This is a genomic window from Micromonospora sp. NPDC002717 (assembly GCF_040295705.1).
Taxonomy (GTDB): domain Bacteria; phylum Actinomycetota; class Actinomycetes; order Mycobacteriales; family Micromonosporaceae; genus Micromonospora.
The window spans coordinates 1-115343 of record NZ_JBEOVW010000014.1; the positions used below are offsets into that span (position 1 = coordinate 1).

95 protein-coding genes and 2 pseudogenes (1 of these 97 running past the window's edge) are annotated in these 115343 nt (G+C 72.8%); 33 read left to right on the forward strand and 64 right to left on the reverse strand.

Annotated elements, in window-relative coordinates:
- A pseudogene (locus tag ABT006_RS21005) lies at positions 1 to 618 on the reverse strand (hypothetical protein); the annotation flags it as partial.
- Between the two features lie 421 nt (positions 619 to 1039).
- Here ABT006_RS21005 and ABT006_RS21010 point away from each other — a divergent pair.
- From ABT006_RS21010 to ABT006_RS21020, 3 genes are all read left to right on the forward strand, one after another.
- Positions 1040 to 1369: a hypothetical protein gene (locus ABT006_RS21010; protein ID WP_350708747.1), complete on the forward strand. Its 330-nt coding sequence runs from the start codon at positions 1040 to 1042 to the stop codon at positions 1367 to 1369.
- Positions 1370 to 1917: 548 nt separating this feature from the next.
- Positions 1918 to 2394 (forward strand): hypothetical protein, encoded by a 477-nt coding sequence (locus ABT006_RS21015; protein WP_350708749.1) that lies wholly within the window; start codon positions 1918 to 1920, stop codon positions 2392 to 2394.
- Between the two features lie 34 nt (positions 2395 to 2428).
- On the forward strand, positions 2429 to 4237 hold the full coding sequence (locus ABT006_RS21020) for a glycoside hydrolase family 15 protein (RefSeq protein WP_350708751.1): 1809 nt from the start codon (positions 2429 to 2431) through the stop codon (positions 4235 to 4237).
- Between the two features lie 78 nt (positions 4238 to 4315).
- Here the strand turns inward: ABT006_RS21020 and ABT006_RS21025 are convergent, their stop codons facing one another.
- Entirely contained in the window at positions 4316 to 5299 is a 984-nt protein-coding gene (locus ABT006_RS21025; protein WP_350708753.1) for a LysR family transcriptional regulator, read from the reverse strand.
- Positions 5300 to 5448: 149 nt separating this feature from the next.
- Between ABT006_RS21025 and ABT006_RS21030 the strand changes: the two genes are divergently transcribed.
- Positions 5449 to 6708 (forward strand): aspartate aminotransferase family protein, encoded by a 1260-nt coding sequence (locus ABT006_RS21030; RefSeq protein ID WP_350708755.1) that lies wholly within the window; start codon positions 5449 to 5451, stop codon positions 6706 to 6708.
- Between the two features lie 65 nt (positions 6709 to 6773).
- Here the strand turns inward: ABT006_RS21030 and ABT006_RS21035 are convergent, their stop codons facing one another.
- Both ABT006_RS21035 and ABT006_RS21040 read right to left on the reverse strand, forming a co-directional pair.
- Complete coding sequence (locus ABT006_RS21035; protein ID WP_350708757.1) at positions 6774 to 7061, reverse strand: dihydrofolate reductase family protein; 288 nt, start codon at positions 7059 to 7061, stop codon at positions 6774 to 6776.
- Positions 7062 to 7131: 70 nt separating this feature from the next.
- Positions 7132 to 7575: pseudogene (locus tag ABT006_RS21040) on the reverse strand (dihydrofolate reductase family protein); the annotation flags it as partial.
- 430 nt (positions 7576 to 8005) lie between these two features.
- On the opposite strand from ABT006_RS21040, the gene rph reads away from it, so the two are divergent.
- Positions 8006 to 10606, forward strand: coding sequence for a rifamycin-inactivating phosphotransferase (gene rph / locus ABT006_RS21045; protein ID WP_350708758.1), 2601 nt, complete (start codon positions 8006 to 8008; stop codon positions 10604 to 10606).
- 234 nt (positions 10607 to 10840) lie between these two features.
- Here rph and ABT006_RS21050 read toward each other — a convergent pair whose 3' ends face one another.
- The 13 genes from ABT006_RS21050 to ABT006_RS21110 form a co-directional block, all read right to left on the reverse strand.
- Complete coding sequence (locus ABT006_RS21050; protein ID WP_350708760.1) at positions 10841 to 11881, reverse strand: ADP-ribosylglycohydrolase family protein; 1041 nt, start codon at positions 11879 to 11881, stop codon at positions 10841 to 10843.
- Positions 11882 to 11913: 32 nt separating this feature from the next.
- Positions 11914 to 12720 (reverse strand): energy-coupling factor transporter transmembrane component T family protein, encoded by an 807-nt coding sequence (locus ABT006_RS21055; RefSeq protein ID WP_350708762.1) that lies wholly within the window; start codon positions 12718 to 12720, stop codon positions 11914 to 11916.
- Positions 12720 to 14486 carry an ABC transporter ATP-binding protein gene (locus ABT006_RS21060; protein ID WP_350708764.1) on the reverse strand — a complete coding sequence of 589 codons (1767 nt, stop codon included), beginning with the start codon at positions 14484 to 14486 and terminating at the stop codon, positions 12720 to 12722. The genes ABT006_RS21055 and ABT006_RS21060 overlap by 1 nt, the downstream gene beginning before the upstream one ends.
- Positions 14483 to 15259, reverse strand: a complete 777-nt coding sequence (locus ABT006_RS21065) for a hypothetical protein (protein ID WP_350708766.1) — start codon at positions 15257 to 15259, stop codon at positions 14483 to 14485. Before ABT006_RS21065 ends, ABT006_RS21060 begins: the two co-directional genes overlap by 4 nt.
- Complete coding sequence (locus ABT006_RS21070) at positions 15256 to 15795, reverse strand: ECF transporter S component (protein WP_350708768.1); 540 nt, start codon at positions 15793 to 15795, stop codon at positions 15256 to 15258. Before ABT006_RS21070 ends, ABT006_RS21065 begins: the two co-directional genes overlap by 4 nt.
- A 95-nt stretch (positions 15796 to 15890) precedes the next feature.
- Positions 15891 to 16703 (reverse strand): GntR family transcriptional regulator, encoded by an 813-nt coding sequence (locus ABT006_RS21075; protein ID WP_350708770.1) that lies wholly within the window; start codon positions 16701 to 16703, stop codon positions 15891 to 15893.
- 453 nt (positions 16704 to 17156) lie between these two features.
- On the reverse strand, positions 17157 to 17897 hold the full coding sequence (locus ABT006_RS21080; RefSeq protein WP_350708772.1) for an AroM family protein: 741 nt from the start codon (positions 17895 to 17897) through the stop codon (positions 17157 to 17159).
- Positions 17894 to 19675 carry an ABC transporter ATP-binding protein gene (locus tag ABT006_RS21085; RefSeq protein WP_350708774.1) on the reverse strand — a complete coding sequence of 594 codons (1782 nt, stop codon included), beginning with the start codon at positions 19673 to 19675 and terminating at the stop codon, positions 17894 to 17896. Before ABT006_RS21085 ends, ABT006_RS21080 begins: the two co-directional genes overlap by 4 nt.
- 50 nt (positions 19676 to 19725) lie before the next feature.
- Positions 19726 to 20682 (reverse strand): DUF1177 domain-containing protein, encoded by a 957-nt coding sequence (locus tag ABT006_RS21090; protein ID WP_350708776.1) that lies wholly within the window; start codon positions 20680 to 20682, stop codon positions 19726 to 19728.
- Positions 20679 to 22004, reverse strand: coding sequence for a M20 family metallopeptidase (locus ABT006_RS21095; RefSeq protein WP_350708778.1), 1326 nt, complete (start codon positions 22002 to 22004; stop codon positions 20679 to 20681). Before ABT006_RS21095 ends, ABT006_RS21090 begins: the two co-directional genes overlap by 4 nt.
- Before the next feature lie 117 nt (positions 22005 to 22121).
- A complete protein-coding gene (locus tag ABT006_RS21100; RefSeq protein WP_350708780.1) occupies positions 22122 to 23699 on the reverse strand; it encodes an ABC transporter substrate-binding protein in 1578 nt (525 codons plus the stop codon).
- A gap of 74 nt (positions 23700 to 23773) precedes the next feature.
- Entirely contained in the window at positions 23774 to 24682 is a 909-nt protein-coding gene (locus ABT006_RS21105) for an ABC transporter permease (RefSeq protein WP_466022744.1), read from the reverse strand.
- A complete protein-coding gene (locus tag ABT006_RS21110) occupies positions 24675 to 25682 on the reverse strand; it encodes an ABC transporter permease (protein WP_350708782.1) in 1008 nt (335 codons plus the stop codon). Before ABT006_RS21110 ends, ABT006_RS21105 begins: the two co-directional genes overlap by 8 nt.
- 166 nt (positions 25683 to 25848) lie before the next feature.
- Here ABT006_RS21110 and ABT006_RS21115 point away from each other — a divergent pair, with 166 nt between their 5' ends.
- Both ABT006_RS21115 and pepE read left to right on the forward strand, forming a co-directional pair.
- On the forward strand, positions 25849 to 26673 hold the full coding sequence (locus tag ABT006_RS21115; protein WP_350708784.1) for an IclR family transcriptional regulator: 825 nt from the start codon (positions 25849 to 25851) through the stop codon (positions 26671 to 26673).
- Positions 26674 to 26716: 43 nt separating this feature from the next.
- Positions 26717 to 27457: a dipeptidase PepE gene (pepE, locus tag ABT006_RS21120; RefSeq protein ID WP_350708786.1), complete on the forward strand. Its 741-nt coding sequence runs from the start codon at positions 26717 to 26719 to the stop codon at positions 27455 to 27457.
- A 290-nt stretch (positions 27458 to 27747) separates the two neighbouring features.
- Here pepE and ABT006_RS21125 read toward each other — a convergent pair whose 3' ends face one another.
- On the reverse strand, positions 27748 to 28605 hold the full coding sequence (locus tag ABT006_RS21125) for a hypothetical protein (RefSeq protein ID WP_350708788.1): 858 nt from the start codon (positions 28603 to 28605) through the stop codon (positions 27748 to 27750).
- 464 nt (positions 28606 to 29069) lie between these two features.
- On the opposite strand from ABT006_RS21125, the gene ABT006_RS21130 reads away from it, so the two are divergent.
- The 11 genes from ABT006_RS21130 to ABT006_RS21180 all read left to right on the forward strand — a co-directional run bounded on the left by ABT006_RS21130 (position 29070) and on the right by ABT006_RS21180 (position 50296).
- The gene (locus ABT006_RS21130) at positions 29070 to 29261 is read left to right on the forward strand and encodes a thiopeptide-type bacteriocin (RefSeq protein ID WP_350708790.1); all 192 of its coding nucleotides are present in this window, start codon (positions 29070 to 29072) and stop codon (positions 29259 to 29261) included.
- Positions 29262 to 29369: 108 nt separating this feature from the next.
- Complete coding sequence (locus tag ABT006_RS21135) at positions 29370 to 32165, forward strand: lantibiotic dehydratase (RefSeq protein WP_350708792.1); 2796 nt, start codon at positions 29370 to 29372, stop codon at positions 32163 to 32165.
- A gap of 105 nt (positions 32166 to 32270) precedes the next feature.
- The gene (locus ABT006_RS21140) at positions 32271 to 33404 is read left to right on the forward strand and encodes a hypothetical protein (protein ID WP_350708794.1); all 1134 of its coding nucleotides are present in this window, start codon (positions 32271 to 32273) and stop codon (positions 33402 to 33404) included.
- Between the two features lie 17 nt (positions 33405 to 33421).
- Positions 33422 to 36190 carry a TOMM precursor leader peptide-binding protein gene (locus tag ABT006_RS21145; protein ID WP_350708796.1) on the forward strand — a complete coding sequence of 923 codons (2769 nt, stop codon included), beginning with the start codon at positions 33422 to 33424 and terminating at the stop codon, positions 36188 to 36190.
- A gap of 13 nt (positions 36191 to 36203) precedes the next feature.
- Positions 36204 to 37973, forward strand: coding sequence for a thiopeptide-type bacteriocin biosynthesis protein (locus ABT006_RS21150; RefSeq protein WP_350708798.1), 1770 nt, complete (start codon positions 36204 to 36206; stop codon positions 37971 to 37973).
- Positions 37974 to 38337: 364 nt separating this feature from the next.
- The gene (locus ABT006_RS21155) at positions 38338 to 38997 is read left to right on the forward strand and encodes an HAD family hydrolase (RefSeq protein ID WP_350708800.1); all 660 of its coding nucleotides are present in this window, start codon (positions 38338 to 38340) and stop codon (positions 38995 to 38997) included.
- A 15-nt stretch (positions 38998 to 39012) separates the two neighbouring features.
- Positions 39013 to 39876, forward strand: a complete 864-nt coding sequence (locus tag ABT006_RS21160) for a hypothetical protein (RefSeq protein ID WP_350708802.1) — start codon at positions 39013 to 39015, stop codon at positions 39874 to 39876.
- A 382-nt stretch (positions 39877 to 40258) separates the two neighbouring features.
- Positions 40259 to 45724, forward strand: coding sequence for an ATP-binding protein (locus ABT006_RS21165; protein WP_350708804.1), 5466 nt, complete (start codon positions 40259 to 40261; stop codon positions 45722 to 45724).
- Positions 45725 to 46190: 466 nt separating this feature from the next.
- Positions 46191 to 47894, forward strand: a complete 1704-nt coding sequence (locus ABT006_RS21170) for a tetratricopeptide repeat protein (protein ID WP_350708806.1) — start codon at positions 46191 to 46193, stop codon at positions 47892 to 47894.
- Positions 47895 to 47970: 76 nt separating this feature from the next.
- Positions 47971 to 48666 (forward strand): hypothetical protein, encoded by a 696-nt coding sequence (locus tag ABT006_RS21175; RefSeq protein ID WP_350708808.1) that lies wholly within the window; start codon positions 47971 to 47973, stop codon positions 48664 to 48666.
- Positions 48667 to 49144: 478 nt separating this feature from the next.
- Positions 49145 to 50296 carry an MFS transporter gene (locus tag ABT006_RS21180; RefSeq protein WP_466022763.1) on the forward strand — a complete coding sequence of 384 codons (1152 nt, stop codon included), beginning with the start codon at positions 49145 to 49147 and terminating at the stop codon, positions 50294 to 50296.
- Between the two features lie 46 nt (positions 50297 to 50342).
- On the opposite strand, the gene ABT006_RS21185 is transcribed toward ABT006_RS21180, so the two are convergent.
- Together ABT006_RS21185 and ABT006_RS21190 are read right to left on the reverse strand one after the other, a co-directional pair.
- Positions 50343 to 50549 carry a helix-turn-helix domain-containing protein gene (locus ABT006_RS21185; protein WP_091094605.1) on the reverse strand — a complete coding sequence of 69 codons (207 nt, stop codon included), beginning with the start codon at positions 50547 to 50549 and terminating at the stop codon, positions 50343 to 50345.
- On the reverse strand, positions 50549 to 51028 hold the full coding sequence (locus ABT006_RS21190) for a DUF2975 domain-containing protein (protein WP_350708810.1): 480 nt from the start codon (positions 51026 to 51028) through the stop codon (positions 50549 to 50551). Before ABT006_RS21190 ends, ABT006_RS21185 begins: the two co-directional genes overlap by 1 nt.
- Before the next feature lie 653 nt (positions 51029 to 51681).
- Here ABT006_RS21190 and ABT006_RS21195 point away from each other — a divergent pair.
- The 4 genes from ABT006_RS21195 to ABT006_RS21210 are packed head-to-tail and all read left to right on the forward strand — an operon-like array spanning position 51682 to position 55448.
- Positions 51682 to 54066, forward strand: coding sequence for a sensor histidine kinase (locus tag ABT006_RS21195; RefSeq protein ID WP_350708812.1), 2385 nt, complete (start codon positions 51682 to 51684; stop codon positions 54064 to 54066).
- A complete protein-coding gene (locus ABT006_RS21200; RefSeq protein ID WP_350708814.1) occupies positions 54059 to 54481 on the forward strand; it encodes a roadblock/LC7 domain-containing protein in 423 nt (140 codons plus the stop codon). Before ABT006_RS21195 ends, ABT006_RS21200 begins: the two co-directional genes overlap by 8 nt.
- A gap of 6 nt (positions 54482 to 54487) precedes the next feature.
- Positions 54488 to 54877 (forward strand): DUF742 domain-containing protein, encoded by a 390-nt coding sequence (locus ABT006_RS21205; protein WP_350708816.1) that lies wholly within the window; start codon positions 54488 to 54490, stop codon positions 54875 to 54877.
- Complete coding sequence (locus tag ABT006_RS21210; protein ID WP_350708818.1) at positions 54858 to 55448, forward strand: GTP-binding protein; 591 nt, start codon at positions 54858 to 54860, stop codon at positions 55446 to 55448. Before ABT006_RS21205 ends, ABT006_RS21210 begins: the two co-directional genes overlap by 20 nt.
- Before the next feature lie 294 nt (positions 55449 to 55742).
- Here ABT006_RS21210 and ABT006_RS21215 read toward each other — a convergent pair whose 3' ends face one another.
- The 5 genes from ABT006_RS21215 to ABT006_RS21235 all read right to left on the reverse strand — a co-directional run bounded on the left by ABT006_RS21215 (position 55743) and on the right by ABT006_RS21235 (position 60034).
- Positions 55743 to 56876: a flavin-containing monooxygenase gene (locus ABT006_RS21215; protein WP_350708820.1), complete on the reverse strand. Its 1134-nt coding sequence runs from the start codon at positions 56874 to 56876 to the stop codon at positions 55743 to 55745.
- Complete coding sequence (locus tag ABT006_RS21220; RefSeq protein WP_350708822.1) at positions 56873 to 57667, reverse strand: helix-turn-helix transcriptional regulator; 795 nt, start codon at positions 57665 to 57667, stop codon at positions 56873 to 56875. The genes ABT006_RS21215 and ABT006_RS21220 overlap by 4 nt, the downstream gene beginning before the upstream one ends.
- A 181-nt stretch (positions 57668 to 57848) precedes the next feature.
- Positions 57849 to 58490 (reverse strand): hypothetical protein, encoded by a 642-nt coding sequence (locus ABT006_RS21225; protein WP_350708824.1) that lies wholly within the window; start codon positions 58488 to 58490, stop codon positions 57849 to 57851.
- A complete protein-coding gene (locus ABT006_RS21230) occupies positions 58490 to 59704 on the reverse strand; it encodes a hypothetical protein (RefSeq protein WP_350708826.1) in 1215 nt (404 codons plus the stop codon). The genes ABT006_RS21225 and ABT006_RS21230 overlap by 1 nt, the downstream gene beginning before the upstream one ends.
- 3 nt (positions 59705 to 59707) lie before the next feature.
- Complete coding sequence (locus ABT006_RS21235; protein WP_350708827.1) at positions 59708 to 60034, reverse strand: WXG100 family type VII secretion target; 327 nt, start codon at positions 60032 to 60034, stop codon at positions 59708 to 59710.
- Between the two features lie 228 nt (positions 60035 to 60262).
- Here ABT006_RS21235 and ABT006_RS21240 point away from each other — a divergent pair, with 228 nt between their 5' ends.
- Both ABT006_RS21240 and ABT006_RS21245 read left to right on the forward strand, forming a co-directional pair.
- A complete protein-coding gene (locus ABT006_RS21240) occupies positions 60263 to 60754 on the forward strand; it encodes a hypothetical protein (RefSeq protein ID WP_350708828.1) in 492 nt (163 codons plus the stop codon).
- 379 nt (positions 60755 to 61133) lie between these two features.
- The gene (locus ABT006_RS21245; protein ID WP_350708830.1) at positions 61134 to 62090 is read left to right on the forward strand and encodes a helix-turn-helix domain-containing protein; all 957 of its coding nucleotides are present in this window, start codon (positions 61134 to 61136) and stop codon (positions 62088 to 62090) included.
- A 55-nt stretch (positions 62091 to 62145) separates the two neighbouring features.
- On the opposite strand, the gene ABT006_RS21250 is transcribed toward ABT006_RS21245, so the two are convergent.
- From ABT006_RS21250 to ABT006_RS21260, 3 genes are all read right to left on the reverse strand, one after another.
- Positions 62146 to 65892 (reverse strand): S8 family serine peptidase, encoded by a 3747-nt coding sequence (locus ABT006_RS21250; protein ID WP_350708832.1) that lies wholly within the window; start codon positions 65890 to 65892, stop codon positions 62146 to 62148.
- A gap of 193 nt (positions 65893 to 66085) precedes the next feature.
- Positions 66086 to 67291, reverse strand: a complete 1206-nt coding sequence (locus ABT006_RS21255; protein ID WP_350709056.1) for a low temperature requirement protein A — start codon at positions 67289 to 67291, stop codon at positions 66086 to 66088.
- Between the two features lie 269 nt (positions 67292 to 67560).
- Positions 67561 to 68181 carry a helix-turn-helix domain-containing protein gene (locus ABT006_RS21260; protein ID WP_350708834.1) on the reverse strand — a complete coding sequence of 207 codons (621 nt, stop codon included), beginning with the start codon at positions 68179 to 68181 and terminating at the stop codon, positions 67561 to 67563.
- A 63-nt stretch (positions 68182 to 68244) separates the two neighbouring features.
- Between ABT006_RS21260 and ABT006_RS21265 the strand changes: the two genes are divergently transcribed.
- Positions 68245 to 68835, forward strand: a complete 591-nt coding sequence (locus tag ABT006_RS21265) for a dienelactone hydrolase family protein (RefSeq protein ID WP_350708836.1) — start codon at positions 68245 to 68247, stop codon at positions 68833 to 68835.
- A 12-nt stretch (positions 68836 to 68847) separates the two neighbouring features.
- Here the strand turns inward: ABT006_RS21265 and ABT006_RS21270 are convergent, their stop codons facing one another.
- From ABT006_RS21270 to ABT006_RS21295, 6 genes are read right to left on the reverse strand one after another with little or no spacing between them, the layout of a single operon-like run.
- Positions 68848 to 69606: an NAD-dependent epimerase/dehydratase family protein gene (locus ABT006_RS21270; RefSeq protein WP_350708838.1), complete on the reverse strand. Its 759-nt coding sequence runs from the start codon at positions 69604 to 69606 to the stop codon at positions 68848 to 68850.
- A gap of 5 nt (positions 69607 to 69611) precedes the next feature.
- The gene (locus tag ABT006_RS21275) at positions 69612 to 70757 is read right to left on the reverse strand and encodes a mandelate racemase/muconate lactonizing enzyme family protein (RefSeq protein WP_350708840.1); all 1146 of its coding nucleotides are present in this window, start codon (positions 70755 to 70757) and stop codon (positions 69612 to 69614) included.
- Positions 70754 to 71644, reverse strand: coding sequence for an SMP-30/gluconolactonase/LRE family protein (locus ABT006_RS21280; protein ID WP_350708842.1), 891 nt, complete (start codon positions 71642 to 71644; stop codon positions 70754 to 70756). The genes ABT006_RS21275 and ABT006_RS21280 overlap by 4 nt, the downstream gene beginning before the upstream one ends.
- Entirely contained in the window at positions 71628 to 72446 is an 819-nt protein-coding gene (locus tag ABT006_RS21285; RefSeq protein ID WP_350708844.1) for a carbohydrate ABC transporter permease, read from the reverse strand. Before ABT006_RS21285 ends, ABT006_RS21280 begins: the two co-directional genes overlap by 17 nt.
- Positions 72446 to 73432, reverse strand: coding sequence for a carbohydrate ABC transporter permease (locus tag ABT006_RS21290; protein WP_350708846.1), 987 nt, complete (start codon positions 73430 to 73432; stop codon positions 72446 to 72448). Before ABT006_RS21290 ends, ABT006_RS21285 begins: the two co-directional genes overlap by 1 nt.
- A complete protein-coding gene (locus ABT006_RS21295) occupies positions 73429 to 74904 on the reverse strand; it encodes an ABC transporter substrate-binding protein (RefSeq protein WP_350708848.1) in 1476 nt (491 codons plus the stop codon). Before ABT006_RS21295 ends, ABT006_RS21290 begins: the two co-directional genes overlap by 4 nt.
- A gap of 293 nt (positions 74905 to 75197) precedes the next feature.
- On the opposite strand from ABT006_RS21295, the gene ABT006_RS21300 reads away from it, so the two are divergent.
- A complete protein-coding gene (locus tag ABT006_RS21300; protein ID WP_350708850.1) occupies positions 75198 to 79892 on the forward strand; it encodes a golvesin C-terminal-like domain-containing protein in 4695 nt (1564 codons plus the stop codon).
- A 94-nt stretch (positions 79893 to 79986) separates the two neighbouring features.
- On the forward strand, positions 79987 to 80808 hold the full coding sequence (locus ABT006_RS21305; RefSeq protein ID WP_350708852.1) for an IclR family transcriptional regulator: 822 nt from the start codon (positions 79987 to 79989) through the stop codon (positions 80806 to 80808).
- Between the two features lie 52 nt (positions 80809 to 80860).
- On the opposite strand, the gene ABT006_RS21310 is transcribed toward ABT006_RS21305, so the two are convergent.
- The 6 genes from ABT006_RS21310 to ABT006_RS21335 form a co-directional block, all read right to left on the reverse strand.
- Complete coding sequence (locus tag ABT006_RS21310) at positions 80861 to 81493, reverse strand: YesL family protein (protein WP_350708854.1); 633 nt, start codon at positions 81491 to 81493, stop codon at positions 80861 to 80863.
- Positions 81490 to 82218 (reverse strand): SDR family NAD(P)-dependent oxidoreductase, encoded by a 729-nt coding sequence (locus tag ABT006_RS21315; RefSeq protein WP_350708856.1) that lies wholly within the window; start codon positions 82216 to 82218, stop codon positions 81490 to 81492. Before ABT006_RS21315 ends, ABT006_RS21310 begins: the two co-directional genes overlap by 4 nt.
- Positions 82215 to 83354, reverse strand: coding sequence for a mandelate racemase/muconate lactonizing enzyme family protein (locus ABT006_RS21320; protein WP_350708858.1), 1140 nt, complete (start codon positions 83352 to 83354; stop codon positions 82215 to 82217). The genes ABT006_RS21315 and ABT006_RS21320 overlap by 4 nt, the downstream gene beginning before the upstream one ends.
- 13 nt (positions 83355 to 83367) lie before the next feature.
- Complete coding sequence (locus ABT006_RS21325) at positions 83368 to 84285, reverse strand: dihydrodipicolinate synthase family protein (protein ID WP_350708860.1); 918 nt, start codon at positions 84283 to 84285, stop codon at positions 83368 to 83370.
- On the reverse strand, positions 84282 to 85457 hold the full coding sequence (locus ABT006_RS21330; RefSeq protein WP_350708862.1) for a mandelate racemase/muconate lactonizing enzyme family protein: 1176 nt from the start codon (positions 85455 to 85457) through the stop codon (positions 84282 to 84284). The genes ABT006_RS21325 and ABT006_RS21330 overlap by 4 nt, the downstream gene beginning before the upstream one ends.
- A gap of 124 nt (positions 85458 to 85581) precedes the next feature.
- Positions 85582 to 86571: a sugar kinase gene (locus ABT006_RS21335; protein ID WP_350708864.1), complete on the reverse strand. Its 990-nt coding sequence runs from the start codon at positions 86569 to 86571 to the stop codon at positions 85582 to 85584.
- Between the two features lie 111 nt (positions 86572 to 86682).
- On the opposite strand from ABT006_RS21335, the gene ABT006_RS21340 reads away from it, so the two are divergent.
- A complete protein-coding gene (locus tag ABT006_RS21340; RefSeq protein WP_350708866.1) occupies positions 86683 to 87339 on the forward strand; it encodes a bifunctional 4-hydroxy-2-oxoglutarate aldolase/2-dehydro-3-deoxy-phosphogluconate aldolase in 657 nt (218 codons plus the stop codon).
- Between the two features lie 21 nt (positions 87340 to 87360).
- Here ABT006_RS21340 and ABT006_RS21345 read toward each other — a convergent pair whose 3' ends face one another.
- Positions 87361 to 87837, reverse strand: coding sequence for a cyclic nucleotide-binding domain-containing protein (locus tag ABT006_RS21345; RefSeq protein WP_350708868.1), 477 nt, complete (start codon positions 87835 to 87837; stop codon positions 87361 to 87363).
- Positions 87838 to 88045: 208 nt separating this feature from the next.
- On the opposite strand from ABT006_RS21345, the gene ABT006_RS21350 reads away from it, so the two are divergent.
- From ABT006_RS21350 to ABT006_RS21360, 3 genes are all read left to right on the forward strand, one after another.
- A complete protein-coding gene (locus ABT006_RS21350) occupies positions 88046 to 90784 on the forward strand; it encodes a cation-translocating P-type ATPase (protein WP_502891012.1) in 2739 nt (912 codons plus the stop codon).
- 47 nt (positions 90785 to 90831) lie between these two features.
- Positions 90832 to 91710, forward strand: coding sequence for a universal stress protein (locus tag ABT006_RS21355; RefSeq protein ID WP_350708872.1), 879 nt, complete (start codon positions 90832 to 90834; stop codon positions 91708 to 91710).
- A 249-nt stretch (positions 91711 to 91959) separates the two neighbouring features.
- Positions 91960 to 92841, forward strand: a complete 882-nt coding sequence (locus tag ABT006_RS21360; RefSeq protein ID WP_350708874.1) for a universal stress protein — start codon at positions 91960 to 91962, stop codon at positions 92839 to 92841.
- A gap of 48 nt (positions 92842 to 92889) precedes the next feature.
- Here ABT006_RS21360 and ABT006_RS21365 read toward each other — a convergent pair whose 3' ends face one another.
- The 3 genes from ABT006_RS21365 to ABT006_RS21375 all read right to left on the reverse strand — a co-directional run bounded on the left by ABT006_RS21365 (position 92890) and on the right by ABT006_RS21375 (position 95384).
- Entirely contained in the window at positions 92890 to 93513 is a 624-nt protein-coding gene (locus ABT006_RS21365; protein ID WP_350686777.1) for an FMN reductase, read from the reverse strand.
- Complete coding sequence (locus tag ABT006_RS21370) at positions 93510 to 94613, reverse strand: LLM class flavin-dependent oxidoreductase (protein ID WP_350708876.1); 1104 nt, start codon at positions 94611 to 94613, stop codon at positions 93510 to 93512. The genes ABT006_RS21365 and ABT006_RS21370 overlap by 4 nt, the downstream gene beginning before the upstream one ends.
- A 141-nt stretch (positions 94614 to 94754) precedes the next feature.
- On the reverse strand, positions 94755 to 95384 hold the full coding sequence (locus ABT006_RS21375) for a DNA-3-methyladenine glycosylase (RefSeq protein ID WP_350709058.1): 630 nt from the start codon (positions 95382 to 95384) through the stop codon (positions 94755 to 94757).
- Between the two features lie 108 nt (positions 95385 to 95492).
- On the opposite strand from ABT006_RS21375, the gene ABT006_RS21380 reads away from it, so the two are divergent.
- Together ABT006_RS21380 and ABT006_RS21385 are read left to right on the forward strand one after the other, a co-directional pair.
- Entirely contained in the window at positions 95493 to 95909 is a 417-nt protein-coding gene (locus tag ABT006_RS21380; RefSeq protein ID WP_350708878.1) for a DNA-binding protein, read from the forward strand.
- Between the two features lie 50 nt (positions 95910 to 95959).
- Positions 95960 to 96316 carry an MmcQ/YjbR family DNA-binding protein gene (locus ABT006_RS21385; protein WP_350708879.1) on the forward strand — a complete coding sequence of 119 codons (357 nt, stop codon included), beginning with the start codon at positions 95960 to 95962 and terminating at the stop codon, positions 96314 to 96316.
- 40 nt (positions 96317 to 96356) lie between these two features.
- On the opposite strand, the gene argH is transcribed toward ABT006_RS21385, so the two are convergent.
- The 20 genes from argH to ABT006_RS21485 all read right to left on the reverse strand — a co-directional run.
- A complete protein-coding gene (gene argH / locus ABT006_RS21390) occupies positions 96357 to 97820 on the reverse strand; it encodes an argininosuccinate lyase (RefSeq protein ID WP_350709060.1) in 1464 nt (487 codons plus the stop codon).
- A gap of 17 nt (positions 97821 to 97837) precedes the next feature.
- Positions 97838 to 99040, reverse strand: a complete 1203-nt coding sequence (locus tag ABT006_RS21395; protein ID WP_350681736.1) for an argininosuccinate synthase — start codon at positions 99038 to 99040, stop codon at positions 97838 to 97840.
- Positions 99037 to 99552 carry an arginine repressor gene (locus ABT006_RS21400; protein ID WP_350708881.1) on the reverse strand — a complete coding sequence of 172 codons (516 nt, stop codon included), beginning with the start codon at positions 99550 to 99552 and terminating at the stop codon, positions 99037 to 99039. The genes ABT006_RS21395 and ABT006_RS21400 overlap by 4 nt, the downstream gene beginning before the upstream one ends.
- Positions 99549 to 100526, reverse strand: coding sequence for an ornithine carbamoyltransferase (gene argF, locus ABT006_RS21405; RefSeq protein WP_350708883.1), 978 nt, complete (start codon positions 100524 to 100526; stop codon positions 99549 to 99551). The genes ABT006_RS21400 and argF overlap by 4 nt, the downstream gene beginning before the upstream one ends.
- On the reverse strand, positions 100523 to 101773 hold the full coding sequence (locus ABT006_RS21410) for an acetylornithine transaminase (protein WP_350708885.1): 1251 nt from the start codon (positions 101771 to 101773) through the stop codon (positions 100523 to 100525). Before ABT006_RS21410 ends, argF begins: the two co-directional genes overlap by 4 nt.
- Entirely contained in the window at positions 101770 to 102765 is a 996-nt protein-coding gene (argB, locus tag ABT006_RS21415; protein WP_350708886.1) for an acetylglutamate kinase, read from the reverse strand. The genes ABT006_RS21410 and argB overlap by 4 nt, the downstream gene beginning before the upstream one ends.
- Positions 102762 to 103934, reverse strand: coding sequence for a bifunctional glutamate N-acetyltransferase/amino-acid acetyltransferase ArgJ (gene argJ / locus ABT006_RS21420; RefSeq protein WP_350708887.1), 1173 nt, complete (start codon positions 103932 to 103934; stop codon positions 102762 to 102764). Before argJ ends, argB begins: the two co-directional genes overlap by 4 nt.
- Positions 103931 to 104932 (reverse strand): N-acetyl-gamma-glutamyl-phosphate reductase, encoded by a 1002-nt coding sequence (gene argC, locus ABT006_RS21425; RefSeq protein WP_350708889.1) that lies wholly within the window; start codon positions 104930 to 104932, stop codon positions 103931 to 103933. The genes argJ and argC overlap by 4 nt, the downstream gene beginning before the upstream one ends.
- 182 nt (positions 104933 to 105114) lie before the next feature.
- Positions 105115 to 107661 carry a phenylalanine--tRNA ligase subunit beta gene (gene pheT / locus ABT006_RS21430; RefSeq protein ID WP_350708891.1) on the reverse strand — a complete coding sequence of 849 codons (2547 nt, stop codon included), beginning with the start codon at positions 107659 to 107661 and terminating at the stop codon, positions 105115 to 105117.
- Between the two features lie 39 nt (positions 107662 to 107700).
- A complete protein-coding gene (pheS, locus tag ABT006_RS21435) occupies positions 107701 to 108801 on the reverse strand; it encodes a phenylalanine--tRNA ligase subunit alpha (RefSeq protein ID WP_350708900.1) in 1101 nt (366 codons plus the stop codon).
- 218 nt (positions 108802 to 109019) lie between these two features.
- Entirely contained in the window at positions 109020 to 109859 is an 840-nt protein-coding gene (locus tag ABT006_RS21440; protein ID WP_350708902.1) for a TrmH family RNA methyltransferase, read from the reverse strand.
- 32 nt (positions 109860 to 109891) lie between these two features.
- Complete coding sequence (gene rplT / locus ABT006_RS21445; RefSeq protein ID WP_184184750.1) at positions 109892 to 110284, reverse strand: 50S ribosomal protein L20; 393 nt, start codon at positions 110282 to 110284, stop codon at positions 109892 to 109894.
- A gap of 31 nt (positions 110285 to 110315) precedes the next feature.
- Positions 110316 to 110510, reverse strand: a complete 195-nt coding sequence (gene rpmI, locus ABT006_RS21450; protein WP_007458415.1) for a 50S ribosomal protein L35 — start codon at positions 110508 to 110510, stop codon at positions 110316 to 110318.
- Between the two features lie 19 nt (positions 110511 to 110529).
- Positions 110530 to 111141: a translation initiation factor IF-3 gene (gene infC / locus ABT006_RS21455; RefSeq protein ID WP_350681763.1), complete on the reverse strand. Its 612-nt coding sequence runs from the start codon at positions 111139 to 111141 to the stop codon at positions 110530 to 110532.
- A 406-nt stretch (positions 111142 to 111547) separates the two neighbouring features.
- Positions 111548 to 112021 carry a PH domain-containing protein gene (locus tag ABT006_RS21460; RefSeq protein WP_350708904.1) on the reverse strand — a complete coding sequence of 158 codons (474 nt, stop codon included), beginning with the start codon at positions 112019 to 112021 and terminating at the stop codon, positions 111548 to 111550.
- Positions 112018 to 113052: a DMT family transporter gene (locus tag ABT006_RS21465; protein ID WP_350708905.1), complete on the reverse strand. Its 1035-nt coding sequence runs from the start codon at positions 113050 to 113052 to the stop codon at positions 112018 to 112020. The genes ABT006_RS21460 and ABT006_RS21465 overlap by 4 nt, the downstream gene beginning before the upstream one ends.
- The gene (gene hisG, locus ABT006_RS21470) at positions 113049 to 113894 is read right to left on the reverse strand and encodes an ATP phosphoribosyltransferase (RefSeq protein ID WP_350708907.1); all 846 of its coding nucleotides are present in this window, start codon (positions 113892 to 113894) and stop codon (positions 113049 to 113051) included. The genes ABT006_RS21465 and hisG overlap by 4 nt, the downstream gene beginning before the upstream one ends.
- A 45-nt stretch (positions 113895 to 113939) precedes the next feature.
- Positions 113940 to 114203 carry a phosphoribosyl-ATP diphosphatase gene (locus ABT006_RS21475; protein WP_088947482.1) on the reverse strand — a complete coding sequence of 88 codons (264 nt, stop codon included), beginning with the start codon at positions 114201 to 114203 and terminating at the stop codon, positions 113940 to 113942.
- A gap of 52 nt (positions 114204 to 114255) precedes the next feature.
- Positions 114256 to 114924 (reverse strand): response regulator, encoded by a 669-nt coding sequence (locus ABT006_RS21480; protein ID WP_350708909.1) that lies wholly within the window; start codon positions 114922 to 114924, stop codon positions 114256 to 114258.
- A 2-nt stretch (positions 114925 to 114926) separates the two neighbouring features.
- A protein-coding gene (locus ABT006_RS21485; RefSeq protein WP_350708911.1) for a sensor histidine kinase crosses the window boundary here: on the reverse strand, positions 114927 to 115343 show its end. It continues 1587 nt past the right edge of the window; the window shows 417 of its 2004 coding nt (coding positions 1588-2004); the start codon falls outside the window, past its right edge; it ends in the stop codon at positions 114927 to 114929.

Consider the following 115343-nt stretch of genomic DNA (forward strand, 5'->3'; position numbering starts at 1 on the left):
CTTCATCTCCTGCCAGTGCCCCAGCAACATGATGGTCACCAGCGCCGCCAGCTCCCACCAGAAGTCCAGGTCGAACACGCCGAGACTGGTCGCCATCGACGCGACGTACGCCACCGCGATCGCCATCGAGATCAGCAGCATCATCCCCGGAGCCCGGTCGCGGACCTCGCGGATCCCGCCGACCAGGAACGGCCAGCCTCCATAGAAGAAAACCACCGACCCCAGAACCGGGCCCACCCAGCCCATCCCAGGGAAATCGAGGGTGTAGCCGAACCAGCCCATCACCATGTGACTGGTCACCACGATCGGCACCGTCAGCACCAAGCTCAGCCAGAACTTGCGCCGGAACTGCTCCGGGTCATGCCCCGCGTGCTTGTCATGACCGCCGTGCCCCGCATGCATGTCATGACCGCCGTGCCCACCGGCAGATCCATGCCCCGCGTGGCCGTGGTGGCCGCCGTGGTGGCCACCCGCCGCCCCAGCGCCGCTTCGATGCCCGTCGTGGGGTCCACCGCCGGGGTGCACGCCGACCGGCACCTGATGGCCGTGATGCCCACTGGTGATGACCATGGCATCGGCGTGGGTTGCGTGTTCGTGTCTCATGCCGTCCACCTCCACACGGCACGATATACCCCCTAGGGGTATATGGCAACACGCGGGCTGTGACCCACCTCTCCCCTGCTAAAGCAATGGCTCAGAAGCCCGACGGGCAGCACGGGACATTACCCCTACCCCCAAGCCGTATTGGGACCATGACCGGAGAGGCGGGCACACCCTCGCTGTGTCGCAGCCACCGGACGGCCGCCGAGGGCAGCATCAGCCCCACCGAAGAAAAGATCATCGCCCTCGCTGGGAACCGGGCGACCTGGTGAGCACCCCACCCGAACCGGGCCAACCGCCCGGAAATGTGAAACAACTACTTATAGCAGCCGAAGGCATGTTGGCCTCAAAAACCTGGAAAGCGCTCCGACCGGACATGAATCCTTCTTATGTTCGTCATGGCTCGTCTTCCTGAGCCGACCAGAAGGGAGTGAGGGACATGTCCAAGAGGTTTCTGACCCGGCTCGCCGGCGGGGTAGCGCTGGGCGGCGCCGCCCTGCTGCTCGGTACGCCCGCCGCCGCGCTCGCCGCGCCCTACGGACACGGCACGGAGTCCGGGGCCTGGGACCGCACCGAGGTTGTCTGCGCGAACAACGAGCAGAGCAACGAGGTGACCATCGCCCAGATCATCAAGGACAACACCATCCGGGACAGCGACGTCAGCGTCGAGCAGGCCGCAGCGGTCGAGACGACGAACGACAACAGGACCCAGCCCAACAACGTCGTCGTCTGCATCGGCAACGTCGACGTCGACGTCGACGTGGAGTAAGACCAGGAGCTGCTCGAGTCGCTCCAGCATGCCGGTATCAGCGGGTCCGGCTCGCCGGTGGACCAGCATGCCGGCAACCGGGTGTTCGGGGTGACGAAAGCTTGAGGTTCTTCGCGGGCAGCGCTCGGCTGCCCGCGAAGAACCGCCGGTGGCCGGGGTCAGTGATTCCGGCAGAGCAGGAGACGGAGTGCGGTCGCCGCTTGTGCGGGGACGACGCCGTTGCTGAGCACGCGCGGCGCGGCGGAGCGCGGGGCCGACCGCCCGGGTCGGCGTGGACGATGGCGCCGACGTGAACGTGCCGAGTTCACTCTCCCACAAGCACGCCTGAACGTCTGATCGGACGAGGGGGTTGACCGGGCTGATGGCGAGCAGACACGAAACGCCGCGACCAGCCGGGTTGAGCACAGTCCAGCGGTTGGCCACCACCGGGCGTGCCGTCGCCCAAGCCCGCGGCACATGCCTGCCGGGAAGGACGAGACGCGGGGCTGGGCCGGCCGGAGCACTCGTCATGCCACCTGTGAACAGTCGCGACGTCGACCGCTGCTGAGATGGACTGGGCCGGATGGGCGTTGTTCGGGTTGGTCGCTACCGTGGCGCTCACCGCAGCGCTGATCACTGCACAACTGGCCGGCCTTACCCGCCTCGACATTCCCCTGGTACTCGGGACCATCGTCACCGAGGATCCCGACCGGGCCCGGGTCGTCGGGTTCTTCATCCACCTCTGCGCCGGTCAGGGCTTCGCCCTCGGCTACGCGGCCATGTTCGCCCTGCTGCACCGCGCCACCTGGTGGATCGGGGCGCTGATCGGGAGCCTCCACGTCGGGATCGCGCTGACGGTGCTCCTGCCGCTGCTTCCGGGTGTCCACCCGCGCATGGCCTCGCAACGGGCGGGCCCGGCCAGCACAGCCGTGTTGGAGCCGCCTGGCCTGTTCGCCCTCAACTACGGGGTCCAGACTCCCGCGGTCGCGGCCGTCGTCCACATCATCTACGGAAGCGTCCTCGGACTGCTCCTTCAGGCCGATTGACCGACGTCACGCGACTCGTCAGGAAGACATCTCCATGACTGGCGGGCCCGACGTGACGTGGCCTCGACGCCCAGCGCCCATCAGCGACTACGGGCTGCTGGGTGACACACGCACCGCTGCTCTCGTCGCCGCTGACGGCGGAATGGACTGGCTCTGCCTGCCCCGCTTCGACGGCGAGCCCCTGTTCGGCCGGCTGGTCGGGGGCCCGGACGCCGGAACCTTCCGGCTCGGCCCAGCCGGGCCGGCCACGGTCGTCGAACGACGTTACCGGCAGCACACCGCCACACTGACGACGACCTGGGCGGTGGGCAGCAGCCGCCTCACCCTCACCGAGGCCATGGTGGCCGAGGTCAGCGGTCGCCTGCTGCCCACGACACTGATCGTCCGGCGCCTGTCGGCCGAGGGGGCAACGGCGGACGCCGTCGTCGAGTTCGACCCCCGCCTCGGCGTACGGCACCGCAGGCCCCGAGTGCACCGCCGGAGCCGGGCACTGTTGTGTGACTGGGGGTCGCTCGCGGTCTCTCTGGTCACCGCACCCGACCTCACCATCGAGCCGGGCCGACCTGCCTCGATCATGGTCAGGCCAGGCCGACCAATCACCCTCGTACTGGCCGTGGCCCACCGCGAGCCGCTGATCCACGTCGAACCGACAGCAGCCTGGGAACTGCTCGTCGAGGACGAGAACCGATGGCGTGCCTGGACCGCCGAAATCGACGCGTCGCTGCCGTTCCGGGAGCACGTCGTGCGAAGCCTGCTGACCCTGCGGCTGTTGACCTACTCGCCCTCGCAGGCCCCGGTGGCGGCACCCACAACGTCCTTGCCCGAGGATCCCGGCGGGGTACGGAACTGGGACTACCGCTATGTCTGGCCCCGTGACGCCAGCATCGGCGTCAGCGCCTTCCTCAGCGTCGGCAAGGCAGCCGAAGCCCACGGTTTCCTCGCGTGGCTGTTGCACGCCAGCCGGCTGCAGCGGCCACGCCTGCCGGCCCTATTCACCCTCCACGGCCGCCACGTACCCGCGGAACGGGAGGTGTCCGGCTGGACCGGCTATCTCGACAGCCTTCCGGTACGGATCGGCAACGGCGCTGCCGGGCAACACCAACTCGACGGCTACGGCTGGGTGATCGACGCCGCCTGGGCGTTCGCGCAGTCCGGACACCGCCTCTACACGGAGACGTGGCGCGCGGTACGCGGCTTCGCCGACCTGGTCGCCCTTCGCTGGCAGGAGCCCGACGCCGGCATCTGGGAGGTCCGCGAACCCGACCAACACGTACATTCCAAACTCATGGGCTGGCTCGCCTTGGACCGGGCCCTGCGCATCGCGGACACCCACCCACTGCCAGACCGCCAACGTCGACGCTGGCGAAGAACACGAGATGCCATCGCCGCCGAGGTCCGGACACGCGGCTTCGACCCGACGACGAACAGCTACGTCCGCAGCTACGGCTGCCAGGACCTCGACGCGGCCCTGCTCGTCCTGCCGCTGCTGGGCATGGACAGCGTCGACTCGCCCCGCGTGCGTGGCACCATCGACGCCATTCGGGACAGACTTTCCGCTGGTGGCCCCCTCCTCTACCGCTACCCGCCGGGACGCGACGGCTTCCCGGGTACCGAAGGCGCGTTCCTGCCCTGCTCGTTCTGGCTCGTTCAAGCCCTCGCCCGCACCGGGCGCCGCACCGAGGCGCTCGAGCTGTTCCAGACCATGCTCGACCACGCCAGCCCGCTCGGCCTCTACGCCGAGGAGATGGACCCCGCGACCGGCGCCCACCTCGGCAACTATCCCCAGACGCTGACCCACGCCGCGCTCGTCCAAGCCGCACTCGCGATTCGAGACGCCCCCTAGCCACCCGTCACGGTGGCGGCCATCGCCAACCCGCTGGTTCAGGGACGACCAAGTCTCGGTACCGGCCCGGCGGATGCCTCACATGCTTTTCGTCGCCACCGGCGCCGTCGCGGCCGGCCAACTGGTCCCCGACGGCCGGCAGTCGGACCCGTCTCGCCAGACGCTGGAGGACGTCCTTGCGAGGCCGCACAGTTCGTCGAGGACGATCTGGCTCGCGGCGGTGAGAGCTGGTCGGCTGCGCACGGCCGCGTAGACGTGGCGGGTCAACGGTCGGCGCAGCGGGCGGGTGTCAACGTGGTAGCGACGGTCCACGGCAAGCTCGGGCAGGAGCGACACGGACAGGCCGGCTTCGACATGTGCCAGAAGCAGCTCGTAGCTGGCGAAACGGCCAGCCACCACCGGCTCGAAGCCGGCCTGCCGGCAGGTGCTCGTCACCAGGTTCGACAGGTACGTGCCGGGCATGTCGATGGACCACGCAGCATCGGCGAAGTCGGCCAGGTCCGCCGGTTCGTCCGATGCGACCTGCGACCGTGGCAGCACGAGCACGATGGCATCGGTAAGCAGAGGGATGTTGTGCACGTCAGGATGCAGCGGCATGGACCCGTCGATGAAGTCCGCCGTCACGATGATGTCGTAGTCGCCGCGGCGCAGGGCCGGTTGGCTGGCCTGCGGATCGAGTTCGGCGACCTCCAGCTCGATCCTTGGATGTGTCTTCCGGAGCCGGGCGGCGAGCGGAATGACGACGGCCTGCACGACGCTGGAGAAGGCCGCGAGGCGTACCGGTCCCGTTGGTTGTCCGGCGAGGCCCTGCAAGTCCACCTCGGCGGCCTTGATCTGGTCGAGGATGATGCGGGCGTGTCGGGCGAGCGTGCGCCCGGCAGGCGTGAGCTGTACGCGGCGGCCGGTGCGCCGCAGGAGTTCGGCGTGGGTCTCCGACTCCAGGACCGCCAACTGCGCCGACACCGCCGACGGACTCATGTGCAGGGCCGCGGCGACGGCCCGCATGGTGCCGAGGCCGTCCAGCAGGCTGAGCATCTCCAGGCGCGCGGTGTTCAGCCGCATCGGAAGCTCCTTGTACGTGATTTCCGCACAGCGTAGCCAGAAACCTCAGCTTTTCGCGCCTAACAAACGGCCCTATCGTGAGGCGTATGACGCTGACTACGGAGCGGAGCGCCGCCGAACAGTTCTGGTCTGACGTCGACCGCCATCTGGTGCGCTACGGCGGTCCGTTCACTCCTGAGATCATCGAGCGCGCGGCCGGCAGCTTCGTGTACACCGCCGACGGCCGGCAGATCCTGGACTTCACCTCAGGTCAGATGAGCGCCATCCTCGGCCACTGTCATCCCGCGATCGTCCAGACGGTGCAGCGGGAAATCGCCAGCCTGGACCATCTGTTCAGCGGCATGCTGTCGCGCCCGGTGGTCGACCTCGCGCGCCGGCTCGCCGAGTCCCTCCCCCCGCCGCTCGAGAAGGCGCTGCTGCTGACGACCGGGGCCGAGTCGAACGAGGCGGCCATCCGGATGGCCAAGCTCGTGACGGGCAAACACGAGATCGTCGCCTTCGCCAAGTCGTGGCACGGCATGACGCACGCCGCGGCCGCCGCAACATACAGCGCCGGCCACCGGGGCTACGGGCCTACGCCGCCGGGAAACTTCGCGATCCCCACGCCCAACCCGTACCGCCCCGACTTCACCACCGCCGACGGCGGGTTCGACTGGCAGCGGCAGCTCGATTACGGCTTCGCCCTCGTCGATGCCCAGTCGTCGGGGAGCCTCGCGGCGTGCATCGTCGAGCCGATCCTCAGCTCTGGCGGCATCATCGAGCCACCGCCGGGCTACTTCGCCGCCCTGGCGCGCAAGTGCCGCGAGCGCGGCATGCTGCTGATCGTCGACGAGGCGCAGACCGGTCTGTGCCGCACCGGCACGTGGTACGCCTTCCAACGCGACGGCATCGTGCCCGACATCCTCACGCTGTCCAAGACGCTGGGCGCCGGCCTACCGCTCGCCGCGGTGATCACGACCGAGGAAATCGAACAACGGGCACACGAGCGGGGTTACCTCTTCTACACCACACACGTGTCCGACCCCCTCGTCGCCGCCGTCGGCAACACCGTGCTCGACGTCCTCCAACAGGAGCAGATGGACATCCGGGCACGGGAGCTGGGCGGGTTCCTGCGCGCCGGCCTGCTTGACATCAGGGACCGGCACGACGTGGTGGGAGACGTACGGGGGCGCGGCCTGATGCAGGGGATCGAACTCGTCCTCGACCGGGAAACGCGTGAAGGCTCGGACGTCCTCGGCGCCCAGGTCACCCGCCGCTGCCTCGAACTCGGCCTCCACATGAACGTCGTGCAACTGCCCGGCATGGGAAGCACCTTCCGGATCGCACCGCCCCTCACCACGACGCGAGAGGAACTGGCCCTCGGTCTGGAAATCCTGGACCAGGCGATCGGCGAAGCGGCGCCGGCCTGACCGGCCGCGTCACCCGTTCCCGGCGGCGCTGACGGCGTCGGCTGGCCGCCGCGCGAACAACACCCTCAGGACAGCACACGGTAGGTCACGTGCGTAACCGAGGTCGCGGCTCGCGACTTCACCTGCTCGAGTTTCAGCGGCGGGACGCCCTCGAACAGCCGCGTGCCGGCGCCGAGCGTGAGCGGCACGATGTGCAGCCGCAGCTCGTCGATCAGGCCGGCGGCGAGGTACTGGTTGATGGTGGTCGCGCCGCCCAGGATCGCGACATCGCCGTCGCCGGCCGCCGCGCGTGCCTGTGCCAGTGCCGACTCGACTCCGTCGGTGACGAAGTGGTACGTGGTGCCGCCGTCCATCGGCTGCGGGTCGCGCGTGGTGGGTGAGCACGAAGACCGGGGCGCGGAACGGCGGATCGTCGCCCCACCAGCCGTTCCACTGCCGATCCCACGCGCCACGCACTGGGCCGAACATGTTGCGCCCCATGACGAACGCGTTGGTGGCGGTCATCTGGTCGACCTCGGCCTGGTTCTCGGAGGGAGTGTCGAACATCCAGGCGTGCAGCTTGCCGCCCGAGCCGTCGCCGCCGTCGTCGCCGAACGGGCGTTCCTCGGTCTGGTTGAGCCCGGCCGAGTACCCGTCGACCGAGATCGTGATGTCGCAGATCGCCCTGCCCGTTCCTTTGGTCATTGCTCTCTCCTTCATGCGATCGGGGGCGGGTGAGGTAGTCGTCGTCGGGCGGTGGGTCCGAGTTCGTCGAGGATGAGCCAGTGGACGGCTTCGGTCAGGCCGGGCCAGGCCGGGCTCGGGTGTGGGAGCAGCGTCGCGAGGGACGCGGCTCGCGTTCGGGTTTGCCGAAGAAAGGGAGAACATTTCGTTCGCGCCATGCCACCGCTTCAAAGGAGGGGCTTCAGACCGCAGCGAACAACAACAAAGTGAACGTTCCCACTTTAACGTATATCGCACTGGGGGGCTTGCCGCAAGACCCGGGGCTTACCGCAGAATCGTCGGCCGGACGCAAGGAACGGGCGAAGAAATGAGGGCACGACGTGCGTACGTTGACGACCCATGGGAGGCGCGGTGACGTCGAACCGCTGGTCGCGTTCCTGGTGCGGTTGCGGCCGATCGGCGCGGGGATGGGGGTGTGCGCACCGCCCGAATGGGCGGAGCGGCCAGCAAACCGTCACCGGGGAAGGCAGGCAGAGTCGAGGGCAACCGCAGAAGGTTGGACCGAACTCGGGACGCGGCTGATCCGCCCGTTCGGTGGAGTGCGGCGGAGGACGGCTGCCTCGGAGGTATCGCGATGACCGAGCAGTACGTGTTGAATCTCCAAGTGGCCAACGAGACGCAGGTCGCGATCGTCGGCGGCAAGGGCGCGCACCTGGGGGCGTTGTCGCGGATCGACGGCATCAGGGTGCCGGCTGGCTTTTGCGTGACAACGGACGCCTTCCGGCGGATCATGGCCGAAGCGCCGTCGATCGACGGCCGGCTCGATCAGCTGTCGCGGCTGAAGCCGGACGACCGGGAGACGATCCGCACCCTCAGTGCGGAGATCCGCCGGACCATCGAAGCGATCGTCCTCCCCGACGATGTGGCGGCAGCGATCGCCCGGGCGCTCACCCAGGTGGGTGAGCGAGCTGCCTACGCCGTCCGGTCCAGCGCGACGGCAGAGGACTTGCCGACGGCCTCCTTCGCAGGGCAGCAGGACACGTACCTGAACGTCATGGGGCTGACGGCAATCCTCCAGCACGTCAGCCGCTGCTGGGCCTCGCTGTTCACCGAGCGGGCCGTGACCTACCGTCAGCGCAACGGCATCGACCACCGCGCGGTCCACATGGCCGTTGTCGTGCAGAAGATGGTTTTCCCGCAGGTGGCCGGCGTCCTGTTCACGGCCGACCCCGTCACGTCCAACCGGAAGGTCGCCGCTGTGGAGGCCAGCTTCGGCCTCGGCGAGGCTCTGGTCTCCGGGTTGGTGAACGCGGACGGCTACAAGGTGCGCGACGGTGAGATCATCGACAGGGCGATCGCCCCCAAGCGACTAGCCATCCACGCCCTGCCGGCTGGCGGGACGAAGGAACAGGCGGTCGAACCGGAGCGGCAGGAGCAGCCGGCGCTGGCGGATGCACAGGTCGTGCGGCTGGTGCAGCTGGGCCGGCGGATCGAAGCCCACTTCGGCCACCCGCAGGACATCGAATGGTGCCTGGTCGACGATGACTTCCAGTTCGTCCAGAGCCGGCCCATCACCACGCTGTTCCCCGTCCCCGAGACCGACGACGGAGCCGACCACGTCTACGTCTCCGTCGGTCACCAGCAGATGATGACGGACCCCATGAAGCCCCTGGGGCTCTCCGTGTGGCAGCTGACGGCCCTCGCGCCGATGCACGACGCCGGTGGTCGACTGTTCGTCGACGTCACCCGGGCCCTGGCATCGCCGTCGAGCCGCGCCGGCCTGCTGGAGGCCGTGGGAAGATCCGATCCGCTGACCAGGGACGCGCTGGAGACCATCATCGACCGCGGCGACTTCGTCCCGTCACAGCCCGATCCGGGTCCACCAGGGCCGCCCGCCGGCGGCGGCGCCCCCAGACCGGTTGAGACCGATCCGGCCATCGTCACCGACCTGATCGAACGCAGCCAGGCGTCCATCGCCACCTTGCAGCGCGACATCGCGACGAAATCCGGGCCGGCGCTGTTCGACTTCCTCTTGGCCTCCTTCCAGGAGCACAAGCAGCTTCTCGGCGATCCGCGGAGCATGCAGGTGATCATGGCGGGGATGGAAGCCTCGTGGTGGCTCAACGAGCAGTTGCAGGCGTGGCTGAGCGAAAAGAACGCGGCCGACACGCTCACGTTGTCCGCGCCCCACAACGTCACGTCGGAGATGGGGCTGGCGCTCCTGGACGTCGCCGACGTCATCCGCCCGCATCCGGAGGTCGTGACCTTCCTCCAGGAGGTCGAGGACGAGGGCTTCCTGGACGAGCTGGCCGCACTCCCGGGCGGCCGGGATGCGCGGGACGCCATCAGCACCTACCTCGACAGGTACGGCATGCGCTGCGTCGGCGAGATCGACATCACGAGGCCACGCTGGAGCGAACGCCCCACCACGCTGGTGCCCCTCATCCTCGACAACATCAGGAACTTCGAGCCGGGCGCTCGCAAGCGGCGCTTCGAGCAAGGACGCCAGGAAGCGGAGAAGAAGGAACACGACATCCTCGAGCGCTTGCGGGCCCTGCCGGACGGGGAACGGAAAGCCGAAGAAACCAAGCGAATGATCGACCGGGTCCGCACCTTCATCGGGTACCGGGAGTATCCGAAGTACGCCATTGTCAGCCGCTACTTCGTCTACAAGCAGGCCCTGCTCGCAGAGGCCGAGCGCCTCGTGCAGGCCAACGTGCTTCGCGAGAAGGAAGACAGCTTCTACCTGACGTTCCAGGAGCTTCACGACGTCGTGCGCACGAACCAGGCGGATGATCAGCTCATCCGGCGGCGCAAGGACGCGTTCAGGTCGTATCAAGCGCTCACACCGCCCCGGGTGCTCACGTCGGAAGGGGAAGGTATCGCCGGGGCGTACCGACGGGACGACGTGCCGCACGACGCGCTGGTCGGCCTCCCGGTTTCCGGTGGAATCGTCGAGGGGCGGGCTCGGGTCATCCTGGACATGTCCGAGGCCGATCTCGCACCAGGCGACATCCTGGTCACCGCCTACACCGACCCGAGCTGGTCACCCCTGTTCGTCGCGGTTGAGGGGTTGGTGACCGAGGCGGGCGGCCTCATGACCCACGGGGCGGTGGTCGCCCGGGAGTACGGCCTGCCCGCCGTCGTCGGTGTGGACCATGCGACCAAGCTGATCCGGGACGGGCAGCGGATTCGCGTGCACGGAACCGACGGGTACGTCGAGATCCTGCCGTGAATCCCATCGACCGAGAGGTCATTCGAGCTTCTGGCAGACGCCGAACTCGATCACGAGCGCCCGGAGCGGTCGGGCGGCGGCCGCCAGTGGACGGGGACGTCACGGACGGTGCCGCGCGAACGGCACCCCCACGTGACCTCCAACGTCCACGGCGGCCGGTGACCTTGCCGATGCACGAGTACGGCGGGTCACCCGTCCCCGTGCGGGTCGCCGAGGACCGCACCCGACGGCAGGTCAGTGACGATGGTCGAGCAGCGCGTCGGCGAGCTTTACGGGGTCGATCCCGTTGACCGCCCGGAGCTGGTCGAACAGGTCCCGGGGGATGGCGGAGAGCCCGCTGACCGCGCCGGCCATCCCGGTCGCGATCGCGCCGATGGTGTCGGTGTCCCCGCCGAGGTTCGCCGCCAGCACGGCGCAGCGCACCGGGTCCGCGTCCGAGCGGACCAGCAGACCGACCGCAGCGGGCACCGTCTCGGCGGTCGCCACGCCGCCACCGACCAGGTCGTAGAGGTCCGCGAGGAAGTCGACGTCGTCCCCGGGCTGCCGCGCCAGGTCGGCGGCCCACCGGGCGCGGCGGACCACCGAGGCGCTGACCACCTGCTCGCCCCGGGTCGCGCCGAGCCGGCCCGCCTCGTACCCGACCTCCAGCGCCTCGGCCAGCCGGGTGGGCCGGTCGGCCGAGTCAGGCGCCTCGACAGCGGCGCTGATGGTGCCCGCGACGAGGCTGGCGCCACTGATTGCCACGCTGGTGTGGTGGGACATCAGCGAGGCGGCCACCACTCCGTCGACCAGCGCGTCGAGTCGCTCGCTGCGGTGCAGCAGGCCGACCGGGGCGATCCGCATCGCGGCGCCGTTGGTCTCCCCGCCCTTGCCGGTCTCCGCCGGGTCGGCCCCCTCCCGGAGCCGCCGGATCGCCTGGGCCGAACTGGGGCCGAGGAAGTTGCCCTCGCTCGCCCCCACCCGGTCGGCCCACTCGACGAGGTGCCGGGCGACCACGGCGGTGTCCACGGTGCCGCCTGCGGCGAGGATCGCCTCGGCAAGCATGTACGTCTGCTGCGTGTCGTCGGTGACCTGGCCGGCGACGAAGCCGTCCACCACGAAGTGGCCGTCCGGGCCGGGAAGGAAACGGTCGATCCAGCCGAAGGTCGACACGACCCGCTGGCGTGGCCACAGCTCGCCGGGCATGCCCATGGCGTCGCCGAGCGCGACCCCGGCTAGGCAGCCCCGTGCCCGGTCCGCCGTGGTCACGGTGTCCAGCGTCGCTCGGTCGGTCATGTCGGGTACTCCATTCATCGGTTCTACAGTGGTCACAACGATCCCCACCCCGTCAGCCGGGCCCAGACGACCACGCCGACCACCACGGCGGTCACCGCGGCAATGGCGGGATCACGCCAGGTCGGGCGCAGGATGGTCAGCGCGGTGGGTTGCCGGGTGATGCCGTAGCCGCGGTTGAGCATCGCGGCGGCCAACTCCTCGGACATCCGGATGCCGGTGGAGAAGAGCGGCACCATGATCGTGGTGTAGGCGCGAATCGCACCGATCATCCCGCCGTCGATCTTCGCGCCCCGGGCCCGCTGGGCGTCCAGCACCTGGTTGGCCCGGTGCTGCATGGTCGGGACGAACCGCAGGGCGGTCATCACGATGAAGACCACCGGAAACGGCAGCCGCGCCATGCGCATCAGGGCGACGAAGTGCTCCACCGGCGTACTGACGATCAGCGCGGCGGTCAGGCACACCATGGTGAGGATCCGCAGGCCCAGATTGGCGCCGTGGGCCAGGCCGCCGACGGTCAGCGGCAGGCCGTCACCGAACCAGAGGTGCACCAGCACCCGGGCGGAGGAGGACGAGTCGAAGTCACCGGGGCCCCGACTCAGCGCCGCGAAGACCAGAATCAGGACGACGACCGGGGCCAGGGGCGCCAGCAGCTTGCCCACCTGCCGCCCCGGCACGCCAAGCGCGGGCAGGAGCAGCAGCGAGCCGACGGCCAGCAGCGCGTTGGGCAGCGGGTGGGCGAACTGGAAGGTCAACACCACCGCGACCACGAATACGAGGAGCTTGGTGCGGACGTCCATCCGGTGGAAGAAGCTCGTGCCGGGCCGGTACTCGAGGAACATCAGGCTTCCTCCCACAGTTCGACGAACGCTTCCACGGTGGTGACCGGGGGCAGCCCGAGCCGCCGGGCCAGGCGGGTCACCTGGGGTGCGACGAGCTGGGTCCCGGCGAGCAGCTCCTCGTCGGCGAAGAGGTCGGCCACCGGAAGGTCGGCGCGGAGCCGCCCGGCATCGAACACCAGCGCCCGATGCGCGTACTCGGCGACCAGGGGCATGTCGTGAGTGACCATCAGAATGGTCCGGCCGGCCCGGTTCAACTCGCGGACCAGATCCATGATCGCCCGCGCGCCGCGCCAGTCCTGGCCGGTGGTCGGCTCGTCGACTATGAGGATCCGGGGTTCCAGGGCCAGGACGCTGGCCACCGCCAGCCGCTGCCGCTGCCCCTTGCCGAGCCGGAACGGGTGGTGGTCGAGGTGGGCGCGCATGCCCACCAGGTCGAGCACCTCGCGTACCTTCTCCTCGATCCGGTCGTCCGCCCAGCCCGCGTTGCGCAGCCCGAACGCGACCTCGTCGCGGACGGTCGGGGCGAAGATCTGGTGGTCCGGATTCTGGAAGACGTACCCGACGTCGGTGGCCAGGTCGCTGACCGAGCGGTCGCCGGTGGGGCGGCCGTACACCCGCAACTGCCCGGCAGTGGGACGGAGCAGGCCGTTGAGGTGCCGGGCGAAGGTTGTCTTCCCGGCGCCGTTACGGCCGAGCAGGGCGACGAACTCGCCCTCCCGGACCCGGACGTCCACGTCGGAGAGGGCCTGGACCCCGGAGGGGTAGCGGTGGCCGAGGCCGGTCGCCTCGATCACGACGGCCGCGTCCGCCCCAACCGACGGCTGCGGGGCTCGGGCGCTGGTGCGTGCCCGGGCGGTGGCCGGCATCCGGTCCTGGAGCACGGCGACCGCCTCGTCCAGGGTCACCGCCGTCCGGTCGGCGGGCAGCCGGCCGGCCCGCTGGAGCGCGTGGCAGACGGTGGTCACCTGCGGTGGTCGCAGTCCCACCGCCTCGGCCCGCTCCGCGGCGGCGAAGAAGTCCGCCGGTGGGCCGTCGTGTACGAGGGCACCGTCGTGCAGGACGATCAGCCGGTCGGCCCACTGCGCCACGAGTTCCGGCTCGTGCTCGACCAGGACCACCGTCCGGTCCCGGTCGGCGGCGGCCTGCTCCACCACCGCGAACACCTGGGCCGTACCGGCCGGGTCCAGTTCGCTGGTCGGCTCGTCGAGCACGAGGATCTCCGGAGCCATGGCCAGGATGCCGGCGATGGCCAGCCGCTGCTGCTGTCCACCGGACATCTGCCCGGTGTCCCGGTCGGCCAGCTCGCCGAGGCCGACCGCCTCGAGGGCCCGGCGGGCCCGGTCGAGCACCTCGGTGCGGGGCAGCCCGAGGTTCGCCGGGCCGACCGCCGCGTCGTCCAGCGCGAGCCGGCCGGTGATCTGCGACTCCGGGTCCTGCATGACCAGGCCGACGTGCCGGACCAGGTCGACCACGTCGTGTTCGACGGTGTCCAGGCCGACCGCGGTCAGGTACCCGTGCATCTCACCGTCGTGGTGGTGCGGGATGAGCCCGTTGAACATCATCAACAAGGTGGTCTTCCCGGCCCCGGTGGCGCCCATGACGGCGACCCGCTCGCCGCGCCGGATCTGGAAGGAGACGTCGGTGAGCTGACGCTCGGTGGCCGACCGGTACCGGAAGCCGACGCCGTCGGCGCGCAGTACGGCGTCCGGGTCGTCGGTGCCCCGCGGCTCGCCGCCGGCGGCTCGGGTCAGTCCTCGGGTGGTCATGGTGCCTCCTCGGTCAGCTCGGCGACCACGCTCACCGGCAGCGGATCGGGGAAGGCGGCACGGACCGTGGTCAGGTCGGTCGGGCGGCAGCTCACCAGGACGCAGGCCGACGGGCCGGCGGAGCGGTCGACCGGTACGGGATGGTCGGTCCGCCAGTCGACGGTGAGCCCGGCGCTGGCCGCGAGCTGCGGCACCTCCCAGGCCAGGCCCTTGGAGCCCACCGGGAGCGCGTCGTGGACGACGCCGCTGTCGAGCAGGGCCCGCAGGTCGGCGAGGCCGACCAGGTCGGGGTGGCCGGGGACGACCCGGTCCCGGGGCGCCGAGCGGGGCAGACCCAGGCAGACCACCACGTCCCCCGAGCGGGAGGCTCCGGGGCGCAGCGCCCCGTGAGCCGCCTCGCCGAGGACGGTCACCCCGATGCCGGTGGCGACGGTGGGAACGTTGTCCTCGGTCGTACCGGTGACCCGGTCGGCGTCGAGGCCGACCTCGGCGGCGAGCGCGACGACCGCGGCGATCATCTCCCGGCCCTGCGGGTCGGCCTCCACGCAGAGCGTGTTGACCACGAGGGTCGGGGTGGCTCCGGCGCAGAGCACCTCCAGCAACGGCACGCGGGTGGCGAAGTGCGCGGTGGTCGACGCCGGTACGGCCACCGTGTCGTGCGGCTTCGGGCCGATGCCGCCCACGGAGTCGCAGGCGACGACCAGGCAGCTGTCGGTGAGGTCGAGTACGGTGAGGTCCCGGATTCGCCGGACGCCGCGTACCGCGCCGGTCATCTGGTCTCCTCCTCTGCGAGGCCGGCGGAGCGCAGGGCCCGGGTCGCGGCGGCAGCGACCAGGATGTTGATCGCCGACCCGACGGTGAGCGGCAGCACGAGCGCGGCGAAGAGTCCGACGCCGCCGATCGGGATCATGATGGCGGCGCCGCCGACCCCGTTGAGCACGATGCCGACGACGATCGCGAGCCAGATGTTCACCCGGCGGGCCAGCAGGCCGAAGATCGCCACGAAGACGGCCATCTCGGCCGCGACCAGCAGGTGGACGGGGAGGCCGAGCGGGAAACCGGTGGTCAGGGCGGAGAGCAGATGCCCGAGCGCCCCGACGATGGACCCTTCGAGCGGGCTGAACGCGGCGGCGGCGAGGAAGGCGGGCGCGGAGTCGAGCGCCACCGTGCCGGTCGGGCTGGGCAGCTTGATGAACGCGCCGACGGCGCTGAGCGCGACGAGGATGGCGATGCGGGCGATCCGGCGGGGGGTGAAGAAGCGCGCGGCACCGCGACGGCGTTCGACCCGCCGAGCCTCGGCATTGCGCATGCCGGTTTCCTTCTGCGCTCGGAAACCGTCACGAGGCTCGTCCGGACCGTGCTTGATGTTTCGCTCGCTGCGCTCGCTCATGGGGGAACCTCCGGTCAGCTTTCGGTGGTGGGGGGTGTGAGGGGAGAACGGGCCGCCTCGAGGTCGAGGTCGGTGCGGATGGTGAACCGATCGGCGCGCAGGACGCTCTTGACGTACTCGACTGCGCGATCGGCGTCGTCGTAGGTGACCCGTTCGACCAGGAAGGCGGGGGCGCCGACCCGCTGGTCGAGGCAGGTCGCCTCGAAGTCGTCGAGGACGGTGGCGGTGAGCTGCTCGTGCCCGCGTACCGGCTGGATGCCGAAGGCACGCAGCGAGTCGTAGAGCGACCGGTCGTTCAGGTCGACGCCGAGCAGGGGGGCACACCGGTCGGCGGAGAGCCACACCGTCTCCAGCGACACCGGGCTGCCGTCGAGGGAACGGACCCGGCGCAGTTCGATCGCCGTGTCCGGGCCGTCGGCGACCCGGAGAACCTCGCAGAGCCGGGCGGAGGGACGGACGGTGCCCATGGCGAGGACCTTCGAGCGGACTCGGTGCCCGCGCCGGGCCAGCTCGGCGGAGAACCCGTGCAGGAACCGCATGTCGTGCTCGACCCGGGGTTCGGCCACGTACGTGCCGTCGCCCTGCCGCCGGTTGACGAGCCCGTCGCGTTCGAGGCGGGTCAGCGCCTCGCGGACCGTGGCCCGGCTCACGCCCAACTGCTCGGCCATGGCCCGTTCTGTGGGCAGCCGGCTGCCCGGGGGGAGGTCGGAGCCGCCGAGCCGCTGCCGCAACGCCTCGTAGACCTGGTAGTACGCGGGTACCGGCCGGGTCTCGTCGACGACGACATCGCTGATGTCGGCGGGCTCGTACATGATCACCTCGAACATTGGGCGGTTATTGGTCCTGGACGGTAGACCAATGACCGCCCAATGACAATGGCCTGGTCGAGCTGCATCTTGTGGAGTGACCCCGCGATGGACTCCCGGACTCAGCCGAGTGGCCGAGGCGCGGCCCGGCCGGGGCGTGCTCCTGGTCGACCGCGCCCTGCGGGTGCGGTTCCGAGGCCGACTGCCGGACCTTCCGGCCCGCTGCGCCGGCGCGCGCGAAACCGAATCCGGGTGGCGCCAGGCGCGACTGATCCACGGCAACGTCACGAAGCAGATCAGCACCCGGGCAGGCAGTTGATCGTTCGTAGTCGATCGGTGAGCGCCAATCGCAGACCGAATGCCGGCGGCGTGGGCCGGAACCGACTGTGGATCAACCTCGATCGTTCACGGGTCTGACGGGTCTGCCCGACCTCACCGCATTCGGAGGAGGGCTCCCCGGCCGCCCCTGTCGGGTCACCAACCCGGCGAACGCTCCTGGTCGGCGTGCGACGACAGGAGACCCACCGCGCCCGTCACCGCGAGGTGGCGGGCGGTCTCGGCTCGGATGCCCTCGGCGGCGAGCACGTCCCGCTGCTCCCCCGTGTAGCCGATGCAGTCGAGAAAGACCACGTCGGCTCCGCCCGCGGTGACCCTTCGTCCGGCGGCCGCCACCTCGTCGAGGCCAGCCGTGTAGGGGTCCACCGCTGCCGCGACGACCGGGCGGCCCAGGCGCCCCTCCCACCGCTGCCGGATGTCCGGCAACTGCTCCGGCACGGGGCACAGGACACCCAACCGCCCCTCACCGACGAGCCGCACCATGAGGTCGTGGGCGAGGTCCTCCGCGTGGAGCACCGGCACCGACGCCGGACCGTGCTCGACGCGGCCGGTGCACAGCACGAGGACGACCCCGCAGTGATCGGCTACGCAGCGCCGGAGAGCGCCGTCGAGCGCCGCGGCGATGCTCGTCGCGCCGAGGCGGACGCGCGAACCGTCCCGCAGGCGTGAAACAAGGGTACGTTCTCCGCCGCGTGGTTCGAGCCGGGCGATGCCTTCCGCGTCGAGAAGGTCCAACGCGCCGTGTTCGACCCAGTCGACGCCGGAGAGGGCAGCCTCGACATCGGGGATCAGGTCGACGCGGGGGGCCTGGCCGATCGTGACCAGACCGAGCGTCGGCCTCGCGCTGCGCGCCCCGCCCCCAGCCGGTTCGTGCGTCACGCCACCTCCTTCTCGGGCAGGTCGGCAGCCGCGATGCCACGCTCGACGATGCGGCGCCGCACGGCCCGGTCGACCCGCGCGGTGGGGTCGGCGATCGGGATCGCAGCGAGGAGCGCCTTGGTGTAGGGGTGCTGGGGCGCCGTGAAGATCTGCTCGACACTGCCCTGCTCGACGACGCGGCCCTGGCTCATGACGACGATCTCGTCGGCCATCATCTCGACGACGGACAGATCGTGCGAGATGAAGACGTACGTGAGCCCGAGGTCCCGCTGCAACCGCTTCATGAGGTCGAGCACCTGGGCCTGAACCGACACGTCGAGTGCCGACACGGGCTCGTCGCAGACGACGAGGCTCGGGTTGAGGATGAGGGCCCGTGCGATGCCGATCCGCTGGCGCTGACCCCCGGAGAACTCGTGCGGGAAGCGGTCGATGTCCTCCTCCCGCAGGCCGACCGTCTCGAGGACGTCGACGATGCGGGCGCGGATCGCCGCGTCGTCAAGGTCCGTGTGCAGCCGCAGCGGCTCGGCGAGGGCCCGGTGGATCGTCCACCGCGGGTCGAGCGAGGCGTACGTGTCCTGGAAGACGATCTGCATCTCGGAGCGGAGGCGACGCAACTCGTCGTCACTCGCCGCGAGGAGGTCGGCCCCGTTGAAGGTCACCGCCCCCGACGTCGGCTCGTGCAGGCGCAGCAGGGCCCGACCGGTCGTCGACTTGCCCGAACCGGACTCGCCCACGATGGCGAGCGTGCGGCCACGGCGGACCCGGAAGGACACGCCGTCGACGGCTTTGACGGCATCGACCGTACGTCCCAGACGGCGGCGTCGCCCGGTGAAGATCTTCGTCAGGTCGGTGACCTCGAGCAGCACCGGAGCGTCGTCGTCGGATGCCGTGGAGGCGTCCGTGCCTGCCTCGCCACGAACCGGCCCCGAGCCGTCGGGCGCCACGCTTTCCTCGGCGAGCGCCTCGACCGCCTCGATGACCTGCTCGTTGGCGGAGGGGATGAAGCTGAGCAGCCGCTTCGTGTAGTCGGCCTGCGGCGCGGCGAAAAGCTGCTCCGTCGGCGCCGTCTCCTGTAGTTCACCGCCGTACATCACGGCGACCCGCTGGCAGGTCTGGGCGACGACGCCGAGGTCGTGCGTGATGAGCAGGACCGCCGTCCCGTGCTGCTCCTGCAGGTCCATGATGAGGTCGAGGATCTGCAACTGGGTCGTGACGTCGAGCGCGGTCGTCGGCTCGTCGGCGATGAGCAGCTTCGGCTCACACGCCATGGCCATGGCGATCATGACTCGCTGGCGCATTCCACCGGACAACTCGTGCGGGTACCCGGCGAGGACGCGGGCGGTGTTGCGGATCCCCACCATGTCGAGCAGTTGGCCCGCTCGGTCCGCCGCCTGCCGTCGGCCGAGGCGCATGTGCTGGCGCAACGGTTCGGTGAGCTGGTCACGGATCGTGAAGACCGGGTTGAGCGCGGTCATCGGCTCCTGGAAGATCGTCGCGATGTCCTTGCCGCGGATCCTGCGCATCTGCCGGTCCGACAGCGCGGCGAGGTCGCGCCCGTCGAGGCGGATGTGCCCGCCGGTGACGTGCGCCTGCCGCGCCGGCAGCAGTCCCGTGATCGACATGGCGGTGACGCTCTTGCCCGACCCCGACTCGCCGACCAGCCCGACCATCTCGCCGCGCGCGATGGTCAGGTCGAGGCCCCGGACCGGGTGGATCGGGCCGCGCGACGTGTCGATCCGGATCGACAGGTTCTCGATCGACAGCAGGGTCTCAGCCATGTCCGTGCTCCTTGTTCCGTATGCCGCTGGGCTCGGTCCCGCGCGCCCGCTCAGGCGTGCGCGGGGGTCTTCCCGCTCGTCTGCAGGTGGGTGGCCGGGCCGTAGAGGCTCTCGAGGAGCGCCGCCTGGGCCTCGTCGTGGAAGGACACCGCACCCGCGGTGAAGCCCTTGGCGACCTCGACGGCGAAGCGCGCGGCCAGTGCGATGTCGACCTCGTGGCTCGCGCCGGTCGCGCAGCCGGCGACGGGCGTCACCGTGGTGATGGCGACACCGACGACGGGCGCGGCCGTCGCGACGGCCGGCTGGAGGATCGAGTTGAGGTGGTGCAGGCCGTTGCCGTACGGCGTGATGTCCTGCGTCGACAGCGGAAAGACGACGGCTGGCTCCCCCGACACGGTCTCCAGGACGCTGACGAGGTCGGCGCTCGCGGGGAGGATGTAGCCGGCGCGGACCGTCGGGGAGATCGCGATGCCGCGGTGGTTGATGAGGCGGTTGCCCTTCGTGGTGTCGATGGACAGGACGGCGTCCATCTCCGAGGTGACCTCGTGCTCGTTCATCGCGGTGATGTCGACGGGCGAGTCCATGAAGGGCACGGGGTCGTGTGGGCGGGTCGGCGCGTCGGGGCAGATGTGCGTCGAGATGACCACGTCGCCGGGCAGGATGTCGCCGCGGGCGTGCATCGCGAGGAGCTTGGCGGCCGTGGCGACGGCGGCGGTGGCCCCGTCACCGTCGGACACGTAGCCGATGAGTTCCGGGCGGGCGCCGAGGCCGCCGAGGCGCCCGACGACACCGAGCGTCGGGGCGTCGCCGCCGACGGTCCTGCCGCGGCTGCCCGGGACGGTGACGCGGAGGAAGTCGGTCGAGCCGCGCTCGCCCGCCACCGTCTCGACGGTGATCGAGCAGGCGTCGTCGCCGAGGGTGCGCAGGTGCTCGGCGACGAGCTTGCCCGACGCGTCGGGACGGTCGAGGAGGTCGAGGGCCGTGAGGACGTGGGACAGCACGATCATTCGCTTTCGACAGCGGTCTCGGCGACGCCGAGGTACCGGAGGGTGGTCAGGGCGTAGGTCTTCGCGGCGAGGACGACGTCGGCGACGGGTGCCCTCTCGTCGAAGCCGTGGATGGTGGCCAGCTCTGCCGGCCCGTACTGGAGCACGGGGATGCCGTGGCTGCGGAAGGTGCGGGCGTCGGAGGACGCCCACTGGAGCACACCCTCCGCGGTGGGGTCCCCGGTCAGTTCGCGTAGGGCCGCGACGAGTTCGGCGACGACGGGGTCGCTCGGCAGCGTCCAGTTCGGCTCGCTGCGGAAGCCGATCGGCTCGATCGTCGCCTCGATGCCCGCCTCGGCGAGCAGCTCGTCGACCCGGGCGAGGACCTCGGCCCGCGACAACCCGATCGGCACGCGGGTGTCGACGTCGACGACGCACCGGTCCGCGACGACGTTGGAGGAGGTGCCGCCGTGGATCGTGCCGATGTTGACGGTGACGCGCTCGAAGACGGCACCGATGCCGGGACCGTAGCCCTCGCGCTCCTCGGCGAACGTCTTGGACCTCTCGATGAGGTCGTGCACGTCCTCGGGCGCCGACGGCTTCATGTCCCAGAGCTGCTGCAGCGCGATGACGGCCCTGGCCGCGAGGAGATTCGCGCTGACGCCGTGCAACGGCTGGAGGCTGCCGTGCCCCGGCATGCCGTCGATCGTCATACGGAACCAGTTGCTGCCCTTCTGGCCGATCGTCGGGTGCGTGCGTTCGGCGGGCTCGGCGATGATCGCGCCGGTCGCGCCGTCGAGGACGCCCTGGTCGAGGAGCCAGTCCGCCCCGCGCGAGCCGCCCTGCTCCTCGTCGGGGACCGCCGCGAGCGACAGCTTGCCGGCGAGCGGGACGCCGAGGCGGTGGAGGACGACGAGCGTGTGGATGACGCCGGCGAGACCGGCCTTCATGTCGCTCGCCCCGCGACCGCGGAGGTAACCGTCGACGATGTCACCCGCGAAGGGGGGAAACGTCCAGCGGTTGAGGTCACCGACGGGGACGACGTCGGTGTGGCCGGCGAGCACCAGGTGGCGCGCCGTCGTGGGATCGCCGTCCACCGCGGCGTTGCTCGCGGCACGGTGGACGACGATGCTGAGGCGACCATCGCCCGCGTCGTGGACCTCGGGGTCGAGGCCGTGGGCGCGCAGGTGGTCGGCGATGAAGGTGCCGACGTCCGTGCAGTCCCCCGGAGGGTTCTCGCTCGGGATCCGGATGAGGTCTCCGGCGAGCGTCAGCAGTTCGTCTTGAGTGCGCTCGATCTCGTCGAGGACCCGGGTCTCCCAGGCGGGGGATGTCGTGGTCAAGTCGGGCTCCAGGTGTCGTGTTCGCCTGCGGGGAGTCGAATTCGCGGTGGTGCGGAGGAGGCGGCCGCCGGGCGCGTCGGGATGGCGGCGGGCCCGGCGGCACGTCTCTCCTCGGCGTCAGCCCTTGTTGCTCAGCTGGAAGAAGCGGATGATCCCGTCGGGGTACGACGTGTACCCCTGCACGCCCGCCCGCTGCGCGACGACGATGTTGTACTCGTACAGGTACGCCCACGGCGCCTGGGTGTTGATGATCTCCTGCGCCTTGCCGTACAGATCGTTCCGGACGTTCTGGTCCGTCTCGGTCGAGGCCTGCTTCCAGAGGTTGTCGACCTCGGGGCTGTTGAAGTTGACGTAGTTGCTCGTGCCGTCGCTCGTCAGCAGGAGGCCGAGGTGGTAGCCCGGGTCGTTGACGAAGGAGGTCCAGCGGCTGATGTAGGCCTGCACCTTCTTCGTGGCGAGCGCCTCGAGGAACTGCGGGCGCGCCATCTTGTTGATGTTCATCGTCACGCCGATCTTCGCCAGCTCGGCCTGGATGAGCACGGCGTCGTCCGACCAGTCCTCGAAGCCGCTGCCGAGGGTGAAGTCGAAGCTGAAGCCGTTGGGGTAGCCGGCCTCCGCGAGGAGCGCCTTCGCCTTGTCGAGGTCGTACGAGTAGACAAAGCCGGCGTCGGTGAAGCCCGGGGTCGAGCTGGCCACGGACGAGCGCATGGGCGACGCCTGGCCCTTCATGACGTCGCTGATGAGCTTGTCGTACGGGATCGCGTACGAGACGGCCTGACGGACCTTCGGGTTGTCGAACGGCTTGACGGCGTTGTTCATCCCGAAGAAGAGGATCTTGTTGCTGGCCCGGGAGTCGATGGCGACGCCGGACTGCTTCGACAGCGTGTCGACGTCCTTCGCCGGCACCTCGAGCGCGATGTCGACCTCGCCCTTGGTGAGGAGCTGCACGCGGTTGCTCGCCTCGCCGATGAACTTCGTGTTGATCTTGCGCAGGGCCGGCTTCTCGCCCCAGTAGGTGTCGTTACGCTCGAGCACGGCCTCGGTCGCCGGGTCCCACTTCGTCAGCCGGTAGGGGCCGGAGCCCGCGGTGTGCGTGTCGAGCCACTTGCTGCCGCCCTCGGCGTTGACCTTGTCGATGTTGATGATCGAGAACGAGTACATCGGCAGGATCTGGAGGAAGAGGTGGTTCGGCGCCTTGAGGTCGATCTTCACCGTCCGCGAGTCGACCGCGGTCACGGTGTCGATGCCGGCCATGCCGTACAGGAAGCTCGCCGAACTCGACTTCTTGACGAAGTCGAACGTCTTGACGACGTCGTCGGAGTCGAGCGCCGAGCCGTCCTCGAACGTCACGCCCGGCCGCATGGTGAAGGTGTAGCTCTTCGAGTCGGTGCTCACCTTCCACGACTCGGCCAGCATCGGCACGATCGTGTCCGTCTTGGCGGTCGGCTTGCCGTCGACCGTCGTGCGGTCGTACGTGACCAGTTGGTCGTAGGCGGCCACGACGAACGTGTCGGAGGTGACGTCGTTGGCCTCGGCGGGGTTGAGGGTCTTGCCGCCTTCGGAGTAGGCGGCGACGAGGGTGTCCTTGGCGGTCCCATCGGCCCGCGAGGAGTCGCCCTGGTTGGCGTTGGCTCCACAGCCGGCTGCGACGAAGATGACGGCGACCGCGGCGGCCAGGGTGGCGCTGCGCTTCACGCTGTTCTCCTTCAGGTCAGGGTGGGGGTTGGGGTGGGCGGATGGGCTGGCGTCCGTGGCAGGTCCGCGCCGGGTCATCGGCTCGTCCGCAGGCGTGGGTCGAGGACGTCGCGAAGGCCGTCGCCGATCAGGTTGAAGCCGAGAATCGAGGTGGCGATGGCGATACCGGGGAAGACGGTCATCCACCACTCGCCGCTGATGATGTAGCCACGGCCGTCCGAGATCATGACGCCCCATTCCGGCGTCGGCGGCTGCGCGCCGAGGCCGATGAAGCTGAGTGAGGCGGCCGTGAGGATCGCGTAACCCATGCCGAGGGTCGCTCGGACGAGGATCGGGGCGACGGTGTTCGGGACGATGTGCCGGATGAGGATCGTCCGATCACGCAGACCTAGGGCGCGCCCCGCCTCGACGAAGTCACGCTCACGGAGCGATCGGGTCTGGCTGTAGACGATGCGGGCGAACTCGGGGATGCCGACGACGCCCACGGCGACCATCGCGCTCGCCAGGCCCGGGCCGAGGGCGGCGGCGATCGCCATGGCCAGCACGAGCGACGGGAAGGCGAGGAGCACATCCATCACCCGCATGAGCACCGCGCTCACCGCGCCGCCGACGAAGCCGGAGATGGCACCGATCGGCACACCGACGAGAAGCGAGATCCCGACGGCGATGAGCCCGGTCCAGAGCGAGATGCGCCCGCCGGCGAGAACCCGGGCGAGGATGTCGCGGCCGAAGTTGTCCGTGCCGAAGAGGTGTGCGCCGGAGGGGGGTTCGAGAAGCCCCCCGGCTCCGGTCTCGGTGGGCGAGTACGGCAGCAGGTCGGCCACGAGAGCGCCGATGGTCCAGATCGCGATGAAGACGAGACCGACCATCGCCAGGCGGTTGCGGACCAGGAGGCGCCAAGCGGTCGTGGGCCTCGACCCCGCCCGGTCGGACGACGCGACCCTGCGGCCCTTCGCGGTGGCGGACACGGTGGTGTCAGGCATTCTCGATCCTCGGGTCCAGGCGGCCGTTGAACAGATCGACGCAGAGGTTGACCGTCAGGTAGATGACCGCGGCGAGCAGGGTGAAGGCCTGGACCGGCGCATAGTCGGTCGCGAGCACGGACTGGACGACGTAGGCCCCGATGCCGGGCCAGCTGAAGACCGTCTCGGTGATGACCGCGCCACCGAGGAGTTGGCCGAACTGGAGGCCGACGACGGTCACGATGACGGGGGCGGCGTTCTTCAGCGCGTGCTTGAGGATGACCTTGACCGGCGGCAGGCCCTTGGAGCGAGCGGTGCGGACGTAGTCCTGGTTGATCACCTCGAGCATCTCGGACCGGGTCATCCGGGCGATGATCGCCGTGCTCCCGGTCGCGAGGCACATGGCCGGCCAGATGATGTGGGCCAGCGACGACTTGAGCGCGACAAGGTCACCGGTCAGGAGCGAGTCGAGGACGTAGAGCCCCGTGATCGACGTCGGCGGGTTCACGTCCTGGGCGATGCGGCCCAGCGGGGCCGGCTCCCACCCGAGCTTGTTGTAGAAGACGAAGATCACGATGAGGGCGAGCCAGAAGAGCGGCATCGACGCCCCGACCAGCGAAAAGATGCGGCTGGCGTGGTCGATGGGCCGGTCGCGGCGCGTCGCGCTGATGACACCGATCGGGACCCCCACGAGCAGCGAGATGAGGATCGCCACGATGGCGAGCTCGACCGTCGCCGGCAGCCGGGAGGCGAAGTCCGTGAGGACGGGCTGCCCGGTGTGCCAGGCGAAGCCGAAGTCTCCGGCGAAGAGGCCGCGCACGTAGGAGACGAACTGGGCGACCAGTGGCTGGTCGAGGCCCATCTCGGCACGGATCTTCTCGACGGTCGCCGGGTCAGCCTGCTCCCCGGCGAGCGTCCGGGCCGGGTCACCGGGCAGGACGCGCGTGAGAAGGAAGATGCAGAGCACGACACCGAGGAGCGCCGGGATCATCGCGAGGACTCGTCGCACCACGTGGTTCACGGCCACCTCCAATCTGCGCTTTGTTGGGTCTGACCTGGTCTCGGCGCCACCCAGGATTCGTCCGCCCCGCACCCCTGCGCAATACCTTCTCTGTATATGAGAGGGCATCTCGAACCGGATCGGAGTGCGGTAGGTTCACACACGTCCCACCCATCCCGGAGGACCCATGTCAGACAACGGCGCCCGCCCCCGCTCGCCGCTCCAGACCGTGGACCGCGCCCTGGAGGTCCTTCTGTCGTTCACCGAGCGGCGTCGCGACTGGGGCGTCATGGAGCTTGCCGAAGCCTTCGCCATCGACAAGTCGACCGCACAGCGGATCCTTGCCGCGCTCGCCGCGCGCGGCTTCCTCAACGCCGATCCGGTGACCCGGCGCTACAGCCTCGGGCCGACGATGTGGCGGATGGCCGCCGTCTGGGAGCGCACGGGAGGGCTGGCCGCCCTGGCCCAGCGGGTGGTCGAGCCGCTCGCCTTCCAGACCGATCGCACCGCCATCTTCGCCGTCCCGGACGGGCTTCACGTCCGTTGCGTCGCCGCCGTCAACGGCGGCGAACCGCTGCGCAGTCATCCGCTCGTCGGCGAGTTGTACCCGGCCAACGCGGGAGCCACCTCCCGCGGCTACTTCGCCTTCCTCGACAGCAACGAACGACGCGCCCTCATCTCCGGTCGCGTCTTCGCGACCTTCACGGAGCTGACGAAGGTCGGCGAGCACGAGGTCGAACGGCTCTTCGTCGAGACCGTTGCGCAGGGCTACGCCTACTCGGAGGGCGAATACGACTACGCCACCAGGGCGCTCGCCGTTCCCATCATGCTCAGAGGGCGGCCCGTCGGCTCGCTCAGCCTCGGCGAGAGCAAGTATCCGGCGCGTCCGGACGACATCCGGGACCACCTGCCCGCACTACAGGCCGCCGCGGAGCAACTGTCCGCGCTGCTCGACAACCGGGCGAACTCGGCCGCCGCAGCCCGGCAGACCACGACGGTCCGATCCCACTGAACGCCGCGCCGACCAGCCGGACCGGCCGCATCGAGGAGACACCATGACCCAGGGCCACCAGAACCTCCTGCTCCTGTCCAACTCGACGGCCCCGGGCCGGGCCTATCTGGAGCATGCGCGCGACGCGATCCTCCAGGCGCTCGACGGCCGGCGCTCCATCGTGTTCGTCCCCTTCGCACTGGCGGACCACGACGGCTACACCGACACGGTCCGTCGGGCCATGGAGCCACTCGGCATCACCGTCCGGGGAGCGCACGAGGGCACGCCACGCGACCTCGTCGCCACCGCCGAGGCGGTCTTCGTCGGCGGCGGCAACACCTTCCGTCTCGTCAAGGCGATCCACGAGCTCGACCTGATCAGCGTCGTGCGCACCCGGGTGTCCGAGGGCATGCCCTACATCGGGTCGAGTGCCGGCACCAACGTCGCGACGCCGAGCCTGCGTACGACGAACGACATGCCGATCGTCCAACCGCCGTCCTTCGAGACCTTCGGCCTCGTGCCCTTCCAGATCAACCCCCACTACCTCGACCCGGACCCGGCCTCGACGCACCAGGGTGAGACCCGGGAGGAGCGGCTCACACAGTTCCTCGAGGAGAACGACGTCCCGGTACTCGCCATGCGCGAGGGCACCTGGCTGCGGGTGAGCAACAGTTCGATGCGGCTCGACGGCGTGGCCGCGGGAGGGCGGGTCTTCTGCCGCGCATCCGAGCCGGTCGAGGTTGCGAGCGGCGCCGACGTGAGCTGGCTCGCCGAGAGAGTGGCTTCCTTCGACGTCGGCCGCTGAGGTCGATCAGTCGGACCTCCTGGAGATCTACGGAACGCGGCGGCATCAGCCATACGCCCCGCGAGTACTCCACCCCCACCGCCTGCGGCAACGGCACCGACGTCCTCGCCAACGCCGTACTCCGGCTGGCGGACCAGCCATGACCGTCCTGGACCTGCTCGACGCCCTCCTGCGCATCGACCCGGTCGACCCCGGCCTCGACCCGGCCGGGGCCGGCGAGGCGGACCTCGCGGCTCGTCCCCGACCGGGGACGAGCCGCCGGTCTACGCACCCAGGTAGTCGATCGGATGTCACTTGACGATTGAGCGCAACCGGCCGTACAGCGTCTCCGACATCGAGATCGCCGTGGCCAGGTCCGGTTCGCAGATCTCCAGGTAGTGGCTTCCGCGGGCCACGTAGAGCTGGTACTGCCGCACAGTGAAGTCCCCGGCGGGCTGGTTGATCGCCGTGACGGTTCCCGCGCCCTCGTCGCAGGTCCAGCCGACCGCCACGACGGCCGACGCCGCCTCGATCGAGCAACTGTCCGCGACGAGCTGGTCGAACTGCAGCTGCGTCAGGCCGGTGAACGTGATGGTCGACTGCAGCCCGTACGTCGCGGCGCCGTCCAGGGCCGGCACGGACACCTCGGCCAGGGTGATCCTGGCGCCGACCTTCAGCGACCGCCAGGTCATGCTGCCGGACGTGCAGGTGCCCGCGGCCTCGCGGAGCCGGGCGAGATCCAGCCCCTCGGGCAGTTCCTCGACGGTCGCGGTGAACCTGCCCGTGGTGCCCTTGTCCACGTCGCGCCGGCTGCCGACCTGGATCCAGCCGCCGGCGGCCCGACTCTGCTCGCCGATCGCCAGTTGCAGGGAGCCCAGGCAGGCCACCGGCGAGACGGTGACGTCGGCGTCGGGTTCGAACAACTTGCCCGCGTCGGCCAACGACATCTCCACGAGCTCGGTACCCGCGGGGTGGTCGGCCTTGGGCAGCAGGACCTCACGGAGGCGCTCGTCCGACGGCGCCGGCGCGGCCGGGCCGGCCGCCGCTGCCGCCAGCGTCGCCCGCTCCGATTCGGCGGTGCGGTGGTTCCCCACCACGACGATCAGCACAGCCGCCACCAGCAGCAGCGCTGCGCCGGCCGCCGCGAGGGCACGACGAGTTGTCAGCATGGCACGCCTCCGTTTGCTAGGTGTTCCTGTTGTCAATGAACAGCAGTACCGCACCAGAGGCATCGATCGCTATATATGAGTCAAGTGGATTTTTGCTGACCAGAGCCGCCCGCGACATCTCTGGCCAATCGGCACGTGTCGCAACGACCCGGGTCCGCGACCCCGGTTCCGGCGGCATTCCGGCGACGCGAACAATCCCGCCGGTCGGGCTCGCCGCACCGCGGCTGGGCTGCAGGATTTCGGGAGGCGCTGGGTGCCGGCGTCCACCACAACGGGACCCGCGCACCGGAGCGCGGGACCATACGGCCACCGCGTCCACATTCGACATCCGTCGGACGGCCACCGGTCACTGGGCGGTCGGACGGGCAACGCGCGGTCGGAAACGACTAGCGTCACTCCCACTGTCCGTGTTGCTCCCCGAGCGCACCGCTTCGGGAGCAACGCCTTCGGAGAATGGAGTGACCATGCCGGACATGGCGGCCACGCTGGCCGACCTCGAAGACCTCAACCTGGCCGACCTGGAGGTGTCCGACCTGCTGGAGGTGCACGCCGTCCGCGACGCGGTGGCCCTGCCGGAGACCGGCGCCTCGGCGAGCACCTCCGTCGTCTGGGAGTGGCTGGGCTACTCCTCCTGCGCCGCCCAGCTTCCTCTGTAGTCGTACCGGATCGGTGCCGACCGGCGGGGCCGGGTCGCCGACACCGTCGGCGCGACCGTCCCCACCGGTTCGATCGGCCGGTGTCGATGACCGTCCACAGGGGAGAGCGTGTCCATCACCCGCCAGAACTCCGCTCCACCGGCGTCGTCGGTACCCGGCGGCCGGGTCGCGCCGGAGGTCGAGGTCGCCCCGTACGTGCTGATCCGCCTGACAGGGGTCGACCAGCCGGCGTCCGGGCCGGCCGGACGGCGGCTGCGCCGCCTCCAGGACCGCCTCGTCGATCGACTGGTCGAGTGCCACTCCCTCGGCCCCGACCTCGCCGACGAGCTGTACCGGCTCGGCGGCCGGTCCTCGAGGGCGTACCGCCAGTCGGTCCTGCTGCCCCTGCGCCGCGACGTCCACAACGGCCGGTCTCCGGCCGGCGACGTCCGTGCCCGGCTCGGCGACCTTGCCGCACGCCTGCCCGCGTTGGGGCGCTGGTTGCGGGTTCGGGCCGAGATCGACCGGCTGACCGGCGCCATCGACGCCGGGTCGGAGGCGGCACTGGCCGAGGAACGCGTCGCGCTCGCCACCCTCTGCGGCAGCGACCCGTTCGGCCGGGCGGTGGCGCTGACCAGCCCGGAACTGCTGGCAGCGGTACACCGCACGGCGGCGCGCGGCGGCGTACCGGACGCCCGCGGTCGCAAGTCGGAGCCCACCGTGCTCCGGTACGCGTTGCGGACGTCCACGCGGACCAGCCCGCTCTCCTGGTTCACCATCGTCGGCTGGGGCTCCTGGCCGGACGACAGCACGCTCGGACCCCCGCCGCCCGGGCCACGGTCTCGGCCCGGGCGTGACCGGGCGGCCGGCCCGGAACCCGTGGCGGGCCTGGATCTGTCGGCGGCCGGAGTGCCGATGGCGGTAACCCGTCCACCGGCCGGCCTGGTCGCCAGCCTCTTCCTGGCCGGCAACGGCCGCCCAGGGCAGGCGCCACGCACCCCGCACCGGCTGGCGCCCGGGACCCGCGTGCTCGGCGAACACGTGGTGTTCTACCGCGAGCACCCGACGACCGACGCCGACGGTGCGCCGGTGATGCGGGAGGAGCGGGTACTGATGCCGCTGCGGCCCGCGCTGGCCGCGATCATCCGGGTGCTCCGCGCCGCACCCGGCGGGTACCCGCCGGAGGAACTCGTCGCGGCCCTCAGCCGACGCCCCGCGCACCCCGCCACGGACGCCGCGTCGGCCGAGCGGCTCGCCCGCCGACTCGTCGATCAGCTCTGCACGGAACGGCTGCTGATTCCGGTGCCGCCGACCACCGAACACGACCCGGCGGCGCTCGCGGCGATCGCCGACTGGCTCGCCGACACCGGTGACCCCGCCGTCGCCGACCAGGTGCGGCGCCTCGACCAGGACATCCGGTACCTGGCCGACGTCGAGGCGGCACGACGCGGCCCGCTGGTACGCCGGATCAGCGCGGGCTGGCGCGACGCCCTGCACTCGCTCGGCGCCACCGCGCCGCCACTGGCCCCGGCCACCGAGGACGTCGTGCTGCCCGGGCCGGTACGGCTGACCCGGCGGCCGGCGGACACCGCCGACCTGACCGCGCTGACCGGGCTCGCGTTGATGTTCGACACGGACCAGGTGCTGCGCCGGCTGCTGCGGCACCGGTTCGTCGAACGGTACGGCCCCGGGGGCCGCTGCGCCGACCTCGGCGAGTTCTTCGCCGAGGTCGGCGCCGGCTTCGGCGACCTGCCGACGGTGACCCCCGACGGGGCGCTGGCCGGCGGCCCGATCGCGCGGGTGCCCGAGCTGGCCGCGCTGGCCGCGCTGCGCCAGGAGGTGACCCGGGCGGTACGGGCCGACGGCGGGGATGACGGTGTGGAGACCGTCATCGGTGCCGAACTGGTCGCCGAGGCGGTCGCGGCGCTGCCCCGCTGGTTGCGGACCCGGCCGGCGTCGTACGCCTTCTTCTGCCAACCCGACGCCGACGGATCGGTCCACCTCAACCACATCTACGGCGGATGGGGGCGGTTCACCAGCCGCTTCCTCGGCCTCTTCGGGGACACCGGGATGCGGGAGGCCGTCGCCGCCCAGCTGCGCCGCGTACTGCCCGGCCGGGTCGCCCAGTTCCGACCGGTACACGGCTTCAACGCCAACCTGCACCCGCTGCTGCTCGGCGAGGACGTCGGCGACGACCCACGGCTGGGCGGCCTCGACCTCACCGCGATCGAACTGGTGCACGACCTGGCCAGCGACCAGGTCCGGCTGCTCGACCCGGCCACCGGTGACCTGCTCGACGTGCTGTACCTCGGCTTCCTCGCTCCACCGGCGCTGCCCGCCCGGGTCGCCGCCCTGCTCGGCGACCTGGGCAGCGGCGAGGTCGGGCTCAGCCACCTGGCCGCGACGCGGACGGTGTCCGGCCCGGGCGGGCAGGCGATGGTCCGCAGCAGGCTCCGCTGCGGCCGGTTCGTCGTCGCCCGCCGCAGCTGGCGGTTCGACGGTGGGGCCGAGGAGCGCCTTCGCGGACTCGGCTCGCCGTCGACCGGCTCACCGGTCGCCGCCGCCGGGCTGCGAGCCGCCTGGGACCTGCCCGACCAGGTCTTCCTCCGCCAGGGCAGCCGATCCGCCGGGCACGCGCCTGGCCGGCCCGGCACCGGGCCGTCCCCGGCGACCGGGTCCCCGTCCACCCCGTCGCCGACGCCCCCCACGGTGGCCGGGCTCCGGGAGGCGGTCACCCGGCCGAAGCCGCAGTTCGTCGACCTGGCCAGCCCGCTGCACCTGCGCTGCGTGCCCCGATGGCTCGCCCGGATCACCGGTCCCCTGGTGATCGAGGAGGCGCGTCCCCGCCCCGCCGGCCACGAGCGCCCGCACCGGGTCACGGAGCTGGTCCTCGAGACCTACCTGCCGGCGGCCTCCGGTGACTGACCGGGCACCGCGCGGATCGCCGGCACGTCGACGCCCCGGGGCGGGCGCCTCCGCTCCGCCCGCACCAGGACCCCGCACCCGCACCGAGCCGAACCGAGCCGAACCATGACCGAGCCGAACACCACCGTGACCGAGCTGACGCCGACCACCGACGTCGTGTGCCACTACCACGACGAGGTCAAGTCACCGCTGCTGCGCGACGCCGTCCTGCCCGGCGCCACGCGGCTGCGCGACGCCGGGCTGGCCGTCCACCTGGAACGGCACTGGCTGCACGGCCCGCACGTACGCCTGCGGCTGCGCGGCCCGGCGGCGCTGCGGGCCGCCGAGGCCGCCGAGGCCGCCGAGCGGTTGCGCGCCTACCTGGCGACGGCGCCGTCCCGGGCCGGCCTCGACGAGGACCTGTTGCGGCGCCGGTCCGAGGCGGCCGGCCGGGCCGAGCTCGTGCCGCCACCGTACGACCCGATCCACCCGGACAACACGGTGCTGGTGACCGAGGGCGACCAGAGCGGTCTCGCCGCCCTGCTCGGTACGCCGGGCGCGGTCGAGTGCCGTGCCGACGTGCTCGCCGCGGGGCTGGCCCCGGTGCGGGTGTCGCTGGACCAGCTCGCCCTCGTCGGGGACGCCCCTGCCGCCCGGGTGGGCGTCGTGGTCACCGCGATGGCCGCGCACGCGGACACCTGGCCGGGCCGGCTGCTGTCCGGCTACCACACCTTCCTGTCCCACCTGGAGGACTTCCTCTTCGGCGAGCGGGGTCCCGTCCTGCGCCCGCGCTTCGCGGCCTTCGCCGAGCGGGCGGGCGGGCGGTACCACGACCTGGTCCGGCAGGCGTCCACGCCGGACACCGCCGAGCCGGTGGCGGCGGCGTGGCGGGCCTGGAGCGCGGCGTCGTGGCGGATCGCCGAGCGGGCGTACGACGCGGGTGCGCTCAGCGGGATGCTCTCCGCCGAGTTCCGTCGCCGGTCGACCTCGTTCGACGAGGCCACCGCTGTCCGCTGGGACCTCAGCCGCCGTGGGGCGAGCGCCTACCACCGGGCGCTGGAGGCGTCGGGCTTCCAGCGGATCGCCGCGAGCCGGGAGTTCCAGGTCTACCGGTTCTGCACGAACATGCTCTACCAACTGCTGGCGCTCTGTGACGTCGCGCCGTTGGAGCGGTATCTCGGCGCTCACCTGCTCGCCGAGGCGACCCAGGAGATCCACGGTGTGCCGTGGCAGAGCGCCCTCGCGGCCCGCACCGAGTGACGCCGCGTGGAGGCGACGTGGGCGAGGTGACCCTGCGGCCGGGCAGCCTGGTCCGGCCGGTCGAGGGTGGGCTGTTCGTCAGCGGCTGGCGGTCCAGTTCGGTGGTGACCTGCCCGCCGGTCGTCGGCGAGCTGTGGCGGCGGCTGGAGCCGCTGGTCCGCCGGGGCCTCGACCCGGAGGCCGCCACCGTCGGGATGTCCGGCCGGACCGCCGGGGCGGTGCGCTGGCTGCTCGACCTTCTCGCCGACCACGACGTTCTGGTCGACGTCCGGGTGCCGCTGGTCGGTCATCCGTTGGCGGCCTACCTGGCCGGGCTCGCCCGGGATCCGGCCGACGCGCTGGGCGCGGTGTCGCGGACCACCGTCGCGGTCACCGGCGACGGTGCGCTGGTGCCGGCCGTACGCGCCGCGCTGACCGCCTCCGGGTTGTGCACCGGGGACAGCGCGGCCGCGGACCTGGTGGTGCGGGTCGGCACGGTGAGCCCCGCCGAACGTACGGGGCCGCCCGCTCGCCCGCCGACGTCGGCGTCACCGCGGCGACCCGACGTCGTCCGGCCCGACGTGCTGCCGGTGACGATCCGCCCGGACGGCGCGCTGATCGGGCCGCTGGGTCGTGCCGACGACACCGCCGCAAGCTGGCCCGACGAGGGGGTGGACGAGGCTCCGGCACCATCGACGCCGGCACGTCCGCTGCTGCCGTTCCTGGTGACACACGAGGTCGTACGCGCGGTGAGCGGGCTGGCCGACGGTACGGCGCTGCTGCTGCGCGGGGCGGCCGTCCAGCGCCTCGGCGTGCCGACCGACCCGGCCGGGCAACAGCGCCGGCCACCGGCGGAGCGCGTCGGACCGCAGGCCGGGGCGACCGGCACCCATCCGCCCGGTGACACCGGGACGTCCGGCCCGGGCGACACGGACGGGGGCCTGGTGCGGGTGGCCGGGGACGACGACGCCCTGGTCAGGGCGGTCGCGGCGGTCGCGTCCGCCGGACGGCGACGAGCGGGCCAGCCGGTGCTGGTCGGCGCCGCCCCGGACTGGCCGGCGGCCCGACACCTGGCCGAGCAGCGGACCGCCCACGCGACCGGCAGGGCGTACCTGGCGGTGCGGGCGCGCGGGACGGCGATCGAGATCGGCCCGTTGAGCAGCCCCGGTACGGGCGCGTGCCTGCGGTGCGCGGACACCCGGCATCAGGCCGTCCTCGGCGCCGGCAGCGCGGACACGCTGCTCGCCGACGGCCGGCCGCTGCCGCTGCCGCCGTACTGGCGAGGGCTCATCGGGGAGCTGGTCGCCGGGCAGCTCGCCGACGACGCCGACCCCCGCACGGTCAGCGTGCTGGCCGTCGGCGACGGCTCGGTCACCCGGCACCTGCTCCGGGCGGTGCCGGACTGTCCGGCGTGCGGGACGTTGCCCCCCGACGCGGCCGGCGCCGCCGTGATCGCCCTACGGCCGCGCCGTCAAGCCGTACCGGACCGTTTCCGGACCCGCCCCGACCTGCCGGACCTGGCCACGCTCCGCGCCGAGCTGGTCGATTTCCGGTACGGGCCGGTGACGCACGTCCATACCGACCGGCAGGGTCCGCTGGCGCTCGCGGCGGCCGAGTTGCCGGTACCCGGCCGCACCGGCCGGCTCGGCGGGTTCGGTCGGGCGGCCGACCACCCGACCGCGCAGGTGCTGGCGTTGCTGGAGGCGGTCGAACGGGAGGCCGGCCGCTGCCCGGGGGCACGCCGGACGACCACCCTGGGCAGCTACCGGGAACTCGCCGCCGATGCCGTGGACCCGGTCCGGCTGGGCCTGCCGGAGCCGGCCGCGGTCGGCCACCCCGAGTACCGGCTGACCCCGTACACGCCGGACACGGTCACGTCCTGGGTGTGGGCGTACGACCTGACCGGTGACCGGTCGGTCCTCGTGCCCGAGCACGCCGCCTACTACGGGGTGGACCGGCCCGGGGCCGCCCGGTTCCTCTACGAGTGCTCCAGCGGCGGCGCCGTCGGTGGCTGCCTGGAGGAGGCGCTCCTCTACGCCTGCCTGGAGACGATCGAGCGGGACGCCTTCCTGCTCACCTGGTACGCCGGGCGGACGCCGCCGGTCCTGGCGCTCCCGCCCGACGCCGATCCGTTGACCCGGCACCTCGCCGACCGGATCGCGGCCGAGGGCTACACGTTGCACCTGCTCGACATCACCAGCGACATCGGGATACCGGCTGTCTGGGCGCTCGCGGTCACCGACGAGCCGCACCGGGCCGACCGGGGCGCGACGTTCACCGCGGCCGGGGCGCATCCGGATCCCCGCCGGGCCGCCGCGGCGGCGGTCCTGGAGGTCGGCGTCAACGTGGCGGTCGCACCGAGGACGGCCCGCCCGCCCCGGGACCGGCTGCTCGCCATGCTCGACGAACCGGAGCTGGTGCGGGAGCTGGCGGACCACGCCGCCCTGCACCTGCTTCCGCAGGCCATACCCCGGTTCGACTTCGCGCTGCGGGCGGCTGCCGCCGGCCCGGCCCGCCCGTTCGACGAGCACTTCGCCGGCTGGCGCGACCGGTGGCTGCACCCCGACCTGACGGAGGTGCTGCGCCGGGTGGTCGACGCGATGGCCGCCGCCGGGGCGCCACCGCTGGTGGTGGACCAGACCGGGGCGGCCGAACGGCGCCTCGGCCTGGCCGCCGTGAAGGTTCTCGCGCCCGGGGCGCTGCCGATGACCTTCGGGCACCTCAACCGGCGGGTGGACCTGCCCCGCCTGCGGCAGGCCCGGCTCGCCGCCCCCGACCACCGGATCCTGCCCCACCCGTTCCCCTGAAGGAGTGCCGAGCATGGGTCGCTGGTCCGCGCTGCACGTCCATCTGCACGGCGGCTCCGAACAGACCGAGACGGTGCTGCGGGAGCACATCGTGCCGACCACGTCGGGCCTGCTCGCCCGGGGCGAGATCTCCTCCTGGTTCTTCGTCCGGTACTGGGAGGGTGGCCCGCACCTGCGCTGGCGGGTCGCCGACGCCACGCCGGAGACGGTACGGCGAATGCGCGACGGGCTGGTCGAAGCGGTGGCCGCGCTGGCACCACCGGCCCGGGAGCTGCGCCCGGCCGACTGGTACGCCCGGTTCGGCGTGCGCGACGTCGACTCCACCGGCCCGGCCCCCGGGGGGCACGGGGACGGCGTCGGTCCCGATCTCGGCTGGCAGCCGCACGGCACCGTACGCGAACAGCCGTACCGGGCGGAGGTCGACCGGTACGGCGGCCCGGAGGCGATCGGGGCGGCCGAAGAGCTGTTCGCCGCGTCCAGTCGGGTCGCCGCGGCTCTGCTCGCCGCGCCACCTGCCCGCCGCCGGTCGACCACCGTGGACCTGTTGTTCGGGTTCCTCGCCGCCAGCGGCCTCGCCGCGCACGAGGCGGTCCGGTTCCTGCGCGGCTACGCCAACGCGTGGACGCTGGTGCCGGAGGCCGACGGTCAGGACCTCGGCCTGGCCCTGGTCGCGGCGCACCGCGACTTCCACGCCGACGCGTCCGCCTACCCGGCCCGGCGGCGGCTCATCGCCGACATCGTCACGCAGCGCAAGGGCGCCGGCACCACGGTGAACTACTGGGCGGACGAGGTCGCCGCCTACGTCGAGCGGTTGCGGACGCTCGACGGGCAGGGCCGGCTGCACGGAACGGTCCCCGGCATCCTCGCGTCGCAGCTGCACATGCTGCACAACCGCCTCGGCCTGAGCATCCCGGCCGAGTGCCACCTGGCCTGGCTGGCATCGTCGGCGTACGCCGCACCGGCCGGGCCACCGGACTTCCACGCCGACGGGATCGACGCCCCGGACCGGGAGTACCACGAGCGGTCGAAGTTCGTCCGTCCACTGTGGCCGAGCCAGCGTCCCCGTACGGTCGAACCGGCACCGGCCCGCCCCGGACCGGCCGACCCGCCCGGCACCGGGCTGTTGGCGCTGCCCGAGCCGACGCCGGGCGTGCTCGGCGACACCACGCTCGCCCGGGCGCTGTTGGACCGGCGCACCCGCTACGACGTCGGCCGGGAGCAGATGGACGTGGCGGACCTGGGCCGGCTGCTGCGCTACGCGGCCGGCGACACCGCGCCGCCGGGCAGTGAGCAGCGACGCCTGGCGTACCCGAGCCCGGGCGCCCTGGTGACCACCCGGCTGATGGTGCTGCCCCGCCGGGTGACGTCGGTGCCGGCCGCACTCTACGAGTACCTGCCGCAGCGGCACGCCCTCCGGCGGCTGACGCCGGATCCGGGCGCCGACCGGCTGGCCCGGATCGCGCCGCAGTTCGCGCCCGCCGGCTCCGCCCGGACCGGCGAGCCCGACGCCGCTTTCGCCTCCGGCGGGCCCGACATCGAGGCGGTGCCGCTCTGGCTGTTCGTGGTCGCGGAGCTGCGCCGGGCCAGGGCCCGGTACGGGCTGCGCGGGTACCGGTTCTGCGCCATCGAGACCGGCCACCTCGCCCAGAACCTGCTGCTCGCCGCGACGGCCATGGGGCGGTCCGCCGCCCCGATCGGCGGGTTCTTCGACGACGAGCTCAACCACCTGCTGCTGCTCGACGGGCTGGACTCCAGCGCCTTCTACGCCCTCACCCTCGGGTGAGGGCGGCACCTCGCCCGGCACACCACACCAGCATCCCCGGCCCGGAGGGAGCGTTCCACCAGCTCGGTGGCCTCCGCGCCGAGGCCCGGGGCGATGCCGAGACGCGCCGCGACTGCCGCTGCCGGTGGGTCACCGCGCCGGCGCCGTACCCGTTGGTCTGGTCGCGGCCCTGGTGCCGTTCGCCACGAGGCAGGGGGCTGGTTGTCGACGGCAGGCGGCCGGCCGCGTACGGTGCGGGCGTGGTGGTGCGCGTGCGCGTCGGTAGTGGTGACCGCGAGGTCGGGCGGGACGGGGTCGAGGTGGCGGCCCGGGTCCACGGACGGCTGAGAGGCGGCCGGTGAAACCGCACCCGCCGGAACCGTACGTGAACCGGCCGCACCGCGTCGGCCCGGCCGCGGTCGTGTTCGACCTCGACGGCACCCTGGTCGACACGATGACGATCGCTCCCACCGTGTACGCCGACACGATCCGCGCCCTCGGCGGGCCGGACGTCTCGCCGGCCACGGTCGTCTCCACCTGGCACATCGGAGCCACGCCGGTGGTGCTGGCCCATTTCCTGCAACGGCCCGTCACCGCCCCCGACCTCGAGTGCTTCCACCGCCATTTCGAGGCGGTGCTCGCGGACGTACGACCGTTCCCCGGCGTGCTCGACCTGGCCGACGACCTCCGCCGGGCCGGCTGCCGGCTCGGCATCTTCACCGCCGCCCCACGGCGGAGCACGACCCTCGTGCTGGCCCGCACGGGGCTCGACCGGCTGTTCCCGGTCGTGGTCTGTGGTGACGAGGTCCCCGCGCCGAAGCCCGCACCGGACGGGCTGTGGCTGGCCTGCCGCCGCCTGGGCGTCGACGTCGCCGAGACCGCGTACGTCGGCGACGCGGCGGTGGACCTCGCGTGCGCGGAGGCGGCGGGAGCACTGGCGGTGCACGCCCGCTGGTGCGGCACCTCCCCGGCGTCGGCGGACGTCCCGGCGGTGGCCCACCGGCCCGCCCAGGTCCTCGACCTGCTCGCGGTGACGACTGGCTGACGTGGGAGGCCATCAGTGCGCGTCAGCATGGCGACCAGCGCCGGCAGGGCCGGCCGGCCGAACGAGGACTTCGTCGGCGCCGTTCCCGGCGCCGCTGTGCTGCTGGACGGCGCCGGCATCCCGGGAACCGAGTCGATCTGTTCCCACGGTGTCGCCTGGTACACGCACCGTCTCGGCGGCGCGCTGCTCGGCCTGCTGTCGCGTGACGACGGGCGAGACCTCGCGGCGATCCTCGCCACCGCGATCGGCGAGACAGCCGCCGATCACCGCGGCACCTGCGACATCACGAACCCCAGCAGCCCGCAGGCGACCGTGGTGATCGTCCGCGCCCACCGGGGCCGCCTGGACCATCTCCTGCTCGCGGACTCCTTCCTCCTCCTCGACCAGGTCCGCGGTGGCCCGCAGGTCATCACCGACGAGCGCGAGGTCACCGCCAGGCGCACCTGCTCGGCGCCCCTGGACGGCGTTCCCCGAGGAACACCGGAGTACGACCGCATCCGGGACTCCTGCGTCGAGGCACTGCGCGCCCGCCGGAACCAGCCGGGCGGCTACTGGATCGCCAAGGACGATCCGCACGCGGCGGAGGAGGCGGTGACCGGCAGCCGGCCGCTTCATGACCTGGGCAGCGTCGCGCTGCTCAGCAATGGCGCCAGCCGCATCGTCAGCCCGTACGGCCTGACCGACTGGCCCGGCGTACTGGGCCTGCTCGGCGCGTACGGGCCGGCCGAGATCATCCGCCGCGTCCGGCAGGCCGAGGCCCGCACCTCCGAAGGCCCCGATGCTCGGGTCCCTGACGACGCCACCGTCGCGCACTGCACCCACCTGCCGCGCTCGGCGGGGGCCGGGGGGCCGCCGACGGGGCATCCGGACCGGGGCTGAGCGGTCCGGCAGGGGCGCCGCGTTCCATGCTCCGGGTGAACACCTGGTCCGTTGATTCGACAGCTGAGGCCTCGACGCAACCCAGCGAGACGAGCGTCACGGTGTGACGGCCGGGCGATCGCCCGACGGCGATGGCGAGAGCTGACCGTCGCCGGGGCGAATGCCTTCGTCATGTCACAGCGGGCCGTGCCCGCCCCGCCGGAGTTCGAGCCTCTGCCCTACGGTGTTGGGGGCGCGTAGCGCGCTGTCTGCAACATGGCACTGCCGGCCGGCGGATGTCGAGCGAAACAGGGGTTCTCAAGTGCCGGCGGAAGGGTGAACACTGCCGGGGGCTGCCGTGTCACGGGGCGTACATCGTTGGTCTACAGGAAGGCTCGGTCGGGTGTTCAGTCGTGTCGCCATCGTCAACCGTGGAGAGGCCGCCATGCGGCTCATCCACGCCGTACGGGACCTGGCCGCGGAGACCGGCGCCCGGATCGAGACCGTCGCCCTCCACACCGACGTCGACCGTACGGCCACCTTCGTCCGCGAGGCGGACCTGTCCTACGACCTCGGTCCCGCGTCCGCGCGCCCGTACCTCGACCTGAAGGCGCTGGAGCGCGCGCTGGTGGAGACCGGGGCCGACGCCGCCTGGGTCGGCTGGGGCTTCGTCGCGGAGGACCCGGCGTTCGCGGAGCTGTGCGAGAAGGTCGGCGTCACCTTCGTCGGCCCGAGCGCGGACGCCATGCGCAAGCTCGGCGACAAGATCGGCGCGAAGCTGATCGCCGAGGAGGTCGGCGTGCCGGTCGCGCCGTGGAGCCGCGGCGCGGTCGAGACCCTGGACGCGGCCCTGGCGGCGGCGGCCGAGATCGGCTACCCGCTGATGCTGAAGGCGACCGCGGGCGGCGGCGGGCGCGGCATCCGCGTGATCACGAACGAGGCCGAACTCGCCGACGCCTACGAGCGCACCAGCCAGGAGGCCGCGCGGGCGTTCGGCAGCGGCGTCGTGTTCCTGGAGCGCCTGGTCACCGGCGCCCGGCACGTCGAGGTGCAGGTGATCGCGGACGGGCAGGGCACGGCGTGGGCGCTCGGCGTCCGCGACTGCTCGGTGCAGCGGCGCAACCAGAAGGTCATCGAGGAGTCGGCGTCGCCGGTGCTCAGCCCCGCGCAGGCGGCCGAGCTCAAGGCGTCGGCCGAACGGCTGGCCGTCGCGGTCGGCTACCGCGGCGCGGCGACCGTCGAGTTCCTCTACCACCCCGGTGACCGGCTGTTCGCGTTCCTCGAGGTCAACACCCGCCTGCAGGTCGAGCACCCGATCACCGAGGCGACCACCGGGTTCGACCTGGTCAAGGCGCAGCTGCACGTGGCCTCGGGCGGACGGCTCGAAGGCGAGCCGCCGGTGGAGCGCGGGCACGCCGTCGAGGCCCGGCTGAACGCCGAGGACCCCGACCGCGACTTCGCGCCCTCCCCGGGCCGGATCGCGCGGCTGGACCTGCCCGCCGGGCCGGGCATCCGGGTGGACACCGGTGTCAGCGAGGGCGACACCATCCCCGCCGACTTCGACTCGATGATCGCCAAGATCATCGCGTACGGCCGCGACCGCGACGAGGCGCTCGGCAGGCTGCGGCGGGCGATGGCGCAGACCACGGTGATCATCGAGGGCGGCGCGACCAACAAGAGCTTCGTGCTCGACCTGCTCGACCAGCCCGAGGTGATCGACGCCAGCGCGGACACCGGCTGGATCGACCGCGTCCGCGGCGAGGGCAGGCTCGTCTCGCACCGGCACTCCGCCGTCGCGCTGGCGGCCGCCGCTATCGAGGCGTACGAGGAGGAGGAACGCGCGGAGCGGCAGCGGCTGCTGTCGACGGCGTTCGGTGGGCGCCCGCAGGTGCAGCACAAGAGTGGCCGACCGCTGGACCTCAAGCTGCGGGGCGTCGGCTACCGCGTGCGGGTCGCGCGGGTCGGCGCGCACCGGTTCCGCGTCGGCATCGAAGCGGGTGACGACGTCCGTACCGCCGACGTCGAGCTCGACCGCTTCGACCGGCACACCGGGCAGGTCGTCGTCAACGGCACCCGGTACCGCCTGCTCACCGGCACGCACGGGCCGATCCACCTGGTCGAGGTGGACGGGGTGACGCACCGGGTCAGCCGCGACGAGGGCGGCGTGGTGCGCTCCCCGGCGCCGGCGCTGGTCGTCGCCACGCCGCTCGAGGTCGGCGCCGAGGTCGAGGCGGGCGCGCCGGTGCTGGTGCTGGAGAGCATGAAGATGGAGACGGTGCTGCGGGCGCCGTTCCGGGCGCGGCTGAGGGAATGCGCCGTGTCCGTGGGCAGCCAGGTGGAGACCGGCGCCCCGCTGCTGCGGCTGGAACCGCTCGCCGACGACACCGACGACGCCGAGGACACCCCGGCCGCCGAGTCCGTCGAGCTGGACCTGCCCGCCGTGCCCGGGGAAGTGCCGGCTCGGGAGCGCATCACGCGCGGCCAGGAGGACCTGCGCAGCCTGCTGCTGGGCTTCGACATCGACCCGCACGACGATCGCCGGACGCTCGACGACTACCTCGCCGCGCGCCGGGCGGCCACCGAGGACGGCCACCGGCCGCTGGCCGAGGAGCTCGAACTCGTCGACGTGTTCGCCGACCTCGCCGAGCTGAGCCGCAACCGGCCGGCGGGCGAGGACGTCGGCGGCGAAGGGCACGTGCACAGCGCCCGCGAGCACTTCCACACCTACCTCCAGAGCCTCGACGTCGAGCGGGCCGGGCTGCCGGAGGCATTCCAGGCCAAGCTCGCCCGGGCGCTCGGGCACTACGGCGTCACCGATCTGGAGCGCTCCCCCGAGCTCGAAGCCGCGGTGTTCCGCATCTTCCTCGCCCAGCAACGCGCGTCCGCCGACGCGACGGTCGTCGCGACGTTGCTGCGCGCGTGGCTGCGGGAGCCGCCGCCGGACGAGGTGCTGCGTGAGCCGGCCGGCCTCGCGCTGGAGCGGCTGGTGGCCGCGACGCAGGTCCGCTTCCCCGTGGTCGCCGACCTCGCGCGCGGCGTGGTGTTCGCCTGGTTCGGCCAGCCGTTGCTGCGCCGCAACCGCGCCCGCGTCTACGCGAACGTCCGCAAGCACCTGCGCCACCTGGACGCGCACCCGGACGCGCCGGACCGCGCCGAGCGCGTCGGCGAGATGGTACGCAGCACCGAACCGCTGGTGCGGCTGCTCGGCCAGCGGCTCGTCCGCGACTCCCTGGACCACGCGGTCATGCTGGAGGTGCTGACCCGCCGCTACTACGGCAACAAGGATCTGACCAGCGTCCGCACCAGCGAGGTCGCGGGCTGCACCTTCGTGGTCGCCGAACGCGCGGGCTCGTGCGTGGTCTCCGCCGCGGTGAGATTCGAAGCGCTGGGCAGCGCGCTGCGCGGGCTCGCGGAGCTGGCGGGTGGCGAGGACGCCGTCGACGCCGACATCTATCTCGCCTGGGAGAAGCAGCCGGAGGACTCGGACGCGATGGCGGCGGCGCTGCACGAGGTCGTCAGCGCGCACCCGCTGCCGAGCCGGGTCCGCCGGGTCACCACCACCGTCGCGGGCCGCAGCGGCGCGGTGATGCACCACCACTTCACGTTCCGGCCGTCGACCACCGGGATGACCGAGGAGCGGCTGATCCGGGGCCTGCACCCGTACATCGCGCAGCGGATGCAGCTGGAGCGGCTGCGCAAGTTCGACCTCACCCGGCTGCCGTCGTCGGACGAGGAGGTCTACCTCTTCCGGTGCGTGGCGCAGGAGAACCCGTCGGACGACCGCCTGGTCGCGTTCGCGCAGGTGCGTGACCTGACCGCGCTGCGGGACCACGACGGCAGGCTGGTCGCGCTGCCGACGGCCGAGGACGTCGTCGCCACCTGCCTCGACTCGATCCGCCGTGCGCAGTCGCGGCGACCGTCGAAGAACCGCTTCAACACCAACCGGATCGTGGTCTACGTCTGGCCGCCGAGCGACCTCACCCGGGCGGAGCTGGAGATGATCGCCGGGCGCGTGCTGCCGACGACCGCGGGCGCCGGGCTGGAGGAGATCCTGTTCATCGCGCGGCAGCGTCACCGGACGACCGGCGAGCTGACCAAGATCGCGGTACGGGTCTCCTTCGACGCCACCGGCGGCACCAGGCTGACCGTCGGCCAGCCGTCGGACGAGCCGGTCGAGCCGCTCGACGGCTACCGGCAGAAGGTGCTGCGCGCGAGCAGCCGCAACACGGTGTACCCGTACGAGCTGACCGGCCTGCTCGGCGACTTCGTCGAGCACGACCTCGACGACGACCACGCGCTGGTGCCGGTCGACCGGCCGAAGGGCCGCAACACCGCGGCGATCGTCGCGGGCGTGGTCAGGACGCGTACCCGGCGGCACCCGCAGGGCGTCACCCGGGTCGTGCTGCTCGGCGACCCGACGAAGTCGCTCGGCGCGCTGTCGGAGCCGGAGTGCCGCCGGGTGATCGCCGCGCTGGACCTGGCCGAGCGGATGCGGGTGCCGCTGGAGTGGTACGCGCTGTCCGCCGGTGCCCGGATCTCGATGGAGTCCGGCACGGAGAACATGGACTGGGTGGCCGCGGCGCTCAAGCGGATCGTCGAGTTCACCCAGGACGGCGGCGAGATCAACATCGTGGTCGCGGGCATCACCGTCGGCGCGCAGCCGTACTGGAACGCCGAGGCGACGATGCTCATGCACACCAGGGGCATCCTGGTGATGACGCCGGACTCGGCGATGGTGCTCACCGGCAAGCAGTCGCTCGACTTCTCCGGCGGCGTGTCGGCCGAGGACAACTTCGGCATCGGCGGCTACGACCGGGTGATGGGGCCGAACGGGCAGGCGCAGTACTGGGCGCCGAACCTGACCGCCGCGCGGGACGTGCTGATGTCGTACTACGACCACACGTACGTCGCGCCCGGCGAGACGGGGCCGCGGCGGGCGAAGACGACCGACCCCGTCGACCGCGACATCTCCGACTTCCCGCACGCCCTGGCGGGCAGCGACTTCACCACCGTCGGCGAGATCTTCTCGGCCGAGGCCAACCCGGACCGCAAGAAGCCGTTCGACATCCGGACCGTGATGCGGGCGCTCTCCGACCAGGACCACCCGGTGCTGGAGCGCTGGGCGGGCATGGCCGACGCGGAGACCGTGGCGGTGCAGGACGTGCATCTCGGCGGCATGCCGGTGTGCCTGGTCGGCATCGAGTCACGGGCGGTGCCGCGGCGCGGCTTCCCGCCCACCGACGGCCCGGACACCTACACCGCGGGCACGCTGTTCCCCCGGTCGTCGAAGAAGGCCGCGCGGGCGATCAACGCGGCCAGCGGCAACCGGCCGCTGGTGGTGCTGGCGAACCTGTCGGGCTTCGACGGCTCGCCGGAGTCGATGCGGAAGCTGCAACTGGAGTACGGCGCCGAGATCGGCCGCGCCATCGTGAACTTCCGCGGGCCCATCGTGTTCTGCGTGATCTCCCGGTACCACGGCGGGGCGTTCGTGGTGTTCTCGAAGGCGCTGAACCCGAACATGACCGTCCTCGCGCTGGAGGGCTCGTTCGCCTCGGTGCTCGGCGGCGCCCCGGCCGCCGCGGTGGTGTTCTCCGGTGACGTCAACGCCCGCACCGCGGCCGACCCCCGCGTGCGGGACCTGGAGGCCCGCGTCGCGGCCGCCTCCGGCGCCGACCGCGCCGCGTTGACCGCGGAGCTCGACGAGCTCCGCGCGTCGGTCCGCGCGGAGAAGCTCGGCGAGGTGGCCACGGAGTTCGACCGCGTGCACAACATCCAGCGCGCCGTCGAGGTCGGCTCCGTCGACGCCGTCATCCGCGCCGCGGAACTGCGCCCACGGATCATCGAGGCCATCGAGTCCCGTTCGCGCTGACCCCACCGTCGCCGGCCGGGGCGTTCGGCCCCCGGCCGGCTCGTCCGCCGGGCGCCTGCACCGGTGCGCGGAAGCCTCCGCGCACCGGTGCACGCCGTCGTGGCCGAGGGACGTCGACACCCCGCGGCTGACCCGTCTCCACCGCTGGGCCGAGGTCGACTTCGTCGAGATCGCACCGGCCGTCGGCGGGCTGGTGTGCTCCGGCCGAGCCTTGGGCCCGTCCGGCGGCCTGCCGCAGCCCACAACCATCGCGAGCCCTCTTCATATTCATATCGGTCTCGATTAGGCTCTGAGCCGTCCCGTAATGATCCACAATGGAGGCGCCTCGTGAGGAAGATGACCGTCCGCCGCAAGAGCTCGCTGCGGCTGCTGTCCGGTGCCCGCCGGCTCTGGATCGAGTGGTGCTGGTAGCAGCCGACCCGGCGGGCGCCCCCGGGCGCCCGCCCCTGCGGCGATCGGCCCGGCCTTGACCGACGAGCCGGGCGGCTACAGCTGCCACCGCGACCACGGGCCGTACGCCGGGGTCGGGGCCTTCCTCGGCCGAGTCGCCGCCGACCGCCCCCGCCTGGCGTCCCGCCACAGGGTCGAGCTGCACGCCATCGCCCCCGGGCTGGACGGCGCGGCACGACCGGCCGCCGAGGAGGAGCCGATCCGGTTCCATCCCGCCCGACGCACCGCCTACCTGGCCTACGGCGCGGCCGAGTTCGTGGCGGCCTGGGCAGACCGGCTCCGCCGCCCGGTCACGGTGCGGTTCACCCACGTCGGAAGCGCCGACGAAACCACCCGCGAGCTGCTGGAGACGCTGACCCGCCGACTCGGGCCGTCCCCCGTGCGCCTCCACCTGCACGACAGTGGTCCCCGTCCGCCGGTGCCGGCCACCCCGACGCCGGAGGCGATGCGCACGGCCCTGGGCGACAGCCTGGCCCGCGGCTTCTACCACCACGCGGCCCGAACCGCCCGACGCGGACGCGCCGCGGTGACCCCCGACGGCGACCTGCGGCACTGGTGGGCGTTCACCACCGGCCTGGCCACCGCCCTGGCGGCGCTCGACCGCGCCACCGATGCCCTCGGCCTCTACCACGAAGCACGCGCCGCCACCGACAACCCCAAGATCGCCATGTCGGCCGCGTACGCCACCGCCATGCTGTACGCCCGGCACCTGCCGGCCGCCGACCAGGACCCGGCGCAGGCGCGGCACTGGCTGGAGAAGGCGCTCCACCTCGCCGCCGGGCTGGACGACCCGCGGCAGCGGGTGCTGTCCACCGTCTTCTACGAGCAGGGCCTGGCCCTGCTGGACAGCAGGGAAGGCGATCCCGCCGCCGCGCTACGGCTGATCGACGACGGGCTGGCCCGGTTGACCGAGGTGCTCGCCCCCGGCGAGCGCCCACAGGACCTGGCCCGGCTACGCCACAACCGGGCGCAGGTGCACCTCGCCCTGGGCGATCCGGCGCAGGCCCTGGCGGACCTCGACACCGTGATCGCCCACGACCCCGACAACTGCGAGTACTACGTGGACCGGGCCGCCCTGCACCGGGCGGCGGGGCGGCCACGGGCCGCGATCAGGGACTACGACACCGCGATCCGTCTGGGACCGCACCTGCCGGAGGCGTACTACAACCGGGCCATGCTCCACCAGGAGCAGGGCCGTTCCGGGCGGGCGCGTGACGACCTGGAACGCGTGCTGGCGATCGACCCCGGGCATCTCGACGCCCGGATCGCCCTGGTCAACCTGCACGTCCGACGCGACGCGTTCGCACAGGCCGAGACGGACGCGCGGGCCGGGCTGGCGCTGGCCCCGCAGGAGCCCGCACTGCTGTGCACCCTGGGGCTGATCCGCTCGGAGCGGGGCAGCCTCGCCGAGGCCGACCACCTGCTCAGCCAGGCGCTGGCCGGGGATCCGGAGCTGGTCGAGGCGTGGACGAACCGTGCCGCGATCCGGTTCGAACGCGGTGACGTGCCCGCCGCCCTGGCCGACCTGGACCGGGCGGTGGCGCTGTCGGCGGCACCTGTCCCCCGCTACAACCGAGGCACGGCGCTGATGCGGCTGGGACGGTGGGAAGAAGCCGCCCGGGACTTCACCCACGCGCTCACCCAGCCCGACCTGGACCGGTCGCTGCGACGCGACCTGCGCGCGGAACTGGCCCGCTGCCATCGGGCCATGCCCCGATGACCGCCGGCCCGGGCGGAATCGACGGACTCGACGAGCCCGTCGACCATGCGGCCTGATCGGGCAGTATCGTCCCGGGATGACCCAGGTAACGCCGACGCCGCCCGCGAACACCGCGCTGCTCCACTACTACCTGCTGCAAGCGACCGGCGGGGATGACGCGACGGGGGCGGGGCTGTTGGTCGAGGAGTTCGTGCTGGACGACGACCTGTCGGCCGTACGGCTGCGCAGTGCCTGTTGGACGGCGGCGGACGCCGGCTGGTGGAGTTCGGCCGCGTTCGTGCGGGCGGTCCGCGCGGACCCGCGCCTGCGCTCCCGGTTGACGGCCGTGAACCGCCCCGGGGCGGAAGCGGCGTACGCCCGGCTCGGCGGCGGGGCGTTGCCGGACGATGACGCGCTGCGCCGGCACTTCGGCGACGACGTCCCGCTGGGGGCCGGTACACCGCTGCGGCTGGGCACCGGCCCGGCGGTTCACCGGGTGCTCTTCGCCGGTGAACCCGACGGCGACGCGGTCGCCCGCCTGTCGGCGTTGCTGCGGCTCGGCGGCGCCTCGGGCACGGACGCGACGGAGCCTGGCGTGGTCGGCACCGGCCGGCTGCGGGTCAACGACACGAACCACCTCTGGCAGCTCCGCCGGGTCGGCGGTGTCGCGTGGAGCATCGACGTGACGTCCGACCCGGCCGGTGGTGACGGGCTGCGCTGGGTGCTGCGCCAGGTCACCGACGTGGCCCGCTGCCACGGCCTGGTCCCCGCGACGATCGAGCGCCTCTCCTGACGTCGGGAGGCCGGTGACTCGACCGGGATCCGCGCGCCGGCGGGAGGTTGGCGCAGCGGAGGCCCTGGAAGGGTGTACGGGCCTCCGCTGCGTCGCGCGGCACCGTCGGTCGGCCAGGTTGACCCACACGTCCGTGACCCGCAGGGGGCGGTTGCAGTTGGCCTGCGACCAGGTCGGGCCCGGCTGCAGCCACGTCGCGTCCGGCCGGACCGCGTCGGCCGGACGAGGAGGAGCCGGTGACGCGGTCCTGGGGTCGAACTGGTATCCACACCGTGGCGGGTCGCGTCGGGCCGCGGGCTTCGACGTCGTACGCGGGGTTCTCGACGGGCAGACGGTGCGGGGAGGTCGAGTGGCGGGTCGGGTGTTGAGTCGACGCCTGGCGCGGGGCGGGATCGATGGCACGTCCGACGTGGCCGGGCGCGGGTGGTCGCCGTGGCGGGTTGTCGTCGGGTTCGGGGTGGTCAGCCTCGCCGCGGACATGGTGTACGAGGGCGCCCGGTCGGTGTACGGGCCGCTGCTGGCCTCGCTGGGCGCCTCGGCGGTCGCGGTCGGGCTGGTCACCGGGGCCGGTGAGGCTGCGGCGTTGCTGCTGCGTCTGGTGTCCGGGCCGCTGGCGGACCGGACCCGCCGCTACTGGTCCTTGACGATCCTCGGGTACGCGTTGACCGCGCTCTGCGTGCCGCTGCTCGCCGTCACCCCGTTGCTCGGTGGCGCCGGCATGGCCGTCGCCGCGGCGCTGATCATCGCCGAACGGCTGGGCAAGGCGATCCGCAGCCCGGCCAAGTCGGCCCTGCTCGCCGACGCCGCCGCACGCGTGGGACTGGGTCGGGGTCTGGGCGTGCACAAGGCACTGGACCAGGTCGGCGCCTTCGCGGGTCCGCTGCTCGTCGCCGGAGTCGTCGCGCTGGCCGCGGGAACGCTGTGGCCGGGACTGGCCGCACTTGCCGTACCCGGGGCCGTCACCATGCTGCTGCTGGTCGTCGTGCGGGCCCGGGTGGCTGCCCCCGCACCGGCCGACGCGCCCCAGGGCGACGCCGCACCGCGCCCACCCGCCCGTCCAGCGGGCCGGGTGTCGCTGCCGGCCCGCTTCCACTGGTTCGCGGCGGCGATGGCGCTGTGCACCGCGGGCCTGGTGACGTTCGGGCTGATCGGTTTCCACCTCGTACGCGCCGGCGTCGTCGCGACCGCCACGGTGCCGCTGCTGTACGCGGCGGCGATGGGCGCGGGTGCGCTCGCCGCGCTGGTGACTGGCCTGATCTACGACCGGGCCGGCCCGTGGGTGCTGGTGGTGCTTCCCGCGCTGATTGCTGCCGTGCCCGCTCTGACGTTCGGCGGAGGCCCACTGCTGGCGACGGCCGGGGTGCTGGTCTGGGGCGCCGCCGTGGGTGTGCAGGACTCCACCGTCAAGGCTCTCGTGGCCGATCTCGTGCCCGCTGCGCGGCGAGCCACGGCGTACGGGGTGTTCGCCGCCGTGCAGGGTGCGGGCGCCCTGGCCGGTGGCGCTGCCGCGGGGGGACTGTACGAACACTCCGCGGCGAGCCTGGTGGTGGCCGTGGGGGTCTCGCAGGCCGCCGCAGCGACGGCACTCGTGGGCATCCTGGCAGGGATCCGCACCGCGCGCCGGGGCTGAGGGGTGCCTCGCCCTCGGTGCGTGGCATGCGGTGCACCGTGACGTCTCATTCCTCGACCCACTCGAGCAGGTCACCGGGCTGGCAGTCCAGCACCCGGCACATGGCTTCGAGGGTGCTGAAACGGACGGCCTTGGCACGACCGTTCTTCAGCACGGCCACGTTCGCCGGCGTGAGCCCGACGCGCTCGGCGAACTCACCGACGCTCATCTTGCGTTTCGCCAGTTCGACGTCGATGCGGACGACGATGGGCATCAGATCACCGCTTCCATGTCGGTGCGCAGCGTCGTGGCCTGCCGCAGCAGGGCGCGCATCACCACCATCAGGAGCCCCAGCACGGCGACACCCACCAGCATCAGGAACAGCAGGAGGGGCAGCCCGGGATCTGTCGCTCTGAAACCGACGTAGAGAAACACGCCCAGAAGCACCACCCAGGCGGCGGCGATCGCCCACACGATCGCGTTCACCCACCCCATGGATGCGTCGCTGAAGATGCGGTCGTTCCTGACCAGAGTGAGCAACTTCCAGGTGGACACGATCACCACCTGGATGCACAACACCCAGAACACCGTGATGGCGGTCATCGGCCACCTGAGGTAGGCGAGATCCGGGGACTCCTTGGCCATGTGCGCGAACTGGCCGGGCAGCGACATGGTCTGGAAGAGGACCAGGATCCCGAACAGCAACACGAGGAAGACTCGGAGCGGAGCCACCGCTCGATGCTCGGTGAACATACATCGACTATCACTCGGAACCTATCGATTGTCAATCGGTTCGGCGGCCCTCCGGCAGGAGACCCGCCGCAGCGGCAGCGGCCGGCACGGCGCCCGGCGTGAACGCGGACAGGGGTCTCACCCCACTCGGCGGGAAGACGCTCGACCACGCCGCCCGAAACCCGCCGAGGGGAAACAGGAATTGGCCACCACGAGAACACTGATTCACCCTCCCGCCCCACCGCCGACACACTTCTTCGGGGCAACACCGGCGCGACCTCGCGAAATCCGTGACGCTTCCACCACGCTTCGTGCACCCATTTTGAATACGCGCGCCGGCCCGGATCCCGCCGAGCACGCCTCGGTTCACGTAGCGCACACGCGCCGCGCCACATCACGACCGATGTGACGGTGTCGACTCCCCCGACTACTCTCGGTCGCACTGTTCAGGGTCTTGACAGGCCCTTATGCTCTAGCGGTGTTGATCTTTCGTCTCCGACCCGGGCGGCGGCCGTCACCCGGGTTCCCCGCCACGGGAGCCCGGACCGTTGCCTGATGAATCTGCCCGCCGTCGAACATCGACGGGCGCCACCGGGTCGGACACGCCTCGGCCCGGCGGCGACAGACGGCGCCCGCACCGTCGGTCGGTACGTTTCCAGATCTGGTCGCTGCTGGTGGTGGCGTTCGCGACGCTCCTTCCGCTGTGGGCCTTCGGCATGTACCTCACCGTCCCGGGTGCCGTGTCGACCAGCCAGAGCCAGCAGCGGAATCTGGAGATCGGCGTGCCCACCGACGCGCTGGATTCTGCGCTGAGCGCCGAACGCAAAGCGTCAGTGGTGTATCTGGCAAACCGTGGCACGAACCGATCCGCACTCGACAAGGCGCGCGCCGTCACGGACCAGGCCGCCGAGAAATTCCGCGACGACGCGATGGATGTGATTGGCAGGATCGGCGAGGGATCCGCCAATCAGTTGGCGCAGGAAATGGATGCCCGCCTCGGGCAGTTGTCCGGTCAGCGATCTGCGATTGACAGTGGCACGGCAGCACCGACGCAGGTCTTTTCCTACTACAACGCCGCCATCGACAACGGTATTCGTATTCTGAACTCCCTCACGGGTGTCGACGACAGAACGGTGCACAGTTCTGGTGAGGCACTGTCCCGCCTCACCCGCTCCCGAGCGCTGCTCGAGGAAGTGGACGCCCGGGTGTCCGCCGCGATCGCCGCCGGGGCCCTCACCCGCGACGACTGGTACGCCCTGGTCACCAACATCGGCGCGGTCAACGGTTCGTACGCCACGGCGCTGCCCAACCTGCCTGCCGACGTCGCGGCGGAGTACAACAGGATCGCGAGCAGCGAGGCCATGAATCGGCTGCGCACGCTGGAAGAGACCGTTGCGCAGACGCGGCCCGGCACCCGCATCAAGGTGACCGCGGCGGAATGGGACGCCGCGGCGAAGGCCGTGCTCGACGAGATGCACGCCTTCGAACTCAGGACCGCCACGATGTTGGGCACCAGCGCCGAGCCGATCGCCCGCTGGGTCCTGCTGCGGGCCGCCATCGCCACGGGATTCGGTCTTCTCGGCGTCATCGCGCTGGTGAGCGTGTCGATTCGCATCGGCCGGACCCTGATCAGGGAGAGCACCCTGCTCCGCAACCGGATGGATGACGTCGCGACCGTACGGTTGCCGGAACTGGTGCAGCGCCTTCGTGCCGGCACGGTCGCCGACCCCGACGAGTTCGCCGAGGGCCGAGCCTTCGAGCGGCCCCGCACCAAGGAACTCGACGACCTGAGCGGCTCGTTCGACCGGGTCCATCGGGTTGCCATCGAGGCAGCCAGCGGCGAGGCGCAGCTCCGACAGGGCGTGTCCCGGGTGTTCGTCAATCTGGCGCGACGGAACCAGACGCTGCTGCACCGCCAGCTCAAGCTGCTGGATCAGATCGAACGGCAGAGCAACGACCCCGATCAGCTTGCCCAGTTGTTCTCCCTGGACCACCTGGCCACCAGAATGCGCCGGCACGCCGAAAGCCTGATCATCCTGTCCGGTGAGGCGCCGGGCCGGGGATGGAGCAGCCCGGTGCCGCTGCGGGACGTGGTGCGCGCGGCGGTTACCGAGGTGGAGGACTACCCGCGGGTCACCGTTCACATGCCGCCGTCGGTGGGCATCGTCGGCCCGGTGGTTGCCGACCTCATCCACCTGCTCGCCGAGCTCATCGAGAACGCCGCACTGTACTCGCCCGCCGACACGCAGGTGCAGGTGCGGGGCATGCGGGCGGCCAACGGCTTCGTGGTCGAGGTCGAGGATGCCGGTGTGAGCATGAGCGAGGCCGTGATGGCAGAGCTGAATTCGCAGCTCGCGGATCCGCCGGAGTTCGACCTGACAGACGGAAGCCAGCTCGGGCTGTTCGTCGTCGGTCAGCTCGCCGCGCGGCAGGGCATCCGCGTCTCGCTGCGCGGCTCGCCCTACGGCGGCACCACGGCGATCGTGTTGCTGCCTCCCGCCCTGCTCGCCGATGTCGACGCCGACAGCCCTGTCGAGCGGGTGCCGGTCGGGCGGCTCGCCGGAGCCGACCCGCATCCCCCGCGACGGGACGCGGCCGGCACCAACCGCGCTCCGTCCGAGGCGACGCGCCATCGCGGCTCGCCGGTGGCAGGCACGTCAGGCCCGCAAACGGCGGCGGCCTGGTCGCTGCCCGGGCCGCCCGGTGGCGACACGCCAGCGAGACCGGCGCTGGACCTGCCCGCGCTGAGCTTGCCGCCGGCCCCGCGTAATCCGGTGGAGGTCGTTCCCGACATCGACCGGCCGGCGCTGCCCCGACGTTCCCGCCAGGCAGCAGCCGCCCCACAGCCTCGGGCCGGTTCCCGCCGCGCGGGGGCCACGCCCGCACGGCCCGAACCTGCGCACGACCGGAACCCCGAGGAGGTCCGGTCACTGATGTCCGCCATCCAGCTGGGCTGGGACGGGATGCGCCCCTCAACATCCAGAACCGATAATGACGCCGGCGTGAGTTTCGGTGCGCCGTCGTCCACACCCGCACGGGAGAGTGATCAGAATGACTGAGACGGCTGCGGACGCTGGCGGCCTCGCCTGGCTGCTGGACAGCTTCGCGGACCGGGCCCCCGCCGTCCGGCACGCAGTCATCCTGTCCGGTGACGGTCTCCTCGTGGCGCGTACCAGAAATCTGGATCGCAACGACGCCGACCACCTCAGTGCCGTCGCGGCTGGTTTCCACAGTCTCGCCAACGGGGCGGGCGACCACTTCGACTGCGGTGAGGTTCGCCGGACGGTGGTGGATCTGACTCGTGGCTTCCTGTTCGTGACGGCCGCCGGCGCCGGCGCCCGGTTGGCCGTCGTGGCTGAGCCCGACGCGGACGCGGGCCTGATCGCCTACGAGATGTCGATGCTGGTACGTCGGATGGGTGAGCACATGGCGATCCTTCCGAGGTACGAGAACGCTGCGTACGAGACCAGGTGACCTCTGATGGCGGCATGGCGGAGGTCGTCCGGAGGCAACGAGTGGCTCGACGACGAGGCAGGGCCCCTGGTGCGACTCTACGGCGTGACCTCCGGCAGGACCCACGCTGCGAAGATCTCTCTGGATCTGCTCAGTGTGATCGCCGCCGCCGACGTCCATCCCGCCAGCAGCCAGTATCTCGGCCCGGAGCATCTCGCGATCCTGCGGTTGTGCGCGCGGCCGACTGCCGTGGTCGAGGTCGGCGCCGACCTCGACCTGCCCCTGGGCGTGCTCCGCGTCCTGCTCGCCGATCTCCACGAGTTGGAACTGATCACCATTCGCCCGCCGAACCACGGCGCACTGCACGCCAGTGTGCATCTTCTGGAGGAACTGCTCGATGGTCTTCAGAGACTCTGAAACCCAGGCATCGTCGCAGGAGCCGGCCTCGCTGAAGATTCTCATCGCCGGCGGGTTCGGCAGTGGTAAGACCACGCTGGTCGGCTCGGTCAGCGAGGTGCGCCCGTTCCGTACGGAGGAGAGTCTCAGCGACCGGTCGGTCGGGGTCGATTCGACCGCGGGCGTCGAAGCCAAGCGAACCACCACCGTCGCCATGGACTTCGGGCGGATCACGCTCAGTCCGCGACTTGCCCTGTACCTGTTCGGCACCCCGGGTCAGGACCGGTTCTGGTTCATGTGGGACGAGCTGACGCGCGGCGCGCTGGGTGCGGTCGTCCTGGCAGACACCCGCCGGCTGCCCGACTCGTTTCCCGTCATCGACCACTTCGAACAGCGCGGCACACCCTTCGTGGTCGCCGTGAACTGTTTCGACGGCGCACCCAGATATCTGCCGGAAGAGGTTTCCGACGCGCTGGAGCTGCCGCCCTCGGTCCCCGTCGTCCTCTGTGACGCGCGGGACCGGGAGTCGACCAAGTACGTTCTCACCACCCTGGTCACCCACGTGCTCACCGCCAAGGCCCACGCTCACTGACCACCCCGCCCGCGGGGCCCGGCACTGTGCGACCCACCTGCGACGGTGGCCGGGGTGGGTTGGGCGACCCTGTTCGGGAGGTGCCCACCCCGGCCAGGAACCGGATCGGCAACACCGGCCCCTTCTCAGGGCGGCACCGAGCCCGATTCCGTTACCACCGGTCCACATGCCGGGAACCCAGGCCGCGGATCCGGCTCCCCGCCGGACGCGACGGCCGCCCCGGCCCCGGCGCTTCCAGGGCTGTGCAGCCCCGCTCGGGCCGTAGATCCCACGTCGCCCGCTGGCGGAGGTGGGTCAGGCGCGGGCGGCTGGCTCGGCGGGCGCGGCGGTGGGGCCGTCACCCGATCCGCCGCCGGGTGACTCGGGGTGCGGACCCCGCCATGTCGTACGGGTGGACGCGCGCAGCCGGCGGCTGATCACGGCGGCGTCCCGGCCGACCCAGCCGAGCAACGCGGATCCCCTGTTGCGCTGGAACGGCAGGCCGACGTAACACAGGCCGGGCACCGGGCTCACGCCCTCGACGTGGACGGGCAGCCCGTCGGCCGGGTCGACGGCGCCGGGCACCCGCAGCCAGCCGAAGTCGGCGCGAAAGCCTGTCGCCCAGACCACGACGGAAGGCGTCAGCTCCTGTCCGTCGGCCGTCCGCAGTGTTCGGCCCTGCGCGCCGGTCACGCGACCGACGACCCGGACACCCCGTCGGCGCAGGGCACGCGGACCGGCCCCGATCAGGGGGTCCCGCGCCCGGATCCGCCGTCCCAGCCAGCCCTCGGCGGGGGCCCGTACCGCCCCGAGGACGTCCAGCCAGGTGAAGATGTCGACGCCGAAGGGGCGCTGCGGAAGGACCGGTTGCCGCGTCCCGAGCGACAACGTGACGGACCTCGATGCCGCCAGCTCGGCGGCGATCTGCATGCCGGAGTTGCCGCCCCCCACCACCAGGACGGGGCCATCGGGAAGGTCGGCGGGGCGCCGGTACGCGACGCTGTGCAACTGGACCAGTTCCGGGGCCAGGCCATCGCTCAGCGCCGGGACGTGGGGGATCTGGAAGGGGCCGGTCGCCACGACCACGGCACGCGCCGTGCGGACTCCGTCGGCCGTGACGGCCTCGAAGGCGCCCTCGGAGGTCCGGCGCAGCAGCCGTACGGCCGCGCCGTGCTCGACGGGCAGGGCATGGTGTTCGGCATAGGCCGCCAGGTAGTCCGCCACCTCGTCCTTGCTGGGGTAGTGGCCGGGCGGAGCGGGGAACGGCAGGCCGGGCAGGGCGCTGTGCCGCGCCGGGGTGAACAGCCGCAGCGAGTCCCAACGGTTCCGCCACGCGTCCCCGACCCGCGTGCCCGCGTCCAGCAGAAGGACGTCGAATCCGGCGCGGCGCAACTCGTACCCTGCGGCGAGACCGGCCTGGCCCGCACCGATGATGAGAATCTCTGTCACGGCCCCCACGATTCCGCGGCGCCGCGTCCAGGGCTTGGACGAACCTGCTGACCCTCCCACCGCAGCCCCCGCAGCAGCTCGGACGGCGCCAATCCGAACATGCTCCGGAACACCCTGGTCAGGTGGGAGGAGTCGGCGAAGCCGGCCTCGTGTGCGGCCTGCGTCAGGGACCCGCCCGACGACAACAGCAGCAGGGCCGTACGCAGCCGTTCCCACCGCACGTAGGCACGGAACGGCAGCCCCAGTTCCTGCCGGAACAGGTGCGACAGCCTGCTCTGCGACAGGTGCACGGCTCGCGCCACCTCGCCGAGCCCCACCTTGCCGGGCAGCAGGGTAGGGACAAGATTCACCGCCTCGGCCACGGCGGCGTGCCGCGGGCGCGCGGTCGGGATCTCGCCCCTCAGCACGGACCGGATCACGGCGTCGATCGCCTCCGCCGACGAGACGTCGCGGGCCGGGGGTGGTGGAGGCGGATCCAGCCGCCACCGCGCGGCCGAAGCGGATCGCGATCCGCCGCGGTCGAGCAGCCGGCCGAGACTGGACACCGGGTCGATCAACGCGAGCAGGCCGTCCGCCGCACCCTGGACGACGGCGTGCGCGGTGTTCGCCGGAATCAGCGCCGCACGGCAGGAATGGTCGGTGCCGTCGGCGCCCCGGAGCACCAGGACGGTGTCGCGGGCGACGAGCAGTTGCACCGCGTGGTGCGAATGCATCCCTGCCGCACCGATCTCGCCGCGGTAGTAGATCCGGCCCGGCGCCAGCCCCACCCACCCCCGCCACGTGGCGTTCAACTCACCTGCTCCTTGCGCGTCGCCGGCACAGGACCACGGTTGCCGGCGCCTCGTCGACGCAGCGAGCGTACGCTCGGCCGCCGACCGCTGACGGTCGCGTTCATCGGACGGGACCGCAGAACCGGCGTGGCGTGAAGGGGCTGCCAGGTGGCGGCGATCCTGGCCACGGGAAGCGGGCCGGTCAGGGCGCCGGATCGAGCTGTTCGAACCGGATGCTGCGCAGGATCGAGACCATCGTCTGGCAGTACTCCGCCCAGTCGGCGAGGCTCGGGGTGGTGAGGCGTAGGACCAGGAGGTACGGCGCGTCGGGCAGGGGCACGACCGCCTGGGCGTAGGCGACCGGGACGACGGCCGGTTCCGGCTGCGCGCCGAGCCGCGTGGGGATCGGCGTGCTGGAACCGGCCAGCACGACCACCGCCGGACCACACGGCAGGTCACGTCGCTCCACCCGGTGGTACGGGCCCGCCTCGCGTTCGAACCGCGCGGCCAACTGCTCCGCGGCGAGGTTCGCGTCCTGCTGCTCCGTGGGTTCCAGGGCGGCCAACAGGGAAGACACGCTTGCCTTGCCGTCCACCGCCAGGCAGCTGAACCCGTAGTAGAGCAGCGGGTAGCGGCTCAACTCGACGACCTGCCGGTCGTACAGTGCGGCCAGCAACAGACGTTGGTCGGGGGCGCCGTGTGGCAGGACCCGGGCGGCGAGCTCGAACAGAGCCTGCCGGCGCTCGTCCGGGTCGGGGTGCATGGGCACCGCGTGGAACCAGGAGGGCACGGCGAATCTGACGCGGGGCAGCGCGGGCGGCGCCTTCTCGGTGGGCGGGAGCACTAGTGGGCCACCGCCTTCTTCGCTTCCTGCAACTGTTCCGCCTTCTCCTGCTGTGCGGCGTCGTCCTCGCCCGCGCCCAGGCTCCACGCCCGCTCCATGGCGGCCGAGATGTCGTACCAGCCGTCCTGCCAGTAGTCGTCGACGTGGTTGGCGATGTCCTCCTGCTGCATCGAGTTCGCGCTCGACTGCCAGCTTCCGTCGAAGAACGCCTCGGTCACGCCGCGACTGACGTCGTCGAGTCCCTCGAGGGCCGGCTGCATCAGCCTTCCGAGGCCGATGGTGACGGCTCCGGCGATGTCGAAGGTCAGGTCCTGGGCGGACACGTCGCCGCCGCCGAGCCAGGCGGTGCCATGCAGAACGAGGGCGCCGACCCCGAGGATCGTGCTGGCACCCAGACCGCTGCCGCCGATCATGATGAGCGCCCCGCCCAGCGGGGCGCCGATCACCGTCCCGGAGAGCAGGGTGCCGGCGCCGATCATGAGCAGCGACAGGATGCCGGTGCCCATGGCGATGTCGCCGAAGACGTCGCCCAGGTTGGCGATCCGGTTCGCGTTGTTCGTGATCCGGTCCCCGAGCGCGTCGAACGGCGCGCTCAGGTCGTCCAGGAGTTCCGTGAGCAGCCCAGGATCGCTGGCGGACTCGGCGAGCCGGCCGAGCTTCCTCGCGACCTCCGCCGACAACTCCTCGTGGTACCCCTTCAGGGTCTTGGCGCTCGCGGCGATGTCGTCGTACTCGCCCTGTGCTGTCTCGAGCCGCCGGGTGGCGGCGTTGACCTTGGCCTGGGCGGCGGCGAGGTCCAGGTCGTTGTGGAAGAGCTGACCGACGAGGCTGAGCGCCGGATCGTCCTCGGCCGCCTCCACCTTCTTCTTGGCCGCTGCGGCGTCCTGCTCGTAGGCGCGGGCCTTCGTCTGCAGCGTGACGAGATCCTGCTTCCACTGCTGCAGCAGGTTCGCGGCACTGATCATCGTGCTGGCGGCTTCGTCCAGCTTCTTCGGGAATCCGTGGAGGCGGTGGCGGAAACCCTCGGCCGCCTGGCCTTCCCAGCCGCCGACGTCACGAGCCACCGCGTCGATCTCACCCCTGGCCTCCTGCATCCTGCCCGCGGCGTACGTCAGGACGGCGGTGAAGGCCGCGACGTTCTCGGGGCTTCCGGGCGCAGGGTCGAAATCCAGGGCGGGGTAGTTCCCGGATGCGAAGCTGAACAGGTCGAGCACGAGTCAGTTCCCCTTCGGAGCCAGATCAGGCTCCGGCACGCCCTTGAAGTACTTGGCGTTGCCGAGGTCGGTCTGCGAGTACCGGTCGGCGGACAACGTCAGCCTGTTCTGCATGCCCTGCATTCCCGCGGCCATCTTGTCGAGCGTGCTGCCCCAGCGGTCGACGAATTCCTCGGCGGCGTCGTCCAGGTCGCCAGATCCGAGGTCGCCAGGGTCTCCCGACCTGAGTCGCTGCTCGGCTGCGTTGATGTCGCCCCTGATGCCCTCGATCCGTGTCCCCATGGAACGCAACGCGTTCACCTCGACCTTGAACCCGTCCAAACCGTCCATCCTCGCTCGACTGCCGCCATATGGTACGGCCACCGCCACGGCGGTCCGTCTCGGGATCATGACTGACATGCGAGGTCGGGACGCCGCCAGCGGCGAAGCGCGAACGGTGACGCGGTGGCGAACCCGCAAGATCATTGCAATATGATCTTGGGCCTGGTTCACGCCGGTGGACGCGCGCCCGGCATGCCTGCGTCCCCGCATCGTCAAGCACTACGAAGGAGACCCCTCTTGCGTCTTCGCGTTGCAAAGGTCGCGCTGCCGCTGGTCGCCGTCGCGCTGCTGTCCGCCTGCGGCGGCGGCCAGGACGAGACTGGCGGCGACAGTGACACCGGCATCCCGAAGTCCCCGGAAGACTCGTACGCGGCGGTCATGAAGGCCATCTACGCCGCCGACGGGCCTCGGGTGTGCTCACTGATGACTCCCGACGCCGCGGACAAGTTCATCAGGGAGATGAGGCGGTGGAAGGACGCCGAGGGCACGACCTGCGAGGGGGTGGTGGACTCCTTCGCCAGCCAGCAGTCGGGTCCGCCGCCGAAGGAGTGGGGGCCCACGATGTACGGCAAGGTCGAGTACCCCAACCAGTTCTTCGCGATGCTGGGGGCCTGTCCGAAGGACGCGAGCGGCGACTTCCAGCCGAACTTCGCCGCGGTGACCTGGAAGAAGCAGGACGGCGGCTGGATCATCACGGAGTTCGACATCAGCACCGGCTGCGGAGGCTGAGGCCGCCGGCCGGTGTCCGGCCTGGACCGGTCCGGGGCCGACCGCAACGTCAGGTAGGAACGCCGGCTTCTCTCGTGCGAGCGGGCCGGCGCTCTTGCCGTCCCTGGACGCGCTCGTCCATCGGCCCGGCGGGCACGAGAGCCAGTGCCGGTGATGCCGCACGGCTCCCCCGGCACGTCACCATGCCGGCCAGCACCGATCGTCCCGCCACAGGGCGAACCGTCACGCCCGCATGACAACCCGATCCGCCTCCTTCCCCCGGCGGCACGCTGGGCGGGGGTGGCGGGCGAAGGGTCTGGACGGCCCGGCGGGGTCAGGGCAATACTGGCTGGCCGGTCCTTACGTGGCCGGCGCCCGGAGGGCGGGGGCGGGAAGTGGGATGAGAATGCTGCGTGGGCTCGGGATCGGCGAGCAGGACGAAGCGGTCTACGTGGAGCTGCTGCGCCGCCGCCGGGCGACCGTCACGGATCTCACGGAGGCGGTGCAGATGGCGGCGCCGGCGGTGACAGCCGCGATGGCGCGACTGGTCGCGCTCGGCCTGGTCACCGGCGACGACGGCGGCCTGTACACCGTCGTACCACCCGACGTCGGGCTCGGCACCCTCATCGTCCAGCGTCAGGCCACACTGCAACAGGTCCAGGGCAGGCTGGGGGAACTGGTGCAGGTGTACCGGACCGGGGCGACCTCGACCGTGGGTGAGGTGGAGGCGCTGACCACCCCAGAGGAGCTCGCCACCTGGATCGACAACATGGAGCGGGGCGCGAAACGGGAGATAATGGCGTTTTTCCGGCCTCCGTACGTGCTGGACGGCGACCTCGAGGTCTCCACCGACGTGCCCGCCTACCGTTACGTGTACGAGCGCGCCGCCCTCGACGATCCGCGTACCCCCGCCGAGATCGGCAGGTTCCTCAAGAGCGGGTACGAGATCAGGATCGCTGCCGAGCTGCCCAGCAAGATGATCATCGTGGACCGGGAGACGGTGCTGCTGCCGATGCTGCCCGACCAGACGAGCGTCCATCCCGGGTTCCTCCTGGTACGGGGTCAGGCGCTGGTGCACCTGCTGGTGGCCCTCTTCGAACGGGTCTGGCAGGCGGCCACGCCGTTGCGGCTCACCGCCACGGGTCTCGCCGAGGGGTCTCCCGCGTGGGACGACGTCGACGTCGCGCTGCTGACGTACCTGCTCTCCGGGATGCCGGACAAGACGGTGGCCAGCCGGCTCGGGACCAGCGAACGCACGGTGCAGCGCCGGATCCAGCGGCTGATGAAGCTGGCCGGGACGGACAGCCGCATGCAGTTGGCCTGGTACGCCGCCCGGTCGGGGCTCATCTCGCCCTGACCGGGACTGCCGGTCGCCCCCGCCCGCGGCGCGGGCGGGGGCGACCGTGGGACGGTTATCCCCGCAGCTTGTAGGCGCGGGTCACGGTCTGCTCGACGGTGTTGCCGTCGGCGTCGGTGGCCTGCACCCGCAGGGAGACGAATCCGTTGGTGTCGGCCAGCGCCGGGCTCTTGACGGCGCCCTTGACGGTGGCGTCACCCCCGGCGGTGACGGTCACCTGCTGCCAGGTGGCGCCGTCGTCGTAGGAGGCCCACAGCTTCGCCTCGCGGATCCGCGGGCCGGCCAGGCCCTTCGGGTACCAGAAGTCGAGGCTGATGTCGGCCGTCGACTGCGCCTGCACGCTGTTGTCGAGAGCGACGTCGACGTCGTAACCGACCGACAGCACCGGCAGAAGCGCCCGGTCGCCGCCCGGCTGGGAGTGGAACGTCCAGGCGGTGTTCACCTTGGTGGAGGTCGTCCACCACGGCTGGTCCCGCCGTACGTCCGTCACCACGCGGTACTCGGCACGCTCGGGCGTCATCGGGAAGGCCACCGCCGCGGCCGGAGCGGACCCGAGCAACTGGCCGTCGCGGTACACGGCGGTCAGTGCCTTGTCGGTGTTGTTCGGCATCGTCCAGTACTGGCCGGTCGCCGCGTCCAGGAGGCCGGTGTTCAGCACGACGCCCACGTCGCCGATCCGGACGGCTCCCTCGGGGTGGTCGGCGGGGATGGCGGACCGGACGACGGGCTTGTTCCATGCCCGGGTCAGTCGCTGCCCGGGCTGCAACACCGACGTGGCCGTCTGCTGGAAGCCGGGCAACGGCTCCCACACGCCGGCCGGTGCCATCAGCTCCCACGTCGGCCGGCCGGCGGTGACGTACTCGGTGAGGGACCTCGGCATGGTCGTCCGGATGAGGGTCATGACGATGAAGGACTGCAGCGGCGAGGTGAGGAACCGGGCGTAGCCCGCTTCGGTGCCGGGCGTCGAGGCGTGGAAGGACGTGTCGACCGTGGCCAGTTCCGCGGCGCTGACCTGGTAGCGCTGGTCGGCCGAGATGCCGTGCTGGTACTTGAGCAGCTCGTAGGAGTACGGGCTCACCGCCGTCCCCTTGAGCTGGATCATGACGTCGCCGCGGCGAGCGAGACCGGCCAGTCGAGCGCCCTGCTCGCCGGAGAGGGTCATGGCCGGGATGGCGGTCGGCGCCGTCCGGTAGACGTCGGTACCCCACTCGGCGGGGATGTCGTTGTAGATGATGATCATGCCGGCGCCGGCCGCCGCCGCGTTCGTGATCTGCTGCGACGGGGGGACCTCGTCGCTGCGCCGGACCAGCGCCAGCTTGCCCTTGACGGCCTTGCCCGCGTAGTCCTGCGACCGTCCGATGCCGGCGTCCACGACGCGCAGGACCTGGGTGCCGTCGAAGCGCGCGGAGCCGACCCAGCCGCCGACGTACTCCGGCGTGATCGGGAAGGCTCCGGGACTCACCAGCTGCGCCTCCAACGACGGCGCCGTCAGCGTCCAGGCCAGCCGGTGCTCGAGGTTCTCGTCCTTGAGCTGCGACGGGATGGCGTGCAGCTTCGTGTGGCCGTTGAATTCGGTCTGCATCCCGTACATGAGCGACTTGTCGTCCTTCAGCAGCGACATCCCCAGCCGGACGCGCTGCGGCTGGCTCGGCTTGGGCGTCTGGATGCCGACCTGGCTCGACTTGCTGCCGTCGAAGGTGATGGTGCGGTCGGAGTCGACGAGCACGCCTGATTCCGCGCCGTAGACGTGGTCCCGGACCTGCAGGTAGTCAGGGGTGAACCGGTAGGTACCCGATGCGAAGGCGTACTCGCCGCGGGGCAGCCTCAGCTCCAGGGTGCCCTCGGCGCCGAGGATGAAGTGGATGTCGGCGGGCCCGGGATTGTCGAGATCGAAGACCCAGATGCTGCTGTAGGTGGACGCCGGCGCCTTGCCGTCCAGGTCCGTCAGCTTCACGCTCACGTTGAAGCGCTGCGGGTCCCGGACGAAACCGACGGCCGTCGTCACGACCGTCCCGCCGTCGGCGGAGGCGGCAGTGACGTGCGCGCCGTACGTCCCGACCGGCACCACGCCGGGGTTGGCGGTGACCGTCACGTCGGCCGTGCCGCGGGCCGGCACGGTCACCGTGTCGGCGCCCAACGTCAGCGCCCCGGCCGGCAACTGCCCGTCCGCGCCCTTGGTCGCCAGCGCGAGGGTGACCGGCTGGTCGCCGTCGTTGACGTAGGTGATCTGCTTGGCGACCGGGGCGGTCGACTCCCACGCCTGCATGCCGAAGTCGACCACGCCGGGCCCGGACACGGTCTGCCGCACGGCGCGGCTCACGTCGGTGCGGCCGGCGCCCTGGGCGTACACCGAGGTGTCCGCCGTGGTCTTCGCCGTGCTGACGAGCTGGCCCTTCAGCCGCGCCGAAGTCCAGTCCGGGTGCTGCTGGGCCAGGATCGCGGCCGCACCCGCCACGTGCGGGGTGGCCATGGAGGTGCCGCTGGCGGCGGTGTAGTGGTCGCCCGCGGGGGTGCCCATGCTGGTGCCGGCCGCCCGGGCGGCGACGATGTTCGCGCCGGGGGCGGTGATCTCCGGCTTGAGGGCGCCGCTGGCGAGCGGGCCACGGCTGGAGAAGGAGGTGACCGCGTCGGCGCGGTCCACGGCGCCGACCGTCAGCGCCGACGCGGCGATGCCGGGCGAGCCGACAGTCGTCGCCCCGGGCCCGGAGTTTCCGGACGCGATGGTGAACAGCACGCCCGTCTCGGCCGTCAGCCGGTCGACCGCCTCGGACATCGGGTCGCCTCCGTCGCCGGCCGGGCCGCCCAGGCTCATCGAGACGACCTTCGCGCCCGAGTGGGCCGCCCAGTCCATCCCGGCGATGATCCACGACTCCTCGCCGCCACCCGCGTCGCTCAGCACCTTGCCGACGAGGAGTTGCGCGCCGGGCGCGACGCCCTTGTATCTGCCGCCGGAGGCCGCGCCCGTGCCGGCGATCGTGGCGGCGACGTGGGTGCCGTGCCCGTGCCCGTCCTGGACGGACTCACCCGGCACGAAGCTCTGGCTCTCAGCGACCTTGCCGGCCAGGTCCGGGTGGTTCAGGTCCGCGCCGGTGTCCAGCACGGCGACCTTCACGCCGGTGCCGTCGTATCCGGCGGCCCACGCGGCCGGCGCGCCGATCTGCGGCACGCTCTCGTCGAGCAGGGCGTTCACCTTGCCGTCCAGCCAGATCCGCTCGATGCCCCCGGCGAGCCGGGCCTTGGGGGTACGGGCCCTGGCGGTGTCGTCGTCGACGGCCTCCCAGAACGTGGCGGCCTGCTTCTTGTCAGCGGCGATGGCGGCGCCCCGGACGCTGGGCAGGTTCCGCTTCATCCGGCTGCCGGCGGGGGCGGCCGGTGCGGCCTTGCCCGCCGCCCGGGCCGGGTACTTCACGATCAGCGGGATCGACGTGGCGTGCGCGTCGTCGTAGCCCTGCGCGATCAGGCCCGTGACGTTGAACAGCCGTGTGTCGACCTGGCCGGACGCGATGAGCGGCTCGACAGCCAACGGCACGACGTACACGTCGGTGCCGACCGAGTAGGTGCGGAAGTTGCCGACCGGGCCGTCGTGCGGGGTGACGGTGATCGCCGGCTTGCCGCCCTGCGTCGTCACCGTGACCACGTCACCGGTCACGAGGGTGACCCGTGCCGCCTTCGACGGCGGCGGTACGGCGGCGGTTACCTCGCCGGCAGGCGACGGCGGCTTGCCGTGCGCGCTCGCGCCGACGGTCGCGACGAGTGTCGCGGCGAGCGCGACGCCGAGCAGCGTCGATCTTCTTGTTCGCATTGACCTGGCCCCTCCTTCTGCCGGTACCTGAGCTCCGTACCGGTGGGGCAAAGCTTCGTGAAGACGGGGGCGGCGGCGCTACGGCTGCGCCTGGCGAACACTGGACATGTCAGGTCGCCGCCACAGCCGATCGGAGGGTGCGCATGCGTCGCTACCGACCCGTGACCACCGTCGGCTGGCGCGCGGCGGGGCGCTAGGGGCGTGGTTCTCGCCCGCGGGGCGGCGGTGGCGGGGTCGGTTCGCTGGGACGGACCTTCCAGGAGACGGCGTCCGTCGCGGCGATCCCGCCGAGGATGACGACGGCCACCACGGCGATCAGGATTGGCGGAAGGAACGCGACCACGGGCGCCAGCGCGACCAGCAGGAGCAGTCCGATCACCCGGGACAGGGCGACCCGGCTGAAGGACAGGTAGTCGAGTCGGGCCCGGCCGGCGAGGTAGATCGCCGGTCCGCAGAGGATGACGGCGGACCAGGCGAGGTTGGGCCCGGCGAACGGGTGGGTGATGATGATTTCGTCGCCGACCGAGCTGAGCACGATGCCGCCGGCCATGAGCAGGTGGGCGTACGAGGCGGAGCGGCTGAACACCGCCGGCGTGGTGCTCGCCGCGATCACGGCCGGGAGCAGCAGCCCGGCCCGGTAGAAGTAGATCCGCCACAGCAGCGTGGTGATGGCGAACGTCAGCAGGAACGCGATCACCCGGTCCCGCTCGAAGCCGAGCGCGGCGAACTGTCCGCCGGCCGCCAGGATCGACTCACCGAACGCGACGATCATGATCTGCTGGTAGCGCTCGGCGAGATGCTCCGCGGAGACCGCCTGCGTGGTGATCCGGGCCGGACCGAGCTTGGGCAGCCGGAAGTCCAGCCGACTCATGACGTACCCGAGGACGGCCGCGACGAGCCAGATCACCACCCGGGTGGTGCCGTCGGTCAGCGCGCCCGCGATCCACAGCACTCCGGAGATGCAGGACCAGATGAACTGCTGCAGGGAGCCGATCGTCACCTCCTGGCCGTGCATCGCGACCGTGACGAACAGGGCGCGGCCGACCTGGATGAGGACGTAGGCGGCGGCGAAGATCATGCCGTCCTCGGCGAACGCCTTGGGCACCGCGCCCGCCATGATCAGGGTGCCGAGCATGATCGGGATGATCACGAGTTGGATCGCGGGCTGGGCGGGGTTGAGGCGGTTGGTGGTCCAGGCGGTGAAGACCCAGACCCACCAGAACGCGGCGAGCAGGATCCCGGTGTGCAGCGCGCCGAGCCAGGTGAGGTCGCTGAACAGGGTGTGGGACAGCCGGGTCAGCGCGAAGACGAAGATCACGTCGAAGAAGAGCTCGACGTAGGTGGCGCGCTGGGGCTCGGCGTGATCCCTCAGGAGGTCGCGCGGGTCGCCGGCGGTCATCGACACGCCCGTTCGATCGGTCCTGGCATACCTGCCATCAGTCGTACCGTGCGCCGCGCCGCCGTCGGCCTGGCTCACGCCGACGCATGTCGAACACCCGCGCCTCCCGCTCTCCGCAACCACTGCGGCGACCTGCATGCCAGGTGGGGTTGGCCTGTCCGGTCCTGTGCCGCGCGTCGACGGCCAGGTCCGGCGCGCCGGTCAAGGGGAAGTGCAGGTCACCCGGGGCAGGTCAGAAGGGTGCGACGTCCGACCGGAGGGCCTGCCGGTCAGGGTACATCGGACGGATCGGCCGGCACGGCACGATTGACGGCATCCGATGGCCCGGCGTCGGGGAGGGTGGGAGCGTCGGTGGGGTAGAGGCCGGCGACGAAGCCGTACACCTGGTCGCCGGACCGGGGGATCTGGGCGAACCGGCGGGCGAGTTCCTGGACCTGCGCCCAGAAGTTGCGTACCTCCTCGACGGGTATACGGGCGTGCACGAGTGTGCACCGCAGGTCGTCGGCCGCGTGGGCGGCGGCCGACTCGGCGGTCGCCTGCGCGAGCCCGTTGATGGCGGCCACGACCTGCTTGTCCTCGCCGCGGCTGAGCACGCCGACGTAGAAGGTGCGGGCGGCCCGGCCGTAGTACCGCTCCTCGATCGCCCGAACGCGGCGGGTGCGGACCACGCGCAGGAGACCGACGTCGACGAGAAGGTTCACGTGGTAGGCGACGCTGCTCTTGGGGCGGTCGACCGCCTGGGCCATCTCGGTGACCGTGGCGGCCCGTTCGAGGAGCAGCTCCAGGAGAGTGGCGCGCAGCGGGTCGGCCAGCGCCCGCAGCTGCTCAGGCGCGGTGACCACGTGCATCTCTTCGAGGTCGTAGTCCGGGATCCGCTCATTGACCGACATTTCTCGACCGTTCTAGAATTGTGGATCGTTTGATCCTCGCCGTCCGATGTCTGGAGTGTAGAGATGGCCGAAGTCGTGCTGTTCCACCACGTGCAGGGGCTCACCGACGGGATGCGCGCGTTCGCCGAGCAGTTGCGCGCCGGCGGGCACACGGTGCACACGCCGGACCTGTTCGACGGCGAACGACCGGCGACCCTCGAGGACGGGCTCGCGCTGACCCGGCGCATCGGAGGTGAGGTGCTCGACGAGCGCGCCGACCGTGCCGTGGCCGACCTCCCCGGCGAGCTGGTCTACGCCGGCTTCTCCTTCGGGGTCGGAACGGCGCAGCGGATGGCCCAGACCCGGCCCGGCGCGCGCGGCGCGCTGCTCTACGAGGCCTGCCTTCCGATCACCGGCGAATGGGCCGTCGGGCCGTGGCCCACCGGGGTCCCGGTGCAGATCCACGGCATGGACAGGGACCCGTTCTTCGCGCTGGAGGGCGACATCGACGCCGCGCGCGAGCTGGTCGCGACGGTCGGCGCCGACCTGGGCGAGCTGTGCGTCTACCCGGGCGACCAGCACCTGTTCGCCGACAGCTCGCTGCCGTCGTACGACGCGGAGGCGACGGCGCTGGTGGTGCGGCGATCGCGGCAGTTCCTCGACCGGGTGGGCTGACCCGCGACGGGCTCAGCCCTGCCCGCCCCGGCACAGCGTCGACGGGCCGTCGGGCGCGCTGTCCCGGTACGCCTCCGAGTCCAGGACCGGCGCGTAACCCAGGTCGCGCCGGGCCGCGTCGAGGTCGAAGACCGCCCGGGTGTTCGCCGAGGTGATGGTGTACGCCCCGAAACGGACGTCGGCCCGCAGCGCGCGGCGTACCGCCTGGCCCAGGTCCGCCGGGCCGAGCCAGGTGTCGAACCAGCCGTGCGTCGGCGGCACGGGACGGCAGCCGCCGAGGCGCAGACAGACCACGGAGAGGGCACCCGAGTCCGCGTACACCCGGGCGGCGGCCTCGCCGAAGACCTTGGTGGCGCCGTAGCGGCAGCACGGGTGGGGTGGCCACGAGTCGCGTATCGGGCCGGGCGCGGGCCGGGCGTCCGGTGGGCGGTAGCCGCCGAGGACGTGGACGGAGCTGGCGAGCACCACCCGGCGTACGCCCGCCTCCGCGGCCGCCGCCAGGACCCGGGTCGGCACCTCGACGTTGGGGCCGTGCAGCCGGTCCCAGTCCTCGCCCGGCCGCGGGTTCCCGGCCAGGTGCACGACCGCGTCCACCCCGGCGCAGAGCCGCTCGGCGAACCCCCGGTCGGCGAGGTCGCCGGGCACCACCTCCGCCGGCCCGACCGGCTGCGGGGCGCGCAGGTCGGTCAGCCGCAGCTCGTGTTCTCCGGCGAGTTGCGGCACGAGCAGCCCGGCCACCCCGCCGGCCGCGCCGGTCACCAGTACCCGCATCCCGGTCACCAGTTCGTGAAGGAGCCGTCGCGGCGGTGGTAGACCGGCAGCGGGGCCGGACCGCCGGGGTCGAGCCGGCGGGCGGCGGCGAGGTCGAGCTCGATGCCGAGGCCGGGCCGCTCCGCCGGCCTGATCCGGCCGGGAGTCAGCACGGGGCCGGCGGTCAGCACCGGCGAGGGCGGGAACTCGGGCCACGGCTGCTCCTGGACGGAGACGTTGGGCAGGACCAGGTTCAGGTGTGCGGAGGCGGCGGCGGTGACCGGGCCGAGCGGGTTGTGGGTGGCCAGGTTGATGTGGTGGACCTCGGCCATCGCCGCGATCTTGCGGGCCTCGGTGAGCCCCGTGTTGGCCACGTCGACGCGGGCGTGGTCGATCAGCTCACCCTCGATCAGCGGCCGGAACTCCCACTTCGTGCCGAGCTGTTCACCCGCCGCGAGCGGGACCGCGGTGCGTCGGCGCAGCATCCGGTAGCCGTCGAGGTGTTCGCTGCGCAGCGGGTCCTCGACGAAGTACGGCCGCAACGGCTCCAACTCCCGGCACAGCGTCACGGCCTGCGGGGGCTCCAACCGGGTGTGTACGTCGAGCAGCAGCTCGACGTCGTCGCCCAGCGCGGCGCGGAGCCGTTCCACGGTGGCGACGGTGTGCCGCAGGGCGCTCCGCTGGTCGTACTCGCCGTCGGCGTCCGGGCTGTTCGCCGGCACCCGCAGGTACCGCCATCCGGCCGCCACGAGCCGCTCGGCCTCGGCCACCGTCGCGGCCGGGTCCCTGGCGTCGCCGACGCGGACGTGCACATAGCATTCGACGTGCTCCCGGGAGGCCCCGCCGAGCAGTTGGTGCAGCGGCACGCCGAGTGTCTTGCCCCGCAGGTCCCACAGCGCCACGTCGATCGCGGCGAGCACGGAGGCGAGCACCCCGGTCGCCGGGAAGAACCCCGACCGGGAGAGGAACTGCCAGAGGTGTTCGATCCGGCTCGGATCGGCGCCCGCCAGCTGCTCGGCGAAGTCCTCGACCGCGCCGCGGACGGCCCGCCAGCGGGAGCGCATGCCGACCTCGCCGACGCCGTACTCGCCGGAGTCGGTGTGCACGACCACCAGCAGCATGGCGCTCGTGTCCTGCGGCACCGTCAGCAGCTCCAGGTGTGTGATCTTCACGCCGCCCCCCAGGTGTGCGCCGGCGCCGCGTCGATCCCGACCTCGACGGCGAAGATCCGGCCGCTGTCCGGCGCCGCGCGCCGGGTCGCCTCGTCCAGCCCGATCCAGGCCGTCGTCACCACGAGGGTGCCGGCGACCAGGCAGACGGCGGTCGGCCGGGGCACCGGCAGCCGCACCCGTGCCAGCGGGGTGCCGTCCGGGGCGAAGCGGCGGACGCACCAGCCGTCCCACATCGCCACCCAGAGGCAGCCCTCGGCGTCGACGCAGAGGCCGTCGGGGGTGGCGTCGTCGCAGTCGACGAGGACCCGCGGGTCGCCGGCCTCGCCGGTTGCCGGGTCGTAGCGGTAGCCGGTGAGTCGGCGGCGCCGGCTGTCCACGTGGTACATCGTCTCCCCCGCCGGGTCGAACCCGAGCCCGTTCGCGCACCCGACGCCGTCCAGCACCGTCGCCACCGAGCCGTCCGGCTCCAGCCGGTAGAGCGCGCCGGACCAGGGTTCCGCGCCGCCCAGGATCTGGCTTCCGGCGAGGAACCGGCCGTACGGGTCGCAGCCGCCGTCGTTCATCTGGGTGCGCGGCGCGGCGACGTCACCACCGAGCGGGCGTACCGTGCCGTCGGTCGAGACGTGCCGGAATCCCCGCCCGGCCGCCACGACCCAGCCCGCGCCGGCGGCGGCGAGCGGTGCCACGGCCCCGGTCGCCGCCCCGACGTCGTACCCGGCCAGCACCTCGATCCGGTCGCCGCCGAACCGCCCCCGCCACAGCCGGCCGGCGCGGATGTCCACCCAGAGCAGTTCACCGGTGCGCGGATCCAGCCGCGGACCCTCGCCGAGTTCGTAGCGCTCGGCGGACACCGGGTGCGCGAGCGCAGTGTCAGGACTTGACGGCACCGGCGATCCCCTCCACGAACGTACGCTGCAGGAACAGGAAGATCGCGATGATCGGCAGCAGGCTGATCGTCGCCGCGGCGGCCAGTCCGCCCCAGTCGGTGGCCTCCTGGCCGAAGAAGCTGTACATGCCGACGCCGAGCGTGCGCAGCTCCGGCCGACCCAGGGTGAACACCAGCGGGATGAAGAAGGCGTTCCACGCCGCCATGAAGTTGAACAGCGCCACGGTGCCGATCACCGGCTTGGCCAGCGGCAACATGATCCGGAAGAAGATGCGCGGGTAGCCGGCGCCGTCGATCCGGGCCGCGTCCTCCAGCTCCTGCGGCATGCCGGCGAAGTACCCCATGAACAGCAGGATGGGTACGACGTGGGCCGGCCCGGCGGTGGCCAGCACCGCACCGAGCAGCCCGTTGCTCAGCCCGAGCCCGTCGACCAGCTTGAAGATCGGAATGATCGTGTAGCCGTGCGGGATGAACATGGTGGCGATGAGCAGCCCGACGATCACCTTCTTGCCGGGCAGGTCGCCCCGGCCGAGGGCGTACCCGGAGGTGGCGGAGACCAGCAGGACGATGGCCACGGTGGTGACGGAGAAGACGACCGTGTTGGACAGGTAGGTGCCGAAGTGCGCCGTGTCCCACGCCCGGGTGAAGTTGTCGAGGCTCCACTCCTCCGGCAGCACCGAGAGCCCGCCGAGGAAGACCTCCCGCTCCGACTTGAAGGCCGTGGAGACCATCCAGACGAAGGGGTAGATCCAGACCAGGCAGAGCGGCACCAGCAGCAGGTGCCAGAGGTGCATCCGACGCATCAGCGGCTCCCCTTCAGGTACTGCCGGCGCAGCAGCGGTGCCTGCAGTGCCGTCATCACCAGCGTGATGACCCCGAAGACGACGCCGGCGGCGCAGGCGAAGCCGTAGCGGGGCGCGTTGAGTTCGGGGTTGAAGGCGTACCGGTAGATGTAGGTGGCGACCACGTCGGTGGCGTAGTTGGGGCCGGCCTGCGTCATCGCCTGCACCAGGTCGAACGGGTTCATGCTCTTCTGGAAGGTGAGCAGCAGGATCACCACGCCGATCGGGGCGATCACCGGGAGGGTGACGTGCCGCAGCGTCTGGCGCCCGTTCGCGCCGTCGACCTTCGCCGCCTCGTACAGGTCCTCGGGGACGGTCTGCAGCGCGGCGAGCCAGTAGACGAGGGTGATGCCGAAGCCCTTCCACACGTCGACCGCCATGACCGTCGGCAGGGCCGACGACTCGGACAGGAAGCTCACCGGCGAGTCGACGATCCCGGCGGAGCGCAGCACCTCGTTGACGAACCCGCCGGCCGGGTCCAGCAGGACCGCGAAGACGATGCCGACCACCGCCGTGGTGGTCACCACCGGCAGGAACAGGAACAGCCGGTAGAGGTTGCGCCCGCGCAGCCGGCGGCTGTTGAGCAGGATCGCCACGAGCAGCGCCAGCGGCATCTCGACGCAGATCGCGGCCAGGGAGAAGAGGAACGAGTTGCGGAAGGCGTGCCAGAACCGCTCATTGCCGAGCACCTCGGTGAAGTTGGCGAAGCCGACCCACTCGGTGGCCGGGCCCACCCCGTCCCAGTCGAAGAACGAGTACCACCAGCTCGCCACCATCGGCCAGAGCGTGAAGGCCACGAAGAGCAGCAGCATCGGGGCGAGGAAGACGTACTGCCAGGCGTGCCGGCGCAGCCTGCCGGGGCGGCGGCGCCGGGCGGCGGGGGTGCGCCGGGGCGGCGCCGCCTTCCCGGCGGCGCCACCCGGGACGATGGTGGGGGTGCTGGTCACTTCTGGCTCGGGGTGAACGGCTGCAGCGGGTCCCAACCCGGGAAGGTGAGGTCGGCGCGCGAGGCCGGCACCCCCTTGCCCGACAGGGTCTTGATCTGCTCGTCGATGAAGGCGTCGAGCTTGCCGTTGAGGCCCGCGGCGGCCGGACCGAAGGGCTGGTTGCGCAGGATGGCCGGCAGCGCGATCTCGGACCACTGGAGGTCCTGCTTGCCGCGGATGGCCGCGAGCAGCTGCGCGCCGCCCTTGCTGGCGAGGATCGGGTTGGGGATGAGCCGGACGGTCTCCGCGGCGATGTCCATGATCGCCTTCTGATCCGGGTTGGCCGCCGCCTTGTCCTGCCAGGCGCTCTCCAGTGCGGTCAGGGTGCCGAACTTCTCGTAGTACGCCCGGTGGAACTCCTTGGAGGTGAGGAAGTCCATCACCTTCCACGCCTGCTCAGGGTGCTTCGACTGGGCCGACATGGACCACAGCGGGCTGAAGCTCGCCGTCTGCCCCGCGTAGCCGCCGCGCCCGGCCGCCGGCACGGGCACGGCCGCGATGGTCATGTCGAGCTGCGGGTTCAGCTTGCGGACCTCGTTGATCTGGAACGGCGCGGCGAGGAACATCGCCAGCTCGCCCTTGGCGAACGCCGTGTGCATCTTGCCCGGGTCCGTCCAGGTCTCCCAGCCCGGGGTCATTGTCTTCGCGGCGTGCATCCGCCGGAGCAGATCGACCGCCCCGGCGAGCGACGGGTGGGTGATCGCCGCCTTGCCGGTGCGCAGGTCGATGCCGTTGTCGATCGAGGACGGTCCCGCGGTGTGCTGGAGCATCCGGGCCAGCACGCTCTTGCTCCACGGGCCGGCGAAGCCGAACGTCCTGCCCCCGCCGGCGCGGGTGATCGCGGCGGCGGCCTGTTCGAACTCCTCCCACGTCTTCGGTGCGGCGGTGACGCCGCCGAGCTTCGCGGCGGTGTTGTTCACCAGGAGGAACCGCACCACGGACCACTTGCCCCAGACCAGCGGCAGCGTGTAGAGCTTTCCGTCGCGGTGCAGACCCGAGGTGGCGGGGTCGAGAGCGCCCTCGGGGAACCGGGCCTTGAACTCGTCGGTGACGTACTGGTCGAGCGGCGCGACCCAGCCCCGCGCGAAGATACGGTCGAAGCCCTGGTCCTGGGCACGGAAGACGTCCGGCGCGTTGCCCTGCTGGAAGCTGAGCTCGATGGCGTTGATCTGCTGGTCGGTCGGGTTCTCGATGACCTGGACCTTGATGCCGGGGTTCTTCTCCTCGAACAGGTCGAACTGTTCGCGGTAGAACTGGGAGGCGCCGGAGGGGTCGGGCACCAGCATGACCTTGATCGTCACCGTGTCCCCGCTGGACCCGTCGCCACTGCCGACCAGGTTGCACGCGGTGGTCAGCCCGCCCGCCGCGGTCGCGGCCGCACCCACGCCCAGGATCCGCAGCAAGGACCGGCGGGTGAGCTCTGGTTGCTTCATGTCCTACTCCTGTTCGATCACCGGTTGGCGGAGCCGCTCGGCCAACGAGGGCGAGGCTTCGGTCTGTTTCGTCGCGGTGAAGAGCGTGTTGAGGACAGTAGCTTCACCTACCACCTCGTGCAATAGGCATCCGCTATGTGGGTCAGCTACGCACGGAGGCCGCGAGCTGCCCTGGGGCGACTGACGCCGCGTCGCAGGGCGCAGAGCCGGGCGGAGCGCCTACGGCCGAGCACGCATGCCTCTCCCGACGGACGCCCTTGACACGGGAATTGATTGCATTAACTATCCATTTCATGGATGTGAAGCCCACAGTATCGAGGCGACATCGTTCCTTACTCACCCTCCTCCTCGTCCTGACGGCACTGGTGCTGCCCTCCGGGGCGGCCGTCGCGGCACCGGCCACCCAGGACCAGGCCCCCTTCGCCACCCCGCTGCGCGAGACGGACAAGCCCGACCTGCGGATCCGGCAGGTGGCCACCATCGAGGGCGACCACCACCGGATGATCTTCCACCACGCCACCTGGCGCGGCGGGCAGACGTACCTGCGGGACATCCGGGTCCGCACCCCCGGCGGCTGGCTGCCCGTCACCGACGCCGAGCGACGCTTCGACGAGCAGTGGCTCGTGCTCAGCGGCACGAACGGCACACCGACCGACTACTACAGCTCCATGAACCCCGGCTGGGTCGGCTTCACCGGACTCCGCACCGTCGACAGTCGCACCGTCGAGCTGACCACCGGGGCTCCCGGGGCGTACGAACTGACCGTCCGCTGGTCGGTCGCGGGCGACAATCCCGAGGCGTCCTGGACCCTGACCGCCCGCCGCGCCGACAACTTCGTCGTCGGCTACCAGTCGCTCGACGTCACCTCGTTCAACGACGTCGACGAGGTGCTCTGCGGCAGCCGCCAGCACGCCCGGGTCATCTACGGCGCCGAGGCGCTCAGCGCCTGGGAGCTGATGACCCCGGCCTGCCTGCTGGAGCGCACCGTCGCCGGACAGCAGGTGACCAGCGGGGTCTACGCACCCGGCGAGGTGATCCCCTTCGAACACCAGCGCGACGCCGGCGCGGACGGACAACCCTTCGGGATGAGCCTGCGCAACGAGAACGGCGCCATCCAACCGATCGCCTTCGCGCCGCAGGTCGGCCGGCTCTCGCCGCTGCAGACCGGACAGCAGCACCGGTTCACCTTCGGTGTCTACGCCCGGCCCGCGACGATGTACCAGGCGTACACGCAGTTGACGCGCGACGAGTACGACTACAGCGCGTACCGGCAGAACATCTACGACACCTCGCTCACCGAGACGGTGCACAACCTGGTCGACCTGACGATGAAGGACACCGAGGCCGACGACAGCGAGACCTACCAGCGTTCGCTGTCGGGGTGGTGGGACCGGGCGAAGGGCTTCGTGGACACCGAGAACGACCGGGCGGTGCGCACCGCCACCAGCGGTGTCCTGCTCGGTGCCTACTACCTGACGGGAAACCGGGACCTCTACGACAAGCGGGCCCGGCCGTCCCTGGAGTACCAGGTGTCGCGCAACAACATCGGGTGGACCCCGATCAAGGAGAACCCGGTCTACGGCGACACCAACGCCTGGCGCGTCGGCAGCGTGGCCGGGGACGCCTCCACCCTCGTACCGCTCTACCAGCAGACCCGGGGCCAGGTGGCCGGCCTGCACGAACTGGCCCTGAAGTCGATCGAGGACCGGGTCCGCAAGGACAGCCGGACGCCGGTCAGCACCCCCCTCGCGGCGTGGCGGCTCACCGGCAACCCGGCGTACCTGGCGGAGGCGAAGGCCGAGGCGGACCGCTACATCACCGCCCAGATCGACCCGCCGTACACGACGAACATCGCCGAGAACGGCTTCCAGTTCAACTACTCCAAGGGTTGGATCGAGCTGCTCGAGCTGTACGAGGAGACCGGCGACAAGCGTTACCTGAACGCCGCCTACACCGAGGCGAAGCGGTTCGTCACGCAGACGATGGTGCGCCCGGTGCCCGAGGGCAACATCACCGTCAACGCCGACGGCTGGATCGACGCGCAGGTGGACCGCTGGAAGCCTCCCGTGACCTACGACTACCCGAAGAAGGACGTGCCGGCCGAGGAGGTACCGGCCTGGATGGTCTCCACCAACGGCATGACCTTCGAACAGCTCAGCACCTACAAGATCGCAGCGGGTCGGGAGAACCCCGGCGGCGGTCTGGTGATGAACCCGATCTGGGCGCCGTTCCTGCTGCGGCTCTCCGCGCACACCGACGACCAGTTGCTCGCCGACGTGGCGCACAACCTCGTCGTCGGCCGCTTCACCAACTACCCGGGCTACTACTACCGTGAGTTCACCGCGGCCCAGATGCGCCCGGACTTCCCGCTGACCGGCCCGGCCGGACTCACCTCCATCTACTACCACCACATCCCGGCGCAGCTCGGGCTGGCCATGGACTACCTGATCTCCGAGCAGACCCACCGCTCGGATGGCAGGATCAGCTTCCCGGCCGTGTTCGAGACCAACTACGTCTACTTCAAGTACCACGTCTACGGGCACCAGCCCGGCACGTTCTACGGTGAGGACGGCGTCTGGCCGTACCTGCCGAAGGGCATCGTCGACGTCGCCGACCCGCAGCTCAACTGGGTCACCGGGCACGGCAACGACAGCCTCTACCTCAGCCTGACCAACGAGGCGACCAGCACCTCCCGCAGCGTCGTGCGCTTCGACCCCAAGGTCAGCGGGGTGCGCCCGGACCGGGAGTACCGGGTCGAGGTGATCCGCGACAACGGCAACCGGACCGTCACCACGATGCGCGGGGGCGTCCTGCCGGTCACCGTCTCCGCCCGGGGCATCACCGCGCTGGTCGTCCGCGACGTGTCGGTGCCGAACGTCGCCCACCAGGTCGGCGGCGGGCAGGCCGACGTCGGGCAGGACAGCTACCACTTCGACGACGCGAGCCCGATCGGGACCGCCCGGGGGATGCTGCTGACCCGACCGGACGGCAGCGGCTACGACGCCTACCTGCAGGCGGCGACCGAGGCACCGGCGACGCTGCACTGGTCGACCGACGGGGGCACCACCTGGAAGAAGCAGGAGGACCGGATCTACCCGAACGAGTGGACGATCCCGGTCGAGGACCTCGACACGTCGTTCCGGTACCGGATCAGCACCGACGCCGCGCAGACCAGCGAGACGACCCTGCGCCTGCCGCCGGCGGTCACCGGCCGCTGCCCGGCGGGAACGACCGTCTGCGGTGCGGCCACCCCGGCCTCGCCGGACACCACGCCCGGCGACACCGTGGGGCTCGCGGTGACCGTCCGCAACGACGGTGCCGCCGCCCTCACCGACCCCGCGGTCACGCTGGACCTCCCGGCGGGCTGGTCGGCCCGGCCGGAGGGCACCCAGCCGTCCACCGTGCCGGCCGAGGGCGCGACCACCTGGCGCTACAAGGTGACCGTCGCGCCCGACGCCGCCGGTGGCACGGTGGCGCTCAAGGGCACGGCGCGGTGGAACGGTGGCGAGGTCGCGCTGACGGCCGGACGACTCACCGTCCGTCCGCCGACCCGGTTGAGCTCGCTGGTCGCGGCACCGGCGGAACTCGCCAAGCCGGGTGACTCGACCACGGTCACCGCCAGCGTGCTCAACGTCGGCCCGGCCGCCGCCCGGGGCACTCTCCGTCTGACGCCGCCCGCCGGGTGGACGATCAGCCCGGCGAGCGCGGAGTACGAGGTCGACGCCCGTGGGGAACGTGCGTACACCTTCACCCTCACCGCGCCGGCCAACGCCCAACGCGACCAGACGTACCGGGTGAGCGCCGCGCTCGACGGCGGCGCCGAGACCACGGCACAGGTCCGGATCGCCAGCCAGGACATCGTCATCACCACGCAGGACATCCGTCCCCGGTACACGGAGACCGGCGAGTGGCTCGCCAGCGGCCTCGCCGGGTTCAACGGCACCCAGTCGCGCTTCAGCGCGGAGGGCAGGCTCGGCGGCACCGCGACCTGGCGGCCGGCGCTGGCCGAGGCCGGGTGGTACGAGGTCGCGGTCTGGTACCCGTCCAACGCCGACACCACCCGGGAGGCCGACTACGTGGTGCGGCACCGCGACGGGGAGACCCCGATCCGGGTCGACCAGCAGCAGGACCCGCGCAGCTGGCGGGTCCTCGGGACCTTCCCGTTCGCCGCCGGTGAGGACGGCCTCGTCCGGATCAGCGTCGACGACCCGGCCTTCCACCGGGTCAGCGCCGCCCGGTTCCGGCCGGTGGATCCGGCGGTGGTGCAGCCCAGGATCAGCGGGCTCTCGGCCGATCCGGTGGCGGCACCGGGGGGCAGCACCACGGTCAAGGCCACCGTCACCGCGGCCGCGGTGGCGGGCGCGACCGGCTGCGCGGCCCTCGGCCTGCCGGAGGGTTGGAGCAGCACCCCGGCGTCCGTCCCGGTCGCGCTGGCCCCGAACGCCGCACAGCAGGTGAGCTTCACGATCACGGCTCCGCCCGGCGCGAGCGTCGGCGCGTTGCACGAGGTGGCCCTGCACGTGGCCGGGGCGGTCGGGCGGACGGCGGTACCCGTCGGGACGCCTGACCCGGCGGCGGCGGTCGTCGTCGACGACGGCCAGGACGGCTACACCGAGACGGGCGGCTGGAGCGCCAGCGCGCTCAAGGGGTACGCGGACGGCACCACCCGGGTCGCCGGCGGTGGCACGGGTGCCGTGGCGACCTGGCGGCCGACGCTGTCGGCGACCGGTGTGTACCGGGTCAGTGTGTGGTATCCGACGAACGCCACCACGACCAACGCGGCCACCTACCGGGTGGCGCACAGCACCGGCACCGACACCCGGACGGTCGACCAGACCAAGGACGCCGGGCAGTGGCGGGTGCTGGGCGCCTGGCACCTCGACCCGGCGACCGCCGCGGTGAGCCTGTCGGCGCAGCAGCTCGGGCATCACCGGGCCGACGCGGTCCGGTTCGAGCCGGTCGTCCCGGCGCGGACGCCAAGCTGCTGACCAGGGTGCGGGCCGCCGGTCGTGACGGTCGGCGGCCCGCACCGCCACGCGATGTATGATCCGTAATCTGGATTACACTCCTACGCTTTGAGGGATGGGCAGAATGCCACGCTCCACCACCCGCGAGGTCGGCGGCGGCACGCAGAGTGTCGAGCGCGCGCTGTCGCTGCTGCGTGCGTTCACCGAGGAGCACCCGGAGCGGCGCGTCTCCGAGCTGGTCCAGCTCACCGGGCTGGGCCAGTCAACGGTCTCCCGGCTGGTCGGGACGCTGGAGGCGCTCGGCTTCGTCACCCACGACCAGCGCAGCGGCCTCTACCGGATCGGGCCGACGGTGGTGGGGCTGGCGGGCGTCGCGCTCAACCAGTCGGCGGTGCACCGCCAGTCCCGGCAGATCGCCCAGGACCTCGCCGGCGAGTTGGGCCTCGGCGCCAACATCGCCGAGCGCCACGGCACCGAGCTGTTCTACCTCTGCAACTTCGAAGGCCGGCTCGCCCCCCGCTCGTTCACCCTGGTCGGCCGCCGGGGCCCGCTGCACGCGACCGCCCTGGGCAAGGCGCTCCTGTCGGACCTGACCGCCGAGGAGATCGAGTCCCTGATCGGGACGCGCTATCCGGCGTACACCCCGAAGACCGTCGCCGACCTCGACGGGCTGCTCGCCGCGATCGGCGAGGGACGACGGCGCGGCTACGCCACCGAACTGGAGGAACTGGCCTTCGGCCGGGCCTGCCTGGCCGCGCCGATCCGGGACCGCTCGGGCAAGGCCGTGGCGGCCCTGTCGGTCTCCGGCCCGCTCTCGGCGATGGACCTACCGAGGCGCCAGGACGAACTGGCCATGAAGGTCATCGAACAGGCCGACCAGATCTCCACCGGACTCGGCTACCACGCCAGCGCCGCCCCGCTCTCCGCCGTCGTCTGACGGCGGGAGCCGTCCCGACCGACGACGGCGGACGCCGCGACGGTGGACGGTCTCACCCGGGTTCGTGGCCGCCGACGGCCGGCGGCAACGAGGCGAAGCCTCGCGCGGCGACCAGGGCGACCAGCGCCGCCGGGGCGCTGGGCAGGAAGAGGGGGACGGCGACGGGTACGGCGACGAGCATCGCCAGGACCAGCAACGCCACCGTCGCACCCAGGCCGAGCGTCCACAGCGGGGTGCGCGCGGCCGTGAGCGCGGCGATCCGCCAGGCGGTGGTGGTCGGCACGTCGAAGTGCGCCAGCACCGGGGGCAGGTACGCCAGCACCGCCAGATAGACCAGCCCGAGCACGGCCACCGCGCCGGCGAGCGGAGTGCCCCGCGCGGCGAGCAGGTAGAACGCGAGCACCCACACGGTCAGCAGCGGCAGGCCCAGCCGGACCTGCGAGCGCCCGAACTCCGCCCGCCAGTGCCGCCAGAAGTCGCGCCACGGCTGCGGATGCCCGCCCCGCTGGTAGTCCCGCAGCAGCGCGAAGAGCGCCACGGTGGCCGGTGACACCCCGGCGACCACGCCACCGGCGAGCACCCCGGCCAGCCACAGCAGGTTCAGCCCGGCCAGCCGCGGCGGCCAGTCGAGCAGCCGGTAAAGGCGGGCGTACCGGCCGTCGATCGGCACCTGCGGGGTGGTCACGGGGCCAACTCGGCCAGGCGCTGCCGCAGGTCGGCCCGGGCGTAGGCGGCGGGCGACGCGATCGACAGTCCGCCGTCGACCGGCAGCACCACCCCGGTGATGCCGCTGGCGGCGTCGGAGGCGAGGAAGTGCACCGCCGCGGCGACCTCCTCGGGGCGCAGCGTCCGCCCGATCGGGTAACCCCCGGCGGCGTCGGGCAGCCACTCGGCACCGACGATGCCCGGCGCCACCGCGTTGACCCGGATGCCACGCGCGCCGTAGTCCAGCGCGACCTGGCGCACCAGGGCCTCCACCGCGCCCTTGGCCGCGGCGTAGGCGGCCACCCAGGGGGCGGCCAGGAACGCGTTCACCGAGGAGACGGCGACCACCGCCCCGCCGGCCGGCAGCAGCGGCAACGCCGCGCGCAGCGGGAAGAAGAGCGTGTCCAGGCAGCCCGTCAGGGCGGCCCGCCACTGCTCGTCGCTGGTGCGGTGGGCCGGCGCGACGGGCATCGCCCCGGCGGCGGCGACCAGCACGTCCAGCCCGCCCAACCGCTTCCGCGCCGCCTCGACGGCGGCGGCGGCCCCGTCGGCGGTGGAACAGTCGCCGGTGAGGTCGGCGACCAGGCTCGGTTCGCCGGCCGGCTCCAGGCCGTAGCCGACGACCCGGTCGCCGGCGGCGGCGAAGCGGGCCGCGATGGCCCGGCCGATCGGGGTCGACGCGCCGACCAGCAGTACGCGCCTCACCGCGAGCCCCACGTGCTGTGCCGGGCGACCGCCTCGGCGTCCACCGAGACCCCCAGCCCGGGGCCGGTGGGCAGCGGGATCGCGGTCGGCGTCGGCTCGATCGGCACGGTGAGGATGTCGTTGACCCGGTCGAAGAGGGTCGGGTGCCACTCGAAGGCGACCAGGTTCGCGCAGGCGGCGGCGACGTGCAGTCCCGCGGCGAGGGCCAGCCCGAGCCCGGCCGAGTGGTGCGGGGCCACCGGCAGGTGGTGGGTCTCGGCGTACTGGGCGATCGCCAGCCCCTCGGTGATCCCGGTCCGTCCGATGTCCGGTTGCAGCAGGCCCGCGGCCCGGGCCGTCACGAACGGCTGGAACTCCCAGCGGTGCCGCAGGCTCTCCCCCAGCGCCACCGGCACGTCGACGCGCGCGGCCAGGTCGGCGTGGCCGGCGACGTCCTCGAAGGCCAGTGGCATCTCCAGGAACCAGCCGTCCCGGTCGGCCAGGCCACGGCCGAGCCGCACCGCGTCGGCCAGCCCGTAGACGCCGTGCACGTCCACGGCGACCCGCAGGTCGGGGTGGACCTGGCGCAGCGCCGACACGGTCGCCAGGTCGGCGTCCACGCCGTACCCGAGACCGACCTTGACCCGCCGGACCCCCTGCGCGACCCAGTCCCGGGCCTGCGCGACCCGGTCGGCGTCGGTGCGGCCGGGCAGCCCGGAGACGTACGTCGGGACCGCGTCGTGGAACGCGCCGCCGAGCAGCTCGACGACCGGCCGGTCGGCCAGCTTGCCGGCGAGGTCCCACAGCGCGATGTCCACGGCCGCGATCGCGTCGGCCTGGTGGCCGCCGAGGTGCCCCCGCTCGCGCATCAGCTCGCCGAGCCGGTGCCGTAGCGGGCGCACCCGGCGAGGATCCGCGCCGAGCAGCACCGGCGCCAGGAGCCGGCGGACGATCTCGCCGGGCACCTCGGCGGCGACCGGGGCGAGTGCCTCCCCCCAGCCGGTCGTGCCGTCGTCGGCGGTCAGCCGGACCACGAGGGTCTCCCGCTGGTTGCCGTAGACGCTGGGCCACGGCGGCCGCGTGGCGTAGGCGCGGGGCGCGCCGTCCGGACGGCCGAGCGCCAGGGGGTAGACGTCCACCGAAACGATCTTCGTCATGGCGGCCAGCCTCTCACGGCCGCCAGGCCGGCAGCGGGGCGTGCCGCAGTACCGCGTCGAGCGCGGCGCGGCTGCCGGCGTCCAGCGGCACGGCGGGGTCGCGCACGAAGGCGGACTCGATGATGCCCCGGCGCACCAGCACCTCCTTGTGCACCGCCCAGGCCAGGCGGGGTTGCAGGCCGAAGCGGACCAGCGGCAGCAGCCGGTTGAACGCGACGTGGGCCGCCTCCTGCCGGCCGGCCCGCCAGTCCGCCAGGATCGGCGCGAGCACGTCGGTGAACTCGCAGGCCGGCATCGTGCCGACGGCGCCGCGGGCGTACTCCTCGAGCACGAAGAAGGCGTTCTGGCCGCCGAGCACGTCGAACTCGCCGTCGGTCGCGGTCACCACCTCCCCCACCTTCGGCGCGGTGGGCTGGGTCTCCACCTTCACCGACTCGACGCCGGGCAGCTTGCTCAGCTCAACGATCAGGGCGACGGGCATCGTCACCCCGGTCGCCGCCGGCGCGTCCTGCACCATCACGTGCGACCCGCTCGCCTCGGCGACGCCGGCATAGAAATCGACGAGTTGCCCACCCGCGGGCTTGGCCAGGTACGGGGGCAGGACCATCAGGGCGTCCGCACCCCCGTCCCGCGCCGCCAACGCCAGTTCGACGGCGGTGGCCGTGCTGGTGCCGTTGATCCCGGCGACCAGCGGCACGCCCGGGCCGGCGACCGCCCGGGTCTCGGTCAGGATCGTGGCCCGCTCGGCAGCGGTGAGCGCGAACCCCTCGCTGGCCATGCCGAAGACGGCGAGCCCGTCCGCGCCGGCCGCGAGTTGGAACTCCACCAGCCGGCGCAGGCTCGGCACGTCCAGCGCGCCGGCGTCGTCGAACGGGGTGGCGAGGATGGGGACCAGCCCGCGTACGCGGGCCCGGGGCTCGAGGGTGCTCAACTTTCCTCCGCGAGGGCGCTGACAGTGGCGACGTCCACCTCGACGCCGAGGCCGGGTCCGGCCGGTACGGCGAACCCGTCCGGCCCGCCCGGCAGCGGTGCGGTGAGGATCCGCTGCCCGACGTCGGTGGTGGTGGGTTGGTACTCGAAACAGCTCAGGTTCTCGACGGCGGCGCTGACGTGCAGACCGGCGGCGAGCGCGACACCGAGCCCCACCGAGTGGTGCGGCGCGGTCGGTACGTGATGCGCCCCGGCCAGCTCGGCGATCGCCATCGCCTCGGTGATGCCGGTGCGGGCGACGTCCGGCTGCACCAGGCCGACGGCCCGCTGCCGCAGCCAGGGCAGGAACTCGTACCGGTGACGCATCGCCTCGCCGACGGCGACCGGCAGGTCCGTACGGCGGGCGAGGTCGGCGTGGCCGGCCAGGTCCTCCGGCGCCAGCGGCGCCTCCAGGAACTCGACCCCGCCGATGGCGGTCAGTCCGCGCGCCAACCGGATCGCGGCGGCCAGGTCGTACGTCCAGTGCGCGTCCACGGCGAACCGCACCTGCGGCGCGGCGGCCCGCACCGCCTCCACGCTGGCCAGGTCGGCCGCCACCCCCTTCCCGAGGTGCAGCTTGATCCGCTCGACGCCCTTCGCCGCCCACTCGGCGGCCAGCGCCGCCCGCCCCGGGTCGTCCCGCCTGGGCAGCCCGGAGACGTACGTCGGGACGTGCTCGCGGAACGCGCCGCCGAGCAGCTCGTGCACGGGCAGCCCGGCCAGCCGTCCCGTCAGGTCCCAGAGCGCGATGTCGACGGCGGCGAGCGCGTCGCCCTGGTGCCCGCCGAGGTGTCCCCGCTCCCGCATCAGGTCGCGCAGCCGCGCGCTGAGCGGTCGCACCCGTCGCGGGTCGGCCCCGACCAGCGTCGGCGCCAGGAGCCGGCGCACCACCTCCGCGGGGACCTCCGGGGCGACCGGTGCGAGGGCCTCGCCCCAGCCGCTGACGCCCGACTCGGTGGTGAGTCGGACCAGCAGCGTCTCGAAGCGGGGCGAGTAGAGGCTGCGCCACGGGGGGCGCACCGCGTACCCGGGCGGGTCCGGGTCGGAGGATTCGTCGGTGGGGCCGAGGTAGCGCTCGGGGTTCGGGAGTTTGAGGACGAAACAGTCCACCGCTGCGATCCGTGGCCGGGTCATCGCCACTCCACCCCTCACCATTGTCTGCCACATTACGGAAGTAGATTCCACACTACGGGTTGCATGTTCGTCAAACCCCCGTCCGGGCGGTCGGGATGGTCGGGCGAGGTCCGGCCCAGCGGCATCAGCCGGCGAGCGCCCGGCGCAGCAGGTCGGTGGCGGCCGCGCGTTCCGGGAGGCCGGCGGTGTCGCCGGCCCGGGCCACCACACCGGCGGCGAGGGCACTGCCCAACCCGGCCGCGGCGGCCGGCGAGGCGCCGCGCAGCCGGCCGGCCAGGTAGCCGCCGGCGAAGGCGTCGCCGGCCCCGACCGGATCCACCACCGTGGTCGCCGCACTCCGCAGGTGCACCGGGGCCCCGGTCGGTCCGGCGTGGTGGCAGCCGTCCGCGCCGGCCTTGAGCACCGTCTCGCCGACACCCGCGGCGGCCGCGGCGGCGAAGACCTCCTCCGCGTCGTCCGGGTCCCGTACGCCCAGGACCGGCCCGGCCTCGTCGGTGCCGAGCAGCAGGACATCCACGTACCGCAGCAGCGCCCGCACCGCACCGGCCTGCCGGCCGACGTCGCCGAGCGCGGGGCGCAGGTTGGGGTCGAACGCGACCGCGACGCCCCGACCCCGGGCGGCGCGCAGCACCGCCTCGACCGCCGCCCGGGGGGCCGCGCCGAGGGCGAGGGTGATCCCGGAGACGGCGACGAGCCGCGGCCGGGCGGCGAGCAGCCTCGCCGCGTCGGACGCGTCGAGGTGCGCCGCCGCCGATCCGCCCCGGTAGTAGTAGACCCGTCGACGCCCGTCCGGCCGGGCGTCCTTGACGAACAGGCCGGTCGGGTGTGCCGGGTCGACGGTCACCAGCGAGGTGTCCACGCCGGCGGCCGCCGCCACCGTGAGCACCCGGGTGCCGAGCGGGTCCGCGCCGACCCGGCTGCAGAACGCCGCGCGGACGCCGAGCCGCGCGGCGGCCGTGCAGAGGTTCAGTTCGGCCCCCGCGACGTGCACCTCGAGGGTCGCGGTGTCGGCGAGCAGTTGGCCGGGCGGCGGCTGGAACAGGGCCATCGCCTCGCCCAACCCGACGATCTCCAGCCCGGACGCCGAGGCGAGAAACTGGCCCCCGTCGGCCACCGGACCGCTACTTTCCCAGGCCGCTCCAGCGGCACTATGGTGAGTGTCATGCATAATGCGGGATACGTTGCCACATCCCGGGAGACGGTTCCAGAGAGAAGAGGGCCCGGCATGTCATCAGGGCACGAGACGCGGGACGCCGTCCCTCTCGGCCGGGTGATCGCCATCATCCGGCTGTCCGAGCCCGGCGCAGCGGTCCGCGCCGGCCGGGAACTGGCCGAGGCGGGACTGGATAGCATCGAGGTCACGCTCACCACGCCCCGGGCGCTCGACGCCGTCACGACGCTCCGGGGCGAGCTGGCCGGCTCGTGCCGGGTCGGCGTCGGCAGCGTGCGTACCCCCGCCGAGGTGACCGCGGCCAGGGACGCCGGCGCGGAGTTCCTCGTCACGCCCACCACCCGGGTCGAGGTGCTCGCGCAGGCGAAGGCGGCCGGGCTGCCGGTCGTCTGCGGCGCGTTCACCCCCACCGAGGTCGACGTCGCCTGGTCGTCCGGCGCCGCCCTGGTCAAGCTCTTCCCGGCCGGCGTCGCCGGCCCGCCGTACCTCCGAGAACTGCTCGCCCCGCTGCCCGACGTGCCGCTTGCGCCGACCGGCGGCGTGCGGCCGGAGTCGGTGGCCGAGTGGGCGGCGGCCGGAGCGGTCGCCGTCGGTGCGGGCGGCGCCCTGGTCGACGCCGCCGAGGTCGCCGTCGGCGACTGGGCGGCGTTGCGGCGCCGCGCCCGGGCGTTCCTCTCCGCCGCCGCAGCCGCGCACTGGCCCGACAGGTAAGGCGGCGGCCGTCGACGGTGATCAGGCCGCGGGCGGGGCGACCGCGGGATAGCCGTACAGGTCGAGCAGCCGACCCCGGGCCGCGTGCAGCCGGTCCACCACCACGCTCATGAAGCGGGTGGTGAGCTGCCGGCCGAGCGCGTCGTCGGACTCCATCAGCCGGCGCACCCCCGGGGCGGTGAACTCCACCGCCGTGCTGCGCTGCGCCGCCACCGCCCCGAACTGCCAGCGGTACGGCGGGAACAGCCACGACCACCCGAGCACCCCGCCCGGACCGATCGTCTCGATCTCCACGTCGCCCCGACCGGGCACCGGGAAGTCGAGCGCCACCTGGCCGGCGCGGACCAGCCAGAAACGCTCCGCCGGTTGGTCGGCCCGGAACAGCCGGTGCCCGGGATGCCACACCACCGGCCGGGCGTATCCGGCCAGCCGGGGCAGCCACGGCTCGGGCAGGCCGGCGAGGAACGGGTGCGCGCGGAGCACGTCGAGTGTCGTCATGCGGGTGCCCCTTTCGTCGGGAGGGCGCGGCGCGGGCCCTGCGACGGTCGGTCGTCCTATCTCCCAGTACACCGCGCCGTGTCCGTTGGCGACAGGGCCGTTGGTCCCGGGCCGCGCGGGCGAACTGCCCTGGTCGGCCCGTCACCGGCGGAGCCAGGGTGGAACCGGGACGATGCGCCGGGACGGCGCCGCGGCAGGGCGGAGGGTGATGTGGGAACGTCCGGGGAACGGCGAGGACGGGGGCCCAGCCGTGCCCGTTGACACCTCGACCAGGCCGGCGACCGGGCTCAGTTCGGCGGAGGCCGCCGCCCGCCTGCGGGCCGACGGTCCGAACGCGGCGGTCGCGCCGCCCCGCCGGCACCTGGCCACCCGGGTCCTGCACCAGCTCACCGACCCGCTGGTGGCGCTGCTGCTGGCCGCCGCCGTGGTCACCGCCGTGCTGCGGGACTACCCGGACACCGCCGTGATCGTGCTGGTCGTGCTGGTGAACACCGCCATCGGCGTGGTGCAGGAGGTCCGCGCCGACCGTGCGATCGCCGCGCTGGACCAGCTCGCGGCACCCACCGCCCGGGTCGTCCGCGACGGGCGGGACCTGGTCCTGCCCGCCGCCGACCTGGTCCGGGGCGACCTGGTGCGGGTCGAGGCCGGCGACGTGGTCCCCGCCGACCTGCTCCTGGCCGAGGCCGCCCGGCTGACCCTCGACGAGTCGGCGCTGACCGGCGAGTCGGTGCCCGTGGGACGGGACGCCGGCGAGGAGGCCAGCGCGGGCACGGTGGTCACCACCGGGCGGGCCACCGGCACGGTGGTGCGCACCGGCGCCGCGAGCGCGCTCGGCCGGATCACGGCCCTGGTGGCGTCCACCCGGCCCGCCGCCACCCCGTTGCAGCGCCGTCTCGCCGGGCTCGGCCGGATCCTCGGCTTCGCCGCGGTGCTGCTCTCCGGGCTGGTGTTCGTCGTGGGCGTGGTCGGCGGGCGGCCGGTCGTCGACATGGCGGTCACCGCGGTGAGCCTCGTGGTGGCGGCCGTGCCCGAGTCGCTGCCGGCGGTCGTCACCCTCGCCCTGGCCCTCGGCGCCCGCCGGATGGCCGGGGCGCGGGCGATCCCCCGGCGGCTGCACGCGGTGGAGACGCTCGGCTCCGTCACCGTGATCGCCTCCGACAAGACCGGCACCCTCACCGAGGGCAGGATGGCGGTGCAGCACGCCGTCACCGCCGACGGCGCCCGCTACGGCGTCACCGGCACCGGCTACGCGCCGCGGGGGACCGTGCACCACGGGGGCGAGCCGGTGGCCGTACCGGACGAGCTGCGCCGCCTGGCGCGGGCCGGGCTGCTCTGCAACGACGCCACGCTGGCGCCGCCCACCGACGAGCGGCCGGAGTGGGCCGCGGTGGGCGACCCGCTGGAGGCGGCGCTGGTCGCGTTCGCCGCCCGCTGCGGGCTGGAGCCGGAGACCACCCGCGCCGCCTGGCCCCGGGTCGCCGAGCACCCCTTCGACCAGGAGCTGCGCCGGATGACCACGGTGCACCGCTCCTGCGACCGCCGGTACCTGGTGGTGTGCAAGGGCGCGCCGGAGAACGTGCTGGTCGCGCCGCTGGTCGACGCCTCCGACGAGGAGATCGCCGAGCTGTCGGCCGCCGCGCACCGGCTGGCCGCCGAGGGGCTGCGGGTGCTCGCGGTCGCGTCCGCCGTGGCCGACGCGCCGCCGGCGGACCCCGCCCGGCCGACCGGGCTGCGGCCGGTAGGGCTGGTCGCCGTGGGCGACCCGCTGCGCGCGGGCGCGGCCGACATCGCGGGCAGCCTCGACGACGCCGGGGTCCGGCTGGTGCTGGTCACCGGCGACCACCCCGCGACCGCCGCGGCCATCGGCGGCCAGCTCGGGCTGTGGCACGAGGGCGACCCGCTGGTACGCGGGGACGACGGCGACCCGGCGCGGGCGCACCCGCAGGCGCGGGTGTTCGCGCGTACGCAGCCGGACCAGAAGCTCGACATCATCGCCGGGCTGCAGTCCCGGGGCCACGTGGTGGCGATGACCGGCGACGGGGTGAACGACGCTCCGGCACTGCGCCGCGCCGACATCGGCGTGGCGATGGGCGGCGGCACGGAGGTCGCCCGGCAGGCCGCCGACCTGGTGCTCGTCGACGACGACCTGTCCACCGTGGCCGCGGCGATCGGCGAGGGCCGCCGCATCTACGACAACATCCGGCGGTTCCTGCGCTACGCCCTCTCCGGGGGCGTCGCCGAGATCGCGGTGATGCTGCTCGGTCCGCTGTTCGGGCTGGCCGTGCCGCTGCTGCCGGCCCAGATCCTGTGGGTGAACCTGCTCACCCACGGCGTGCCGGGCGTGGCGCTGGGCGCGGAGCCGGCGGAGCCGGGCACGCTGCGCCGGGCGCCCCGCTCCCCCACCGAGTCGGTGCTCGGCGCGGGACTGGGCCGGGACGTGCTGGTCACCGGCGCCCTGATCGCCGCCGTGGTGCTCGGCGCCGGCGTGCTCGCCGCGCACTGGGAGCGGCCCTGGCAGTCGGTGGTCTTCGTGGTGCTCGGCCTGGCCCAGCTCGGGGTGGCGCTCGCGGTCCGCGCGCCGCGACCGCGCGGCGTCCGGCAGGGCAACCGCGCGCTGCCGGTCGCGGTGGCGGTCTCGGCGCTGCTCCAGATCGCCGGGGTGCTGCTGCCCCCGCTGCGGGAACTGCTCGGCACGGAGCCGCTCGGCGCGGTGGAGCTGCTGGCCTGCGCCGCTGTCAGCGTGCTGCCCGGGCTGGTGCTGCGGCTGGCCCGCCGACCGGTCGACCCCGCCGCCGGGTCGTCGTCGGGCACCGCGCCGCACGACGCGGTCACGCCAGCCCTGGTCGGCGGGCCCGGCCAGGGCACGCGGGCGGCGGGCGACCCGGCCGTGACCGTCGGAGCGGCGGATCGGGACCAAGGTCCCGACGGCCGGGACGAGCGCCTCTGACCGGTAGCGTTCGGGCAGAGCAGGATGAAGGTGAACAAGGAGGAATCATGGCCATCAACACCGGTGCCCCCGTCGTGGTGGGTGTGGACGGTTCGGCCGCCGCACTGGACGCGGTCCGGGTGGCGGCGCGGGAGGCGGCGCAGCGACAGCGTCCGCTGCGGGTGGTGCACGCCTTCATCTGGCCGTTGACCCGCGTCCCGGTCGACCCGGCGCCGGGCGCGCCGGCCGGTGCCGGCCTGCGCAACCAGGCCGAGCGGTACGTCGCCGAGGCGATCGCCGAGGCCGGCAAGGCCGCCCCCGAGGTGGCGGTCACCGGCGTGGTGGTCGACGGCGCGGCGACCCCCGTCCTGCTCGACGAGTCCCGGGACGCCGCGCTGGTGGTGCTCGGGCACCGCGGTCTGGGTGGCTTCGCCGGGCTGCTGATCGGCTCGGTGACCGTGCAGGTCTCCGCCCGCGCGCTGTGCCCGGTCCTCGTGGTGCGCGGCGAGCCGCGCGCCGACGGTCCGGTGGTGGTGGGCGTCGACGGCTCCGCGAACTCCACCGAGGCCGTCGCGTTCGCCTTCGAGGAGGCGTCCCACCGGGGCGCCCCGCTGCTCGCGGTGCAGGCCTGGCTCTACCCCTCGCCGGTCGGTCCGGGCGACATCCTGCCCCTGGTGTACGACCTGGACGCCTACGCCGCGGAGGAGGAGCGCGCGCTCGCCGAGTCCGTCGCCGGCTTCGCCGAACGCTACCCGGACGTGCCGGTGCGGCACCGGCTGGTCCGGGGCTCCCCGGCCCGGGTGCTGGTCGACGAGTCGAAGGCGGCCCAGCTGGTGGTCGTCGGGGCGCGCGGGCGGGGCCCACTGAGCGGGCTGCTGCTCGGCTCCGTCAGCCACGCCGTGCTGCACCACGCGCACTCCCCGCTGGCGATCGTGCGGCACCCGTAGCGGGCCGACGCGTCCCGACCTTCCCGGCCACCACCCTTCCCGTCGCGTCGGCCGCTCCCCCGGCCGGCGCGACGGGACCCGGTGGAAGGCCGGTGCGCGGGCACAGCGTGGACAGCCGCCACACCGGGCCTCACCGGGTGGCCGGCGGGCGTGGTGACAGGTCCGGTTCGGTGGGTGGCGCGTCGGGGAAATCCGGGTGCGCCGGTGGAGCCGCGTCGACAATGACCTGATCGACCTCTGGGAGAGCTGATGAATCGACCCGTCGTGGTGGGTGTGGACGGATCGCCGTCGAGCCTGGTGGCGGCGGAGCACGCCGCCCGGGCCGCCGTGCTGCGGTCCCGCCCCCTGCACCTGGTGCACGGCTACCTGCATCCGCTCGGCTACGGCGTGCCGGTCAACCCGTACGACCTGGGGTTGCCGGCGCCGACCGAGCAGGGGCAGAAGATGCTGGAGCAGACGGCCGCCGACCTGGTGGACCGCTGGCCGGGGCTGGCCGTGGAGGTGCGCCAGGTCGCCGGCGGGCCGGGCGCGACCCTCGTCGAGGAGTCCCGGCGGGCGGAGCTGGTGGTGGTGGGCAGCCGCGGCCTGGGCGGTTTCGCGGGGCTGCTGCTCGGCTCGGTCGGCACGCAGGTGGCCGCGCACGCGCACTGCCCGGTGCTGGTGGTCCGCCCGGCCGAGGAACCGATCCCGGTCGACGGGCCGGTGCTGGTCGGGGTGGACGGCTCGGAGCCCGCCGAACTGGCCGTCGGGTACGCCGCCGACGAGGCGACCCGGCGCGGGGTCGGGCTGGTGCTGGCGCACGTCCGACCGCCGGACGGGGAGCGCCGGACGCCGGACGAGGTGGCCGGGACGCCGGCCGCCGCGCACGCGGAGTCCGCCGAGCTGCTGGCCACCGCCGGGGCGGCGGTGCGCGGCAGCCACCCCGGGCTGGCCGTCGAGGAGCGGGTGCTCCGGGCGGAGAAGCCGGAGCAGGCGCTGATCGAGGCGAGCGGCGAGGCGGCGCTGGTGGTGGTCGGCTCGCGGGGCCGGGGCGGGTTCGCCGGGATGCTGCTCGGCTCGGTCAGCCAGGCCCTGGTGCAGCACGCGCGCTGCCCGGTGCTGGTCGCCCACCCGTACGGCCACGCCCGCTGAGCCGGCGCGGACCCGCCGGCCCACGACGGGCCGGCGGGTCGGCGGCGGTCAGTGGTCCCGGCCCCCGAGCAGTTCCTCGAAGCTGGTGGTGAGGGCGAAGGGGTCGGCGGGGCCGGCGGCCGGCGGGCGCCGGTGGATCTGGTCGGCCAGCTCGCCCCCGGCGCGGGCGATCCGCGCGCGCAGCGCACCGTCGGCGCCGCCGTCGGACCAGTCCTCGGGCGCGGCGAAGACCGCCGTGGGCACCACGACCGACCGCAGGTAGGCGAACATCGGCCGCAGGGCGTGCTCCAGGGCGAGCGAGTGCCGGGCGGTGCCGCCGGTGGCGCCGACCAGCACCGGCCGGTCCGCCAGCGCGCCCGAGTCGACCAGGTCGAAGAAGGACTTGAACAGCCCGTTGTACGACGCGTTGAAGATCGGCGTGACGGCGATCAGCCCGTCCGCGCCGGTGACCGTGTCGAGCACCTCCCGCAGGGCGGGCGGCGGAAAGCCGGTGAGCAGGTGGTTGACGATGTCGTGGGCGTGCTCGCGCAGCTCGACGGGGCGCACGTCCACGTCGTCGCCCCGCCGGGCCAGCTCGTCGCGGGTGGCCGCGGCGAGCTGGTCGGCGAGCAGTCGCGTCGACGAGGGCTGACCGAGCCCGGCCGACACCACGGCGAGGGTGCGGCGGGTCATCGGCCGGCCTCCGTGCCCGCCCCGGCCTGCTCGGCGGCGGCCCGCAGCGACGCGTGCGTCGGCGCCTCGGGCACGTGCGCCGGGCGCAGCGAGTCGAACTCCTTGCGCAGCACCGGAACGACCTCCTCGCCGAGCAGGTCGAGCTGCTCCAGCACGGTCTTCAGCGGCAGGCCGGCGTGGTCCATGAGGAACAGCTGGCGCTGGTAGTCGCCGACGTAGTCACGGAAGCCCAGCGTACGGTCGATGACCTGCTGCGGGCTGCCCACGGTCAGCGGGGTCTGCGCGCTGAACTCCTCGAGCGACGGGCCGTGCCCGTAGACGGGGGCGTTGTCGAAGTACGGCCGGAACTCCCGCACGGCGTCCTGCGAGTTGCGCCGCATGAACACCTGCCCGCCCAGCCCGACGATGGCCTGGTCGGCGGAGCCGTGGCCGTAGTGCGCGAACCGCTCCCGGTAGAGCCCGACCATCCGCTGGGTGTGCTCCTTCGGCCAGAAGATGTGGTTGGCGAAGAAGCCGTCGCCGTAGTAGGCCGCCTGCTCGGCGATCTCCGGGCTGCGGATCGAGCCGTGCCAGACGAACGGCGGCACGCCGTCGAGCGGGCGCGGCGTCGAGGTGAACGACTGCAGCGGGGTGCGGAAGCGGCCCTTCCAGTCGACCACGTCCTCGCGCCAGAGCCGGCGCAGCAGGTCGTAGTTCTCGATGGCGAGCGGGATGCCGTTGCGGATGTCCTGGCCGAACCACGGGTAGACGGGCCCGGTGTTGCCGCGCCCCATCATCAGGTCCACCCGGCCGTCGGCGAGATGCTGGAGCATCGCGTAGTCCTCGGCGATCTTCACCGGGTCGTTGGTGGTGATCAGCGTGGTCGAGGTGGACAGCAGCAGGCGCTCGGTGCGGGCCGCGATGAATCCCAGCATGGTGGTGGGCGACGACGGCACGAACGGCGGGTTGTGGTGCTCGCCGGTGGCGAAGACGTCCAGGCCGACCTCCTCGGCCTTCAGCGCGATGGTGACCATCGCCTTGATCCGCTCATGCTCGGTCGGCTCGCGACCGTTGGTCGGGTCGACCGTGACGTCGCCGACGGTGAAGACTCCGAACTGCATGACCAGCTCCTCGCGTTGTCCGGCCGGGGCCGGTGCGGTTCCCGTATCGCACCGCACAACATATTTGACGAGTCAACTATTCCACGGGCGGAGGCGACCGCGGTGGGCGCCGTCACGCCGGCGAGCGGGACGAGCGGAGGCTCAGCGGCTGCGCGGGACGTGCCGGCGGTAGGCGCTCACCGTGGGGTCGCCGGCGATCCAGAACCGCCAGGGGACGTCGTGCGCCCCCGTCACGCCCACCCTCGGGCCGGCGGCCACCGAGTCCGCCGGCACCGGCCGGTCGGCCGGGCGCAGCCGGACGGGGCCGTCGCCGAGCAGGTAGCGGCCGTAGACACCCTTGTCGATCCCCAGCGCCGCGCAGAGCCGGGCGGGCCCGCGCGCGAGGTCGACGTCCCGGCGTACGGCGGTGCGCCGGGCCCGGGCGACGTCGAGCCCGTCGACCACCTCGCCGGCGCGCAGCAGCACGGCCGACGCCTCCCCGTCCGGCCCGGTGACCACGTTCATGCACCAGTGCATGCCGTAGGTGAAGTAGACGTAGGCGTGCCCGGCCGGCCCGAACATCACCGCGTTGCGCGGGGTGCGGCCCCGGTGGGCGTGCGACGCGGGGTCGCCGGCCGTGCCGGCGTACGCCTCGACCTCGGTGATCCGGACGGTGACGCCGCCGGCGGCGAGCCGGCAGCCGAGCAGGCCGCGCGCGGCCGGCACCACGGGCCCGGAGAGCAGGTCGGCCAGCCCCGCGAGGTCGGCGGGGCGGCGGTCGGAGGACGCCACCACGGACCCGACCCTATCCCGCCGCGACGCCGCCTCGTTCCGGCGCTCGACCACTCGGCGTATCAACAACTCGTTGACAAGCAATCGTTGATGTGATGGGGTCGGGCCATGACCGACTCCTTCACCACGCCCGACGCCGGCCGGGCCCGGGCGCACCGCACGTACGACGCGCTGCACCGGATCACCGAGCGGCACGCCGGCACCGAGACGCGCCGCCGCCGCCACACCAACCCCTACGTCCCGGACACCTACGAGGCGGTCGCGCTGGTCACGGCGCTCGCCGCCGGCGGGGCGGAGGTGGAGCCCGGAGAGGAGCGGGTCGACGACGCGGACCTCGTCGCGGCCCTCACCCTCGTGCCGCACCTGCGCGCCGAGGTCGACGCCATGGAGGCGGGGCTGCTGACGCTGGCCCGTGGCCGCGGGCTGACCTGGCAGCAGATCGCGTACGGGCTCGGGCTGGGCAGCGCGCAGGCCGCCAAGCAGCGCTTCGAGCGCCTCTCCGCCCGCACCGCCACCACCGACTGACGCCCCCGATGGGCCAGACTGGGCGCGGGACCGTTGTCGAGGAGGACGCGATGACGCGCGAGGAGATGCTGGCGTACTGCCTGGGCAAGCCGGGCGCCTGGCTGGACCAGCCGTGGGAGGGCGACGAGGTGGTGAAGGTCGGCAGCCGGATCTTCGCCTTCCTCGGCTCCGCCGGCGGCGACGACCCGACGGTCGGGGTGAAGTGCGGCCCGAGCCGGGAGATCGCCGACGAGTGGCTGCACCGGCACCCGGGCGACGCGCGAGCCTCGGCGTACATCGGGCGCTCCGGCTGGAACACGCTGCGCCTGGCCGGCGGGATCGACGACGAGGAGCTGACCGAGGCGGTCGACGGGTCGTACGACGCGGTGGTGGCGAAGCTGCCGAAGCGGGAGCGGCCGACGGCCTGAGCCCCGCGCGGCGCATGTCGCGCCGCGCGGGGTCACGCACTCAGCGCGGCACGACCCGCTCGGCGGCCCACTCCCGCCAGCCGGCCAGCTTGTCCGCGGCGGCGGCGAGCTGGTCGGCGACCGGGCCGGGACCGGTCGAGCCGGGGGTGGTCCGGGCGGCGAGCGCCGACCGGACCGAGAGCACGTCCCGCACGGACGGGTCGAGGTGCTCGCTGACCGCCGCGAGGTCGGCGTCGGAGACCTCGTCGAGGGCGCAGTCCCGGGCCACGCAGAGCGCAACCAGCTTCCCGGTGATCTCGTGCGCGTCGCGGAACGGCACGCCCCGGCGGACGAGCCAGTCGGCCACCTCGGTGGCCAGCGAGAAGCCCACCGGCGCGGCGGCGACGAGGCGGTCCACCCGGACGGTCATCGTGGAGATCATCCCGGCCAGCGCCGGCAGCAGCAGCTCCAGGGTGTCGACCGCGTCGAAGGCCGGCTCCTTGTCCTCCTGCATGTCCCGGTCGTAGGTCATCGGCAGGCCCTTGAGCATGGTGAGCACGCTCATCAGCCCGCCGACGAGGCGGCCGGACTTGCCCCGGGCCAGCTCGGCGATGTCCGCGTTCTTCTTCTGCGGCATGATCGACGAGCCGGTGGCGAAGGCGTCGTCCAGCTCCACCCAGCCGAACTCCTGCGACGTCCAGAGCACCACCTCCTCGCCGAGGCGGGACAGGTGCACCCCGACCATCGCGGTGACGAAGAGGAACTCGGCGACGAAGTCCCGGTCGGCCACGGCGTCCATGGAGTTGGCGAAGGACGTGCGGAAGCCCAACTCCTTGGAGACGGCCACCGGGTCCAGCGGCAGGCCGGAACCGGCCAGCGCGCCCGCGCCGAGCGGACTGATCGCCGTGCGGTGGTCCCAGTCCCGCAGCCGTTCCAGGTCGCGCAGCAGCGGCTGCACGTGGGCGAGCAGCCAGTGCCCGAAGGTGACCGGCTGGGCGTGCTGGAGGTGGGTCATCCCCGGCGCGGCGGTGTCCACGTGCCGCCCGGCCTGCTCGACCAGCGCCTCGGCCAGTTCGACCAGCCGCGACGCCACGCCCCGGGCGTGGTCGCGCAGGTAGAGCCGCAGGTCGGTGGCGACCTGGTCGTTGCGGGACCGGCCGGCGCGCAGCTTGCCGCCGAGGCTGCCGAGGCGCTCCAGCAGCCCGCGCTCCAGCGCGGTGTGCACGTCCTCGTCGTCGACGGTGGGGCGGAACTGCCCCGAGGCGCAGGCGGCCTCCAGGTCGTCCAGGGCGGCGAGAATGCGGCCCAGCTCCTCCGGGTCGAGCAGGCCCGCGCCCGCGAGGACCCGGGCGTGCGCCCGGGAACCCGCGATGTCGTACGGGGCGAGGCGCCAGTCGAACTGCACGCTCACCGACAGCCGTGCCAGGGCCTCTGCGGGGCCGCCGGCGAACCGGCCGCCCCAGAGGCTGGTGCGGTTGGTGGCGGCGCTGTTCTCGGTCAGGCTCTTGTCGTCCACGCCGCCCATTGTGGTGCCCACGATCTTCAGCCGCCCAGCCGGGCGTCCCGCGCGGCGGCCATCTTGCTCGGCAGGCCCCAGAGCTGGACGAATCCCTTGGCCAGGGACTGGTCGAACGTGTCGCCGGTGTCGTAGGTGGCCATGCCGAAGTCGTAGAGGCTGGCCTCGGAGCGCCGGCCGGTGACGGTGGCCCGGCCGCCGTGCAGGACGAGCCGCACCTCGCCGCTGACGTGCCGCTGCGCGTCGTCGATGAACGCGTCCAGGCTGTTCTTCAGCGGAGAGAACCAGAGGCCGTCGTAGACCAGCTCGCCCCAGCGCTGGTCGACGCCGCGCTTGAACCGGGCCAGGTCCCGCTCCACGGTCACCGCCTCCAGCTCCTGGTGGGCGGTGATCAACGCGATCGCGCCGGGCGCCTCGTACACCTCGCGGCTCTTGATACCGACGAGGCGGTCCTCGACCATGTCGAGCCGGCCCACGCCCTGGGCGCCGGCGCGCCGGTTGAGCTCCAGGATCGCCTGGTACGGGGTGACGGTCTCGCCGTCGATCGCCACCGGGACGCCGGCGTCGAAGGTGATCACGACCTCGTCGGCGTCGCGCTCCTGCGCCGGGTCGGCGGTGTACGAGTACAGGTCCTCGATCGGGCTGTTCCAGATGTCCTCCAGGAAGCCCGTCTCGACGGCGCGCCCGAACAGGTTCTGGTCGATGGAGTACGGCGACTTCGCCGACACATCGATCGGCAGCCCCTTCTCCTCGGCGAAGGCGATCGCCTTGTCCCGCGTCCAGGCGAAGTCCCGGGCCGGCGCGATGATCTTCAGGTCGGGCGCGAGCGCGCCCAGGCCGACCTCGAAGCGGACCTGGTCGTTGCCCTTGCCGGTGCAGCCGTGCGACACGATGGTGCCGCCGTGCTTGCGGGCCGCGGCCACCAGGTGCTTGACGATCAGCGGCCGGGACAGCGCGGAGACCAGCGGGTAGCGGTCCATGTAGAGCGCGTTGGCGCGGATGGCCGGCAGGCAGTACTCGGCGGCGAACTCGTCGCGCGCGTCGACCACCTCGGACTCGACCGCGCCGCAGTCCAGGGCGCGCTGCCGGATGGCGTCGAGGTCCTCGCCGCCCTGCCCGACGTCGACCGCGACCGCGATCACCTCGGCGCCGGTCTGCTCGGCGAGGTACGGGATGGCGACGGAGGTGTCGAGCCCTCCGGAGTAGGCAAGAACGACCCGCTCGGTCATGGTGTGGTGCTCCCTTCAACGTTCTCTTCCCGGCGGGCCCAGCCGGCGAGCTTGTCGCCGAGCGCGGCCCCGCCGACGGCCTCGCGGGCCACGACGAGGATGGTGTCGTCGCCGGCGATGGTGCCGACGACCTCGGGCAGGCCCGCTCGGTCCAACGCGCTGGCCAGGTAGTGGGCTGCGCCCGGCGGGGTGCGCAGCACGGCGATGTTGCCGCTGGAGTCGACCCCGTTGAGCAGCTCCCGCAGCAGCCGGACCAGCCGGGCCGGCGCCGCCTCGGCGTCGCGCAGCGGCCGGTGGCCGTCCTCGGGGATCAGGTAGACGGCCCGCCCGTCGCCGCCGCGTACGGTCACCGCGCCCAACTCCTTGAGGTCGCGGGACAGGGTGGCCTGGGTGACCTGGATGCCGTCGCCGGCGAGCAGGTCGGCCAGCTCGGTCTGCGAGTGGATCGCCTTGTCGCGGATCAGCTCGACGAGGCGGGCGTGGCGGGCGGCGCGGGTCAACGGGGCGGTCATGGAGTCTCCCTGGTCGCGGCGGCGCCCGGCGCCGCCGCGTCCGGGGCGGCGGGCGCGGCCCCGAGGAGGAACGTCAGCAACGCCTTCTGGGCGTGCAGCCGATTCTCCGCCTGGTCGAACACGGCGCTGTGCGGGCCGTCGAGCACCTCGTCGGTGATCTCCTCGCCCCGGTGCGCGGGCAGGCAGTGCAGCACGATCGCGTCGGGCGCGGCGTGGCCCAGCAGCGCGGCGTTGACCTGGTACGGCAGGAACGGGGTGATCCGGTCCAGGCCGTCCGACTCCTGACCCATCGAGGTCCACGTGTCGGTGGCGACCACGTCGGCCCCGGCCACCGCCGCGACGGGGTCGGTCAGCGCCTGCACGGAGCCGCCGGTGCCTGCGGCGATCTTCTCGGCCCGGGCGAGCACCTCCGGGTCGGGGCCGAAGTTGGCCGGCCCGGCGACCCGCACGTGCATCCCGGCGGTCGCCCCGGCCAGCAGGTACGAGTGGGACAGGTTGTTGGCGGCGTCGCCGACGTACGCCAGGGTCCGGCCGGCGGTGCCGCCGCAGTGCTCGCGGATCGTGAGCAGGTCGGCCAGGAGCTGGCAGGGGTGGAACCCGTCGGTGAGCGCGTTGACGACCGGCACGGTCGCGGCGTCGGCGACCTCGGCGATCCGGTCGTCGCCGTGCGTGCGCAGCACGATCGCCGCGACGTAGCGGGAGAGGACCCGCCCGGCGTCGCCGAGGGTCTCGCCCCGCCCGAAGTGGGTGACCTGGGTGTCCACCACCAGGGGGTGCCCGCCGAGTTCGGCGATGCCGACGTCGAACGAGAACCGGGTGCGCAGGCTCTGCTTGTCGAACAGCACCGCCACGGACCGGGGGCCGGCCAGCGGCCGGTGGCCGAACCGGTCGGCCTTCATCCGCGCCGCGAGGTCGAGCACGGCCGACTGCTCGGCGGGGGTCAGGTCGTCGTCCCGCAGGAAGTGCCGGGTCATGCGCTCGTCTCCGTCGTGGTCGCGGTGGTCGCGGCGGCCGGGCTCTCGCCGGCAACGACCGGGGTGGTGCCGGCGGCGGCCGGGGAGGCCGCGTCGAGCGCCGCGGGCAGAGCGGCCAGGAAGGCGTCGGCCTGGGCGGCGGTCAGGATCAGCGGCGGGGCGAGCCGTACCACGCCGGGCTGCACCGGGTTGACCAGGAAGCCGGTCTCCCGCAGCGCCTCGGCGAGCACCTTCGCCACGGGCGCGGCGAGCACCACGCCGAGCAGCAGGCCCGCGCCGCGTACGCCGTCGACCAGCGGGTGGCCGAGCGCCTCGATGCCCCGGCGCAGCCGCTCGCCGATCCGCTTGACGTGGTCGAGCAGCCCCTCGTGCGCGATGGTGCCCACCACCGCCAGGGCGGCGGCGCAGCTGATCGGGTTGCCGCCGAACGTGGTGCCGTGCATGCCGGGGCCGAGCAGGTCGGCGGCCCGGCCGAAGGCCAGGCAGGCGCCGAGGGGCAGCCCGCCGCCGAGCCCCTTGGCCAGGGTCACCACGTCGGGCTCGACGCCCTCGGCCTGGTGGGCGAACCAGTGCCCGGTGCGGCCGATGCCGGTCTGCACCTCGTCGAGCACCAGCAACGCGCCGTGCCGGGCGGTGATCCGCCGGGCGGCGGCCAGGTAGCCGGCCGGCGGGACCACGACGCCGTTCTCGCCCTGCACCGGCTCCAGGATCACCATGGCCGTGGCGTCGGTGACGGCCGCCTCCAGCGCGGCGACGTCGCCGTAGTCGACGTGGCTGACGTCGCCGGGCAGCGGGCGGAACGGGTCGGCCTTGGCCGGCTGGCCGGTCAGCGCCAGCGCGCCCATGGTCCGCCCGTGGAAGCCGCCCCGGGTGGCGACCACGTGGGTGCGGCCGGTGAGCCGGGACAGCTTGAACGCCGCCTCGTTGGCCTCCGCGCCCGAGTTGGCGAAGAAGACCCGGCCGGACCGGCCGGCCAGGGCCAGCAACAGCTCGGCCAGGGCCACCGGCGGCTCGGCGACGTAGAGGTTGGAGACGTGCCCGAGGGTGGCGACCTGCTTCGACACGGCGGCCACCACGGCCGGGTGGGCGTGGCCGAGGGCGTTGACCGCGATCCCGCCGACCAGGTCGACGTACTCCCGGCCGGCCTCGTCGACCACGACGGCGCCGGAGCCGGAGACGAGGGCCAGCGGCGGCGTGCCGTAGTTGTCCATCATCGACTGCGACCAGCGCTCGACGAGCGTGCTCATGACGGGACCGAACCTTCCTTGTTCGCGACTGCGGGGCTCGCAAGCTCACTCCTCGCGCTCACGGTGCCCTCCTTGTTCGCGACTGCGGGGCTCGCAAGCTCACTCCTCGCGCTCACGACCATGGTTCCGAACCCTTCCGAGGTGAAGACCTCCAGCAACGTGGAGTGGGCGACCCGGCCGTCGACCACGTGCGCGGCGGGGACCCCCTGCCGCACGGCCCGCAGGCAGGCCTCCATCTTGGGCACCATGCCGCTGGACAACGACGGCAGCAGCTTCGCCAGCTCGTCGGCGGTGATCTCGCTGACCAGGCTGCCGGTGTCCGGCCAGTCGGCGTAGAGGCCGGGCACGTCGGTGAGGACGACCAGCTTGCGGGCGTCGAGGGCGACGGCGAGCGCGGCGGCGGCGGTGTCGGCGTTCAGGTTGTGCAGCACGCCGTCGGCGTCCGGCGCGACCGTGGAGATCACCGGGATCCGCCCGGCCGCGATCAGGTCGGTGACCGCCGAGACGTCGACCGACTCGACGTCGCCGACCTGCCCGACGTCGACCGGCTCCCCGTCCACGTACGCGGGCCGCCGCACGGCGGTGAACAGGCCCGCGTCCTCGCCGGAGAGGCCGACCGCGAACGGGCCGTGCGCGTTGATCAACCCGACCAGCTCCCGGCCCACCTGGCCGACGAGCACCATCCGGACCACGTCCATCGCCTCCGGGGTGGTGACCCGCAGGCCGCCCCGGAACTCGCTGGCGATGCCGAGCCGGCCGAGCATGGCGGAGATCTGCGGGCCGCCGCCGTGCACCACGACCGGCTTCAGGCCGGCGTAGCGCAGGAAGACCATGTCGGCGGCGAAGGCCCGTTGCAGTTCGGGGTCGACCATGGCGTTGCCGCCGTACTTGACCACGACGGTCGAGCCGGAGAAGCGGGCCAGCCAGGGCAGGGCCTCGATCAGCGTGGCGGCCTTGGCCTGGGCGCGGGTGAGGTCGGTGGTGAGGCTCATGTCGAGTAGGCCGAGTTCTCGTGTACGTACGCGTGGGAGAGGTCGTTGGTCCAGATCGTGGCCTCGGCGTCGCCGGCGTGCAGGTCGATCCGGATGGTGACGTCCCGCCCGGTCAGGTCGACCTTCGACCGGTCCTCGGCGGCGGCGCCGGAGCGGCACACCCAGACGCCGTTGACCGCGACGTCGACCGCGTCCGGCTCGAAGGCGGCGGCGGTGGTGCCGACGGCGGCGAGGATCCGACCCCAGTTCGGGTCGTTGCCGAACAGCGCGGTCTTGACCAGGTTGTTGCGGGCCACCGACCGCCCCACCTCGACCGCGTCGTCCTCGCTCGCCGCGCCGACCACGTCGACGGCGATCTGCTTGGTGGCGCCCTCGGCGTCGGCGACGAGCTGCTGGGCCAGGTCGTGCGCGGCGGCGGTGACCGCGGCGGTCAGCTCGGCCGGCGTCGGCGCGATGCCGCTCGCGCCGCTGGCCAGCAGCAGCACCGTGTCGTTGGTCGACATGCAGCCGTCGGAGTCGATCCGGTCGAAGGTGACCCGGCACGCCTCGCGCAGCGCGGCGTCGAGGGCCTCCGGCCCGGCCACCGCGTCGGTGGTCAGCACGCAGAGCATGGTCGCCATCGCCGGGGCGAGCATGCCGGCGCCCTTGGCCATGCCGCCGACGGTCCAGCCGCTGCCCCGCGCCACCGTGGTCTTGGGGCGGGTGTCCGTGGTCATGATGGCCTCGGCGGCCGCCGGGCCGCCGTCGCGGGACAGGCCGCGGATCGCGGCGCGTACGCCGGGGAGGAGCTTCTGCATCGGCAGCCGCTCGCCGATCAGGCCGGTCGAGCAGACCGCCACGTCGCCGGCCCCGAGCATCAGCCGGGGGCTGGCCGAGGTGAGCGCGGCGGCGGCGTGCTCGGCGGTGGCGTGGGTGTCCTGGAAGCCGGCCGGGCCGGTGCACGCGTTGGCCCCGCCCGAGTTGAGCACCACGGCGCGGACGACGCCGCCGCGGACCACCTGCTGGGTCCAGAGCACCGGCGCGGCCTTGACCCGGTTGGCGGTGAACACGGCGGCGACCCCGGCGTCCGGGCCGTCGTTGACGACCAGCGCGACGTCGCTCGCGCCGCTGGCCTTGAGCCCGGCGGCCACCCCGGCCGCCCGGAATCCCCGCGGAGTCGTGACGCTCATGGTGCGATCCCCCAGACGGACAGGCCCGTCGTCTCCGGCAGGCCGAACATGAGGTTGGCGTTCTGCACGGCCTGGCCGGCGGCGCCCTTGCCGAGGTTGTCCAGCGCGCTGAGCACGATGGTCCGGCGGGTGTCGACGTCGACGGTGGCCTGCAGGTGGCAGGAGTTGGAGCCGAGGGTGGCGGCGGTGTGCGGCCAGGTCCCCTCGGGCAGCACGTGCACGAAGGGCGCGTCCGCGTACGCCTCGGCGAGCACCGCCCGCGGGTCCACGCCCCGGGCCGGCACGGCGGTCACGGTGGCCAGGATGCCCCGGGGCATCGGCGCGAGCACCGGGGTGAGCGACAGGCCGGTCGCCCCGGTGGCCTGCTTGATCTCCGGCACGTGCTGGTGGGTGCCGACGCGGTAGGGCGACAGGTCCCCCATCACCTCGCTGCCGAGCAGGTGCGGCTTGGCCGCCTTGCCCGCGCCGGAGGTGCCGGAGGCCGCGACGACCACCACGTCGGCCGGGTCGGCGGCGCCGGCGGCGATCAGCGGGGCGAGCGCGAGGGTGATGGCGGCGGCGTAGCAGCCGGTGTTGGCGACCCGGGTGGCGCCGGCGATCAGCTCCCGCTGGCCGGGCAGCTCGGGCAGGCCGTAGGTCCACTGCCCGGCGTGCGGGCCGCCGTAGTAGTTGGCCCAGGCGTAGGGGTCGGCGAGCCGGTGGTCGGCGCCGAGGTCGACGACGCGGACCTCGGGCGGGAGCTGGGCCGCCAGGGCCGCCGACTGGCCGTGCGGCAGGGCCAGGAAGACCAGGTCCGCGTCGGCCAGCGCCGTCGCGTCCGTCTCGCCGAGGACCAGGTCCAGGCCGGCGAGCTGCGGGTGCACGACGTCGAGCCGGTGCCCGGCCTGGCTGTGCGCGGTAGCGGCGACCAGGTCGAACTCCGGGTGCCCGGCGACCAGGCGGATCAGCTCGCCCCCGGCGTAGCCGCTCGCCCCCGCTACCGCGACTCGGATACCCATACTCACCTCCGCATGACTATGCAGCGAAGGTTAGCAGTAATGATCGGCCGCTGCAAGTTCATGCAGACTTCTGTATGCACATGATGAGCGTCGCGTCCGGGCGCGGGGGGTCGGGACGGAGCCGGACAACGGAAACGGCCCCCGCCCGGCGAAACCGGACGGGGGCCGTCGACGTGCAGGCGTCAGGCGCCGCGCAGGGTGGCGCCGAAGCGTTCCGCGGCCCGGGCGACCGCCGCGTCCCGCGCGGCCACCGCCTCCTCCACGGTCAGCGTCCGGTCGGGGGCCCGGAAGGTGAGCTTGTACGCCAGCGACTTCCGGCCCGCCCCGAGCTGCTCGGAGGCGTACACGTCGAACAGGCGCACCCCCTCCAGCAACTCGCCGGCGCCCTCGACCAGGGCGCGCTGCACCTGCGCCGCCGGGACCGACTCGTCGACCACCAGCGCCACGTCGATCAACGCCGGCGGGAAACCCGAGACGGCCGGCCCGGACGCCACCGGGGCCGCCGGCAGCGCGTCCAGGTCCAGCTCCAGGGCGCTGGTCCGCCGGGGCAGCTCCAGCGCCGCCAGGACCGCCGGGTGCAGCTCGCCGGCGTGCCCGACCACCGTGCCGTCGACCAGCAGCTCCGCGCAGCGGCCGGGGTGCCACGGCGCGTACTCGGCGGCCCGGACCTCGATCCGGTGCGCGGGAATGTCGGCGGCGGCGAGCACGTCCCGGCCGGCCTCCACGGCGTCCGCCCAGCCGGCCGGGCGGCCCGCGCCCCACCAGCCGGCCGGCTCGACGTCGCCGGTCAGCACGACGGCGACGTGCCGGGGCTGGTCGGGCACCACCGCGTCGGCGGCGGCGAACTCCTCGTCGCTGGGTCGCCGGTCCACGCCCATCGCCGGCGGGCGGCCGGCGCCGGGGCGCGGGTGGAAGACCGCGCCGATCTCGTACAGGGCGAGGTCGCGCTGGCCCCGGCCGAGATTGCGCTTCACGATGCCGAGCAGCGGGCCGAGCAGCGTGGTGCGCAGCAGCGGCTCCTCCTCCGACAGCGGGTTGGCCAGCCGTACCGCCTGCCGGCGCGGGTCGCCCTCGGGCAGGCCGAGCTGGTCGGCCAGCTCCGGGGCGACGAACGGGTGCGCCAGCACCTCCACGTACCCGCGCTCGGCGAGCGACCGGGCCACGGCCCGGCGGCGACGCTGCTGCCAGGTCAGGCCGCGGCCGGGCGGCGCCGTCGGCAGCACCGACGGCACCCGGTCGTACCCGTCGAGGCGGACCACCTCCTCGACCAGGTCCGCCGGGTCGGTCAGGTCGGGCCGCCAGGTCGGCGGGGTGACGGTGAGCGCCGCGCCGTCGCCGGCGGCGACGCCGACCTCGCCCGGGTCCTCGCCGAGCCGGTCGGCGCCGTGGGCGACCGTGCAGCCCACCTGCTCCAGCAGGGCCACCACCCGCGCCGGCGGGTAGGTCACGCCGATCCGCCGGGTCGGCAGGTCGACCGGCAGGACCACCGGGGTACGCGGCCGGACGTGGTCGATGTCGAGGATCTCGTCCCCGGCCGTGCCGCCGGCGTGCTCGGTGAGCAGCCGGACCGCCCGCGCGATGGCGACCAGCGGCAGGGCCGGGTCGACGCCCCGCTCCCACCGCTTCGCCGCCTCGCTGAACAGCCGGTGCCGGCGGGCGGTGCGCCCCACCATCACCGGGTCCCAGTGGGCGGCCTCGAAGAGCACGTCCGTGGTCCCCGCGACGACCTCGCTGGTCTCGCCGCCCATCACGGCGGCGAGCGAGATCGGGCCGGTGTCGTCGCAGATCACCATGTCCTCGGGCGCGAGCGCGCGGGTCACCCCGTCCAGCGTGGTCAGCTTCTCCCCCGGCTCGGCGCGGCGCACCACCAGCGGCCCGGCGATCCGGTCGGCGTCGAAGGCGTGCATCGGCTGGCCGAGTTCCAGCATCACGTAGTTGGTGATGTCGACCGGCAGCGAGATGCTGCGGATGCCGGCGACGGTGAGCCGCCGCTGCATCCAGCCGGGGGTGGCCGCCGTCGGGTCGACGCCGCGCACGAGGCGGGCGGCGAACCGGTCGCAGCCGACCGTGTCCCGCACCTCGACCGGGTACGCCGGGGCCTCCGTGCCGCCGGGCGCGGGCGCCAGGCCCGGGTCGCGGAACGGCACGCCGAGGGTGTGCGACAGCTCGCGGGCGAGGCCGCGCAGGCTCATCGCGTACCCCCGGTCGGGGGTGATCTCCAGCTCGACCACGACGTCGTCGAGCCCGACGACCGGCCGCGCGTCGTCGCCCGGCTTGGCCGGGGTGTCCTCGGGCAGCACGATGATGCCCGAGTGGTCGTCGCCGAGGCCCAGCTCCTTGGCGGAGCAGATCATGCCGTTGGAGTTGCGCCCGTAGGTCTTGCGCGCGCCGATGGCGAAGCCGCCGGGCAGCACGCCGCCGGGCAGGATGACCACGACCCGGTCGCCCGGGGCGAAGTTGCGCGCCCCGCAGACGATCTCCTGCGGCTCGCCGGTGCCGTTGGCGTCCCCGACGTCGACCCGGCAGAACCGGATCGGCTTCTTGAAGCCGGTCAGCTCCTCGATCTCCCGGACCTCACCGACCACCAGCTGACCGGTGACGGTCTCCCGCAGGTCCACGACGGACTCGACCTCGATGCCGAGGCCGACCAGGGCCTGCTCCAGGTCGCCGGCGGGCAGGTCGGCGGGGAGGTCGACGTACTCCCGCAGCCAACTGACAGAAACTCGCATGACTCAGACCACCGTCTCCGTAACTCGTACCCGCATCGCCTACGCCCCGACCCCGAACGCGCGGGTGAACCGCACGTCGCCCTCGGCCATGTCCCGCATGTCGCTGACCCCGTGCCGGAACATCACGGTCCGGTCGATGCCCATGCCGAACGCGAATCCCGAGTAGACCTCGGGGTCGATGCCGCAGGCGCGCAGCACCCGCGGGTTGACCATCCCGCAGCCGCCCCACTCGACCCAGCGCGGGCCGTCGCGGTGCTCCGGGAACCAGACGTCGAACTCCGCCGACGGCTCCGTGAACGGGAAGTAGTGCGGCCGGAAGCGGGTCTTCGCGCCCTCGCCGAACATCGCCCGGGCGAAGTGGTCCAGGGTGCCGCGCAGGTGCGCCATGGTGATGCCCTTGTCCACCACCAGGCCCTCCACCTGGTGGAAGACCGGGGCGTGGGTGGCGTCCAGCTCGTCGGTGCGGTAGACCCGCCCCGGCACGATCACGTAGATCGGCGGCTGGCGGGTCAGCATGGTGCGCGCCTGCACCGGCGAGGTGTGGGTGCGCAGGACGAGGCCGGAACCCGCCGGCTCGCCGGCCGTCCCGGCGGAGCCGTCGGCGGGTGCGATGTGGAAGGTGTCCATCAGGCCACGGGCCGGGTGGTCGGCCGGGATGTTGAGCGCGTCGAAGTTGGTCCACTCCAGCTCGACCTCGGGCCCCTCGGCCACCTCGTAGCCCATCCCGACGAACAGGTCGCTGATCTGCTCCATCAGGGTGCTGATCGGGTGCCGGGCGCCCCGGGGCCGCCGGTCGTGGGGCAGCGTCACGTCGACGCGCTCCTCCACCAGCACCCGTTCCGCCTGCTCCCGCTCCAGGACCTCCTGGCGGGCGGCGTAGGCGGCCTCGACGGCGCGGCGGGCCTCGTTGACCCGCTTGCCGGCGTCGGACTTCGCGGCCGGCGGCAGCGCGCCGATCTCCCGGCGGGCCAGCGACACCGGGGACCGGTCGCCGAGGTGCGCCGGGCGCAGCGCGGTCAGCGCGTCCGGGTCACCGGCCTCGGCGAACGCCTTCTCGGCGGCGGCGACGGCCTCGGCCAGGGCGGCCGGGTCGAGCAGGGCGACCTGCTTCGGGTCGTACGGATCGTTGCGGTAGCTCATGGCGTACGGGCACTCCCTCACGGCGGCGCCAGCCCTCACGGGGCGGCGAAGCGAGTCTACGGACGCGCGGCTGTGCCGCAGCCCGCCGGTGGGAGTTGCGCGGAAAGCAGGTCAGGCCCGCCGCCCGCCGACACCGGCGGGCTGGCTAAACGAACGCCGTGGCGCGTTCACGGGCGAATGCTCTCCTCTGCTGGGTGCCTCGCGGGACCGGTGCCCGGTCACCGCTGCGCTCTCGCTGAAGCGTACAGGCAGACGGCGGCGGCCGCAGCCAGGTTCAGGCTCTCGGCGCGCCCGTGCAGCGGCACCCGGACGCGGGCGTCGGCGGCGGCGGTGAGCGCCTCCGGCAGGCCGTGCGCCTCGGAGCCGAACAGCCAGGCGGTGGGGGCGGCGAGCCGGCCGGCGTCGGCGAGGTCGTCGAGGTCGTCCTCGCCGTAGCCGGTGGTGGCAAGCACGGTGAGGCCGGCGGCGCGCAGCGCGGCGACCACGTCCAGCGGGTCGGGCGCGCGGACCACGTCGACGTGGAAGAGGCTGCCGGCCGAGGCCCGGACGCACTTGCCGTTGTACGGGTCGACAACGTCGCCGGCGAGGACGACCGCGCCGGCCCCGGCGGCGTCGGCGGTGCGCAGCACGGTGCCGGCGTTGCCCGGGTCGCGGATCTCGGCGAGCACCGCGACGAGGCGGGGCCCGCCGGCCAGGGCCCGCTCCAGGGGCACGTCGAGGTGCCGGCAGACGGCGACCAGGCCCTGCGGGGCGACGGTCTCGGCGAGGGCGGCCAGGGCCTCGTCGGTCACCTCGGAGACCGGCACGTCGGCGCGGGCGGCGTCGGCGGCCAGGTCGGCGTGCCGGTCCAGGGCGGCGGGCGTACCGAAGAGTTCGGTGACCACCCCCGGGCGGGCCAGGGCCTCGCGGACCGCCTGCGGCCCCTCGGCGAGGAACCGGCCGGTGGCCTCGCGGTCCCGGCGGCGCTGGAGCCGGCGGGCGGCGACCACCCTGGGGGTACGCGGGGTGAAGGGGCCGGAGACGGCGTCGAGGCGTCTCCCGCGCGATGGTGACTGCATGGGAGACGCCTCGATCTGCTGGTGCGCGGGGATCAGGCGGCCTGGGCCGCCGCGCCGCCGGTGCCCTCGGCCGTGACCGCGGCCCGGGCCAGCTCGACGATCGCCGCGAACGCGGCGGCGTCGTTGACGGCCAGGTCGGCCAGGATCTTGCGGTCGACCTCGATGCCGGCCAGGCGCAGGCCCTGGATCAGGCGGTTGTAGGTCATCCCGTTGGCGCGGGCGCCCGCGTTGATCCGCTGGATCCACAGCTGCCGGAAGTCGCCCTTGCGGTCGCGACGGTCCCGGTAGGCGTACTGCATCGAGTGCAGCACCTGCTCCTTGGCCTTGCGGTAGAGGCGGGAGCGCTGACCGCGGTAGCCGCTCGCGGTCTCCAGCAGGGTACGGCGCTTCTTCTGGGCGTTCACAGCCCGCTTGACGCGTGCCATCTCAACTCCTTCTTACGTCAGGTGGCGCGCGTCAGCGGCCGAGCAGCTTCTTGATGCGCTTGACATCGGCCTTGGCCAGCACGACGGTGCCGGTCAGCCGACGGGTCTGGGTGGAGGGCTTCTTCTCCAGGTTGTGCCGGAGGCCGGCCTGCTGGGCAACGATCTTGCCCTTGCCGGTCACCTTGACCCGCTTGCCCATCCCCGTGTGGCTCTTCATCTTCGGCATGTGGAACGTCTCTCCCCTGTTACTCGCCGGTCGTCCCGGCGGGTCCGGCCGCCTCGGCCGTCGGCGCCTCGGCGGCGCCGGACTCCCGCTCGCCCCGCGGTAGCGCGCCGCCGCGGGCGGCCGTGGCGGCCGCCTTGGTGGCGCGGTGCGGCGCGAGCACCATGATCATGTTTCGGCCGTCCTGCTTCGGCGCGGCCTCGACGTACCCCAGCTCCGAGATCTCCGACTCGAGCCGGCGCAGGAGCCGGTAACCCAGCTCCGGGCGGCTCTGCTCGCGACCGCGGAACATGATCGTCACCTTGACCTTGTCGCCGGCCTTGAGGAACCGCACCACGTGACCCTTCTTGGTCTCGTAGTCGTGCGGGTCGATCTTCGGCCGGAGCTTCATCTCCTTGATGACGGTCTGCTGCTGGTTACGCCGCGCTTCGCGCGCCTTCAGTGCGCTCTCGTACTTGAACTTGCCGAAGTCCATGAGCTTGCACACCGGAGGGCGCGCCATCGGCGCAACCTCGACCAGGTCCAGGTCTACGTCCGCGGCCAGCTGAAGGGCGCGCTCCAGCGGGACGATGCCCACCTGCTCACCCTCGGGGCCGACCAGTCGGACCTCACGTGCCCGGATCTGCTCGTTCACGCGTGGTTCGACGCTGATGGGGCCTCCTCGAGTCAAAGTCTCCTGCGTGGCCGACCCCGCGGCTCCCCGGGTGGGAGCCAACCGGAAAGCAGAAGGCCCCGGCGCATGCCAGGGCCCGCTCGACCGGTCGGCACAATCACATGATCGCGCATCCGGCGCCGGGACGTGCCCGGAACCGGTGACCGGACCCGGCCACCGTGGCGGCGACTCGGGTGGGAGCAGGCGCTCCTCTTTCATGGCTGTCCGGTCACGGGCGACTTGCTCGCACGCGGAGACAGCCTGGTCGACTCGACAACACTACACCCTCGCCCGAGCGCCCCCAAACCGGGCACCCCGGGGCCGGGCCGGGCCACCGGCCTCGCCGGCGCGGCGGCTCAGTGGCCGGTCGCGTCCTCGGCGCGGCCGCTCAGCGGCCGGTCGCGCCCTCGGCGAGGCGGGCCTGGTGCGCCTGGTGCAACCGGCGCAGCGCGCGGACCCCCTCGACGGCCAGCTCCTTGTCGGCGGCCTGCAGGGCGACCATCGGCAGGAGGTCGTCGTCGTGCAGCTCCAGGCTCGCCCAGGGCGCGCCCCGGTCGAAGCGGACCCCGCGGACGACCTCCCACGGCAGCTCGTACGAGCCGAGGACGTTGCGCACGCGCACACCGCGCCCGTCCGCCTCCACCCGGGGCCGGGTGAAGAGCAGGAAGCCGAGGGCGCCGAACACGCCGAGACCGACCATCGCGATCTGGTCGCCCCGCTGGAAGCTGCCGTAGCCGTTGCCGGTTGCCCCGCTCAGCGAGGTGGCGACCAGACTGAACACCACGAGGAGCACGGCCGCCGAGGCCCAGCAGACCACCCGGATGCGGCGCGGGCGGAGGCGGATCGTCTCGGTTTCACTCACCCCACCAGTCTGCCACCCGCTCCGGGCCGCTCGTCCGCCGCCACACGGGCGGACGGCACCGCGGCGCGGGTACGCGGGCGGGTGGAGCCCCGACCGGCGATCAGCGCGGCCAGCAGGGTCAGCAGCGCGCCGGCGAACACCGGCAGCCGCACGCCCGGCCCGCCCGGCACCAACGCGTCCAGCAGCAGGGCGCCGCCCAGTTGCCCGGCGACCAACGCCAGGCCGGTACGCAGCACCCCGATCGCGGGCACCCCGACCACCAGGCTCGCCACGATGACCACGCCGAGCAGGCCGCCCGTGTAGAGGTACCAGGCGTCCGGCCAGGTCGGGGCCGGGCCGGCCAGGGCTCCGGCCAGCGCCGCGACGAGCAGCACCACCGGCGTGGCGGTGGCGAAGTTGACCGCCACGCCGGCGGTGGCCGAGCCGGCGGCGGAGACCCGCGCGTTCAGCGCGGACTGGAGTGCGACGGCCACCCCGCCGGCCACGGCCAGCAGCACCAGCCCCAGGGCGAGGTCGCCGACGGGCCGGCCGAGCTGGGCCAGCGCCACGGCGGCCACGCCCAGCACGGCGCCGGCCACCCGCGCCGGGGTGAGCGCCAGCCGCCCGACCGGCGCCAGCCCCGCCCGGTCCACGGCCAGCCCGCCGAGGCTGCCACCGGCCACCTGCGCGATGGTGAAGACCGCCACCCCGAGCACCGGGACGATGTACGCGCCGAGCAGCACGATGGCCGCCCCGCCGAGCCCGCCAAGGTACGCCCACCAGGGCAGCCGGGCCCGGCGCAGCGCGACCAGGCCGGCGCGTGCCGAGGGCAGGGCCAGCACCCCGACGCCGATCAGCAGCGTCCCGCCGAGGTTGTTGACCACCGCGCCCAGGGTGGCGTTGCCGGCCCGCTCGCCCAGCTCGGCGTTGGCCGCGCCCTGCGCCGCCGAGGCGAACCCGGCGAGGGTGACCACGACCATGGCCGCCCACGGCGGCAGGACGCGCGGCACCGGCCGGGCCGGGTTACCCGCCGCCGCGGGCGGGCCGCTCACAGCCGGCAGGCGTGGATGTTGGTGACGAGGATCGCGCGGGCGCCGAGCTCGTAGAGCTCGTCCATGATCCGGTGCACGTCGTCGCTGAGCACCATCGCCTGCACGGCCACCCAGCCCTCGCGGTGCAGCGGGGAGACGGTCGGCGACTCGATGCCCGGGGTCAGCGAGCTGGCCCGATCCAGCAGGCCGGCCGGCACGTCGTACGCGAGCATCACGTAGCGGCGGGCCACCAGGACGCCGTGCAGGCGGCGCAGCAGCTGCTCCGACTGCGGGTGCGCCGGCGCGCCGGCGCGGCGGACGAGCACCGCCGAGGAGCGCAGCAACGGCTCGCCGAAGACCACCAGGCCGGCCTGGCGCAGCGTGGTGCCGGTCTCCACCACGTCGGCGACCACGTCGGCGACGCCGAGCCGGATGGCGTTCTCCACGGCCCCGTCCAGGCGGATCACGTCGGCCTTCACGCCCAGCTCGGCCAGGTGCCGCTCGACCAGCCCCGGGTACGCGGTGGCGATGCGGTGCCCGCCCAGCTCCCGTACGTCGTCGACGTCCTCGGGGCGGGCGGCGAAGCGGAAGGTGGCCCGGCCGAAGTCGAGGTCCACCACCTCCTCGGCCGGCGCGCCGGAGTCGATCAGCAGGTCGCGGCCGGTGATCCCGACGTCGAGGTCCCCGGAGCCGACGTAGGTGGCGATGTCCTTGGGCCGCAGGTAGAAGAACTCGATGTCGTTGGCCTCGTCCCGGCAGACGAGGTCCTTGGGGTCGGTGCGCTGGCGGTAGCCCGCCTCGCGCAGCATCTGGGCGGCCTTCTCGGCCAGGGCGCCCTTGTTGGGTACGGCGACACGCAGCATGACGGAGTGCTCCTTCGATCGGATCTGATCAACGGCGGGGCGCACTCACAGATGTCGGTAGACGTCCTTCAGGTCGAGGCCGCTGGCGAGCATCAGCACCTGGACCTGGTAGAGCAGCTGGGAGATCTCCTCGGCGGTCCGTTCCGGCCCCTCGTGCTCGGCGGCCATCCACGACTCGGCCGCCTCCTCGACGACCTTCTTGCCGATGAAGTGCACGCCCTTCTCGAGCGCGGCGACCGTGCCCGAGCCAGGGGTGCCGGCGGCGGCCTTGGCCTGCAGCTCGGCGAACAACTCCTCGAACGTCTTCACGACGTGCCATTGTCGCAGGCCCGTCCGGCGAACACGCCGGGCGGGTCGCGCCTCATTTCGCCGGCGGCGCTGGCGGCCGTCCCAGCCCGGCCGCCCGGGCGCGGGCGACCGCCTCGCTGCGGTCGACGGCGTGCAGCTTGCCGAGGATGGTCGACACGCTGTTGCGGACCGTCTTCGGCGCGACGGACAGCTTGCGGGCGATCACCTGGTTGCCGAGCCCCTGGGCCACCAGGTCGAGGATCTGCACCTCCCGCGGGGTGAGTTCGGGAAACGGCCGGTTCTGCGGCGACCGGGGCCCCTCGGCGAAGTGGCGCAGGACCCGCTGGGCGATCTCGGTGCCGAAGACCGCCTCGCCGGCCGCGACGGCGGACACGGCCCGCGTCACGTCGCCGCGCGCGGCGCCCTTGAGCAGGTACCCGGCGGCACCGGCGCGAATGGCGGCGTACACCGAGTCGTCGTCGGCGTGCATGGTCAGCACGAGCACGGCGACATCGCCCCGGGCCGTGATCCGCCGGGTGGCCTCGACGCCGCCGATGCCCGGCATGGCGAGGTCCATCAGCACGACGTCCGGCCGCAGCCGTTCGGCCGCGACGAGGGCCGCCTCGCCGTCGGTGGCGGTGCCGACGATCTCGATCCCGGGTACGCCGTCGAGCGCCGTACGCAGCCCGTCCAGGAAGATGGGGTGGTCGTCCACCAGCAGCACCCGCACCGGATCCGGCATCGTCAGCTCCTTCCCGCCGCGGCGGGCACCGGCAGTTCGGCGCGGACCCTCGTACCCCCGCCGGGCCGAGGGCCGACGGTGACCGTGCCGCCCAGCTCGTCGGCTCGTTCCCGCATCGAGGACAGGCCGACGCCGTCCCGGTGCGGCACGAGCAGCCCGCACCCGTCGTCGGTGACCTCCAGCCGCAGCCGGCCATCCTCCAGGCTCATGGCGACCCGGCACCGGCTGGCGCGGGCGTGCCGTACGACGTTGGTCATCGCCTCGGTGACGATGCGGTAGGCGGCGACCTCCACGGCCGCACTGGTGACGCGCAGGTCCTCCCGGCAGTCCACCTCGACGTCCAGCCCGGCGGCGCGCAGTGCGGCGGCGTGCTCGCGGACCACGCCCGGCAGGCCGAGATCGTCGAGAGACGGCGGCCG

Coding starts and splice junctions, on each gene's coding strand:
- ABT006_RS21150 (WP_350708798.1), top strand. CDS start 36,204: ATGGGTCGCTGGTCCGCGCTGCACGTCCATCTGCACGGCGGCTCCGAA.
- ABT006_RS21295 (WP_350708848.1), bottom strand. CDS start 74,904: ATGAAGCAACCAGAGCTCACCCGCCGGTCCTTGCTGCGGATCCTGGGC.
- ABT006_RS21360 (WP_350708874.1), top strand. CDS start 91,960: ATGAATCGACCCGTCGTGGTGGGTGTGGACGGATCGCCGTCGAGCCTG.
- pheT (WP_350708891.1), bottom strand. CDS start 107,661: ATGCGAGTTTCTGTCAGTTGGCTGCGGGAGTACGTCGACCTCCCCGCC.
- ABT006_RS21385 (WP_350708879.1), top strand. CDS start 95,960: ATGACGCGCGAGGAGATGCTGGCGTACTGCCTGGGCAAGCCGGGCGCC.
- ABT006_RS21205 (WP_350708816.1), top strand. CDS start 54,488: ATGGCGGCATGGCGGAGGTCGTCCGGAGGCAACGAGTGGCTCGACGAC.
- ABT006_RS21350 (WP_502891012.1), top strand. CDS start 88,046: ATGTGGGAACGTCCGGGGAACGGCGAGGACGGGGGCCCAGCCGTGCCC.
- argJ (WP_350708887.1), bottom strand. CDS start 103,934: ATGAGCGTCACGACTCCGCGGGGATTCCGGGCGGCCGGGGTGGCCGCC.
- ABT006_RS21015 (WP_350708749.1), top strand. CDS start 1,918: ATGGACTGGGCCGGATGGGCGTTGTTCGGGTTGGTCGCTACCGTGGCG.
- ABT006_RS21370 (WP_350708876.1), bottom strand. CDS start 94,613: ATGCAGTTCGGAGTCTTCACCGTCGGCGACGTCACGGTCGACCCGACC.
- ABT006_RS21365 (WP_350686777.1), bottom strand. CDS start 93,513: ATGACCCGCCGCACCCTCGCCGTGGTGTCGGCCGGGCTCGGTCAGCCC.
- ABT006_RS21245 (WP_350708830.1), top strand. CDS start 61,134: ATGAGAATGCTGCGTGGGCTCGGGATCGGCGAGCAGGACGAAGCGGTC.
- ABT006_RS21055 (WP_350708762.1), bottom strand. CDS start 12,720: ATGTTCCTCGAGTACCGGCCCGGCACGAGCTTCTTCCACCGGATGGAC.
- ABT006_RS21260 (WP_350708834.1), bottom strand. CDS start 68,181: ATGTCGGTCAATGAGCGGATCCCGGACTACGACCTCGAAGAGATGCAC.
- ABT006_RS21480 (WP_350708909.1), bottom strand. CDS start 114,924: ATGCCGGATCCGGTGCGGGTGCTGCTGGTGGACGACCACCCCATCTTC.
- ABT006_RS21210 (WP_350708818.1), top strand. CDS start 54,858: ATGGTCTTCAGAGACTCTGAAACCCAGGCATCGTCGCAGGAGCCGGCC.
- ABT006_RS21235 (WP_350708827.1), bottom strand. CDS start 60,034: ATGGACGGTTTGGACGGGTTCAAGGTCGAGGTGAACGCGTTGCGTTCC.
- ABT006_RS21330 (WP_350708862.1), bottom strand. CDS start 85,457: ATGACCCGGCCACGGATCGCAGCGGTGGACTGTTTCGTCCTCAAACTC.
- ABT006_RS21250 (WP_350708832.1), bottom strand. CDS start 65,892: ATGCGAACAAGAAGATCGACGCTGCTCGGCGTCGCGCTCGCCGCGACA.
- ABT006_RS21200 (WP_350708814.1), top strand. CDS start 54,059: ATGACTGAGACGGCTGCGGACGCTGGCGGCCTCGCCTGGCTGCTGGAC.
- ABT006_RS21140 (WP_350708794.1), top strand. CDS start 32,271: ATGACCGAGCCGAACACCACCGTGACCGAGCTGACGCCGACCACCGAC.
- ABT006_RS21305 (WP_350708852.1), top strand. CDS start 79,987: ATGGGCAGAATGCCACGCTCCACCACCCGCGAGGTCGGCGGCGGCACG.
- ABT006_RS21180 (WP_466022763.1), top strand. CDS start 49,145: ATGGTGTACGAGGGCGCCCGGTCGGTGTACGGGCCGCTGCTGGCCTCG.
- rpmI (WP_007458415.1), bottom strand. CDS start 110,510: ATGCCGAAGATGAAGAGCCACACGGGGATGGGCAAGCGGGTCAAGGTG.
- ABT006_RS21400 (WP_350708881.1), bottom strand. CDS start 99,552: ATGACCGCCCCGTTGACCCGCGCCGCCCGCCACGCCCGCCTCGTCGAG.
- ABT006_RS21190 (WP_350708810.1), bottom strand. CDS start 51,028: ATGTTCACCGAGCATCGAGCGGTGGCTCCGCTCCGAGTCTTCCTCGTG.
- ABT006_RS21075 (WP_350708770.1), bottom strand. CDS start 16,703: ATGTTCGAGGTGATCATGTACGAGCCCGCCGACATCAGCGATGTCGTC.
- hisG (WP_350708907.1), bottom strand. CDS start 113,894: ATGCTGCGTGTCGCCGTACCCAACAAGGGCGCCCTGGCCGAGAAGGCC.
- ABT006_RS21060 (WP_350708764.1), bottom strand. CDS start 14,486: ATGACCACCCGAGGACTGACCCGAGCCGCCGGCGGCGAGCCGCGGGGC.
- ABT006_RS21130 (WP_350708790.1), top strand. CDS start 29,070: ATGCCGGACATGGCGGCCACGCTGGCCGACCTCGAAGACCTCAACCTG.
- argH (WP_350709060.1), bottom strand. CDS start 97,820: ATGGGCGGCGTGGACGACAAGAGCCTGACCGAGAACAGCGCCGCCACC.
- ABT006_RS21440 (WP_350708902.1), bottom strand. CDS start 109,859: ATGCAGTCACCATCGCGCGGGAGACGCCTCGACGCCGTCTCCGGCCCC.
- ABT006_RS21020 (WP_350708751.1), top strand. CDS start 2,429: ATGACTGGCGGGCCCGACGTGACGTGGCCTCGACGCCCAGCGCCCATC.
- ABT006_RS21105 (WP_466022744.1), bottom strand. CDS start 24,682: ATGCCTGACACCACCGTGTCCGCCACCGCGAAGGGCCGCAGGGTCGCG.
- ABT006_RS21175 (WP_350708808.1), top strand. CDS start 47,971: ATGACCCAGGTAACGCCGACGCCGCCCGCGAACACCGCGCTGCTCCAC.
- ABT006_RS21050 (WP_350708760.1), bottom strand. CDS start 11,881: ATGACCGACCGAGCGACGCTGGACACCGTGACCACGGCGGACCGGGCA.
- ABT006_RS21300 (WP_350708850.1), top strand. CDS start 75,198: ATGGATGTGAAGCCCACAGTATCGAGGCGACATCGTTCCTTACTCACC.
- ABT006_RS21285 (WP_350708844.1), bottom strand. CDS start 72,446: ATGCGTCGGATGCACCTCTGGCACCTGCTGCTGGTGCCGCTCTGCCTG.
- ABT006_RS21185 (WP_091094605.1), bottom strand. CDS start 50,549: ATGCCCATCGTCGTCCGCATCGACGTCGAACTGGCGAAACGCAAGATG.
- ABT006_RS21070 (WP_350708768.1), bottom strand. CDS start 15,795: ATGCGCAATGCCGAGGCTCGGCGGGTCGAACGCCGTCGCGGTGCCGCG.
- argB (WP_350708886.1), bottom strand. CDS start 102,765: ATGAGCCTCACCACCGACCTCACCCGCGCCCAGGCCAAGGCCGCCACG.
- ABT006_RS21010 (WP_350708747.1), top strand. CDS start 1,040: ATGTCCAAGAGGTTTCTGACCCGGCTCGCCGGCGGGGTAGCGCTGGGC.
- pepE (WP_350708786.1), top strand. CDS start 26,717: ATGACCCAGGGCCACCAGAACCTCCTGCTCCTGTCCAACTCGACGGCC.
- ABT006_RS21085 (WP_350708774.1), bottom strand. CDS start 19,675: ATGGCTGAGACCCTGCTGTCGATCGAGAACCTGTCGATCCGGATCGAC.
- ABT006_RS21395 (WP_350681736.1), bottom strand. CDS start 99,040: ATGACCGAGCGGGTCGTTCTTGCCTACTCCGGAGGGCTCGACACCTCC.
- ABT006_RS21065 (WP_350708766.1), bottom strand. CDS start 15,259: ATGACCGGCGCGGTACGCGGCGTCCGGCGAATCCGGGACCTCACCGTA.
- ABT006_RS21340 (WP_350708866.1), top strand. CDS start 86,683: ATGTCATCAGGGCACGAGACGCGGGACGCCGTCCCTCTCGGCCGGGTG.
- ABT006_RS21355 (WP_350708872.1), top strand. CDS start 90,832: ATGGCCATCAACACCGGTGCCCCCGTCGTGGTGGGTGTGGACGGTTCG.
- ABT006_RS21115 (WP_350708784.1), top strand. CDS start 25,849: ATGTCAGACAACGGCGCCCGCCCCCGCTCGCCGCTCCAGACCGTGGAC.
- argC (WP_350708889.1), bottom strand. CDS start 104,932: ATGGGTATCCGAGTCGCGGTAGCGGGGGCGAGCGGCTACGCCGGGGGC.
- ABT006_RS21410 (WP_350708885.1), bottom strand. CDS start 101,773: ATGAGCACGCTCGTCGAGCGCTGGTCGCAGTCGATGATGGACAACTAC.
- ABT006_RS21255 (WP_350709056.1), bottom strand. CDS start 67,291: ATGACCGCCGGCGACCCGCGCGACCTCCTGAGGGATCACGCCGAGCCC.
- argF (WP_350708883.1), bottom strand. CDS start 100,526: ATGACCCGGCACTTCCTGCGGGACGACGACCTGACCCCCGCCGAGCAG.
- ABT006_RS21345 (WP_350708868.1), bottom strand. CDS start 87,837: ATGACGACACTCGACGTGCTCCGCGCGCACCCGTTCCTCGCCGGCCTG.
- ABT006_RS21025 (WP_350708753.1), bottom strand. CDS start 5,299: ATGCGGCTGAACACCGCGCGCCTGGAGATGCTCAGCCTGCTGGACGGC.
- ABT006_RS21090 (WP_350708776.1), bottom strand. CDS start 20,682: ATGATCGTGCTGTCCCACGTCCTCACGGCCCTCGACCTCCTCGACCGT.
- ABT006_RS21270 (WP_350708838.1), bottom strand. CDS start 69,606: ATGCGGGTACTGGTGACCGGCGCGGCCGGCGGGGTGGCCGGGCTGCTC.
- ABT006_RS21320 (WP_350708858.1), bottom strand. CDS start 83,354: ATGACGAAGATCGTTTCGGTGGACGTCTACCCCCTGGCGCTCGGCCGT.
- pheS (WP_350708900.1), bottom strand. CDS start 108,801: ATGAGCTACCGCAACGATCCGTACGACCCGAAGCAGGTCGCCCTGCTC.
- ABT006_RS21265 (WP_350708836.1), top strand. CDS start 68,245: ATGGCCGAAGTCGTGCTGTTCCACCACGTGCAGGGGCTCACCGACGGG.
- rplT (WP_184184750.1), bottom strand. CDS start 110,284: ATGGCACGCGTCAAGCGGGCTGTGAACGCCCAGAAGAAGCGCCGTACC.
- ABT006_RS21125 (WP_350708788.1), bottom strand. CDS start 28,605: ATGCTGACAACTCGTCGTGCCCTCGCGGCGGCCGGCGCAGCGCTGCTG.
- rph (WP_350708758.1), top strand. CDS start 8,006: ATGACCGAGCAGTACGTGTTGAATCTCCAAGTGGCCAACGAGACGCAG.
- ABT006_RS21035 (WP_350708757.1), bottom strand. CDS start 7,061: ATGGACGGCGGCACCACGTACCACTTCGTCACCGACGGAGTCGAGTCG.
- ABT006_RS21380 (WP_350708878.1), top strand. CDS start 95,493: ATGACCGACTCCTTCACCACGCCCGACGCCGGCCGGGCCCGGGCGCAC.